This window comes from Nocardia higoensis NBRC 100133 (genome assembly GCF_000308595.1).
Classification (GTDB): Bacteria; Actinomycetota; Actinomycetes; order Mycobacteriales; family Mycobacteriaceae; genus Nocardia; species Nocardia higoensis.
Genome location: NZ_BAGA01000073.1, coordinates 1 through 112,434, shown reverse-complemented (window position 1 = coordinate 112,434; position 112,434 = coordinate 1). Strand labels below are relative to the sequence as shown.

111 protein-coding genes and 2 pseudogenes (1 of these 113 only partly in view) are annotated in these 112,434 nt (G+C 69.2%); 66 read left to right on the top strand and 47 right to left on the bottom strand.

Annotated features, from left to right (window positions below):
- Positions 1-56 carry the 5' end (the start) of a class I SAM-dependent methyltransferase gene (locus ON26_RS11520; protein WP_040796044.1) on the bottom strand. The gene continues 1,045 nt to the left of window position 1, outside the view, so only the first 56 of its 1,101 coding nucleotides appear in the window; the start codon lies at positions 54-56; the stop codon falls past the left edge of the window.
- A 14-nt stretch (positions 57-70) separates the two neighbouring features.
- Between ON26_RS11520 and rfbC the strand changes: the two genes are divergently transcribed.
- Complete coding sequence (gene rfbC / locus ON26_RS11515; protein ID WP_040796043.1) at positions 71-637, top strand: dTDP-4-dehydrorhamnose 3,5-epimerase; 567 nt, start codon at positions 71-73, stop codon at positions 635-637.
- Here the strand turns inward: rfbC and ON26_RS11510 are convergent.
- Genes ON26_RS11510 through ON26_RS11495 form a run of 4 tightly spaced genes read right to left on the bottom strand, consistent with a single transcriptional unit; the run spans position 621 to position 4,320 of the window.
- A complete protein-coding gene (locus tag ON26_RS11510) occupies positions 621-1,649 on the bottom strand; it encodes an NAD-dependent epimerase/dehydratase family protein (RefSeq protein WP_040796042.1) in 1,029 nt (342 codons plus the stop codon). The two genes, rfbC and ON26_RS11510, sit on opposite strands and share 17 nt — an antisense overlap.
- Entirely contained in the window at positions 1,650-2,294 is a 645-nt protein-coding gene (locus ON26_RS11505) for a PIG-L deacetylase family protein (protein WP_040796076.1), read from the bottom strand.
- A gap of 5 nt (positions 2,295-2,299) precedes the next feature.
- The gene (locus tag ON26_RS11500) at positions 2,300-3,082 is read right to left on the bottom strand and encodes a glycosyltransferase family protein (protein ID WP_040796041.1); all 783 of its coding nucleotides are present in this window, start codon (positions 3,080-3,082) and stop codon (positions 2,300-2,302) included.
- Complete coding sequence (locus ON26_RS11495; protein ID WP_040796075.1) at positions 3,079-4,320, bottom strand: class I SAM-dependent methyltransferase; 1,242 nt, start codon at positions 4,318-4,320, stop codon at positions 3,079-3,081. Before ON26_RS11495 ends, ON26_RS11500 begins: the two co-directional genes overlap by 4 nt.
- A 447-nt stretch (positions 4,321-4,767) precedes the next feature.
- On the opposite strand from ON26_RS11495, the gene ON26_RS11490 reads away from it, so the two are divergent.
- On the top strand, positions 4,768-6,264 hold the full coding sequence (locus tag ON26_RS11490; protein WP_040796040.1) for a sugar transferase: 1,497 nt from the start codon (positions 4,768-4,770) through the stop codon (positions 6,262-6,264).
- 12 nt (positions 6,265-6,276) lie between these two features.
- On the opposite strand, the gene ON26_RS11485 is transcribed toward ON26_RS11490, so the two are convergent.
- On the bottom strand, positions 6,277-6,678 hold the full coding sequence (locus ON26_RS11485; RefSeq protein ID WP_157171862.1) for a DUF308 domain-containing protein: 402 nt from the start codon (positions 6,676-6,678) through the stop codon (positions 6,277-6,279).
- A complete protein-coding gene (locus ON26_RS11480) occupies positions 6,636-6,872 on the bottom strand; it encodes a DUF308 domain-containing protein (protein WP_040796038.1) in 237 nt (78 codons plus the stop codon). The genes ON26_RS11485 and ON26_RS11480 overlap by 43 nt, the downstream gene beginning before the upstream one ends.
- 148 nt (positions 6,873-7,020) lie before the next feature.
- On the opposite strand from ON26_RS11480, the gene ON26_RS11475 reads away from it, so the two are divergent.
- Entirely contained in the window at positions 7,021-7,590 is a 570-nt protein-coding gene (locus tag ON26_RS11475; RefSeq protein WP_040796037.1) for a GNAT family N-acetyltransferase, read from the top strand.
- A gap of 106 nt (positions 7,591-7,696) precedes the next feature.
- On the opposite strand, the gene ON26_RS11470 is transcribed toward ON26_RS11475, so the two are convergent.
- Together ON26_RS11470 and ON26_RS11465 are read right to left on the bottom strand one after the other, a co-directional pair.
- On the bottom strand, positions 7,697-8,635 hold the full coding sequence (locus ON26_RS11470; RefSeq protein WP_245545816.1) for a coiled-coil domain-containing protein: 939 nt from the start codon (positions 8,633-8,635) through the stop codon (positions 7,697-7,699).
- A gap of 452 nt (positions 8,636-9,087) precedes the next feature.
- The gene (locus ON26_RS11465; RefSeq protein ID WP_051026947.1) at positions 9,088-9,435 is read right to left on the bottom strand and encodes a recombinase family protein; all 348 of its coding nucleotides are present in this window, start codon (positions 9,433-9,435) and stop codon (positions 9,088-9,090) included.
- A 240-nt stretch (positions 9,436-9,675) separates the two neighbouring features.
- Here ON26_RS11465 and ON26_RS34905 point away from each other — a divergent pair, with 240 nt between their 5' ends.
- Positions 9,676-9,810 (top strand): hypothetical protein, encoded by a 135-nt coding sequence (locus ON26_RS34905; protein ID WP_281032389.1) that lies wholly within the window; start codon positions 9,676-9,678, stop codon positions 9,808-9,810.
- 96 nt (positions 9,811-9,906) lie between these two features.
- Complete coding sequence (locus tag ON26_RS11460; RefSeq protein WP_157171861.1) at positions 9,907-10,386, top strand: hypothetical protein; 480 nt, start codon at positions 9,907-9,909, stop codon at positions 10,384-10,386.
- A 60-nt stretch (positions 10,387-10,446) separates the two neighbouring features.
- Here the strand turns inward: ON26_RS11460 and ON26_RS11455 are convergent, their stop codons facing one another.
- Positions 10,447-11,568: a methyltransferase gene (locus ON26_RS11455; protein ID WP_040796034.1), complete on the bottom strand. Its 1,122-nt coding sequence runs from the start codon at positions 11,566-11,568 to the stop codon at positions 10,447-10,449.
- Between the two features lie 373 nt (positions 11,569-11,941).
- Between ON26_RS11455 and ON26_RS11450 the strand changes: the two genes are divergently transcribed.
- Positions 11,942-12,853 carry an LLM class F420-dependent oxidoreductase gene (locus ON26_RS11450; RefSeq protein WP_040796033.1) on the top strand — a complete coding sequence of 304 codons (912 nt, stop codon included), beginning with the start codon at positions 11,942-11,944 and terminating at the stop codon, positions 12,851-12,853.
- A 136-nt stretch (positions 12,854-12,989) separates the two neighbouring features.
- The gene (locus tag ON26_RS11445) at positions 12,990-14,195 is read left to right on the top strand and encodes a site-specific integrase (RefSeq protein ID WP_040796032.1); all 1,206 of its coding nucleotides are present in this window, start codon (positions 12,990-12,992) and stop codon (positions 14,193-14,195) included.
- A 197-nt stretch (positions 14,196-14,392) separates the two neighbouring features.
- On the opposite strand, the gene ON26_RS11440 is transcribed toward ON26_RS11445, so the two are convergent.
- Together ON26_RS11440 and ON26_RS11435 are read right to left on the bottom strand one after the other, a co-directional pair.
- Positions 14,393-14,680, bottom strand: coding sequence for an SHOCT domain-containing protein (locus ON26_RS11440; RefSeq protein ID WP_373280934.1), 288 nt, complete (start codon positions 14,678-14,680; stop codon positions 14,393-14,395).
- A gap of 151 nt (positions 14,681-14,831) precedes the next feature.
- The gene (locus ON26_RS11435; protein WP_051026946.1) at positions 14,832-15,347 is read right to left on the bottom strand and encodes a nitroreductase family deazaflavin-dependent oxidoreductase; all 516 of its coding nucleotides are present in this window, start codon (positions 15,345-15,347) and stop codon (positions 14,832-14,834) included.
- 79 nt (positions 15,348-15,426) lie between these two features.
- On the opposite strand from ON26_RS11435, the gene ON26_RS11430 reads away from it, so the two are divergent.
- Positions 15,427-16,143, top strand: coding sequence for an endonuclease/exonuclease/phosphatase family protein (locus tag ON26_RS11430; protein WP_040796031.1), 717 nt, complete (start codon positions 15,427-15,429; stop codon positions 16,141-16,143).
- A 34-nt stretch (positions 16,144-16,177) separates the two neighbouring features.
- Here ON26_RS11430 and ON26_RS11425 read toward each other — a convergent pair whose 3' ends face one another.
- Positions 16,178-16,717: a hypothetical protein gene (locus tag ON26_RS11425; RefSeq protein ID WP_245545815.1), complete on the bottom strand. Its 540-nt coding sequence runs from the start codon at positions 16,715-16,717 to the stop codon at positions 16,178-16,180.
- Positions 16,718-17,321: 604 nt separating this feature from the next.
- Between ON26_RS11425 and ON26_RS11420 the strand changes: the two genes are divergently transcribed.
- Positions 17,322-18,644, top strand: coding sequence for a family 1 glycosylhydrolase (locus ON26_RS11420; protein WP_040796029.1), 1,323 nt, complete (start codon positions 17,322-17,324; stop codon positions 18,642-18,644).
- A gap of 10 nt (positions 18,645-18,654) precedes the next feature.
- Here the strand turns inward: ON26_RS11420 and ON26_RS11415 are convergent, their stop codons facing one another.
- Entirely contained in the window at positions 18,655-19,932 is a 1,278-nt protein-coding gene (locus tag ON26_RS11415) for a PucR family transcriptional regulator (RefSeq protein WP_040796028.1), read from the bottom strand.
- Positions 19,933-20,090: 158 nt separating this feature from the next.
- Here ON26_RS11415 and ON26_RS11410 point away from each other — a divergent pair, with 158 nt between their 5' ends.
- A complete protein-coding gene (locus ON26_RS11410) occupies positions 20,091-20,822 on the top strand; it encodes a TetR/AcrR family transcriptional regulator (protein WP_040796027.1) in 732 nt (243 codons plus the stop codon).
- 12 nt (positions 20,823-20,834) lie between these two features.
- Here ON26_RS11410 and ON26_RS11405 read toward each other — a convergent pair whose 3' ends face one another.
- Together ON26_RS11405 and ON26_RS11400 are read right to left on the bottom strand one after the other, a co-directional pair.
- Positions 20,835-21,824: an AurF N-oxygenase family protein gene (locus ON26_RS11405; RefSeq protein WP_040796071.1), complete on the bottom strand. Its 990-nt coding sequence runs from the start codon at positions 21,822-21,824 to the stop codon at positions 20,835-20,837.
- A gap of 358 nt (positions 21,825-22,182) precedes the next feature.
- Entirely contained in the window at positions 22,183-22,728 is a 546-nt protein-coding gene (locus ON26_RS11400) for a TetR/AcrR family transcriptional regulator (RefSeq protein ID WP_218000566.1), read from the bottom strand.
- Positions 22,729-22,860: 132 nt separating this feature from the next.
- On the opposite strand from ON26_RS11400, the gene ON26_RS11395 reads away from it, so the two are divergent.
- Both ON26_RS11395 and ON26_RS11390 read left to right on the top strand, forming a co-directional pair.
- A complete protein-coding gene (locus ON26_RS11395) occupies positions 22,861-23,376 on the top strand; it encodes an anthrone oxygenase family protein (protein ID WP_051026956.1) in 516 nt (171 codons plus the stop codon).
- Positions 23,373-23,783: a hypothetical protein gene (locus ON26_RS11390; protein ID WP_040796026.1), complete on the top strand. Its 411-nt coding sequence runs from the start codon at positions 23,373-23,375 to the stop codon at positions 23,781-23,783. The genes ON26_RS11395 and ON26_RS11390 overlap by 4 nt, the downstream gene beginning before the upstream one ends.
- Before the next feature lie 213 nt (positions 23,784-23,996).
- On the opposite strand, the gene ON26_RS11385 is transcribed toward ON26_RS11390, so the two are convergent.
- A complete protein-coding gene (locus tag ON26_RS11385) occupies positions 23,997-25,292 on the bottom strand; it encodes a cytochrome P450 (RefSeq protein ID WP_040796025.1) in 1,296 nt (431 codons plus the stop codon).
- Between the two features lie 132 nt (positions 25,293-25,424).
- On the opposite strand from ON26_RS11385, the gene ON26_RS11380 reads away from it, so the two are divergent.
- Both ON26_RS11380 and ON26_RS11375 read left to right on the top strand, forming a co-directional pair.
- Positions 25,425-26,096 carry a TetR/AcrR family transcriptional regulator gene (locus ON26_RS11380; RefSeq protein ID WP_083884011.1) on the top strand — a complete coding sequence of 224 codons (672 nt, stop codon included), beginning with the start codon at positions 25,425-25,427 and terminating at the stop codon, positions 26,094-26,096.
- Between the two features lie 64 nt (positions 26,097-26,160).
- Positions 26,161-27,000 (top strand): mycofactocin-coupled SDR family oxidoreductase, encoded by an 840-nt coding sequence (locus ON26_RS11375; RefSeq protein ID WP_040796024.1) that lies wholly within the window; start codon positions 26,161-26,163, stop codon positions 26,998-27,000.
- A gap of 20 nt (positions 27,001-27,020) precedes the next feature.
- Here ON26_RS11375 and ON26_RS11370 read toward each other — a convergent pair whose 3' ends face one another.
- Both ON26_RS11370 and ON26_RS11365 read right to left on the bottom strand, forming a co-directional pair.
- On the bottom strand, positions 27,021-27,824 hold the full coding sequence (locus tag ON26_RS11370) for a sigma-70 family RNA polymerase sigma factor (RefSeq protein ID WP_157171860.1): 804 nt from the start codon (positions 27,822-27,824) through the stop codon (positions 27,021-27,023).
- Between the two features lie 198 nt (positions 27,825-28,022).
- Positions 28,023-28,970, bottom strand: a complete 948-nt coding sequence (locus ON26_RS11365) for a helix-turn-helix transcriptional regulator (RefSeq protein WP_040796022.1) — start codon at positions 28,968-28,970, stop codon at positions 28,023-28,025.
- 249 nt (positions 28,971-29,219) lie between these two features.
- Between ON26_RS11365 and ON26_RS34040 the strand changes: the two genes are divergently transcribed.
- Together ON26_RS34040 and ON26_RS11360 are read left to right on the top strand one after the other, a co-directional pair.
- The gene (locus tag ON26_RS34040) at positions 29,220-29,360 is read left to right on the top strand and encodes a hypothetical protein (RefSeq protein WP_174375394.1); all 141 of its coding nucleotides are present in this window, start codon (positions 29,220-29,222) and stop codon (positions 29,358-29,360) included.
- Positions 29,361-29,404: 44 nt separating this feature from the next.
- Complete coding sequence (locus ON26_RS11360) at positions 29,405-30,187, top strand: Mut7-C RNAse domain-containing protein (protein WP_051026955.1); 783 nt, start codon at positions 29,405-29,407, stop codon at positions 30,185-30,187.
- A 44-nt stretch (positions 30,188-30,231) separates the two neighbouring features.
- Here the strand turns inward: ON26_RS11360 and ON26_RS11355 are convergent, their stop codons facing one another.
- The 5 genes from ON26_RS11355 to ON26_RS11335 form a co-directional block, all read right to left on the bottom strand.
- Entirely contained in the window at positions 30,232-31,038 is an 807-nt protein-coding gene (locus tag ON26_RS11355; protein WP_040796021.1) for a methyltransferase domain-containing protein, read from the bottom strand.
- A gap of 99 nt (positions 31,039-31,137) precedes the next feature.
- Positions 31,138-32,469 (bottom strand): alpha/beta hydrolase, encoded by a 1,332-nt coding sequence (locus ON26_RS11350; RefSeq protein WP_040796020.1) that lies wholly within the window; start codon positions 32,467-32,469, stop codon positions 31,138-31,140.
- 24 nt (positions 32,470-32,493) lie between these two features.
- On the bottom strand, positions 32,494-33,888 hold the full coding sequence (locus ON26_RS11345) for a hypothetical protein (protein ID WP_040796019.1): 1,395 nt from the start codon (positions 33,886-33,888) through the stop codon (positions 32,494-32,496).
- Positions 33,889-34,299: 411 nt separating this feature from the next.
- The gene (locus ON26_RS11340; protein ID WP_040796018.1) at positions 34,300-35,616 is read right to left on the bottom strand and encodes a diacylglycerol/lipid kinase family protein; all 1,317 of its coding nucleotides are present in this window, start codon (positions 35,614-35,616) and stop codon (positions 34,300-34,302) included.
- A gap of 35 nt (positions 35,617-35,651) precedes the next feature.
- Positions 35,652-37,346, bottom strand: coding sequence for a SulP family inorganic anion transporter (locus ON26_RS11335; protein WP_281032388.1), 1,695 nt, complete (start codon positions 37,344-37,346; stop codon positions 35,652-35,654).
- A 528-nt stretch (positions 37,347-37,874) separates the two neighbouring features.
- On the opposite strand from ON26_RS11335, the gene ON26_RS33300 reads away from it, so the two are divergent.
- The 3 genes from ON26_RS33300 to ON26_RS11320 are packed head-to-tail and all read left to right on the top strand — an operon-like array spanning position 37,875 to position 38,928.
- Positions 37,875-38,021 (top strand): DUF7144 family membrane protein, encoded by a 147-nt coding sequence (locus tag ON26_RS33300; protein ID WP_157171859.1) that lies wholly within the window; start codon positions 37,875-37,877, stop codon positions 38,019-38,021.
- A gap of 36 nt (positions 38,022-38,057) precedes the next feature.
- On the top strand, positions 38,058-38,483 hold the full coding sequence (locus ON26_RS11325; protein WP_040796017.1) for a DUF7144 family membrane protein: 426 nt from the start codon (positions 38,058-38,060) through the stop codon (positions 38,481-38,483).
- 40 nt (positions 38,484-38,523) lie between these two features.
- The gene (locus ON26_RS11320; protein WP_040796016.1) at positions 38,524-38,928 is read left to right on the top strand and encodes a DUF7144 family membrane protein; all 405 of its coding nucleotides are present in this window, start codon (positions 38,524-38,526) and stop codon (positions 38,926-38,928) included.
- Positions 38,929-38,934: 6 nt separating this feature from the next.
- On the opposite strand, the gene ON26_RS11315 is transcribed toward ON26_RS11320, so the two are convergent.
- The 4 genes from ON26_RS11315 to ON26_RS35190 all read right to left on the bottom strand — a co-directional run bounded on the left by ON26_RS11315 (position 38,935) and on the right by ON26_RS35190 (position 44,579).
- Positions 38,935-40,323, bottom strand: coding sequence for an MFS transporter (locus ON26_RS11315; protein WP_040796015.1), 1,389 nt, complete (start codon positions 40,321-40,323; stop codon positions 38,935-38,937).
- A gap of 9 nt (positions 40,324-40,332) precedes the next feature.
- Positions 40,333-42,174: a glycoside hydrolase family 15 protein gene (locus ON26_RS11310; protein ID WP_040796014.1), complete on the bottom strand. Its 1,842-nt coding sequence runs from the start codon at positions 42,172-42,174 to the stop codon at positions 40,333-40,335.
- A gap of 163 nt (positions 42,175-42,337) precedes the next feature.
- Positions 42,338-44,047: an alpha/beta hydrolase gene (locus ON26_RS11305; RefSeq protein ID WP_373280935.1), complete on the bottom strand. Its 1,710-nt coding sequence runs from the start codon at positions 44,045-44,047 to the stop codon at positions 42,338-42,340.
- Between the two features lie 151 nt (positions 44,048-44,198).
- A complete protein-coding gene (locus tag ON26_RS35190) occupies positions 44,199-44,579 on the bottom strand; it encodes a cold shock domain-containing protein (RefSeq protein WP_083884012.1) in 381 nt (126 codons plus the stop codon).
- A gap of 712 nt (positions 44,580-45,291) precedes the next feature.
- Between ON26_RS35190 and ON26_RS11295 the strand changes: the two genes are divergently transcribed.
- On the top strand, positions 45,292-45,675 hold the full coding sequence (locus ON26_RS11295; RefSeq protein WP_051026944.1) for a MerR family transcriptional regulator: 384 nt from the start codon (positions 45,292-45,294) through the stop codon (positions 45,673-45,675).
- Between the two features lie 51 nt (positions 45,676-45,726).
- On the opposite strand, the gene ON26_RS11290 is transcribed toward ON26_RS11295, so the two are convergent.
- A complete protein-coding gene (locus ON26_RS11290; RefSeq protein ID WP_040796063.1) occupies positions 45,727-46,329 on the bottom strand; it encodes a lipocalin family protein in 603 nt (200 codons plus the stop codon).
- Between the two features lie 277 nt (positions 46,330-46,606).
- Here ON26_RS11290 and ON26_RS11285 point away from each other — a divergent pair, with 277 nt between their 5' ends.
- From ON26_RS11285 to dmpG, 8 genes are all read left to right on the top strand, one after another.
- Positions 46,607-48,124, top strand: a complete 1,518-nt coding sequence (locus ON26_RS11285) for an SDR family oxidoreductase (RefSeq protein WP_083884008.1) — start codon at positions 46,607-46,609, stop codon at positions 48,122-48,124.
- A 96-nt stretch (positions 48,125-48,220) separates the two neighbouring features.
- Complete coding sequence (locus ON26_RS11280) at positions 48,221-49,582, top strand: cryptochrome/photolyase family protein (RefSeq protein ID WP_040796011.1); 1,362 nt, start codon at positions 48,221-48,223, stop codon at positions 49,580-49,582.
- A gap of 141 nt (positions 49,583-49,723) precedes the next feature.
- Positions 49,724-51,469, top strand: coding sequence for a bifunctional 3-(3-hydroxy-phenyl)propionate/3-hydroxycinnamic acid hydroxylase MhpA (mhpA, locus tag ON26_RS11275; protein WP_245545813.1), 1,746 nt, complete (start codon positions 49,724-49,726; stop codon positions 51,467-51,469).
- Between the two features lie 20 nt (positions 51,470-51,489).
- On the top strand, positions 51,490-52,350 hold the full coding sequence (locus ON26_RS11270; RefSeq protein ID WP_040796010.1) for an alpha/beta fold hydrolase: 861 nt from the start codon (positions 51,490-51,492) through the stop codon (positions 52,348-52,350).
- Positions 52,351-52,378: 28 nt separating this feature from the next.
- Positions 52,379-53,326, top strand: a complete 948-nt coding sequence (locus ON26_RS11265; RefSeq protein WP_040796009.1) for a 3-carboxyethylcatechol 2,3-dioxygenase — start codon at positions 52,379-52,381, stop codon at positions 53,324-53,326.
- Positions 53,323-54,132, top strand: coding sequence for a 2-keto-4-pentenoate hydratase (locus ON26_RS11260; RefSeq protein ID WP_051026943.1), 810 nt, complete (start codon positions 53,323-53,325; stop codon positions 54,130-54,132). The genes ON26_RS11265 and ON26_RS11260 overlap by 4 nt, the downstream gene beginning before the upstream one ends.
- Positions 54,133-55,092 (top strand): acetaldehyde dehydrogenase (acetylating), encoded by a 960-nt coding sequence (locus ON26_RS11255; protein WP_040796008.1) that lies wholly within the window; start codon positions 54,133-54,135, stop codon positions 55,090-55,092.
- Positions 55,089-56,096 (top strand): 4-hydroxy-2-oxovalerate aldolase, encoded by a 1,008-nt coding sequence (gene dmpG, locus ON26_RS11250; RefSeq protein WP_040796007.1) that lies wholly within the window; start codon positions 55,089-55,091, stop codon positions 56,094-56,096. Before ON26_RS11255 ends, dmpG begins: the two co-directional genes overlap by 4 nt.
- A 314-nt stretch (positions 56,097-56,410) precedes the next feature.
- On the opposite strand, the gene ON26_RS11245 is transcribed toward dmpG, so the two are convergent.
- The 3 genes from ON26_RS11245 to ON26_RS31595 form a co-directional block, all read right to left on the bottom strand.
- The gene (locus ON26_RS11245) at positions 56,411-57,892 is read right to left on the bottom strand and encodes an aldehyde dehydrogenase family protein (protein ID WP_040796006.1); all 1,482 of its coding nucleotides are present in this window, start codon (positions 57,890-57,892) and stop codon (positions 56,411-56,413) included.
- A gap of 84 nt (positions 57,893-57,976) precedes the next feature.
- Positions 57,977-58,951: a flavin reductase family protein gene (locus tag ON26_RS11240; RefSeq protein ID WP_040796005.1), complete on the bottom strand. Its 975-nt coding sequence runs from the start codon at positions 58,949-58,951 to the stop codon at positions 57,977-57,979.
- A gap of 31 nt (positions 58,952-58,982) precedes the next feature.
- Complete coding sequence (locus ON26_RS31595; RefSeq protein WP_051026942.1) at positions 58,983-60,248, bottom strand: acyl-CoA dehydrogenase family protein; 1,266 nt, start codon at positions 60,246-60,248, stop codon at positions 58,983-58,985.
- Positions 60,249-60,551: 303 nt separating this feature from the next.
- Between ON26_RS31595 and ON26_RS11230 the strand changes: the two genes are divergently transcribed.
- From ON26_RS11230 to ON26_RS11205, 6 genes are all read left to right on the top strand, one after another.
- Complete coding sequence (locus ON26_RS11230; RefSeq protein WP_040796004.1) at positions 60,552-61,955, top strand: MmgE/PrpD family protein; 1,404 nt, start codon at positions 60,552-60,554, stop codon at positions 61,953-61,955.
- A gap of 54 nt (positions 61,956-62,009) precedes the next feature.
- Positions 62,010-62,588 (top strand): VOC family protein, encoded by a 579-nt coding sequence (locus tag ON26_RS11225; protein WP_040796003.1) that lies wholly within the window; start codon positions 62,010-62,012, stop codon positions 62,586-62,588.
- Positions 62,589-62,595: 7 nt separating this feature from the next.
- Positions 62,596-63,477, top strand: coding sequence for an alpha/beta fold hydrolase (locus tag ON26_RS11220; protein ID WP_040796002.1), 882 nt, complete (start codon positions 62,596-62,598; stop codon positions 63,475-63,477).
- A complete protein-coding gene (gene hpaH, locus ON26_RS11215) occupies positions 63,474-64,286 on the top strand; it encodes a 2-oxo-hept-4-ene-1,7-dioate hydratase (protein ID WP_051026941.1) in 813 nt (270 codons plus the stop codon). Before ON26_RS11220 ends, hpaH begins: the two co-directional genes overlap by 4 nt.
- Positions 64,287-64,318: 32 nt before the next feature.
- Entirely contained in the window at positions 64,319-65,158 is an 840-nt protein-coding gene (locus ON26_RS11210; RefSeq protein ID WP_040796001.1) for an aldolase/citrate lyase family protein, read from the top strand.
- Between the two features lie 103 nt (positions 65,159-65,261).
- A complete protein-coding gene (locus ON26_RS11205) occupies positions 65,262-65,810 on the top strand; it encodes a carboxymuconolactone decarboxylase family protein (RefSeq protein ID WP_051026940.1) in 549 nt (182 codons plus the stop codon).
- Here ON26_RS11205 and ON26_RS31590 read toward each other — a convergent pair.
- Positions 65,789-67,126, bottom strand: coding sequence for a TetR/AcrR family transcriptional regulator (locus ON26_RS31590; RefSeq protein ID WP_051026939.1), 1,338 nt, complete (start codon positions 67,124-67,126; stop codon positions 65,789-65,791). The two genes, ON26_RS11205 and ON26_RS31590, sit on opposite strands and share 22 nt — an antisense overlap.
- A 213-nt stretch (positions 67,127-67,339) precedes the next feature.
- Here ON26_RS31590 and ON26_RS11195 point away from each other — a divergent pair, with 213 nt between their 5' ends.
- From ON26_RS11195 to ON26_RS11155, 9 genes are all read left to right on the top strand, one after another.
- Positions 67,340-68,143: an IclR family transcriptional regulator gene (locus ON26_RS11195; protein WP_157171858.1), complete on the top strand. Its 804-nt coding sequence runs from the start codon at positions 67,340-67,342 to the stop codon at positions 68,141-68,143.
- A 194-nt stretch (positions 68,144-68,337) separates the two neighbouring features.
- Positions 68,338-69,336 (top strand): ABC transporter substrate-binding protein, encoded by a 999-nt coding sequence (locus ON26_RS11190; protein WP_040796000.1) that lies wholly within the window; start codon positions 68,338-68,340, stop codon positions 69,334-69,336.
- 8 nt (positions 69,337-69,344) lie between these two features.
- Positions 69,345-70,223, top strand: a complete 879-nt coding sequence (locus ON26_RS11185) for an ABC transporter permease (RefSeq protein ID WP_051026937.1) — start codon at positions 69,345-69,347, stop codon at positions 70,221-70,223.
- Positions 70,220-70,993 (top strand): ABC transporter permease, encoded by a 774-nt coding sequence (locus ON26_RS11180; RefSeq protein WP_040795999.1) that lies wholly within the window; start codon positions 70,220-70,222, stop codon positions 70,991-70,993. Before ON26_RS11185 ends, ON26_RS11180 begins: the two co-directional genes overlap by 4 nt.
- 9 nt (positions 70,994-71,002) lie before the next feature.
- Positions 71,003-71,848, top strand: coding sequence for an ABC transporter ATP-binding protein (locus ON26_RS11175; protein ID WP_040795998.1), 846 nt, complete (start codon positions 71,003-71,005; stop codon positions 71,846-71,848).
- A gap of 44 nt (positions 71,849-71,892) precedes the next feature.
- A complete protein-coding gene (locus ON26_RS11170; protein WP_245545812.1) occupies positions 71,893-73,344 on the top strand; it encodes an aldehyde dehydrogenase family protein in 1,452 nt (483 codons plus the stop codon).
- Positions 73,345-73,524: 180 nt separating this feature from the next.
- Positions 73,525-74,712, top strand: coding sequence for a CaiB/BaiF CoA transferase family protein (locus tag ON26_RS11165; RefSeq protein WP_040796052.1), 1,188 nt, complete (start codon positions 73,525-73,527; stop codon positions 74,710-74,712).
- Positions 74,709-75,515: a cyclase family protein gene (locus ON26_RS11160; protein ID WP_040795997.1), complete on the top strand. Its 807-nt coding sequence runs from the start codon at positions 74,709-74,711 to the stop codon at positions 75,513-75,515. The genes ON26_RS11165 and ON26_RS11160 overlap by 4 nt, the downstream gene beginning before the upstream one ends.
- Complete coding sequence (locus ON26_RS11155; RefSeq protein WP_218000564.1) at positions 75,512-76,948, top strand: MmgE/PrpD family protein; 1,437 nt, start codon at positions 75,512-75,514, stop codon at positions 76,946-76,948. Before ON26_RS11160 ends, ON26_RS11155 begins: the two co-directional genes overlap by 4 nt.
- 147 nt (positions 76,949-77,095) lie before the next feature.
- Here ON26_RS11155 and ON26_RS11150 read toward each other — a convergent pair.
- A pseudogene (locus ON26_RS11150) lies at positions 77,096-77,981 on the bottom strand (hydroxymethylglutaryl-CoA lyase).
- 93 nt (positions 77,982-78,074) lie between these two features.
- Between ON26_RS11150 and ON26_RS11145 the strand changes: the two are divergent.
- Entirely contained in the window at positions 78,075-79,289 is a 1,215-nt protein-coding gene (locus ON26_RS11145) for a CaiB/BaiF CoA transferase family protein (protein WP_040795996.1), read from the top strand.
- Positions 79,290-79,356: 67 nt separating this feature from the next.
- On the opposite strand, the gene ON26_RS11140 is transcribed toward ON26_RS11145, so the two are convergent.
- The gene (locus tag ON26_RS11140) at positions 79,357-80,172 is read right to left on the bottom strand and encodes an HpcH/HpaI aldolase/citrate lyase family protein (RefSeq protein WP_040795995.1); all 816 of its coding nucleotides are present in this window, start codon (positions 80,170-80,172) and stop codon (positions 79,357-79,359) included.
- Positions 80,173-80,555: 383 nt separating this feature from the next.
- Positions 80,556-81,122 carry an NADPH-dependent FMN reductase gene (locus tag ON26_RS11135; protein WP_040795994.1) on the bottom strand — a complete coding sequence of 189 codons (567 nt, stop codon included), beginning with the start codon at positions 81,120-81,122 and terminating at the stop codon, positions 80,556-80,558.
- A gap of 651 nt (positions 81,123-81,773) precedes the next feature.
- On the opposite strand from ON26_RS11135, the gene ON26_RS33860 reads away from it, so the two are divergent.
- Genes ON26_RS33860 through ON26_RS11125 form a run of 3 tightly spaced genes read left to right on the top strand, consistent with a single transcriptional unit; the run spans position 81,774 to position 83,766 of the window.
- Complete coding sequence (locus tag ON26_RS33860) at positions 81,774-81,959, top strand: hypothetical protein (RefSeq protein ID WP_169333705.1); 186 nt, start codon at positions 81,774-81,776, stop codon at positions 81,957-81,959.
- The gene (locus ON26_RS11130) at positions 81,929-82,963 is read left to right on the top strand and encodes an ABC transporter substrate-binding protein (RefSeq protein WP_040795993.1); all 1,035 of its coding nucleotides are present in this window, start codon (positions 81,929-81,931) and stop codon (positions 82,961-82,963) included. The genes ON26_RS33860 and ON26_RS11130 overlap by 31 nt, the downstream gene beginning before the upstream one ends.
- Positions 82,964-82,971: 8 nt before the next feature.
- Positions 82,972-83,766 (top strand): SDR family NAD(P)-dependent oxidoreductase, encoded by a 795-nt coding sequence (locus ON26_RS11125; RefSeq protein ID WP_040796050.1) that lies wholly within the window; start codon positions 82,972-82,974, stop codon positions 83,764-83,766.
- A gap of 327 nt (positions 83,767-84,093) precedes the next feature.
- Here the strand turns inward: ON26_RS11125 and ON26_RS11120 are convergent.
- From ON26_RS11120 to ON26_RS11110, 4 genes and pseudogenes are all read right to left on the bottom strand, one after another.
- Positions 84,094-84,468 (bottom strand): annotated as a pseudogene (locus ON26_RS11120) (phosphotransferase family protein); the annotation flags it as partial.
- Positions 84,423-84,566 (bottom strand): hypothetical protein, encoded by a 144-nt coding sequence (locus ON26_RS33295; RefSeq protein WP_157171857.1) that lies wholly within the window; start codon positions 84,564-84,566, stop codon positions 84,423-84,425. The gene ON26_RS33295 and the pseudogene ON26_RS11120, both read right to left, overlap by 46 nt.
- A complete protein-coding gene (locus ON26_RS11115) occupies positions 84,563-84,937 on the bottom strand; it encodes a hypothetical protein (protein ID WP_040795991.1) in 375 nt (124 codons plus the stop codon). Before ON26_RS11115 ends, ON26_RS33295 begins: the two co-directional genes overlap by 4 nt.
- A gap of 20 nt (positions 84,938-84,957) precedes the next feature.
- Positions 84,958-85,335, bottom strand: coding sequence for a nuclear transport factor 2 family protein (locus tag ON26_RS11110; protein WP_040795990.1), 378 nt, complete (start codon positions 85,333-85,335; stop codon positions 84,958-84,960).
- Between the two features lie 96 nt (positions 85,336-85,431).
- Here ON26_RS11110 and ON26_RS11105 point away from each other — a divergent pair, with 96 nt between their 5' ends.
- From ON26_RS11105 to ON26_RS11040, 14 genes are all read left to right on the top strand, one after another.
- Positions 85,432-86,568 (top strand): acyl-CoA dehydrogenase family protein, encoded by a 1,137-nt coding sequence (locus ON26_RS11105; protein WP_040795989.1) that lies wholly within the window; start codon positions 85,432-85,434, stop codon positions 86,566-86,568.
- Positions 86,569-86,683: 115 nt separating this feature from the next.
- Positions 86,684-87,472: an enoyl-CoA hydratase/isomerase family protein gene (locus ON26_RS11100; protein ID WP_040795988.1), complete on the top strand. Its 789-nt coding sequence runs from the start codon at positions 86,684-86,686 to the stop codon at positions 87,470-87,472.
- Between the two features lie 60 nt (positions 87,473-87,532).
- The gene (locus ON26_RS11095; protein ID WP_051026950.1) at positions 87,533-87,934 is read left to right on the top strand and encodes a Zn-ribbon domain-containing OB-fold protein; all 402 of its coding nucleotides are present in this window, start codon (positions 87,533-87,535) and stop codon (positions 87,932-87,934) included.
- Positions 87,931-89,082 (top strand): thiolase family protein, encoded by a 1,152-nt coding sequence (locus ON26_RS11090; RefSeq protein WP_040795987.1) that lies wholly within the window; start codon positions 87,931-87,933, stop codon positions 89,080-89,082. The genes ON26_RS11095 and ON26_RS11090 overlap by 4 nt, the downstream gene beginning before the upstream one ends.
- A 14-nt stretch (positions 89,083-89,096) precedes the next feature.
- Positions 89,097-90,305 (top strand): acyl-CoA dehydrogenase family protein, encoded by a 1,209-nt coding sequence (locus ON26_RS11085; RefSeq protein ID WP_040795986.1) that lies wholly within the window; start codon positions 89,097-89,099, stop codon positions 90,303-90,305.
- Positions 90,302-91,276, top strand: coding sequence for a phosphotransferase family protein (locus tag ON26_RS11080; protein ID WP_040795985.1), 975 nt, complete (start codon positions 90,302-90,304; stop codon positions 91,274-91,276). Before ON26_RS11085 ends, ON26_RS11080 begins: the two co-directional genes overlap by 4 nt.
- 24 nt (positions 91,277-91,300) lie before the next feature.
- A complete protein-coding gene (locus tag ON26_RS11075; protein WP_040795984.1) occupies positions 91,301-92,503 on the top strand; it encodes an acyl-CoA dehydrogenase family protein in 1,203 nt (400 codons plus the stop codon).
- Positions 92,500-93,261: an SDR family NAD(P)-dependent oxidoreductase gene (locus tag ON26_RS11070; RefSeq protein ID WP_040795983.1), complete on the top strand. Its 762-nt coding sequence runs from the start codon at positions 92,500-92,502 to the stop codon at positions 93,259-93,261. The genes ON26_RS11075 and ON26_RS11070 overlap by 4 nt, the downstream gene beginning before the upstream one ends.
- A 12-nt stretch (positions 93,262-93,273) precedes the next feature.
- Positions 93,274-94,047: an SDR family NAD(P)-dependent oxidoreductase gene (locus tag ON26_RS11065; protein WP_040795982.1), complete on the top strand. Its 774-nt coding sequence runs from the start codon at positions 93,274-93,276 to the stop codon at positions 94,045-94,047.
- Positions 94,047-95,135 (top strand): NAD(P)-dependent alcohol dehydrogenase, encoded by a 1,089-nt coding sequence (locus ON26_RS11060; RefSeq protein WP_040795981.1) that lies wholly within the window; start codon positions 94,047-94,049, stop codon positions 95,133-95,135. The genes ON26_RS11065 and ON26_RS11060 overlap by 1 nt, the downstream gene beginning before the upstream one ends.
- The gene (locus ON26_RS11055) at positions 95,132-96,646 is read left to right on the top strand and encodes a class I adenylate-forming enzyme family protein (RefSeq protein ID WP_040795980.1); all 1,515 of its coding nucleotides are present in this window, start codon (positions 95,132-95,134) and stop codon (positions 96,644-96,646) included. Before ON26_RS11060 ends, ON26_RS11055 begins: the two co-directional genes overlap by 4 nt.
- 41 nt (positions 96,647-96,687) lie before the next feature.
- The gene (locus ON26_RS11050; protein WP_040795979.1) at positions 96,688-97,311 is read left to right on the top strand and encodes a TetR/AcrR family transcriptional regulator; all 624 of its coding nucleotides are present in this window, start codon (positions 96,688-96,690) and stop codon (positions 97,309-97,311) included.
- Between the two features lie 73 nt (positions 97,312-97,384).
- A complete protein-coding gene (locus tag ON26_RS11045; RefSeq protein WP_040795978.1) occupies positions 97,385-97,720 on the top strand; it encodes an EthD family reductase in 336 nt (111 codons plus the stop codon).
- Complete coding sequence (locus ON26_RS11040) at positions 97,717-98,778, top strand: MBL fold metallo-hydrolase (RefSeq protein WP_040795977.1); 1,062 nt, start codon at positions 97,717-97,719, stop codon at positions 98,776-98,778. Before ON26_RS11045 ends, ON26_RS11040 begins: the two co-directional genes overlap by 4 nt.
- On the opposite strand, the gene ON26_RS11035 is transcribed toward ON26_RS11040, so the two are convergent.
- The 5 genes from ON26_RS11035 to ON26_RS11015 form a co-directional block, all read right to left on the bottom strand.
- Positions 98,727-99,500 (bottom strand): SDR family NAD(P)-dependent oxidoreductase, encoded by a 774-nt coding sequence (locus tag ON26_RS11035; protein ID WP_040795976.1) that lies wholly within the window; start codon positions 99,498-99,500, stop codon positions 98,727-98,729. The genes ON26_RS11040 and ON26_RS11035 overlap by 52 nt on opposite strands.
- Before the next feature lie 127 nt (positions 99,501-99,627).
- Positions 99,628-101,361 (bottom strand): ABC transporter permease, encoded by a 1,734-nt coding sequence (locus ON26_RS11030; RefSeq protein ID WP_051026936.1) that lies wholly within the window; start codon positions 101,359-101,361, stop codon positions 99,628-99,630.
- Positions 101,358-102,518 carry an ABC transporter ATP-binding protein gene (locus ON26_RS11025; protein ID WP_040795975.1) on the bottom strand — a complete coding sequence of 387 codons (1,161 nt, stop codon included), beginning with the start codon at positions 102,516-102,518 and terminating at the stop codon, positions 101,358-101,360. The genes ON26_RS11030 and ON26_RS11025 overlap by 4 nt, the downstream gene beginning before the upstream one ends.
- 1 nt (position 102,519) lies before the next feature.
- The gene (locus tag ON26_RS11020; RefSeq protein ID WP_051026935.1) at positions 102,520-103,317 is read right to left on the bottom strand and encodes an SDR family NAD(P)-dependent oxidoreductase; all 798 of its coding nucleotides are present in this window, start codon (positions 103,315-103,317) and stop codon (positions 102,520-102,522) included.
- Between the two features lie 28 nt (positions 103,318-103,345).
- On the bottom strand, positions 103,346-104,383 hold the full coding sequence (locus ON26_RS11015; protein ID WP_040795973.1) for an ABC transporter substrate-binding protein: 1,038 nt from the start codon (positions 104,381-104,383) through the stop codon (positions 103,346-103,348).
- 149 nt (positions 104,384-104,532) lie between these two features.
- On the opposite strand from ON26_RS11015, the gene ON26_RS11010 reads away from it, so the two are divergent.
- Positions 104,533-106,476, top strand: a complete 1,944-nt coding sequence (locus ON26_RS11010) for an oxidoreductase (RefSeq protein WP_040795972.1) — start codon at positions 104,533-104,535, stop codon at positions 106,474-106,476.
- 56 nt (positions 106,477-106,532) lie between these two features.
- The gene (locus tag ON26_RS11005; protein ID WP_040795971.1) at positions 106,533-107,858 is read left to right on the top strand and encodes an FAD-dependent oxidoreductase; all 1,326 of its coding nucleotides are present in this window, start codon (positions 106,533-106,535) and stop codon (positions 107,856-107,858) included.
- A gap of 55 nt (positions 107,859-107,913) precedes the next feature.
- Here ON26_RS11005 and ON26_RS11000 read toward each other — a convergent pair whose 3' ends face one another.
- Positions 107,914-109,479 (bottom strand): MFS transporter, encoded by a 1,566-nt coding sequence (locus tag ON26_RS11000; RefSeq protein WP_083884006.1) that lies wholly within the window; start codon positions 109,477-109,479, stop codon positions 107,914-107,916.
- Between the two features lie 90 nt (positions 109,480-109,569).
- Here ON26_RS11000 and ON26_RS10995 point away from each other — a divergent pair, with 90 nt between their 5' ends.
- The 3 genes from ON26_RS10995 (at position 109,570) to ON26_RS10985 (ending at position 112,224) form a co-directional block, all read left to right on the top strand.
- Positions 109,570-110,598, top strand: a complete 1,029-nt coding sequence (locus tag ON26_RS10995; RefSeq protein WP_040795969.1) for an NADP-dependent oxidoreductase — start codon at positions 109,570-109,572, stop codon at positions 110,596-110,598.
- An 80-nt stretch (positions 110,599-110,678) separates the two neighbouring features.
- On the top strand, positions 110,679-111,950 hold the full coding sequence (locus ON26_RS10990; protein ID WP_083884005.1) for an AMP-binding protein: 1,272 nt from the start codon (positions 110,679-110,681) through the stop codon (positions 111,948-111,950).
- A 25-nt stretch (positions 111,951-111,975) separates the two neighbouring features.
- Positions 111,976-112,224, top strand: coding sequence for a hypothetical protein (locus ON26_RS10985; protein ID WP_040795967.1), 249 nt, complete (start codon positions 111,976-111,978; stop codon positions 112,222-112,224).
- Positions 112,225-112,228: 4 nt separating this feature from the next.
- Here ON26_RS10985 and ON26_RS10980 read toward each other — a convergent pair.
- Positions 112,229-112,434, bottom strand: a 206-nt coding sequence (locus tag ON26_RS10980; protein WP_040795966.1) for a hypothetical protein, incomplete at its 5' end; no start/stop codon positions are given.

The following is a 112,434-nucleotide window of genomic DNA, read 5'->3' as shown; positions in this document are numbered from 1 at the left end:
AGGTCCAGCACCGTCTCCACCGCCGTGCCACTGCACCCCAGGCACATCCCGCTCATGGCACCATCACCGGGTGCGCATCCAGACCACCGAACTCGCCGATGTCGAACTGCTGATTCCCGAACCGTTCCACGACGAACGCGGACTGTTCACCCGCACCTTCGACGCCGAGATCTTCGACGCCACCCACGGCGCAGGCGCCGCCGCACGGTTCGTCCAGGACTCCCAGTCCCGCTCGCGGCGCGGCGTGGTACGCGGACTGCACGGGCGACGCGGACGCGGCGAAGCCAAACTGGTGCGCTGCGCGCACGGCGCCGTCCACGACGTCCTGGTCGACATCCGCCCCGGATCGCCCACCTTCGGCCGACATCAGGCATTCCGCCTCGACGACGAGAACTTCCATCACCTCTACGTCCCGCCCGGCTTCCTGCACGGCTTCCAGGCGCTCACCGACACCGCCGACGTCTGCTACCGCATCGACCGCCCGCACGACCCGGCCAAGGACCTGGCCGTCGCCCACGACGACCCCGACCTCGCCGTCGAATGGCCGCTGCCGGTCACCGCGATCTCCGCCCGCGACCGCGCCGCGGGCAGCTGGCAGCAACTGCGCGATTCCGGACACCTCACGCACCGGCCCTGACCCGCCGCAGATCGGCGTCGACCGCACCGGCATCACCCAGAGCCTTCAACCGCGCCAACCGCACGAACCGCCCCGAGAAATCCTGCGCGGTCAACCCGCGCGCGGTGTACTCCCGGTACAACTCGGCCGCGCCGTCGGCGATGCTCCAGCGCGCCTCGAACCCGAGCTCACGCCGCGCCGCCCCGAAATCGACCCGGTACGAACGCGGATCGGCCCCCGATTCGCCGGTGATGACGACCCGCGAACCCGGCACCACCGCGGCCACCGCCTCGGCGATCTCGGCGACGGTCCGGTTGTTGACCTCGGTGCCGATGTTGTAGGCACGCCCGGAAACGCTCGCCACCGGCGCCTCCAAGCACACCGCGAACGCCTCGGCGATATCGGCGGCATGCACCAGCGGACGCCACGGCGTGCCGTCGGAGAGCACCTTGACCACCCCGTCGAGCACCGCGTGCCCGACCAGGTTGTTGAGCACGATGTCGGCACGCAACCGCGGCGAGAACCCGAACGCGGTCGCATTGCGCAGGAACACCGGCGCGAAATCGGCGTCGGCCATCGCCAGCAGATCGCCCTCGACACGCACCTTGCTCTGCGCGTACGGGGTCAGCGGCCGCAGCGGCGCGGACTCGTCGACCAGACCGTCACCGGCGGCCCCGTACACCGAGCATGTCGAGGCGTACAGGAACCGGCGCACCCCGGCGTCCTTGGCCAGCCGCGCCAGCCGCACCGAGGCGTGATGGTTGATGTCGTGGGTGATCTGCGGGACCAGCGCCCCCAGCGGATCGTTGGACAGCGCCGCCAGATGCACCACCGCGTCGAACCCGGCCAGATGCTCGGCCCGCACATCGCGCAGATCCAGCGCCGGGCCGGGCGGGTCGGCGGGTTCGGCGCCGAGCACACAGTCGGCGAAGTAGCCGGTGTCCAAGCCGACGACCTCGTGCCCGCGCGCGGCCAGCACCGGGGTCATGACCGTTCCCAGGTACCCCTGGTGACCGGTGACCAGAACACGCATCTACTTCGTACCTCCGAAATCGACGATCAGTTTGTCCACCACGAACCCCTCCGCGTACGCGGCATGGCATTGCAGGCCCCGCAGGCGCGCCAACCCGAGGAAGGACTCGTCGTCGAACCAGTCCCGATGGGCTTGCGAGGGATAGCAGCGCGCCAGCAACTCGGCTTTGCGCCGGGCGATCCGCGGGGTCACCGGATGCAGCACGTTCGGGCGCGGGGTGTCGGTCTCCCACTTGAGGATCTCGTAGCCGAACACCGCGTGGTCACGGAATTCGGTGGGCGCCAGCTCGGCCAGCAGCCGGTGGTCCTGGTGGGCGTCCCCGCGCTGCGGCGCGAACACCAGCTGCGGTTCGGTACCCGCCCGGAACGCCGCGAGCGCGTCCTTGATCCGGTCCCAGTGCGCTGGCGCGCGCCCGTCGGGCACGTCGAGCACGGTCAGTTCCAGATCGGCCCCGGGACAGAAGGATTCGAGTGCGTGACGTTCTTCGGCGGCGCGGTCGGTACCCGCGCCGGAGAGCACGAGCGCGCGCACCCGCAGGCCCGGGTTGGCGGCGGCGACGCTCAGCAGGGTCGCGCCCATGCCGATCGGGATGTCGTCACAATGCGCACCGAGCACCGCGATCTCGGTGAGTCGCGACGGGGTCATTGTGATCACCGCGCCGGACGCTCCCACACCATCCACGGCCGCTCGCCCCGCACGTAGCCCGCGTCGAGCTCGGCGCGTTCCTTGAACGTGTCGGCCGGTTTCCAGAACCCGAAGTGCTGGTAGCCGAACAACCTGCCCTGGGCGGCCAGCGCCCCGCAGGCGTCCTCGACCAGGTCCCCGTTCTCGGGAAGATGGTCGAAGATCTCCTGGGTGAGGACGAAGAACCCGCCGTTCTCCCAGATCGGCAGCTGCGCGACCGGGGTGATGTTTTTGATCTCCCCGCTCGGCAGCACATCCACACAGTGGAACGACGACTGCGGTGGCACGATCATCATCGACGCCGCCGCCCCGGAGGCCCGGAACTTCTCGATCATGACGTCCAGCGGCGCGTCGGTGAGCACGTCGGAGTAGTTCGCCAGGAACATCTCGTCACCGTCGAGGTGCGGGCGCACCCGGCGCAACCGCTCCCCGATCGCCGATTCCACGCCGGTGTCGACGAAGGTGATGGTCCAGTCCGCGATATCGGAACCGAGCAATTCCACCTTGCCGCCGCGGATGACGAAGTCGTTGGACATCGTCTCCTGGTAGTCGAGGAAGAAATCCTTGATGTGGTGGGCGCCGTAGCCCAGGCACAGGATGAACTCGGTATGCCCGAAGTGCGCGTAGTAGCGCATCACATGCCAGATCAGCGGGCGCGGGCCGACCAGTTGCATCGGCTTGGGTACGCCGTCGCCGTCGCCGGATCGCATGCGCATGCCGTACCCGCCGCAGAAGAGTACGACCTTCACCGCGCACCGACCTCCACCGGTTCGACGACCCGCACCGTGGGCATCGGGAACACCAGCCGCCCGCCCCATGCACCGATGTGGGCCAGTTGGGCGGTCAGTTCCGCCTCCAGGTTCCACGGCAACACCACCACCACATCCGGGCGGTCGGCGTCGATACGTTCGGGAGCGTGGATCGGTATCCGGGTGCCCGGGGTGAACCGGCCGTGCTTGTAGGGGTTGCGATCCACGGTGTACTCGAGCAGATCCGGCCGGATCCCGCAGTAGTTGAGCAGCGTATTGCCCTTGCCCGGCGCGCCGTAGCCGACGACCCGCTTGCCCGCCGCCCGCTGCTCGAGCAGGAACCGCAGCAGATCCTGGCGCACCGCCTGCGCGCGGGTGCGCAGCGCGTCCCAGCCCGCGACGGTGTGCAGGCCGGCGGCGGCTTCGGCGGCGAGCACCTGCCCCACCCGCGCGGTCGGCTCGGCGACCGCGCGCGGGCGGGCCCAGATCCGCAACGACCCACCGTGGGTGCTCAGTTCCTCGACGTCGGCGACGGCCAGCCCGGCGGTGGCCAGCGCGCGCTGCGCCGAATCGAGCGTGTAATACTGAAAATGCTCATGATAAATGGTGTCGAATTGTCCGTACCGCACCAGATTCAGCGCGTGATGCACCTCGATCGAGATCCATCCGTCGGCCGCCACCAGCGTGGCCAGCGCGCGGGTGAACCCGAGCAGGTCCGGGATGTGGGCGTACACATTGTTGGCCACCACCAGGTCCGCGGGCCCGCGCTCGGCCCGCACCTGCGCGGCCAGTTCCGGATCCAGGAACCGTGTCAGGGTCGGCACGCCTGCCGCGCGCGCGGCCGCGCCCACGTTCACCGACGGCTCGATGCCGAGGCAGGGCACGCCCGCATCGACCACATGACGCAGCAGATACCCGTCGTTGCTGGCCACCTCGACCACGAACGAGTCGCCACCGAGCCCGAGCCGCGCGATCGCGCCCGCGACGAACTCGCCGGCATGGCGCACCCAGGAATCGGAATAGGAGGAGAAATAGGCGTATTCGGTGAAGGTCTCTTCCGGGGTGATCAATGCCGGGATCTGCGCCAGCAGGCAGTCCTCACACACCCGCAGATGCAGCGGATAGGTGGGTTCGGGCCGGTCCAGCTCCTCGGCGGACAGGAATTTCTCACACGGGGGTGTGGCTCCCAGGTCGAGCACACTGCTCAACCGAGAAGAGTCACACAGACGACAACGCAACACCGGGCTCCACTCGAACAAAACCTTAATCGCCGGCGGCGCCCCGCAGCCCGAGAAGCGACTTCTCTGCCGACCCCGGAAAGCTAGCACCCGAACGCCGAATTCGCGAGTCCTTCGTTCGGACGACGCTCGTCCCGATCCGAACTCAGCACACCGATAGCTATCGATTCGTCCCCATGGGCGGACTCTGAATCACACCGTCGAGTCCGCTCTGAGCCGTAACTCACGTACGCGCGTACCCTGCGGCGATCCCGCCACACTGTGATCTGCATCCCAGCACTTGTGCCCAACGTGCTTATGTGGCAATACTTTCGCAACAGATCGGCCCGGCTTCGAATCGTCTACGCATGGCGTCGCCGGACGTGCTGTCACAGGCAGGCATTCCGTCCCCCTATTCACCAGGGGCGGAATACGACGGTTCAAGGTTCAAGCTAGGTATTTCTCTCGATGGTCCTCGATCTCACCGGCACCAGCGGTGCCGTAGATCTGCATTTCTCCCGTCCCGGCGAGCGTGACCGCTGGCGCGCCATCTATCTACGCCGCCTCGTCGCCACCGACACCCTCGTCGTCACCGCCGCGGTGTTGCTCGCTCAACTGGTCACCGTCGGCACCGATGCCGGAAATTTGCTCAGCTGGGCTCCCGAACGCACCGTCGCCGCCACCGCGCTCTCCGTCGCAATCATCCTGGCATGGTCGATCGGGTTGGGGTGGAACGACTCTCGCTCCCACCACACCGGCCTCGTCGAGGAATACCGCAGGCTCGCCGGCGCGACACTGCGCGCTTTCGGCGTCACCGCCATCACCGCCGTCGTCACCGACTTCGACCAGGTCCGCGACTACGTGATCGTGTCCATGCCGCTCGGCCTCATCGGCCTGGCGGTGACCCGTGCCCTGTGGCGCGGGCACACCACCCGCCACCGCGCCCTCGGCCGCTACCGCCGATCGGTCCTGGTCGTCGGCGGCGTCGACGCCGCCACCGCGATCGCCACCACCCTGGCCCGCCACCCCCACTACGGCTACGACGTGGTCGGCGTGTGCACCTCCACCGGCGCCGACCCCGCCGAATCGGTCACCCTCTCCGTCGCCGGCCGCGAGATCCCCGTCGCAGGCGACGACCGCTCGGTGCTGCGCGCGGCCCGCCGCACCGAAGCCGACACCGTCGTGGTCATGGCCACCGACCGGCTCGGCCCACGCGACATCCGCCGCCTGGCCTGGGATCTCGATTCCTTCGGTGTCGAGCTCATCGTCGCCCCCGGCGTCATGGACATCTCCGGCACCCGCATGTCCGCCCAACTGCTCGGCGGCATGCCCGTGCTGCACATCGAACGCCCCCAATACGACCGCGCGCTGTCACTGAGCAAAGCCGTCTTCGACATCTGCTTCTCCGCGCTGGTCGTGCTGCTGGTCTCCCCGCTGCTGCTGACCATCGCCATCGCCGTCAAATGCACCAGCCACGGCCCGGTGTTCTATCTCTCCGAGCGGATCGGCATGGACGGCAAGCCCTTCCGGATGATCAAGTTCCGCAGCATGTACGCCCACGCCGACCGCAAGGCCGATCAGCTGATCAGCGCCAACGGCGGCAATCCGCTGTTCTTCAAACTGAAGAACGACCCGCGCGTCACCCCCATCGGCCGGTTCCTGCGCAAGTACAGCCTCGACGAGCTGCCCCAGTTCTTCAACGTGCTGCGCCGCGAGATGAGTGTCGTCGGCCCACGCCCGCAGGTGCGCCGCGAGGTGCACTCCTACGACGGCGTGATGCGCCGCCGCCTACTGGTACGCCCCGGCATCACCGGCCTGTGGCAGGTCAGCGGCCGCTCCAACCTCTCCCCCGAGGAGTCGGTGGAACTCGACATCTCCTACGTCGAGAACTGGTCGATGGCACTGGATCTGTCGATCATCACCCGCACCCTGCACACGGTCGCCAAGGGCGAAGGAGCCTACTGACCGCGACCGGGACTACGCGATCGGATTCATCGACCCGCGCCGAGACCACGCCGTCCGCGTCTCGCCACGCCCGACCCCGGCGAGCGCGAATTCCACCGCGCCGAGCACGACCCACCCCGCCCCGGTCGCCCAGCCGAACGCCGCCGTCGACTCCAGCGGCACGAGCAGCAGCACGATACCCACCACCAGCGTCAACAGCCCCGACAGTTCGTGACGCACCGGATCGGCCAGCTGGTCGTCCCACACCGACACCGTCGCCTGGGTCACTCCCCGCAGTGCGAGGCCGGTGCCCAGCCACATCGACAGCATCGGCACCGAATTACCGCCCTGTACACACAACACCGCGAGCACGACCGTCAACGCGGCACTGATCAGCAGCAACCCCCGCAGCGCCCACCCGAACCGCGCGCCCACGCCAGCACCGCCTGCACACCCGCGCTCAACGCCAGATAACCACCGACAACGAGCTCGAGCATCGGCATCGACTTGTCCGGCCACAGCGCCACGACCACGCCCAGCACCACCGACGCGGCACCGAGCACCAGCATCGCTTCCCGCCCACCGCGGACCTGCGACGCGACCTGCCTTCCACCATAGTTGTCGGGCATAACACCATGATATAAGCGTGCGTGCGGCGAACGTGGCACCTTCGCGATGCCCGGCACGTCGCCTGTCCCGTCTCGCCACAACACCTTCCGGCCACAGGACTTCCCCGACTCCGCTGTGCCGGCATCCCGACCGGCGGACAATGAACCGATGCCCGAGTTGATGCCGCCGGTGATCGACCCTGCCGCCTTCACTGCCCCGCAACCGATACTGACCGACACCGACGGCTTCCAACTGCGACCGTGGGCCGACACCGACGCGTCCGCGGTCTTCGAGGCGTTCCAGGACAGCGCGATCCGCCGCTGGCATGTGCGCACCGCGGAATCGATCGACCACGTACGGCAGTGGCTGCCCCGCTGGCGTTCGGCGTGGTCCACCGGCCACGGTCAGTGGGCCATCACCTGCGGCGGCGAGCTGGCGGGCCGGATCGGACTGCGCCGCACCGACCTCGCCGAAGGCGTCACCGAACTGGCCTACTGGACGATGCCCGCCTGGCGCGGCCGAGCCGTCGCACCCCGCGCCGCGCACCTGCTCATCCGGTGGGCCTTCCACGACATCGGTTTCGAACGCATCGAACTCACCCACTCGGTGCTCAACCAACCGTCCTGCCGCGTCGCCGCCAAATGCGGTTTCCCACTCGAAGGCACCCTGCGCGGCGCGGGGCGTCACCACGACGGCCGCCACGACATGCATCTGCACGCACGACTGCGCACCGACTGATCCCCATCGGCCGACCGCCACCCATCCGGGTCACGGGCCGGTTCTGCGGACCCCTCGCCACTGCGCGCCGGTTCGCGCCGACCGGCCGACGCCGGTGCGAACTCATCTACGTCGGTTCGGTCGCACTCACCGGCCGTCGCTGTGTCAGAAGATCGTCCAGCTGACGCTCGGCACGCTCGGCGCGAGCGAGCGTCTGCGCGCGGGCATCGTCGAGCGCGGTGATCCGCTGTGCCGCATCGGCGCGCGCCCGCTCCAGCGTTTCCGCGGCCTCGCTGCGCTGGGCTGCCAGAGCCGCCTCGGCCGCACGGCGAGCGTGGTCGGCTTCGGCACGGACTCGATCCAGCTCGCCGCGTGCCCGATCGAGTTCGCCTCGGAGGCGGGAGAGTTCGGTGCGGGTCTCCTCGAGCAGTTGCTGACGTTCGGCGGCGATCTGCTCGGTGCGGGTGACACTACGATCGGCGTCGGCAGCGCGTTGCACCGCCAGGTCCCGTTCGGACGCCGCGGCGGTGATCTGCTGGGCGGCTTCGCGACGCGCCTGTTCGATCTCGGTGGTCGCTTTCGCCCGCGCGCCCCGGATGTCCTCCTCGGCCTGTTGCCTGATCCGCTCGATCTCCCGCTCCGCCTCCTGCCGCGCCGCCCTGATCTGCTCCTCGGTCTCGCTGCGGACGGCGAAGATCTCATCGGAGGTCCGCGCCACGACCTGTTCGACTTCCCGCAGTGCCTCCTCCCGCGCCGAATTCGCCTCCGCGATGAGCCCTTCGGCGCGCTCGGCCGCCGCCGCGGCATCGTCGGCGGCCTCCATGGCCCCGCGCCTTTCCTCATCGGCTTCTCTGCGCGCCTGCTCGGCCGCCGCCGCCGCCATCTCCGCCTCGGCGATCCGTCGGGCCGCATCGGCCTGCACGGCCTGGACCTGCGCCTCAGCCACCGAGGGATCGGCGAGCGTGGACAGTTCGGCCACCGCCGAGCCGAGGGTGGTGTTCAGCTGCTCGGCCAGATTCCGGAATTGGGTGAGCAGTTCATCGGCACGCAACCGCGCGGCCGTCACCGGGCCTTGTTGCGTCACAGTGACGTTTGCGCCGGGGGGCTGATCAGCTCCCTGCTGCAGCCTCTGCCGCTCACGCCAGGCCCGCCAGCGGGTGTGGTCGGGGTGATCGCAGTATTCCGAGGGCCGGCCCGGGCCCCCGCCGCGGGTGATGGGTCGATGACAGCCGGGGTAGTTGCACACGCTGGACACCGGAGAATCGTAGCGTTGTTTTCGTTGAATCCAACGTATTACGACGGAACATATCGCTCGATGTCGTCCGACGACTCCGTCAAGTCTGACCTCCGATAAGTGAACCTTATCGGAGGTCAGACTCCGAGCGCTCCGGCGAGCCCCTGCGTTCCGGTGGTGCACCCGCCAATATCGTCACGCTTCCGTTTGCGTGTGCACACGCAACGTAAAGTGACGGAACGGGTGTCGAAAACTGTGCTCGGTGGTACCGACGTCCAACTACGTCACGTGTGTCCGGTCGCACCAGAACTGCTCTGGTCGCACGTGAGTTGAGCCGATCCAGTTGGTGGTCGCACCCGACCTGCCCCGCTGGAGAAGGAGATTTCAGTTGAACTGCCCTGATCGAGCACCACCGGATCCACCTGTCGTTCGGCGAGATCGGCGGCGAGGTCGATCAGATGCCCGAGAGTGCGACCCGGACGGTCGAGTTCGGTGACCACCAGTTGGTCGCCGGGCCGGGTCGCGACCAGTAGTGCCTGTCCAACTCCGGTCGCGCGGCGAGCTTGTCGAGGAACGCCGGCCGCGGTGAGCGCGTCGCGTTGCCCGTCGGGGTTCTGGTCGGTGGTCGACACACGCCCATTGCCGATTCTCCCGACCGGGGATGTATCGGAAACCTCCGACAGGTTGACGTTGGCGCGTACACGGCATGTGTTGCAGACCCGACCTGCAAACACTGTGCCGCGGTGGGTGGAGAGTGACCAGCCGTCCTCACCTACGCGGCGTGTTCTCTACTCCCCCGTGGCATACGGTGGTGATGATCGAAGACGCCCGCGCACAATGCCGCAAGCGTCGCGAATCCCTTGTTCACGTTCATGGCGCTGACGCTCCTCCGGGAGCGCACCCGCATCGCTCGCGCCATCACCGACCTCGAGGAATCCATGGCCGCGCTCGACGCCGTCATCGCCGCCGCCCCGGCCGACATCGCACGCCGCGCCGCCGGTTCGTGATCTTCCCGTGGGCGCGCCGGAACCCTCGACACGACACCACGCGGCACACTGATCACTCGGCGAACCCGAACACGGGCCTCATCAACCCATCGCGCGATGAAGCGATCGGAGGGCAGCGCGAAAATGGCCGGAACAACGCCCGATACGCCACGCGCGACCCCCTGGCACCTCTGGGTCGTCGGCGGCGCCTCCGTCTTCTTCTACGGCGTCGGCGCCTACGACCACGCCATGGCGCTCAGCGAGAACGCCACCTACTTCCGTGCGCAGAACTACGACAGCGCGCAGATCCGGTACTTCACCGACTACCCACTCGCACCGGCCGTCTTCTGGACCATCGGCATCTGGAGCACCCTCCTCGCCGCGATCCTGCTGCTCGCCCGCAGCCGACGATCCGTTCCGGCCGCCGCCACCGGACTGCTCGGGCTGCTGATCCTCGCCGTCCTCACCTTCGGATTCGGCGACCGCTGGCATACCCTCGGCCCGCAACCGGCCGTGTTCGACATCGGCGTGCTACTGCTGACGACAGGACTCGTCGTCTACTGCCGCGGGATGAAGTCGCGGGGAGTCCTGCGCTGAACTCACCGGACCGCCCGGCAGCGGTCCACCGCCACCGAAACCGTTGCGGCCCGCGCGGACTCAGCGGACGGCCAGACGCCACAGCGACGTGACTTCCGCAGCCCGCGCCGAATGCAGCGGGTCGGCGGTGTCCCGCGCTCGCGGATGCGCCGGACCGGTGTCGATCCGGTCCACCACCCGCAACCCCGCCGCCGCGATCGCGTTCAGCAGATCACCACGTGACCGCAGACCCAGGTGTTCGGCCAGGTCCGACAAGACGAGCCAGCCTTCGCCACCCGGTTCGAGATGATCGGCGAGTCCGTCCAGAAAGCCACGCAGCATGTCGCTGTCCGGGTCGTAGACGCCCTGCTCCACGGTGGAGGTGGGCCGCGCGGGGATCCACGGCGGATTACAGACGACGAGGTCGGCCCGACCGTCGGGGTAAAGGGCCGGACCGTGGACATCGATGCGGTCGGTCAGGCGCAGCCTGCCGACGTTCTCCCGGGCACAAGCCAGAGCGCGCGGGCTGATGTCCGTGCAGACGATACGGCCGAAACCGCGGTGCGCCAGCACGGCCGCGAGCACACCCGTCCCCGTGCCGAGGTCGAAGGCGACCCGAGCGGTGCCCGACGCGGGCAGCGGCGCACCGGCGACGAGATCGACGTACTCACCCCTGACCGGGGAGAACACACCGTAGTGCGGGTGGATTCGCGCATCCAGAGCAGGCACCCGCACCCCCTTGCTCCGCCACTGATGCGCCCCGATCACCCCCAGCAACTCGGTCAACGAGACCGCCAGCGGCTCGCCGGACGGCCCGTAGGCCTCGGCGCAGGCCACCCGCACGTCGGGAGCTCTACGCAGATCCAGGCGGTAATCGTCGTCCAGCAGAACCAGCAACCTGCCCAGCACGCGCGCCCGGTGGTTACGCGACCGACGATGCAGGTGGAAGGACTCGGCCGGGCTGTCGCCTCGCCCGGCAGGTTTGCGGTCGACGCGGCGACCCAGCGCCCGCAACAACTGACGGCCGTTGTGGAAGTCGCCCCGCCACAACAGGTCGGTGCCTTCGCAGGCCAACCGGTAGGCGATGCCGGCCTTCATGCTGTCGTCCACGCCGACGACCTGCCTGGGCGGCGGTGCGGCGCTCTCGGAATGCCATCGGGCGGAACGGGCCGTGCTCGTCTCGGTCCATCGGATCGTCGACACCAGGTACTCCTCGTGATCGCGTGCGGGAACGTGCAGATCACTTCGACGAGGAGCAGGAGCAACGACCCGCGCGCCAGCGCGAGGCACGTGCGTTCAGGGCAGGCGAGGCTACCGCTCCCGCGTCGAAGCGCGAGAAGAGGGATCACCGAGCACCATGCCGAGCGTCACGACCAGCCCTTTCACAGAGATGACGCACCACAATCCCACAGGCTCCGCGCCGTGGGCAAACCACCCCGTCGGCATCCCCGACCGCCACACCACGCATCGCGCAGTACTGGTAGCCGATGCCCCACGACGGGGACGAGCCGACGCGTAGGCTTCGGGCAAGTACCAAGATCGGACTCCCCCACCGGGACCACGAGAAGGAGACGCCGTGCGGATCGGAATCCTGCTGAACGAACACCCCGGCCCCGACAGCCTGCGCCTGTTCACCGACGAACTGCGCCGGGCCGCCGACGACGGGTTCGACTCGGCATGGCTGCCGCACGTCTTCGGCGTCGACGCGCTCACCGCCCTCGCCATCGCAGGCAGCCGGGTCCCGGAAATCCCCATCGGCACCGCCGTCGTCCCCACCTACCCGCGCCACCCCGGTGCCCTCGCCCAGCAGGCGCGCAGCACCGCCCTCGCCGTCGGACCCGACCGGCTCACCCTCGGCATCGGCCTGTCCCACAAGATCGTCATCGAGAACATGTACGGCTACGACTTCGGTCGCCCCGTCCGGCACATGCGCGAATACCTCGACGTGCTGAACCCGCTGCTCGACGGCAACCCGGTGTCGGTCACCGGCGAGACCGTCACCGCCAACCTGGCTCTCACCGTGCCCGACGCGGGCCGCATCCCGGTCCTCGTCGCCGCACTCGGCGAACAGATGCTGAAACTGGCCGGGCGAGCCACCGACGGCACCATCCTCTGGATGACCGGCCCCACCACCATCCGCGAGCACATCGCCCCCACCATCACCGCGGCCGCCGACGCCGCGGGCCGCACCGCGCCGCGCATCGTCTGCGCCCTCCCGGTCCTGGTCACCGACGAACCCGAAGCCGCACGCGAACGCGCGGGCAAGGTCTTCAGGATGTACGGCAGCCTCCCGTCCTATCGCGCCATGATGGACCGCGAAGGCGTCACCGGCCCCGCCGACATGGCCATCGTCGGCACCGAGGAACAGGTCGCCGAACGCGTCCGCGGCGTATTCGACGCGGGCGCCACCGAATTCGTCGGCATCGTCTTCGACAGCGGCGAAGCCGCCGGACGCACCCGCAAACTGCTCACCAGCCTGAAGGGCTGAGACGGAGGCCCGTCGGCGCACCCGGCCGCCGAACACCACCCACCCACATGACGTTGCCCCGACCACGGCAGGTCGGGGCAACTCGCGTCACAGCACCGGCGAAACCCTTGCCCACGACGATCATGAAGGAGAGCGCGTGACGACAGAATCGGCGACAGTCGTCGCGCTACCGGATTCCGTGCGCGGTGAACTCCGCCGCGGTGTGGGCAGCGTGCTCGTCGACACGGCCGCCCTGCGCCTGGTGCGCGAACGGTTCGACGACGGGCAGGCAGGCGCGCTCGGCCGCTACCTCGAAGCCTCACAATCGCCGAACACCCTGCGCGCCTACCGAACCGACTGGATCGCATGGGCCGCATGGTGCGCGGGCGAAGGGCGCCAAGCGCTGCCCGCCGAACCCCTCGACGTCGCCGTCTACCTCGCCGCCGCCGCCGACGCCACCCGCGAAGACGGCGGCTGGGCCTTCAGCCCCGCCACCCTCGAACGCAAATCGGCCGCCATCGCCGCGGTGCACGCCGCCAACGGCCTCGCCTCCCCCACCCGCTCCGATGTCGTGCGCCTGACCCTGCGCGGCATCCGCCGCACCCGGCGCACCGCGCCCACCAGAAAACGCCCCGTCCTGCTGCACACCCTCGAACAACTCCTCGACGGCCTGCCCGAACCCGGCTGGCCCACCGAACCCGCCCGCCGCCGCGACGCCCTGGCCTTGCTCGTCGGCTTCGCGGGCGCCCTCCGGCGCAGCGAACTCGCCGGACTCCGCATCGGCGACATCGAAGTGCGCACCGACCACAGCACCGGCGAACCGCTGTTGCTCATTCACCTCCCCACCACCAAAACCGACCCCACCGGCACCGCCGAACACCGCGTCGCCCTGCCCCGCGGCCGCCATCCGCACACCTGCCCGGTCTGCGCCTACGCCGACTGGCTGCGAATCCTGCAAACCCACCACCGCGGCGGAACAGCCGCGGTCCAGGAGCACTGCCGCGGCCCGCGCCCCGACGCCGCCATCCACCGCTGCCACAGCTTCACCGGCCTACCCGCCGAATACGACCAAAAGCCCCTGCTGCCCACCATCACCCGCCACGGCCATATCGGTGAGCGCCCCATGTCCGGTCGCGCCATCGCCGAGCTCGTCAAACGCTACGCCGCCCGCGCCGGACTCGACCCGGCTCTGTTCTCCGGCCACTCCCTGCGCGCGGGCTTCGCCACCCAAGCCGCGCTCGGCGGCGCAGGCGACCGTGAGATCATGCGCCAAGGACGCTGGTCCAACCCGCGCACCGTGCACGGCTACATCCGCACCGCCGACCCACTCCAGGACAACGCCGTCACCAAACTCGGACTCTGAACTACCACCTGGTGTGCGCTGGCACGCGACGCTCGGCCCGCCTGACCGACCACCCCGAATCCCCGCTGTCCGTCGCCGATCCACATACGCCGGGGGCTGCCGCGAGGCGACCAGAGCCGACGAATACCGCATGCCTCCGATACCGCCCGCCGTCACGATCGACTCAGGCAACGGCATCCCGGACATCGGGCTACCGCCTACCGGGGTGGAGGCGCACCGGGCCCGCGCAGAGTGTTCAACCGGTCCAGATACTCGTCTCGGTCGATCTCACCGCGAGCGAACCGATCGGCCAGAACCTGCTCCGGACCGAAGGGCGGCGGCCCGGGCGGCGCGGGCGGCTGACGGCTGTCGGACGCCATGGCGTATCTGACCAACAGCACGATGCCCGCGATCAGCAGCGCCCAGAACAGCACCGTCCCGATGCTCATCCAGGCGTATCCCCATCCGCTCATGTCGTGGCCGTACCAGAACATCATCGTCGTCATCTCCTAGAGAGCAGCCCGATCCAGTTCCCTCTCCAGCCTGCCCCCTGCGTGTCGCCGCCGCCACAGCCGCGCCCCGACCTACCGGTGCCGGGCACTTCCTGGCCTCCGACGGATATACCTCGCTACCGGAAGTCCTCGACGTGATCCGCGCTCACTCGGTCGAACTTGCCGCACCGGACTCTCCAGCGCCGTAGATCCGCCGCAATTCGAACATCCGGAACTCGCGCCCACCCGAAAGCTCGCACTCCATCGCGTAACCCGGCCAATAGCGCACCGCCCGGTCCCACAGTTCCCTCCGGCGCGGACCGGTCACCTCCACGACCCGGACCCGGAACCGCTCACCACCGGCGTGCACGACAGCGGTCTCGGCAGCGCGCAGATTCGCCGACCACACCGGGTGGGCAGGCTTGCCCCAGTTCGATCCCAGAACGAGATAGTCCCCGTCCAGCGGCACATACAGCAGCGCGGTGGTCCGCGCTATGCCCGTCTTGCGGCCTGGCACCGTCAGTTCCAGAGCAGGCAGGCCGGCAAGATCGAGCACCCCCATACGGCCGCCGCTCAATCGCCGGGACAGCCGTTCCAACCGCATCACCACCGGGCCGGTGCGCATCACCCACCGCCACTGCGCGAGCCGACGGGCAATCCTGGGCAACGGGTTCGCGGCCATTTCGCCATCTTGGCACGATTCGCCCGCCACACACCGGGAACCGCGACGAGCGCGCACGAATCGGTAGCATCGGTTCACGATGATCACGGTCGCCACCTGGAACGTCCTGCACCGCATCCACGCCGACAATTGGGGTGAGGAGGCGCCGCAGCGGTGGCCGGACGAAGCCGCGCGCATCACCGCGGTCACCGAATGGATCGCGGGCAGACCCGAGCAGATCATCGCCCTCCAGGAGGTCAGCGGCGATCTGCTCAACAGCCTGCGCATAGCCCTTCCCGACCGCACCGTGCTGCACTTCCGCTATCCCCGCATGCCCACGCCGCGGCGGGTCGCCGCCGAACTCACCGAGCCCGCGGAGTACCTGGTGCTGATCCTCGACCAGCCCGCCCGGAAGATCGCCGCCGAAGCATTCCCCGACGATCCCGGCAAAGGCGTCCTCGCCGTCCAGGTCGGCGAACCGATAGTGGTGGCAACGCATCTCAGCGGGGCCCGGCGCAATCGCGGCCAGCTCGACCGCCTGGCCCGCTTCGCCCGCGCCCACCCCGGAACTCCCATGGTCATCCTCGGCGACTTCAACACCTCCCGCGAAGCCGTGGCCGCGCACCTGCCCGAATTCACCGTCGCCACACTCCCCGCTTCCGCCCGGCCGACCCGCCCCCGGTCGGAACCGGGCCGCTCCCGCGACATCGACCACATCGTCGTCCGAGGGCTGCGGATCGCCGACGCCGATGTCGACAACAGCGGCGACCGCTCCGACCACAACTACGTCCACGCCACCTTGACCGAGGCCCGGTAGCGCGCCGGTCGGCACTCCGGCAACGCACCGGTGGCTAGGTCACGTAGAACGTATAGGTCGCGAACCGATCGCGTGTGCTGCCCGCGTCCTCCCAGGTGTAACCGTGGCGGCCGATGTGCTCCAGCCGGATTCGGGTGTCGGCGAAGACGCCGAACCCACTGCGGCGAGCGCGCTCGCAGAACGCGTAATCCTCGCCCAGATACCAGTGGTCACGCTTTCCCTGCGGCAGTAGCAGCGGCAGGAAATACGGGACGGTGCCGCGTCCGAACCGTCGATTGCAGACCGGCAGGCCTTCGTGCACGGCCATCTTCTCGTAGAGCTCTCGCCGGGTGTACAAGAATCCGGCGGCCGCATAGCGGATCTCGAGCAGACCACCGGCTTCCCCGAAGTCGATCCGCTCGGTGTCCGGCATGAGACTGCACGCCAGTTCACGCAGCCCCTTCTTCGGATAGATACCCGACACCAGCGCCAGGTCGTGGGAACGCAGCAGATCCACGGCATCCGGATCGAAGCCGATGTCCGAGTCGATCCACATGAGCTCGTCGAACCCGTCCGCCAGAGCGTCGGTGGCCATCTGGCTGCGTCCCTGGTCGATAGCGGAGAAACCCGGCACCCGACGAACCGGAAAGCCACGCCGCTCCAATTCCTGCAGCCCGCGCGCGCACTCGGGCTCGATATAGCCACCCACCGGCACGAGCACTACACAGCGCGATGGATCCATCGCCGGCACACCACCTGTCGAATCTTCACTCGGTCGGAATCGACCGTACCGGTCACCACGCGCGCCGGCAGTCCAGCCGCAACAGAACGGTCTGCCACTCTCGTGGCGGTACTGCGAGTTCGGCTGGACTGCAGACCCCGCCCCCGCTTGTCTTTGTTTGTTTTGGGCGTGAGGTCGGAGGTTCGGGTTGTGGGTGAAGGGTGGATTTATATAGTTAGATGCGCATATCTACGTACCGACATTGGCTTTTGTCGATCTCGGATGAACCGGTCCCGGCACCCGCAACATCGCGAGCAGCTCCGGCTCGCATCGAGAACAGCTGCCCCACAACGTAATTGCCGATGACGGGCTCACCGCACTCCCCCGCGCGGAATACTGCCTTGCAAGTGACCCCCTACCCCGCCGGGATGGGATTCGTCGGCCCAGGACCGGACTCCCCCGCCTCGGAACCAGGAGCATGATGTCTTCTCGTCGCCGACTGACTCTCGCCGGCCTGGCGACCACCTTCACTCTGCTCGTCAGCGGCAATCCGGGGCCTGCGAGCAGCGTGCCCGCACCCGATGCGATCGCCCCGGTCGGGCAGGATTTCCTCTGGGGCGTGGCCTCTTCCGGCTTCCAATCCGAAGGGGACGCCCCGGACAGCAACTGGTCGCGCTATGTCGCCCGGGGAAGAACCGAGGATCCTTACCAGAACTCGGTGGATTTCCACGGCCGGTACCGTTCCGATATCGCGCTCGCCGCGGAACTGGGTGTGCGGGTGTATCGCATCGGCATCGAATGGGCACGGGTGCAGCCCGCGCCGGACACCTGGGACGAAGCAGGTTTCCGGTTCTACGACGACGTGGTCGCCTCGATCCGGGCGGCGGGGATGCGGCCGATGATCACGCTGGACCACTGGGTGTATCCGGGTTGGCAGGTGGACCGCGGCGGCTGGGGCGATTCGGGGATGGTGGCATCCTGGCTCGCCAACGCGCGCCGGGTTGTCGACCGCTACGCGTACGCCGATCCGCTGTGGGTGACCTTCAACGAGCCGATGGTCTACCAGGTCAGGGAGGTGACCCTCGGTGGTCTCGCGGCCGGCGACGCGCCGGCCATGCACGACCGGATCGCCCAGGCGCACAATGCGATCTACGACCATATCCACGCCGTGCAGCCCGGCGCGATGGTCACGAGCAACGTGCCCTACATCCCGGCCGTCGAAGACCTCGTCAACAAGCCGCTGCTGGACAAGATCGCCGCCCGGCTGGACTACATCGGGATCGACTACTACTACGGCCTCTCCCCCGACGCGCTGACCGGCGAGTGGAGCATCGCGGAACTCTGGAAGAACCCGTTGCACGCCGAGGGCATCTACTACGCCCTGCGCCATTACGCCCGAGCATTTCCCGGCAAACCGCTCTACATCGTGGAGAACGGCATGCCCACCGATGACGGGCAGCCGCGCGCCGACGGCTACGGTCGCGCCGATCACCTGCGCGACACCGCCTACTGGCTGCAACGTGCCGTAGCCGACGGCATGACTGTGATGGGTTACAACTACTGGACTCTGACCGACAACTTCGAGTGGGGTTCCTACCGTACGCGTTTCGGCCTCTACACGGTCGACGTGCGCACCGACCCGACGCTTACCCGCAGACCCACCGATGCCGTGGCGGCCTACCGCGAGATCACCCGGGCGGGCGGCGTCCCCGCCGACTACCGGCCCACCCGCGACCCGCGCCTGTGCTCGCTGGTCGACGGGATCGCCGGCTGCCTGGCGCCGGTCACCGTGCCACGGTGACCGGCGGGAGTCAGGCGCGCCTGCCGATGCGCACGGGGGAATCCGCGAAATCGTGCGCCGCCGGGCGTTCGTTGACGTGATGCGTGCGGGCGACCAGGGCCGATCGCAGATACCACAGGCCGGCCGGCTTGGTCGGATCGAAGGCGATCAGCTGGCCGATCCGCTTGAGCCGGTAGTCGACGGTGTTGGTGTGCACGTGCAGCAGTCTGGCCGTGCGCTGCCGGTTGAGGTTGGTGGCGATGTGCACGCGCAGTGTTTCCAGCAACTCCGGGTACTCCTCGAGCGGATCGAGCAGCGCGCCCAGGAACTCCAGTGCCGGGCCGGGCCGCGTGAGCTGGTACTCCAGCGCCAGGTCGGTGAATCGATACAGTCCCGACTCGCAGTGCATCCGATGCACCATGTCCAGCAGCTCGTGCGCCTGGTCGGCGGCCTGCGGGATCTCCGCGGGCGCGGCTGCCACGACGGTCGCGCGGACCGGCACCTGTGCGGCCGTCGACAACCCGGCGACCAGCTCGTCGAGGTCCCGGTCGGCACAGGTGGGGACCGGGATGAGGACGGTGCCGCCGTCCACGCTCAGCAGTGACAGGGCGGTCTCGCCGCATCTGGTCGCGAGTTCCGCTTGCAGTCTGCGCAGTTTGCGCCTGGCCACGACACCGGCGTCCAGCGCCGGATTGCGCTCGTCGCGGTGCGGCGGAATGGCCAGCGCCACAACGTGGTACTCCTCGGCCAGCGGTATGCCGCATTCACGCACCATGGTCGAGGTGCTGTTGCCCGCCAGCAACGCCGAGGTCAGCGTGTGCGCCGCGGTGTGATGCTCGCTCACCACCGCGCGCAGCTCGCGCACGTAGGCCGAGGAGACGGCCGCAGTCACGGTGTCGAGGATTTCCATGAACCGGCGCGCGACTTTCACCAGGCTCTCGTAATCCTGTGCGCTGGCCTGGGATTGGATCACCTCGAAGCTGAGTTTGAAGCCTTCGTGGATGGCGTGCTGGATGGTGTCGATCGGGATGCCCTCGCGCGCCCAGCCCGCGGCGGCGGTGGCGACGCTGTCGATGTCCTCGCCGATCTCGTCGCCGTCGAGCATCCGCATCGCCAGTTGGAGACACACCCGGGTGACGGCGGTCACATCACCGCTGAGCGCCTCGCCGGGCAGCGTCCCGCAGGGCGCGACGTTCTGGACGAAGTGCCCGACCATCCGGCGCGAAATCGTGCGAACATCCCTCAGGTGTGTGGAAGCGGGCCGGCCGGAGACGATCAGGTCCGGATCGGTCGTGGGGGGTGGGGTCATGGAGATTCCTTCCGCCCGAGTAGCGCAGCGCTTCAACCTAACGGCCCTCACGCGAGTATCGACCGGGTACCGGCAGTGTTTGTGATACCCGACGAACTCACCCGATACCCCTTGTGATCGGGTCCAGAGTGTGTCAGCCCTGCTCTAGACTCGGGTGCGTGCCGACCCTCGACCCACCGGATCCGCCGGCCGGCGGCAGGCGGGCGCGCTGGCAGCCGCACAACGAGGGGCGGCGGGAGCGGATCGTCGCGGCGCTCGTCGAATTGCTCGAGGAGAGCCCACCCGGCGCCGAGGTGCCGATGCAGCGGATCACCGAGCGGGCGGGGCTCGCGAAATCGGTGGTCTACCGGCAGTTCTCCGGACGTGACGAATTGGATCGGCGGACCAGGACGGCCATTGCCGACCGGTTCGCCGAGACGTTGGCCGCGGCGCTGGACGTCTCGGTCGGCTCCATCGACGAGATCCTGCACCGCACCGTCGCCGTGGTCGTGGACTGGATCGACCAGCACGCCGGGCTCTACGAGTTCCTCCGCCGCGGACCCGCCTACGGCGACCCGGACGACGTGGACGGCATCAGCAGCCTGAAGGACCGGATCGCGGCCGACACCCGTGAGCTGGTGTCGGGGCTGGCCGGAGTGGTCGGTGTGGTGGACGAGCCGGTGGTCGACACGATGACCTTCGCGATCGTGTCGATGACCGAGGCCACCGTGACCCGCTGGGTGCGCAGCCCGGAGCGCACACTGAGCCGGGAGCGGCTGATCGGCGAACTCGCGGGCTATGCCTGGAGCGTGCTCGACGGCGCCGCCCGCGCGCAGAACCTGGATCTCGACCCGGATGAGCCGTTGCTGTCCGCACTCACCCGGCTGTCCGCGGTCCGGACGCCGCGCTGAGTCCGGCTCCGGTCAGGCGATCCTTCGGACGGGCTCCCCTCGATGCCGCGAGGGCTCGCCGTCGATGTGGAGCAGCGACCACAGCTTCTTTCCGACGGGCGTCATCAAGCCCAGATCCTCGGCCAGCTTGCGTACGTCACCGAAGTAGCCGGACAGGATCCGCCGCGAATGCGGCGCGTGCCAGAACGCTTCGTCGAATACCTCACGCGGGATGCCGAACTTCCGCGCGAACGACCGCGGCGGCACCATGATCTCGCCGGCCAGCCAGCGCATCACCAGCGGAAAGGCGATAGCGGCCGCTGCCCGGCCCGCCGGGGACATGTGGGCCACGTGCGCCTCGAGGAACTTGTCGGCGAAGCTGATGTGGCGCGCTTCCTCGGCGATGTGGATCTGCATCGTGCGCCGGACCGCGGGCGGTAGGTTCGCGCCTTCGCGCAGCAAGGCCTTCTGGTAATGGTCGATCGGCTCCTCGCCACCGAGGATCCCGATGAACAGGATGACCGGGGCGAAGCCGCCCGCGACGCCGATGAAGGGGGAAAGCGCGCGGAAGACGGGCCGCATGCCGGGCACATCGTCGCCGATGCGGTTGACCAGCTCCTGGAACATCTGGATGTGGTTGCACTCTTCGGTCATCTCGTGCAGGCAGTACCGGAACTCCGGGGACCCGTTGGGCAGCTTCATGATGTACTGCATCACCCCGCGGATGAGCACACTCTCGAAGGCCGCACCGACCTTGATCGCGTTGGCGGTGCGCCACCGCCCGATCTCGATCTGCCGGTGGATCGCCAGATCGCGGTACCACCTGGTCGCGCCGAGCGGGTCGTGGTCGGCCGAGAGAACCCATCTCGGGTCGTTCGGGTCTATGGCGAATTCCGGTGCATCCCAATCGATATCGAGATAGGGGTCGAACTTTCGGTGCACCGACCCGTCGGAGAGCGTCGCCAGCGCTTCCCGGTAGGCCTGATCGAACAATCCTGTGCTCGCCGATTCGGACAGCGTCATCGATGCCTCCTCGTTTTCGCCGGCGATGCGACGCCGGCCGTGCGCACGCGAGCTGCGTGGCGTGATCCAGAATATATGGGACCGGCGGTCCCACACAACACCCGACCGCGAGCTCGGCGTGCTCATCTGGAGTTCGGTCAGGGCGTGAGGCCGGCCACCGGTCCGGCCGCGACAGCCGGGTGATGACGAACTCGTCACCGCGACGCAGGCGCTCGAAGCATTCGTCCCATTCCGGACGCCGAGCTGGTTCGCCGGAAGCCTTCTCGCCCCAGATCCGTTCGTACCCGCAGCATTGAGCGCGCCGGGCTGCGAATCGTCTTTCCGACCACGATCGATTTCTCAGCGGCTACGAGTGTGTTCATCGATCGACGAACTGGCGAGTACGTGCGGCTGTCAGAGCCAATGTAGCGGCGGCGTCGGCGGTCTTGTCATCGACCGGTTCACCGGTGATCAGGACGCGGAAATAGATCGGCGCCACAAGGGTTTTGATCATCTCAGCAGGGTTCGTACCGTCGGGAAGCTCACCGCGCGCGATTGCCCGCGTCACCACCGGCAGGGTCTGCCGAATCCTGTCGCGGAAGACATGTCGAGCAGAATTGGGCGGTGCGGGCAGGCCCGCGGCGGTGGAGACCAGCACGGCCAGCACCGCTCGGCCGGAGGCGCTGTTGACCCACGTGACGAGGCTGCGTGCGAGCGCGCACAGATCATCGTCGATCGAACCGGTGTCGGGAACGGGGATCTCGATGGCGACGCTGTCGGTCAACGCCTCGGCGATCAGGGTCTCACGGTCGGGCCATCGCCGGTAGACGGTGGTCTTGTGCACCCCGGTGCGGTGGGCGACGTTTTCGATCGTGAAAGCGGCATAACCTCGTTCGCTCAGCTCGTCGATGGTCGCCGCGAGCACGGCGGAGCGCACCTTGGCGCCACGTCCCAGGGACGCGGAAGAACCCATTGCAACTCCTAGTTGCGATATCGGAGACAGGCGGGCATGCTGACGATATCGCAACTCGATGTTGCGATAGGAGTGGAGTGGTTGATGCTGTCGAAATCCGTCAGGGGAGCCGCGTTGTTGTTCCCCGGCCTGTTGGCCGGAGCGTTCGGATACGGCGCGGTGAACGTGCTGTATGCGTTCCGTGAAGTGCCCCTCGATGTACGGTTCACGTTCCACACCGCGCTCATGCGGGTCAACGGCCCGGTCATGCAATCGCTGATGGCTCTGGCGGCCGCGAGCACCCTGCTGCTCGCGATCCGATCGACCCATCGGCAGCGTTGGATCGCTGCGAGTGCCTCGTCGTTGGTGTTCGCCTCGTTCGTGGTGACCCGATGGGGGAACGTGCCGATCAATCAGCGGATCAAGCACTGGCGGGTGGATGCCTTGCCCGCCGACTACACCGAGATCCTGCGACGCTGGGAACTGTTCCACTTCACCCGAACCGGCTGCGCCCTGGTCGCGTTCGCGCTGGCAATCATCACGATCATCGGATCCGCGACTGCCGAGAGTCCCCGGACCACCGGGCGGATCCAGCCATCCCCGGAGCAGGTGCGCCGATGACTCGCGAACACCTCGTGCCGGTCACAGGACAGACTCTGGGAATCATCGCCGACGGTGCGGTCAAGATACTGCTCGCCGGCGTCTACACCCTCGACGCCGAAGCCCTGGGTCATCGGCTCGGGGTGCAGCCCTGGCTGATGATCACCTGCGGGCTCGCGCTTTTCATCGGAGGCGGCGTCGAGCTCGGATACCTGCGTCGCCGTCCGGTCAGGACCTACCTGCGCCTGATGGTGGCCTATGACACCGGCTGGCTCGTAGTGACGGCGGCGGCCCTATCGCTTGCGCGACAATCCGGCCACTCGGCCGGCGAGCTGTGGATCGGCTATCAGACCATCATGCCCCTCGCCTTCGCCGCGCTGCTGACTGCTACCGGAGCCCGGCCCGCGATACAGCCAGGACGCGGATAGCCGATCGCAACTCGCTGACCGTGCACGCATCCGGTGTGGGCTCAGGAGCTACACCGAGATCAACGCCGGTACGGGACGGTTGCGGTACATGACACGATTCCGGCACCCCTCAGCGCGGCCGGCGTATACCCGTTCGGTTACGAACAGGACGTGGGTTGTATCCGCTACATCGAGAGCGTAGGCCCGGACGGGCGGAAGTGGTCGCTGTCGGATTCAGCGGCTCGCTGCTCGATCCGCCGGTTCGAGGGTGATGTGCAGCTCGCGCAGACCGCGCAGCAGGAACGTCGGCTCGTACTCGTACCTGCGTGCCGCGCGCGGCCCGTGCGCCGTCTCGTCCACAGCGATGGCGGTGCAGCGGTCGAGGATGCGCTCGAGGGTGATCCGGCCCTCCACCCGCGCGAGCGGCGCGCCCGCGCAGGTGTGCACGCCGCGGCCGAAGGCCAGGTGCTCGCGGGCATTGCGCCGATCGAGCCGGAACTCGTGCGGCGCTTCGAATGTGCGCGGGTCGCGGTTGGCGGCGCCGATGCAGATCATGACGACCGTGCCCGCGGGGATGTGCACGCCGCCGACCGTGGTGGTGCGGCGGGCGAGCCGGAAGTCGACCTTGGTCGGGCTTTCGTAGCGCAGCGATTCCTCGATGAACGCACCGATCAGGCTGCGATCCGCGCGCAGCCGTCGTTGCAGTTCCGGATGATCGGCGAGCACCTGGACCGCCGAGCTCAGCAGTTTGGTGACTGTCTCCTGGCCTGCCGCGAACAGGAAGGTGGCGGGCCGGACGACCTCGATGAGCTCGGGAATCGTGCCGTCGGGATACGGCGTGGTGGCCAGTGCCCCGAGGACGTCCGGGCGCGGCTCGCGTCTGCGCTCGGAGAGATATCCGGCGAACTTGTCGTCGAGCCATTGCAGCGGATTACTGCCGACCGGTTCGTGATCGAGCGCGCCGACCCGGCTGCCCGGCCGGGTGCTGCCGGTCAGCGTGAACAGGAATTCGTCGTGATCGCGCTCGGGGACGCCGAGCAGGTCGGCGATGGCGAGGGTCGCGAACGGCTTGGCGTAGTCGGCCAGGAATTCGCACTTGCCCTGCGCGCACGCGATGTCGAACTGCTCGTCGGCCAGCCGCCAGATGCATTCCTCGTTGTCCTTCAGGCGCTTCGGGGTCAGCAGGCGGCTCAGCAGCGCGCGGGCGCGCGTGTGTTCGGGCGGGTCCATGGTGACCATGTGCTCGAAGATCGGGAACCGGTCGCGATGGGCCTCGATCTGCGCGCTGATGTCCTCACCCTCCGGCACGAACGGCAGCGGCGGGAACGGCCCGCCGATCGAGACGCAGGCCGAGAAGGACTCGCTGTCGCGGAATACCTCGACGGCTTCCTGGTGGCCGGTGACCGCGACGACGCCCTGGTGCGGTTCCCGGAACACCGGGTTCCAGCTGCGCAGCTCGTCGAGGTAGTCGTAGGGGTACTGCGCGATGTCCGGGTCGGAGAAATAGTCGACTGTCGCGGGATCCGTCACCGGGGCCCACCCGCCTTCCTCCGGGGACCGATCGCAAATTTTATCGACCGATCAAATGTTAGAGTGCCCCATGGGTAGCACGAGGCAAGTCGGGCGGTCAAGGGTTCACAGCGCCGAACGCGGGCCGCGCTGATGGCCGGGCGCGGCCCGCGCAAGACCGCCGAGGGCGACACCCGCGGCAGGCTGATGGCGGCGACCGCGGCGATCATCCGCGAGGAGGGTTATGCCGCCGCGACCTCGCGGCGGGTCGCCGAGCGCGCCGGGGTCAGATCGGCGCTGGTCTACTACTACTTCCCGACGATGGACGACCTGTACCTGGCCGTGATGCGCACCGGGGCGGAACTCGCCCTCGGGCGCATGCGCCGGGCTCTCGCCGAGCAGGACCCGCTGCGCGCACTCTGGGTGATCAACAGCGAGAACCGATTCACCCAGCTCAACACCGAATTCATGGCGCTGGCGAATCACCGGAAGGCCATCGGTTCGGAACTGCGGGCCTATGCCGAGCGGGTGCGCGACATCGAGACCGCGGCCGTCACGCTCGTATTGCGCGCGCACGGCGTCGATACCGACGCCTTCCCGCCGGTGGTGATGTCGATCCTGCTCACCGGCGCGGCACGGATCATCTGCAACGAGGGCGCCGTCGGCATGACCCAGGGGCACGAGGAACTGCGCGCCTTCGTGGAGCGTTTCCTCGAGCAGTATCGGATGCCGACCGCACCGCCCACCGACAACGCCGCACCGAGCGCCGGGCGCGGGGACCAGGGTGCGGCCCCCCACGCGACCGTTGACACCCCCGACCGCTGATGCCACAGTGATTTGATCGTCCGATCAGCATTGGGCTGTCGGCACAGCGGGACGGGGTGGTCTCATGACAGGGCGGGTCGAGGGCAAGGTCGCCTTCATCACGGGCGCGGCGCGCGGGCAGGGCCGCAGTCACGCGGTGCGCTTGGCGCAGGAGGGGGCCGACATCATCGCCATCGACATCTGCGGGCCCGCGGGCGGCAGCCCGGACATCCCGCACGCCACACCCGATGATCTGGCCGAGACCGCGGACCTGGTGAAAGGTCTCGGTCGCCGGATCGTGGCCACTCAGGCCGATGTCCGCGACTACGACGCCGTGCGCGCCGCTGTCGACAGCGGCGTCGAGCAGCTGGGCAGGCTCGACATCATCGTGGCGAACGCCGGCATCGGCAACGGTGGCGCGACGCTGGCCGAGACCAGCGAGGACGACTGGCAGACGATGATCGACACCAATCTCGGTGGTGTCTGGAAGTCGGTGAAAGCCGGAGTGCCGCACCTGATCTCAGGTGGACGCGGCGGCTCGATCGTGCTCACCTCTTCCGTCGGCGGCCTCAAGGCCTACCCGCACACCGGCCACTACGTCGCCGCGAAGCACGGCGTCGTCGGCCTCATGCGCGCCTTCGCCGTCGAACTCGGCGCGCACTCCATCCGGGTCAACTCGGTGCACCCCACCAATGTGAATACTCCGCTGTTCATGAACGAGGGCACCATGAAACTCTTCCGGCCCGACCTCGAGAACCCGGGCCCGGCGGACTTCGCCCCGGTCGCCCAGTTGATGCACACACTGCCGGTCGGGTGGGTCGAGCCTTCCGACATCAGCAACGCCGTGCTCTTCCTGGCCTCGGACGAAGCCCGCTACGTCACCGGCGTCCCCCTGCCCGTCGACGCGGGCAGCATGCTGAAGTAACGCACCGGCCGGACCGGCGCCTACGGTCGCGGCGTGGACTCGCGGATGGTGGCGAGCGCGCGCGAGAGTATCCACGACACCTGTATCGGTGAGACGCCCAACTGTGCGGCGATCCGGGCCGGCGGCCGGCGGCGGAAGAATCGCAGATACACCACCCAGCGTTCGGTCTCCGAGAGCGTGGCCAGTACCCGGGAGGCGACCACTTCCTGCATGACGAGTTCGTATCCCGGGTCCTCGGCCTCATCGAGGGTGCCGCTCGTCGTCCTGTCCGCGATGGTGACGATCTCCGGACGCGTGGTGGCCGCACGGGAGCGGTAGCCGCTGTTCGCCAGCAGGGCGTGCGTCACCTCCTGCACGTCGGCGTCCAGTTCCCCGGCCACCTCCGCCGCGGTGGGGACGCGGGCCAGCCGGTGGGTCATCGCGTCCACCGTCGGCGTGATCTTCGCTCGAATCTCCTGGAGGCGGCGCACGACCTTCATCGCATACGTCTGGTCACGAGAGCGCCGACGCACGGCACCGAGGATCTCGGGGACCAGGAAGGCGACGAACGGCTTGTCCCGCAGGGGGTCGAAGCTGTCCACCGCCAGCGCTATCGCGAGGCTCGCCGCCTGGAACAGATCGTCGTAGGTGTCGCCGTGACCGCTGTAGCGGCGGGCGATGTGTTCGCCCAGCGGCAGGCATCGGCGAATGAGTTGCTCGCGTAGTGCCCGCGCCTCGGCGCTGTCCGGTGGCTTCTGCGCCAGTGCCGTCGATATCGCCTCGATCCCGCGGTGGGAATCGATGGGTCGTCGAGAGTTGTTCGCCGATCTTTCTCCGATTGCCATCTCTCCTGTCATCACGCCTCCAGCGCCTGTATCACCGGGCCGGCCCGGCATGCGGTCCGCGACCACCGGGTCCAGCCTTGCAGCAACAACGGTCGCGGGTCAGTCCGCTCAGGGACCTGATCGGGCGCGCGCAGGACAGAAAACGAAGACTTCGGCAGGAAATCGGGTGACCGCGGGCTTGCGGCGGGATCAGCCGGGTCAGCTGCGCAGCGTCGCTAGCGGCGCCTGTCCGTAGAGGTCGCGATAGGCGATGGCGAACCGGCCGGGATGGGTGAAGCCCCACTCCGAGGCGACCGCGGTGACGGTGGTGCCGTCTCCCCGATCGGCGGCGGCCAGTTTCTCGTGGGCAGCCGCCAGGCGCAACCTGCGCAGGTATCCCAGCGGGGTGGTGTCGAGATGACGCCGGAAGGCGAGTTGCAGCGCCCTGGGTGTGACGTACGCGGCGGCCGCGATGTCGGCCACGGAGATGTCGTCGCGCAGATGCGTCTCGATATAGGCGACGGCCCGGCGCACCGTGTCCGAGTGCGCGTCGTTGCGGTCGGTGGCAGTCGGCTCCAGCAGCGCTGTCGTCGGCATCGTTTCCAGCACCGTGACAGCGAGATAGTCCGCCGCGGCCGCGGCCGCCAGTTCACTGCTCGCGGTGAGCGGGTCGGCGGCAAGACCTCGCAGGTGGTCGATCACGTGCGCCAAGCGGCGGCCCGCGGCGAGGCTGATCGGACGATGCCCCTCGAATCGCAGCGGTGCCGGGCGGCCCGCGGCCGAGGCGACACGTTCGAGCAGGGCCGTGTCGAACATGGTGAGGGTGTAGCTCGCAGCGCGGACGACACCGGAGAAGTTCACGTCGGGCGGCGTCAGCAGGCCCACGTCCCCGGGGACGAACACCTCGTCGCCGGATCGACGATCGGACTCTTCGATGACGCCGGATCGCACCGTGCACAGACACACTTTGTGCAGTGGCTCGGTGCTGTACCGCATGTCGAAGCCCAGATCGAGCACGTCCACGCTCACCGAGCCGAGCGTATCGCGGCGGATACGAGCGCTCGACTCCCGTGAGCTGTCGTTGCCGATACGCATCGGGCTGTAGGCACTGATGAGGAACTGCTCGGTCGCCTCCAGATCGTTGCTGTCGAAGTTCAGATTCTGCATCCTTAGCCGCCTGTTCCGACCGCCGTCTTTGTATCGCAATACCACCTGATGCGTATGTCATGCCATCGCATGGCGCTCGTCACGGGAGCGGGCGAAATCGCTGGTAGACGGCATTTCCGTGACCTGCCGCACGAGATGTGCCGGGCAGTCCACCGACCTCGCCGAGCTGTTCGCGCGGCCGCGCCGGGAGTAGGCTCCGATCACCGCCCGGTTTCGAGCCGGGGGTCGGCACACCCACGGAATCCGGACATGCAGACGAACACAGGCGAGATCGCCGACGGCATCCATCGCATCTCCGCCTTCGGGCCCGGCGTCGGCCCCACCGGGTCGACGGCGCGCCGGCGCTGCACGACCCATGCCACCGTCCAGAAGGAGCGACTGACCGCGTGAGCCCCGACGATGGGTCCGTCCCGCACGATGTGGGCACCGTCGAGATGCGCGTCTACGCCGAGCTCAACGATTTCCTGCCCGCGCGAGGCCGCTATGGGGTGCTGACGAGGCCGGTCCGGCCGCACCAGACGGTCAAGGACGTCGTCGAAGCGGTCGGCATCCCGCACACCGAGATCGACCTGCTGCTCGTGAACGGCGAATCCGTCGGCTTCGGGCACCGCCCGCGCGCGGGTGACCGGCTGGCCGTCTACCCGATGTTCGAACGTCTGGATATCTCCGCGACGACGAGAGTGCGACCGCGGCCGCTGCGGGAACCACGCCTGCTGGTCGATGTGAATCTCGGCGGCGCGGCGCGATTGCTGCGGCTGATGGGCCTCGACGTCCGCTGCGAATTCGCCGCCGACGACTCCGAGCTGGCCGAGATCGCCACTCGCGACCATCGCATCCTGCTCACCCGCGACCGTGGGCTGCTCGCGCGCCGGATCGTCACCCACGGCGTCTTCGTGCGGGCCGATCAGCCGGTCGAACAGGTGGTGGAAGTGATCGACCGGCTCGATCTCGCCGACCGCATCGCCCCGTTCACCCGATGCCTGCGGTGCGGTCACCCTCTGCTGGACGTGGCCAAGGCGGACGTCCTCGACCGGCTTCCGCCCTTGACTCGTCGCTATCACGACACCTTCCGGCGTTGTACGGGCTGTGCGCGGATCTACTGGGCGGGCGCCCATCAACAGCGACTCGACGACACCGTACGGCGCATCAAGGCCGCGATCGGACCGTCGGCCCGACGGGAGAGCGACCGGATCGAGGGAGCCGACAGCGGCGGATGAACCGCACGAGGCGTTGTCCGGCTCGTCCGTACCGACACCACGGGTCAGGGTTTGTGAGCGAGCACGGCGAACATCGTCACCGAGAAGTGGTAGTCGCCCGCCGCGATCCCGGCTTCGATATCGGCGATCAGTCGATCACGCTGATCGGCGGTGACACCCCCTTGCGAGACGCCGCCTGCCACGATGCCCCGGCACATCGGCAGCACGGTCGCCGGATCCCAGACGACGGCCTCGGAGCCGATCTCGTCGATCGCGAAGCCCGCCTCGACCAGCAGGCCGCGAAGCCGCCGGCCGGAACGAGGATTCGGGATCTCCGCGTCCATCCGATCGCGCAGCGCACCGATGACCTGCGGATCCCCCGGATGGAGGATCGCCGTCGGCCAGTCGCTGTCGATCAACGCCACCCGGCCGCCCGGCCGCAGCACCCGGGCGATCTCGGCGGTGGCCCGCGCCGGCTCGTCGAGATGCTGATACACCCGTTCGCACCGCAGGACGTCGACAGTCGCGGCGGGCAACGGCAGCGCGTAGGCCGATCCCCCGACGAATGCGGCGCGCGTCCCGGCCGCGCGATCCCTGGCCAGCGCCAGGATGGACGGGTTCGGATCGATGCCGATCGCCCGCCCGGAGTCGCCGACCAGCCCGGCCAACTCCACGACCTCGGTGCCGGTGCCGGAGCCGAGATCCACGGCCGTCTCCCCCGGTTGCACGGCCAGTGCGTCACGGACCCATCGACGTAGGCGCACCACGCCGGGCAGCGCGGCCTGATCGTCGAGGAGCCGCACGATCTGCTCCTGTTCGGCCTGGTGAACCCGGTCGATGTGAAAAGACGGAACGCCATGGCGATCGCTCACCCGGCCAGTATGCGCGCGGCTCTTGTGTGCGCGACGTCACCGCCACCGCGTGGAGTCCGCCTTGTGATACGGCGGTTGCGCTCGACGCTCCCGGCATCGTCACGAGGCGTCGATACCGAGGCGACGACCCAGCCACGGGATTTCCTTCTCCAAGCCGGCGGACCACACCTCGAAGGTGTGCCCGCCGGGCAGTTCGGTGAGATGCACGTCCACCCCGGCAGCGCGCGCGGCGGTCACGAGTTGCCGGGTCGCACGGTGCGATTCGGCGTCGTCGGTCCCGACCACGAAGGCGCCTGCCGAGCCGGGATAGCGATGGCGGGCCAGCAGATCGGCGGGGTTGTTGCGGGCGAACGCCTCGGCGTCGCCGCCGAAGACCCCCCGGATGGTCGACGGCCGGTCCTCGTGGACCGGTTCGGCCTGCCCGGACATGTCGATGAAGGTGGGATACACCTCCGGGCGGGTGGTCGCCAGTTGCAGAGCGCACGTGCCGCCGTAGGACAGACCGCCCACCGCCCATGCCCGCGGATCCGGGTCGACCTGCAGGTTGGCGCGTATCCAGTTCGGCACGTCGACGCCGAGATAGGTGGCGGCGTTTCCGAGGGGGGAGTCGACGCACAGCGGGTCGTCCATCCATCCGCCGGTGCCGTCGGCGAGTACGACGATCGGCGTCAGCCCTCGATGGTCGGCCGCGTACGCGTCCATGGTCTGGGTGAGCCTGCCGCCGACGAGCCAGTCCTCGGTGCTGCCGGGCTGACCGGCCAGGAGCACGAGCACCGGGAGGTCGGGACGCGGGTCCGCGAAATACGCCGGTGGCAGGTATATCCGGGCCGCGCGGGCGGAGAAGCCCGAGACGGTGGCCGGGATCGAGGTCTGCGTCACGGCGCCGGTTCGCGGCAGATCCTTCGGCGGCGCCCACTCCGAGAGTGGGACCCGCTCCTCCGGTGCCGCCTTGGGCGCCAGTGCGGCATCGAAGGGCACGATGCGGTAATCGTCGTGTCCGAGTGCGGCGCCCATCGTCGGGTACTCGTCGTACACCGCGTTGATTCCTCCGGCGGCGCAGATCACCACCGCCAGCGCGACTCCCGCGAGCCCGACGGCCACGAACGGCCGCAGCCGATCACGGCCGCGGACCGACCACCGTCCGGCAAGCAGCGTCAGGGCGAGAACACCCGCACCCGACCAGACATAGACCACCGCAGGCAGGCTGTCGGGAAAGGGCTGCCAGACCTTCTCGATGATCACGGCGGCGAGCGCGACCGTCGCAACGGCACCCGCTACCGCCGTCGCCAGCCCGACGCGCAGCCAACGCCGGTGACGGCGCGCAGCCAGGACGAGAAGACCCGTCGATGTGACGACGACGAAGACGGCGATCGCCCATCCCGTCGTCACCCTGAGGTCGAGCACCGCTTCGCCGAGGCCGGTCGAGGACATGTCGTCCAGTATGCGTGTGCTCCGCTACGGCGCGCCCACACCGGCCGGCGCGGGGTCCTGTTCGGTGCGGGCGGGACGAATGAGCACTTCCAGCGCGAGCAGCGCCAGCAGCGCGCCGAGCACGGTCCAGACGACCACCATGCCGGTCGGATAGGACCAGAACACGAGCAGCGCGGCGGCCACGGCGACGATCGACCAGCGCAGCACGTTCCGGAACCGGTGGAGCCGGACCTGCCACGCGCCCGGCGGCCGGGAGCGCCGGAGGCCCGAGACGGCATCCATCCCGCGCCCGAATTCGCGACGCAGCATCGCGGCCGAGGCGGAGGCGCCGGTGAGATAGGCGGCGAGGGCGATCACGCCGCCGAGCACCGCCACCGCGCGCAGCGAGGTCCGCAGCGGCGTCGACATGGTGGTGATGATCGCATCCGCCGCTCCCGGCGACAGGACGTCGGGTGGAATCCGGTCCAGATACACCGCCCGCGTGATGAGCAGCGCCGATGCCAGGACGAGCATGCCCACGGCGATGGCGAGTCCGGCGAAGGCGAGGGCGCGACGGCGACGGCCGCCGGGCGCCACGACGATCGCCGCCACCGCGGCGGCGATCGTCAGCCAGGGCAGCACGCCGGCGGCTTTGTCGAGGTTGTCGACCGCGCGTTGGGCGCGAACCAGTTCCGGCGACCGGAACAAGACGAATTGCCTGTCGACCGCGGGGATCTTCTCGGCGAAGGTGAAACCGCGATCGACCAGTCGCGCTCCGACCTCCTCGATCATCGGGCCGAGCGACAGGGTCACCGTCCCGCTCTCGTCGATATCGACGGACTCGGGTCCGGCCTGTCCGGTCGCCACCCGCACCAGTGCGGCGTGGGCGGTGCGATTGGCCTGCACCCACAGATCCTGGAACTGATCGCTGTGCACGAAGGAGCGCACGGTGTCGTCGACGAAGTCGCGCGCCTGCCGGTCGATCACCGGGGCCAGACCTTCTATCGCGCGATCGATCCGCGGCCGGTTCTGCGCCGCGGGCACCGACTCGGCCACCGCGGCCAAGGCGTCCGCCGTCAGCCCCTCCACATCGACACGCTCGAAGATCGCGTCGGTGATCCGGGTCGAGATTTCGCTCTGCAGCGCCGGATTCGTGGCCAGCGGCGCGACGGTGGCGACATAGCGATCGGTGTCGAGGATCTCGGAGCGGATATACCGCGACAGCACCGAGGTGATCGCCAGCACCGCGACCAGCACCGACAACAGCGCCACCGCCGCCCACCGCCACCGCTGCCGCGACAGCCGGGGCGGCGGTGGCGGTGGCGCACCGCCAGCTGCGGCCCGTAGCGCCGCCACTTCGGCGCGCAGGCGGTCCAGCTCGGCACGCTCCGCGGTATTCAGCCCGCCATCTGTTCCGTTTCCGGGGCTGTCGGAATCCATTCGGTCCTATCCCTCATCGCGCTATTCGTTCCAGTCGCACACCGCGAATGTGTATTTTTCGTGATGTGCCGGAAGCGAAGTGAATTGTCGGGTTTGCGAACAGATGTCGAGCGTCCTGCGCCGAGCTTCTGGCGCACTTCGATCAGATTAACACCGCCGGCGCCGCTCGCTTCCGCGAATATCCGTCCGAACCACGCGCCGATTTATCCGGCCCAGCGGTGACCTGCCAGGGACGATCGTTTTCCATGTCGGGGAAATTGTGGTGCACGGATTCGATATCGACCCGTCAGGCCCTGTCGACCAGCCGTTGAACGAATTCCCGACCGGTCGTCGGCCCAGCTGAAAGACCAGGGTGTGCCGACCGGATCCGGATTCGAGTCGGAGAGCGCGCGGATCCATTTGTCGCGTGAATCAGCCGAATGCCAAGCGCCGCAGCCGGACCCAGTCGACGGCCGGGGCGGAGGCGCGTCGGGCAGGTCTGTTCCTGGGCAGCCGCACGCGCAGTGCGCCGGGTTCGATGACGCACCGTACCGGGGTGTCGAGCAGCAGCGATTCACCGTCGACCCCGACCGGGATGCGACTGTGGTCGGCGTCGATGGTCACCGCGGTCGCGGTGCGCTGGGTGAGGCCGCGGGTCCGGGTGCGGTGCAGCAGGCCGACGGCGGCCGCGGTGCCGGTCACCGACACGGTCACGATGCCGAGCACGCCGCGGTCCAGCCGGTCCCGGCGGCTCAGGCCCGCGAGATCGCTGGTGCCATAGGGGTTGTTGCTCACCAGGATCGCCTGCGGCGCGACGATGCGCGACCCGTCGATGTCCGCGCTCAGCCGTGCCCCGCGGTGCCCGGTCAGCAGATCCGGCAGCTGCTCGAGCACCGTGGCGGTCTTGTCGTCGCGGTAGGCGGGGTCTTTCACGATCTCGGCGTAGATGCCGAAAGACGCGTTGTTGACGAAGGGCCTGCCGTTGATGCGGGCCAGGTCGATCCGCAGTTCGACGCCGTCGGTGAGCGCGGCCAGCGACGCGGCGGGGTCCGCGCGGTCCAGACCGAGGTCCATCGCGAAGTGGTTGCGAGTACCCGCGCTGATCACCAGGAACGGCAGGCCGTGCTCGGCCGCCACCCCGGCCACCAGCGCCTGGGTCCCGTCACCGCCCGCGACGCCCAGCAGATCGGCCCCGCGCGCGGCGGCCGCACGCGCGACCGCCTCCACATCGACCGTGCCCGGCCCTTCGAGCAGAACGACTTCGGCGCCCAGCGCTTCGGCCCGTCGCCGCAGATCGAACTTGCCGACCTTCCCGCCGCCGGAGTGCGGATTCATGATCAGGAAGGGCCGACGCGGCGGTGGGGCCGGGTACTCGGGCATCCCGGCTTCCTTCGGATCGGGACGCAGCGCCACCCGGGCGCAGGCCACGGCCGCCGGCACGAGGACCGATGTCAACAGCACCACCCACAGCAGCTGCGCGCGAACGAACAGCGCGACAGCTAGCACCGGCGCGACGATCGCCACGCACAGCGACAGCCACCGCAGCGCGCCCCGCGTGATCAGCGCCCGGTACAGCGCCGCGACCACCAGCACCACCGCGCAGGCGCCCACGCCGACCAGCCCCAGCGCGCCCCGCAGGCCCGCCCCCAGTATCGGAGTCAGGGCGGCCGCGGCAGTGAGCGCGAAGGCCAGACGCGCCGACCACATCCGAGTCGCGGACGCTGCTCGGTCGTAGTCATCGGTGGTCATGGCTGCTCATCTCCGATCGTCGGTTCGGTGCTCGCTCACTCGCTCGTGGGGTGGTCACGGCGTTCGAAGGCCTCGACCGCGGCTTCGACGGTGGGGAAGAAGTGGGACGCGTCGAACCGGTCACCGACCCCGAATCGGATGAGTCGGTCCTTGATCGGGCCCTTCATCTCCGCGAACACCAACTGGATGCCCGCACCTTCGAGGTAGCGGTCCAGGTCGACGAGTTCGTCCACGGCGGTGGTGTCCAGGCCGGTGATCGGCTCGGCCGCGACGATCACCCATTCGGTCCGGGTGGGCGCCTTCTCGACCACCGAACGGACAAAAGAGCCGAAGATCTCGCCGTTGGCGAAGAACAGCGGTGCGTCGAAGCGCACCAGCACCACACCGGGGATGCGCTGACCGTCGGGATGGCGTTCGATGTCGTGGAAGCCGGGCCGGTCGGCCGTCCGGACGAGTTCGGCGCGGTGAGGTTGCCAGGCGCGGGCGACCACAGCGACGAAGGACAGCCCGACCGCGACCAGGATGCCCTGCAGCACACCGACGAGCGCGACGCCGAGGAACGCCGCCACCGCGAGCCCGAACTCCACCGTGCTCATCCGCCACAGCCGGATGGTGCCGCGCACATCGACCAGCGCGGTGGCGGCCACGATGACGACGGCGGCCAGCGTCGCGTCGGGCAAATAGGCTGTCACTCCCGGCGCGAGCAGCACGAACAGCAGGACGGCCACCGCTCCCACGACACCGGCCAATTGCGTGTGCGCCCCGCTCTGCTCGGCCACCGGGGTGCGGGACCCGCTCGCCGAGACGGGGAAACCGCCGAACAGCCCGCCTGCCACATTGGCGACGCCGATCGCCTTCATCTCGGTACTGCCGTTCACGTTCTCGCCGTGCCGGGCGGCGAAAGTCCGGGAGAGCACACCGGAGTCGGCGAACGCGATCAGGGCGATACCGGCCGCCGGTCCCACCAGACGCCCGACATCCGACCACTCGACCCCGCCCAGCGACGGCAGCGGCAGCCCGCTGGGCAGCGCGCCGACCATGCCGATGTCGTCGGGCAGCCCGGCAGCCGCCGACACCGCGATCGCCCCGGCGACGGCCAGCAGCACGCCGGGCACCGTGGGCAGCCATACCCGAAACGCCACGATGACAGCCAGTGATCCGATGCCGACCGCCGCCGCGACCGGGTCGATGCCATCGGAGACCACCGAGCGCCCGATCTCGGCGATCTCCCGCAACACGCCGGGCGCGTCGACGGAGAAGCCGAGGAGTTTGGGCACTTGCCCGACGATCACGATCAGCGCGATGGCGTTCAGATATCCCAGGCGGATCGGCTTGGACAGCAATTCGGTGACGAACCCGAGATTCAGGAACCCGCCGACGAGCAGGATCATGCCGACCAGGACTGCGAGCACACCCGCCAGCGCCAGCGCGCTCTCCGGATCCCCTGCCACCGCCAGCGGCAGCACCGCGGCGGCGATGAGCGGGGCGAGCGACGAATCCGGTCCGAGGACAAGGATTTTCGACGGTCCGCAGAGCGCGTAGGCGAGCAGCGGCACGATGGTGGCGTAGAGACCGGCGTAGGCGGGCAGCCCGGCCGCCTCGGCGTAGCCCATACCCGCCGGAATCAGCAGGGCTGTCAGCACCAGACCGGCCGTGATGTCGTCGCGCAGCCACTCCCCGCGATAGCCGGCGGCGGTGGCCACGCCGGGCAGTTTCCGCAGAACAGGCAACCGGAACATGGTCGCGGCGTTCAGTGCGCGATGGGGATGGTCACCCACCGGCCGAGGCAGGCCGGACACTGTCCCGGGGCCGACGGGGCGGTCATGAGCAGTTCCTGCAGAAACCCGATCTCCACCGGACACACCGTAACGACAACGGGGATCGACAGCATCTTCAGCGCGCCGAGTACCGGCGGGTCCATCCGCACTGGGGGTCACGGCGCATGCTCGTCCTCTCCCGACGCGGTATTCGCTCGCGCATTCGAAACGCGGCGCGATCGATCACGCGAATATCCAGTGTCGGCACTACTGCGCCGAGGCGTCCTCACCCGTTCCGGGTGATACCGGAACGACGGTATTTTGTGTACACAGAATGGACGCCTCGAGCGTAGATTCGACGAAAATGCCGCCGACGAGAGGCTCGTCATGGCTCCTGCATCGTCGTCCGGGCCCGCGCCTGTGCGAGAACTGATACGACGTGAGAATGTCGCGGCCGGAATCTCGCCGGCGGCGGCGACGATGCTCTTCACACTGGCCGCGGTGACGGTTCTGCAGGGAATCGCGGCGGTGGTCATCGTGGCGAATTTCCTGGCGCTGCCGCACTGTCCGGCGTGGTCGATCGCGGTCGTCGTGTTGAGCGTGGTGGTGAGCTGGGCTGTCGCGACCTGGGATCCGCAGCAACTCTGAAGCTTCTCCCCCGGCGTCGAACAAGGAGGCACTCCCATGACCTACCGACCGGAAACCCGAGAGGCCCCGCCCGCCGAGCCTATGCAGAAGCAGGGCATAGCCACCGGAATCTCGCTCGTCGCGGCGATCATGCTGATGGTTCTGGGCGCGTTGTCGATCCTGGAGGGCACGGTGGCCATCTCCGGTGACGAGATCTATGTCGCCGGCGTCGACTACATCTATGCCTTCGACACGACCACCTGGGGCTGGATCCACGTGATCCTCGGCGTCATCGGCCTGGTCTGCGGCGCGGGCCTGCTGTTCGGCACCAGATGGGGCCGCTACGCCGCCATCGTCATCGCCGCGCTGGTCATGATCGCGAACTTCCTCTCCCTGCCCTACTACCCGGCATGGTCACTGCTGGTCATCGCACTCAGCATCGTGGTGGTCTGGGCCGTGGCCACCTGGCAGCCGCAGGGCTGATCGCGCCTCAACCGAACCTTCGAGAGAAAGGCGTCACACCATGTCGACAACAGATGACCGCCGAGTCCAGCAGGCCGTCGCGGCCGGGACATCCATCGGCGCCGCGGTGCTGTTGATGGCCGCCGGCTTTCTGTCGATCTTCCAGGGGATCTCCGCCATCGCGAAGGACGAGATCCTCATAGCCGGTCCGAATTACATCTACCAGTTCAATACGACGACATGGGGCTGGATCCACCTCGTGCTCGGCGTCCTGATCGTCGTCACGGCGCTCGCCCTGATGGGCGGAGCCTTGTGGGCGCGGGTGGTGGCGGTCGTCCTCGCAGCGCTGTCGGTGCTGGGGAACTTCCTGTGGCTGCCCTACTACCCGTGGTGGTCGATCGCGGTCATCGCCTTGGACGTGGTGGTGATCTGGGCGGTGACGACCTGGCAGCCGGACCGGGCCTGAGCCGATTCAGGGATTCGTCCTCGCGGCCGCGGGGCTCGTCCGGGGCAGCATAGCCGCCGCGACGAGCCCGCCGAGCCCGAGCGCGGCGAGCGTGATCATGGCCGCCGCGTAGGCGTGACCGGTCAGGTTGGCGACGAGGATGGTGCCCGCGAGCGCGGTGCCCAGCGAGGACCCGAGATTCGACACGCTGCGGGACAGACCGGAGATCTCACCCTGTAGTTCCTCACCGAAGCTGGACTGCACCATCGTCACCGACGGGGTCAGCATCACGCCGAGGCCGGTGCCGATCAGGAACAACCCCGGTGCGGACGCCCACGGATCGGCGGACCTGCCCGCGATGGCCAGCAACAGACCGACTCCTGCGATGGCCACCACGAAGCCCGCCATGATGAGCGTGCGCGGGGCGCGACGCCGGGCGAACCGCTCGGCCGACAAGGAGGTGATGAGCAGGCCCGCCGTGGCCGCGGTGAAGATGATCCCGGTCTCGATCGCGTTGTAGCCGCGCACGACCTGCAGATAGGCCGCGACCACGAAGGAGGTGCCCATCAGCAGCAGCCACTGGACGTTCTGGGTGATCAGGCCGAGGTTGGAGGTGCGGTTACGGAAGAGACGCGTCGGCAGCAGCGGTTCTCCCCCGGAACGTTCGGTCGCGCGGATGGAGAGGAAGAACAGCGTCAACACCACCGCCCCGAGCGTCAGCAACACCACCATCAGAACGAAGTTGTCGTCGGCGGCGAGGATGCCGGTGACCAGCATGACGAGACCGAGCGCGGACAGCACTGCGCCGCGGAGGTCGAAGGACCGTTCCGGATGCGGCGGCAGCGGGTCGAGGACGCGGCGGCTCAGCAGGATGATCGCGACGATGACCAGAGCCTGGAACCCGAAGGCCGCCCGCCAGCTCAGCGCCGAGGTGATCAGGCCACCGATCAGCGGACCGGCGGCCGCGCCGATGCCGCCCATGGCCATGATGGCGCCGAAAGCCTTGGCGCGAGAAGTCATTTCGGTGAACAGCAGAGTGGTGAGGATATAGACCGGCGGGATGAGCAGGGCGGTGCCCACACCTTCGAGAATCGAATTGCCCAGGATCAACCAGCCCAGGTTCGGCGCGAGTCCGCTCATCAAGGCGCCGACGCCGTAGAGAGCTAGACCGAGGATGAAGCACCGCTTGCGGCCGTATCGATCGGTGAGCTTGCCGCACGGAATCATCAGCGCGGCCATCACCAACAGGAACAGAGTGATCGCGACCTGCACGCCCTTCACGGTGGTGTCCAGATCGGCACTGATGTCGGAGATCATCACATTCATGCTCGAGCCGGCGAAGGAACAGATGAACTGCGCCGAGGCCAGCGGGAGCAGCACCCCGCGGGGACGGGTGATCTCGGTCGTCTCCGCCATCCGCGCCGCCTAGTGGGGATGCTCCGAGCGGGCTTCGGCGCGGTCGAGTTGTTCGTCCAGCGCCATCGCCGCGGCCACCAGGGCCAGGTGCGTGAAGGCCTGCGGGAAGTTGCCCAATTGTTCCCCCGAGGGCCCGATCTCCTCGGCGAACAGACCGACATGGTTGGCGTAGGTGAGCATCTTGTCGAAGGCGTAGCGGGCGTGGGTCACCCGTCCCGCCCGGGCCAGCGCCTCCACATACAGGAAGCTGCAGAGATTGAAGGTGCCCTCCGAGCCGCGCAGCCCGTCCGGCGAGGCCTCCGGGTCGTATCGGTAGACCAGGCTGTCGCTGACCAGTTCCTCGTCCATCGCGTCGAGGGTGCTCAGCCACAACGGATCATTCGGCGTCAGGAAGCCCATCCGCGGCATCAGCAGCAGCGACGCGTCGAGCACCTCGGTGGCGAAGTGCTGGACGAAGGCCTGGCGTTTCGCACTCCAGCCACGTTCGACGATCTGAGCGAACACCTGGTCGCGCGCCCGCGTCCATCGGGTGATGTCGGCGGGCCTGGAATGCCGGGTCGCGAGCTTGACGCCGCGATCGAACGCGACCCAGGTCATCAACCGGCTGTAGGTGAAGTCCTGCCGCCCGCCGCGAGTTTCCCAGATGCCCTCGTCGGGGCGATCCCAGTTCTCGACGAGCCAGTCGAGCAGCTGCGCGAAGGACATCCACCCGGAGATTCCGCCGATGTCGGCGGTCTGGGCCAGCGCATCGGCCAGCTCGCCGTAGATGTCGAGCTGGATCTGGTCGGCGGCCGCGTTGCCCACGCGGACCGGGCTCGAGCGCCGATAACCTTCCAGGTGGGTCAGCACCTCCTCGTCGAGGCGCGGCTCGCCGTCGATGCGGTACATGATCTGCAGCGGCTCGCCGGAGGCGGTGTCACCGGCGTCGAGACGGTCGCGCAGCCAGTGCCGGAACGCGTACGCCTCCTCGCTGAAGCCGAGGTCGATCAGTGCCCGCACGGACAGCGAGCCGTCGCGAACCCAGGTGTAGCGGTAGTCCCAGTTGCGTTCGCCGCCCACCTGTTCGGGCAGACCCATGGTGGCCGCGGCGATCGGCGCGCCGGTCGGGGCGTAGGTGAGCAGTTTCAAGGTGATCGCCGACCGGTTGACCATTTCCCGCCACCGGCCCTGGTAGGTGGACGAGCGCAACCACGACAGCCAGAACTCTCGGCAGGCCTCGAACTCCGCGAGCACGGCCGCGGGTTCCGGTGCCGCGGGCGGGGTCCCGTCGTGGTCCATGGTGGTCAGCACGATCACCGCCACCTGCCCTTCGGACAGTGTGAACCGTGCCGAGATGTCGCTGCCCTCGGAGCGCAGCTGCAGCGGACCGGACACCTGCAGATGCAGGTCGATACCCGGCCCTTCGAAGCTCGCCCAGGCCGGATCACGCACGGTGAGGGCGTGCGTGGCACGCGCGTAGTCGAATCGCGGCCGGCAGCTCAGCGTGAACGGCAGGCTGCCGCGCACCACGCGGACGATCCGTACCAGCCGATGCCGATCCGTGGGCGACGGCGTCCGGATCGGATCCATGAAATCGACGACTTCACCCACGCCTTCCGCTGCCATGAACCGGGTGACCAGCACCGCGGTATCGGACAGGTACAGCTGACGGATCGTTACCCGCTCCCCCGGCGGATCGGCGCTCACCCGGCAGTTGCCACCGCGTTCGCTGTCGAGCAGCGAGGCGAAGATGCTCGGCGAGTCGAATCTGGGTGCGCACCACCAGTCGATGGTGCCCGCGGAGGACACCAGGGCCGCGGTCTGCAGGTCGCCGACGATGCCGTGCTCGGCGATCGGCGGATATGCGTTCACGGGAACTCCTTCGGGCATCGACGACCTGACCGGCTACCGCGTCACGATCCGAAAGGCTGCCCTCCCAGTGTGCGCCGCCCCAGCGGGAAAAGTGAACAGCTCCGATACGGCAACATGATCACGCCTCGCCTGCTCGACGTACCTCGGCGGCGGCCCGCGCTCGTCAGCCGTCTCCGCCGATTCCGGCGAGTACGACGCGCAGCCGGTCCTTGTCGGCAGGGGTCCAGCCTTCGGGCGGAAGAATGGCGCTCCACGCGTCCGCGATGTCGGTGACATAGGTGTGCCCGTGCCCGTCGGGCACGCCGGTCGACACCGCCATATCGGCGGCGACCTGCAAGAACGTCACGAACGGGTACCAGCGGGTGCTGTCGAGAACGTCGTATCCCCGGTCTTCGCGCAGCCAGTCCGGCTCGTTCAGGATCAGTTCGGGCGACCACCAGACGATGGGGTCGGAGGCATGTTGGAGATAGACCATCCGTGGCTGACCCCACGGCGCGTCGGGACGCGGCAGGTCGTGCGGGGCCCGCGCTCCGAAACGCACCAGCTCGCCGCGCTCGTAGATCGGCAGCCATTCCGGCGAGCCCGGATCCCGATTGGTGGTGACCTCGGTCCAGATCTCGTTCGCGTTCGGCGGTCCGGTGAAAAGTACACCGTCGCTTCGGGTTTCGACGTTCTCGATGTCACCGAAGGCGCTCTCGCCGCCGAACGAGCCGAGACTCTCCCCCATCACGACAAGCTTCGGGCGAGTCTGCGGCGGCAGCCCCTTCCAGATGTCGTACACGGCGTCGAACTGCGCTTCACCCGCCTGCCGCGCGCGTTCCCGGTCCACCAGGAAGGACAGCCAGCTCGGCAGATAGGAGTACTGGAGTCCGACGATGGCGGTGTCACCGTTGTACATGTACTCCAGTGCCGAGGCGAGACTTTCGTTGATCCAGCCGGTACCGGTGGTGGTGGCGACCGCGATGACGGCTCGGTCGAAGCCGCCCGCGCGCTGCAGATCCTGAGCGGCCAGCCGGGCGTTCTCCCGGATCGTGTCTCCCCCACTGGCCAGCCCGGCATACGCTCGGATCGGTTCCACGGCGGGTCGTTCCCCGTTGAAGGCGGACAGTTCCGCCACCGAGGGGCCGCGCGAGACGAACGCACGGCCCTGCCTGCCCAGCGAATCCCAGCTCACCAGTGAGCCCGGCCCGCCGGAGCGCAGCGCACTGACCGGGGGCTCGTCTCCCGCCTTGGTCTCCTGATTGACCGCCGCGAAGCTGTCGTTGAGCCCGGACATGATCACCCGCACCGCCGCGCCGTTGACGAACAGCACCACCAGCGTGATCGCGACGACGCTGATGACCGACGCCGAGATGCGCCGCGGCACCACCCGGCTCACCTTGCCCTCCAGCCACCTGGTTGCGCGGATGAGCATCCGGACCAGTGCCACCAGCCCGACGAAGAACACCGCCGCGACCAGGACGGTGAGCAGATAGCCCCACCAGGGGAACGGCGCGGCGTCCATCAGCGAGCGCAATTGCGCCTGCCAGTTGCGGAACCACACGAGCACGGCAACTGTCCCGAGGAAGCCGATCACCCAGAACACCCGGCGGATGATCGTCTCCGTCCGGTGCGGGATCTCCCGCCGTACGAGCGCGCGAACCCACATGGACAGCAGGACGCCGACGCCGTAGCCGATCGCGGCCGAGACTCCCGTCAGCACTCCCTGGAAGAACGGACCGCGCGGCAGCAGCGTCGGCGTCAGCGACAGCCACACGAACAACAGCGCGACCACCTGGCCACCGAAGACGTAGTGGCGGGGCGGCCGACGGTGCCGCGACTCGCCCCGGGCGATTCGACCAGTTCCACGACCGTCCGCATCCGCGCTCGGCACTGTCGGCACAGCGCAATCGTAGCCGTCGCCGAACGCGGATAGAACGGATCCGCTATCGGACAGCAATTACGAGCGGACAGTGCGTGCGCCGGCGGCCCGAGACGGCAGCGATGTCGGGGCGCCGGCGCTGTCTACCGCCGAAGCCAGGTCGTCATGCGGCGCCCGCTCGCTCACGATGGCAGCGCCGCAGCCAGGCCTGCAGGCGCGGCGGCCTGCGCTCCGGCTGGGGCGCGGGCGGCGGCACCGGTGTGGCGCTGGGGAATGTGAGCACCTGGAGAGCCTCGGGTTTGTCACCGGTGTGGTCGGCCACGGCGAAGACGACCGGCTGTCCGGCGACGAGGGTTTTGTACCCGGGCGCGGCGATGGCGGTGTAGCGCACGAATACCGACTCTCCGCCGTCGTCGGGATCCACGAAGCCGAAGCCCTTCTCGGCGTTGAACCAGGCGACGTGGCCGTGCTGCCAGGTCAGCCGCTGCGTGCTGTGCGGGTCGAGGGTGGCGGGTTCGGTCGGTGAGGCAGTTGTCGTCGTCATCATCGGTACTCGGTGATCCAGTCTCGTCGATACGGGTCGGTGATGTCGGCAATGGCGCTGTGGGCCCGGGGTTTCCGGCCCCGGACCCACAGCGGAGAGGAAGGAGAGAGTTGACTACGGAGGATCTGCCCGGGTAGGGCCGGTCGGTCCCGGCCCACCCGTGTTGCTGTGGTTCATCTGTTCGATACGGCCGTCACCTCGCTTTCGTCTTTCGCTCCGCTTCCCGTGGCCCCCGGGGAGGCGGAGGGCTGCGTTGTTTCGGCGGCGCCGGCTCCGACGCGCGGCCGAACAGTCTTTTCGGCGGCGGGAACCGCGCGGTGCCGGTGGACGGTGGTGAGGTCGGGGCCGGGCACCGGCACCGCGGCGGCGTCCGAACCGGTCGCAGAGCTTCCTCGACCTCGGCGACCAACTGCTCGTAGTCGGGATCGAGCAGCAGCAGCCGGGCTGCGAGCCGAACGGTCGAGGGATCCTCGGCTACCCCGCGGCGTCGGATACCTGCGGAGCGGAACGGCCGGAGTCACGGAACGGATCGGTACGCATCGGCATGGTCGGCACCCCTCCTGCTCGATCTCTTCGTACTTCGGATCAGTTAATCTATGCCAAGCGGCATAGATTTTTTCTACCACCGGAACATGCGATCCCGCAAGGACTCTTCGACACGAGACCATCACAATGGATCCGCATCGACACAGGGACTTCCGAGGAGTGCCTCATGCCCGACCCCCATCACAACGCCGACAACGCCGCTGTGACGACACCCGCGGCGGGGAAGCCGGTCTATGCGATATCGGTGGCCGCCGAACTCTGCGGACTCGGGGTGCAGACCCTGCGCCTGTACGAGGCGCGCGGGCTCATCACGCCGGCCCGCAGCGCGGGCGGGACCCGCTGCTACAGCGCCGCGGACCTGGCCCGACTCACCCGCATCACCACCCTGAACCAGCAGGGCATGAACCTGACCGCGATCGCGCGCATCCTCGAACTCGAGGACGCCAACGCCGACCTGACCGCCCGGTGCGACCGGCTGCAAGCGCGCCTCGACGGCGTCGGTTCGCCGGAAGAAGACATGGCGGCGGAACCTGCCGAACCGCACCCCTGATCCAGCGGCACCCCCGGCAGCGATCGCCGTTCGCGCGCCCCCCGGCGCGGACTACATCAGGCAGAGCGGACGGATGTCCGTCGCGCCGCCCGGGGTGGGCGAGGTCAGCAGCAAACAGGGGTTGTATCCGCGCTCGGCAACCACCGAGCGGATCTCCTGCCAGCGCGCCGCGTCGACGACCGGCGAGCGGGACAGCACGAATCCGCTGAATCGCACCGGATCGCCGACGAGCGCCCACGAGTAATCCTCGGCCAGGAACGTGACGATGTAATTCGGCGGGCCGTCCGGGGAATCCTGGAACGGCACTCCCGGAAAACTGACGTGCAACTGCGCATTGGTGGCCGGATCGACGACCCGGGCATTGCCGACGATGCCGTTCCTGCCACCGGACCAGGTGGTGCAGCCGTTCTCGACACGAATGTTGTTCGCGTCCACCAATTGGTAATTGGCGGTGGTATCGCGGGCGCAGTCGATGTTGAACGGCTGCGGAACAGCCGCTACCTGGTTCCAATCCCCCAGGTAGCGCTGCACGTCCAGGCTGGGGACCGGCGCCAGGGGCTGCCATTGCGCACCGGCGGGCGCCGCGGAGCCCAGTGCCGTGGCCGAGGCCAGCGCGGCCGCGAGCGCGGCGATCGCCCGGCCGGTTCTGCGGATCTTTCGTGCGTCTCTACCGAACAATGAGCTCACTCGTGGCTCCTCGCGAATCGAATCGGTTCTCTGCCGCGAAAAAATGCTCTCCGGCCGGTCGGCTCCAGCGCAAAGACAATCTGACGGATAATACGCGTGATCGACGCGAAATGGCGCCGCACGCGCCGTGCCGAATCCTCGATGTTCGCGCACGACCGCATGGGTACCCGTGGTGCGGAGCCGTCGCAGGCGGTACCCACCAGCTCTCGGCAAGTGCCCAGCAGACAGAAGGACGGGGACGAATATGCGGTGTGTAGTTTTCGGAGCCACCGGTTACATCGGCGGACGCCTGGTGCCGGAGTTGGTCGAGGCCGGTCACCAGGTCCGCGTGGTGGCACGGACGCCGGACAAGCTGGCCGAGGTCCCGTGGCTGGCCCGAGTCGAGGTGGTGCGTGGCGATGTCACCTCCGAGGACGATGTGCGGGCCGCCGTGGCCGATCAGGAGGTCGTCTACTATCTCGTCCACTCGCTGACGCAACGCGACTTCACCCATATCGATCAGCGCGCCGCGCGGATCGTCGCGGCGGCGGCCCGGGCGGCCGGGGTGCGGCGCATCGTCTATCTGGGCGGCATCGTCCCTCAACAGACCCCGTTGTCGCGGCATCTGGCCTCGCGCGCCGAGGTCGGGGAGATCTTCCGGGAATCGGGAGTGCCCACGGCGGAACTGCGCGCGGCGGTCATCATCGGCTCCGGTTCGGCCAGCTTCGAAATGCTGCGCTACCTGTCCGAGCGGCTACCCGCGATGATCACCCCGCGCTGGGTGCACAACCGGATCCAGCCCATCGCCGTGCGCGACGTCCTGTACTACCTGGTGCACGCGGCCGACCTGCCCGCCGAGGTCAATCGCGCGTTCGACATCGGCGGACCCGATGTGCTGACCTATCTGTCGATGATGCGGAAGTTCGCGACGGTGGCGGGCCTGCCGAGACGGATGGTGCTACCCGTTCCGATGCTCACGCCGTGGCTGTCCGCCCAGTGGGTCAATGTGGTCACCCCGGTGCCGCGCGCGCTGGCGATCCCGCTCATCGAATCGCTGGTGCACGAGGTGGTCTGCGGCGACCGCGACATCAACATCTACATACCCGAGCCGGAAGGCGGCGCGACCCGCTTCGAGGAAGCCGTCGAACTCGCGCTCACCCGGATCCGCAACGCCCAGGTGCCGACCCGATGGTCGGATGCGAGCATCGGCGGTGCGCCCTCGGACCCGCTGCCCAGCGATCCGGACTGGTCCGGCGGATCGCTCTACGAGGACGTCCGGGAGCGGCGCACCTCCGCGAGCCCCGAAACCCTGTGGGCGGTCATCGAATCGATCGGCGGGGAGAACGGCTGGTATTCGTTCCCGCTGGCCTGGTCGTTCCGCGGCTGGATCGATCGGCTGACCGGCGGCGTGGGGCTGCGCCGCGGGCGCAAGCATCCGCGCCGCCTGCACGCGGGCGAAGCGCTCGACTGGTGGCGGGTCGAGCGCATCGACCGCCCGCGGCTGCTGCGTCTGCGCGCCGAGATGAAGGTGCCCGGACTCGCGTGGCTGGAACTGGGCGTCGAGCCGGAACCCGGCGGGGGGTCGCGCTACTGGCAGCGAGCCATCTTCCAGCCGCGCGGTCTGGCCGGGCACCTCTACTGGAAGGTGATCACACCCTTCCATGGCATCGTGTTCGGCGGCATGGTCAGGAACATCATCGGAACCGCCGAGAGCGGGACACCGATCGACTTGGCCGAGGACGACGATCTCGTCGGAACTCGCAAGGGGTCCGGCGACCGCTGAGCACCGACGACCGGGGCGGGCCGGGGCATCCGCGCCCCCCGCGGGTGGCCGAGGGTCACGCGCACACGACGAACGAGGACGGGAGGCCGGTGGCCCATGACGGTCGCGATGGCACTGTTCACGCGTGACCTGCGAGTCCGCGACAATCCGGCGCTGGTGGCTGCTGCGAAAGCGGCCGAGGTGTTGCCGGTCTTCGTCGTGGACGAGGCCATCTGCGCCACCGGCTACCTGACGCCGAACAAGGCGACATTTCTGACCGAGGCGCTGGCCGACCTGGACGAGGGTTTGCGGCGAGCGGGCGGCCGGCTCGTGTTGCGGCGCGGCGACACCGTGCGCGAGGTGTGCCGGCTGGTCGAGCGGTATTCGGTCGACGAGGTCCACATCGCCGAGGACGTCAGCGGCTACAGCCGTCGCCGTGAAGACCGGCTGCGCGAAGAACTGGCCCGGTTGGATTGTCACCTCGAGGTGCACTCGGGCAGCATCACCGTCCTCGCGCCCGGCCGCGTCGTTCCCAGCGGCGGCAAGGACCACTTCGCCGTCTTCACCCCCTACCACCGCCGCTGGTCGCAGATCCGGGTGCGCGCTCCTCTCGGCGCGCCGAGACACCTGCGGCTCCCGCCCGGGGTCGGTGTGGAACCGCTTCCGGCGGCGTCGGATCTCACGACGGGCACCGCCGGACCGGACCTGGCGCCGGGCGGCGAATCCGCCGGGCGCAAGACGGCGAAGAACTGGTTCGCCGACGGAATCGACGCCTACGCCGATCGCAACGACGACCTCGCGGCCGACGCGACATCCCGGCTCTCGCCGTACCTGCACTTCGGCTGCGTCTCCGCCGCCGAGCTGGTATACCGGTCCGATACCTCGACACCCGGTGGCGCCGCCTTCGTCCGCCAGCTGGCCTGGCGTGACTTCCACCATCAGATGCTGGCAGCGCGTCCGCAGATCGCCCATCGCGACTACCGACCCCGCCACGATCGCTGGAGCGCCGACACCGCACTGCTGAGCGCCTGGCGCGAGGGCCGTACCGGCTACCCGATCGTCGACGCGGGCATGCGCCAACTCGCCGCGCAGGGCTGGATGCACAACCGCGCCAGGCTGATCACCGCGAGCTTCCTGACCAAGACTCTCTACCTGGACTGGCGTCAGGGCGCACAGCACTTCCTGAACCATCTGATCGACGGCGACATCGCCAACAACCAGCTGAACTGGCAGTGGGTGGCGGGCACCGGAGCCGACACCAGGCCGAACCGGGTCCTCAACCCGCTCCGGCAGGCCGAGCGCTACGACCCGGACGGTGCGTACGTCCGCCGCTGGATCCCCGAACTCGCTCATCTCCGGGGCAGCGCCATCCACACTCCCTGGCGGCCGGACTCCGACGTCGCGACCGGCTACCCGGCCCGGATCGTCGACCACGAACAGGCCGCGCGGGAATTCCACGCGGCCCGGCAACGGGTGTGACGCGCGAGCATGCCGTCCACTCCACTCGGGCCACCGGAACGAAGACGACATTGCCGGAGGCCGGGAACCTTCCCAGGCGTTTTCCGACCCGCGAGAAGGGGCGATTGACCTGGGGGTACGCGACCGGGTCGGATAGCCGCCATGGAGACACAGTCCATGAACAGCACCTTCGCGAGCGAAGTCGTCATCGTCGGCGCGGGGCCCACCGGTCTGATGCTGGCGAACATCCTGGGCGGCTACGGCCGGTCGGTCACCGTACTGGAGGCCATGGACCGGCTCATCGACTATCCGCGCGGCGTCGGGCTCGACGACGAGTCGTTCCGCACCATCCAGACCGTCGGGCTGGTGGACGCGGTGCGCCCGCACACCAGCCCACAGCACATCATGCGGCTGGTCAACGGCGCGGGCAAGGTCGTGCTGGTCAACGATCCGCAGACCGACGAGTTCGGCTGGGCGCGCAAGCACGCGTTCATCCAGCCGGAGGTCGACCGGGCGCTGTACGAGGGCCTGGCCCGATTCCCCAATGTGCAGGTGTTGTTCGGGCACCGGGTCGAGGATGTCGTCGAGGATTCCGGTTCCGTCACCGCGATCGCGCTGGTCACCGGTGACGACGGGCAGGTCGAGGAGCGTCGCTTCCAGGCGCGCTACCTCGTGGGCTGTGAGGGCGGCAAGTCGCCGACGCGCAAGCGGCTCGGCGTGAACTTCGACGGCGAGTCGCCGCCGACCCGTTGGCTGGTCGTGGACGTGGCCAACGATCCGCTCGGCACCCCCAATGTGTTCCTCGGCGCGGACCCGAAGCGGCCCTATGTCTCGATCGGCCTGCCGCACGCGGTGCGCCGCTGGGAGTTCATGCTGCGTGAGGGCGAGAGCGAGGAGCAGGTCACCGAGCAGGCCTTCGTGGACCGACTGCTCGCCGACCACGTGCCGAACCCGTCCGATCTGCAGGTGATCCGCCGACGGGTGTTCACCCACCACGGCCGGGTCGCGTCGAACTTCCGCAGGGGACGTCAACTGGTCGCCGGCGATGCCGCACACCTCATGCCGGTCTGGATGGGCCAGGGCTGGAACTCCGGCATGCGCGACGCGACGAACCTCGGCTGGAAACTGGCGGCCGTGCTGTCGGGCCAAGCCGACGACGCGCTGCTGGACACCTACACCACCGAGCGCAGGGATCACGCCAAGGCGATGGTCGACCTCTCGCTGACCTTCGGCAAGTTCATCAAGATCACCAATCCGGTGGCCGCGATCGCCCGCGACGCCGCCACCTCGGTGCTCAACCTGTTCCCACAGGTGAAGAGCTACTTCGCGGAGATGCGGTTCAAGCCGATGCCGCGCTACACCGAAGGCGTACTCGCCGATCCGACGACGCGCGAATCCGGCCGCGCCCGTGCCGAACTCACCGGCACGCTGGTGCCGGTGCGGACCGCCAACACCAGGGTCTCCCCCGTGGGCGTGCAGTTCCCGCAGCCGCGCGTGAACACCGCCGCGGTGGCGAATGTGCTGCTCGACGACGCCATCGGCAACTGGTGGTCGGTCATCGTGTGGGGCAACAGCCCCAAGGACGTGCTGCCCGCGGAGTCGCTGGACAAGCTCAGGGCCCTGGGCGCCCGGCTGGTGGCGGTGGTGCCCGAGACCCAGCGCGCCTGGGCGGAGAAGTACATGGACCCGGACGTGCTGGTGCTCGGCGACCACACCGGCCGGGTGAAGAAATGGTTCGACGACCGGCCGACCCCGCTGGTCTTCGTGCGGCCCGACCGATTCGTGGCGGGCGCATGCCTGACCCAGCACGCGCCGGAGACCCTCGACGCCATCCTCCGGTCGATGGCCTTCACCGGGAAACCCGCCGACGCGATCACCGCGTCCGAACCGCTCGCCGCCCGTCACTGACCACCAGGAGCCCGCACATCATGACCACCGCCATTCCCGCGTACACGACCGACGACTTCTTCGGCCTCGAGGACAAGTGGGTCGAGACCGCACCCGGCGAACTCACCCATTACCACGAGCTCGGTACGGGCACCCCCGTGCTGTTCCTGCACGGCTCGGGAACCGGCGTCACCGCGGCCGCCAACTGGTGGCTGAACCTGCCCGCCCTCGGCGAGAACGCCCGCTGTATCGCCATCGACTCCATCGGCTACGGCCAGACCGTCGTCGCCGAGGGCACCGCGTACGGCATCAAGGAGTGGGTCGGGCACGCGGTGCGGGTGCTCGATGCCCTCGGTATCGAGAAGACCTGGATCGTGGGCAACTCGCTCGGCGGCTGGCTGGCTTTCCAGTTCGCCATCGACTTCCCGGAGCGGCTGCTCGGCATCGTCTCGATGGGCACCGGCGGCGCGAAGCTGACCGGCGCGTTGGCCGGGCACTCGAACCCGACGCTGACGCCGGAAGGCATCCGCAAGACCCTCGAGCTGTTCGTGGTCGACAAGTCGCTGGTCACCGACGAGCTGGTGGAGCTGCGCTATCAGGCGGCGCTCAACGACACCGCGAGCGACCGGCTCGCCGAGGTGGTCGCCGCGCGCGATCGCGACCGCACCGAGTTGCCGCTGGACTTCGACGTGCTCGCCCGACTCGAGCTGCCGGTGCTGCTGATCCACGGCGTCCAGGACGCGGTCATCCCGGTGTCGCGCACCTGGGAGCTGCTCAATGTGATCCCCGGCGCCGACGCGCACATCTTCAGCCGGTGCGGGCACTGGTCGCAGGTGGAGCGGGCCGACGACTTCAACGACATCGTGACGCGCTTCCTCGTCTCGCACGGCGTCTCCCGCTGAGCGCGGCGCCGAAGAAAGGACTCCGGCCATGACACAGGCGCTGGTGTGCATGTCGCACAGCCCGCTGCTCGGGCGCACCCACCCGCCGGCGGAGGTGGTCGCCGCCGTCGACGCGGCCTTCGAGCAGGTGCGGGCGTTCGTCCGCGACTTCGATCCGGACATCGTCGTCAACTTCGGGCCCGATCACTACAACGGGTTCTTCTACGACCTGATGCCGCCGTACTGCATCGGCCTGGCCGCCCACGGCATCGGCGACTACGGCTCGTTCGCCGGTGAGCTGAACGTGCCCTACGCCGTCTCGGAAGCGTTGGCGCAGTATGTGATCGACCGTGGCGTCGATGTCGCCATCTCGCGGCGGATGCAGGTCGATCACGGCGCGGTGCAGCCGATGGAGATCATCTACGGCGATGTGGCGGCCAAACCGGTGGTCCCGGTCTTCGTCAACTCCGTGGCCAGGCCGTTCGTCGCGATGTCGCGGATCCGCGCCTTCGGTGCGGCCGTCGGCAGCTTCTTCCGCGACACCGATCAGCGCGTGCTGTTCCTCGGCTCCGGCGGCCTGTCACACGATCCACCGGTCCCCCGGCTGGACACCGCCACCGACGCCCAGCGCGAATTCCTCACCGCCGGACGCAATCCCAGCCCGGAGGCGCGCGCCGCGCGGGAGGAGAACACCACCAGGACCGCGATCGCCTTCGCCGCGGGCGAGGCCGACATCATGGACCTGAATCCGGAATGGGACCGGGCGTTCCTGGACGTGTGCCGGTCGGGCCGGGTCGAGGACTTCGACGCCTACACCGCCGACGGCATGGACGCCGACGCCGGGCATTCCTCCCACGAGGTCAGGACCTGGGTCGCGGCCTACTCCGCGCTGCGCGCCTGCGGCGAGTACCGCGTCGACTACGAGTTCTACCGCCCCATCAAGGAATACATCGCCGGATTCGGTGTCACCACCGCGACATTGCGACGGGAACAATGACCACACACATCTCCGTGCCCCCGGCCACCGTCACGACCGCGGCGCAGCGGCTCGAGCGCGCCTTCGCCGAGCACACACCGTGCGCGCCGGTGCGCGACCTGCTCGGCACGACCGACATCGCCGCGGCCTACGCGGTCCAGCAGCGGCTGATCGAGGCGCGCATTGCCGACGGCGCCACCGTTACCGGCCGCAAGATCGGCCTCACCTCCCCCGCCGTGCAGCAACAGCTCGGCGTGGACCAGCCCGATTTCGGCGTGCTGTTCGCCGACATGGACGTCTCGGCGCTCTACGAGGTGCCCAGCTCGCGGCTGCTGCAGCCGAAGGCCGAGGCGGAGATCGCCTTCGAGCTCGGCGCCGATCTCGCCGACGGCGATCTGGATCCGGCACAGGTGCGTGCGGCCGTCTCCGGCGTCGTCGCCGCCCTCGAGATCGTCGACTCCCGCATCGCCGGGTGGGACATCACCATCACCGACACCGTGGCCGACAACGCCTCCTCCGGTCTGTACGTGCTCGGCGAGAAGTGGCTGACGTTGAACGAGGTGGAGCCACGCGAGGTGCGGATGCGCATGTTCGCCGACGACGAGCTGGTCTCCAGCGGCGACGGCGCGGCCTGCCTCGGTGATCCGCTCACCGCGCTGGCCTGGCTCGCGCGCACCGCCCGCGAGTACGGGCAGCCGCTGCGCGCCGGGCAGGTGGTGCTCTCCGGCGCGCTCGGCCCGATGGCTCCCACCCCGCCCGGCACCGTCGTCCGGGCCGAGCTCAGCACGCTCGGCACCGTTACCGCGCGATTCTCGAAGGACAACTAGATGACCCGCAAGACCAAGGTCGCGATCATCGGCTCGGGCAATATCGGCACCGACCTGATGATCAAGGTGATCCGCAATTCCGACGTCCTGGAAATGGGCGCGATGGTCGGCATCGATCCGGCCTCCGACGGCCTGGCCCGCGCGGCCCGGCTGAAGGTGCCGACCACCGCCGAGGGCGTGCAGGGGCTGATCGCCCTCGACGGATTCGACGACATCGACATCGTCTTCGACGCCACCTCCGCCAAGGCCCACGAGGCCAATGCCGCCGCGCTCGCCCCCTACGGCAAGATGCTGGTCGACCTCACCCCCGCCGCGATCGGCCCGTTCGTGGTGCCGCCGGTCAATCTCGAGCAGCAGCTCGCCGCGGGCGCGAGCAACGTCAACATGGTCACCTGCGGCGGTCAGGCCACCATTCCGATGGTCGCCGCCATCTCCGCGGTCACCCCGGTCGCCTACGCCGAGATCGTGGCCTCGATCGCCTCGAAGTCGGCCGGCCCCGGCACCCGCGCCAATATCGACGAGTTCACCGAGACCACCTCGCACGCCATCGAGCAGGTCGGCGGGGCGGCGCGCGGCAAGGCCGTCATCATCCTGAACCCCGCCGAGCCGCCGATGCTCATGCGCGACACCGTGTTCGCGCTCATCGGCGAGGCGGACCACGACGCGGTGCGGGCCTCGGTGCTCGAGATGGTCGCTCGCGTCGCGGAGTACGTGCCGGGCTACCGCCTCAAGCAAGAGGTCCAGTTCACCCCCGTCGACGACTCCGATCCGCTGCACACCCTGCTGCCCGCGGGCGCGCCGCCGGTCACCACCAGGGTGACGGTGTTCCTCGAAGTCGAAGGCGCCGCACACTATCTGCCCGCCTACGCGGGCAATCTCGACATCATGACCTCTGCGGCGCTGCGCACGGCAGAGTCCATCGTGCGCCACCGCACCGGCGCCGGAAAGGTCGCCTCATGACCCGCCTCTACATCCAGGACGTGACGCTGCGCGACGGCATGCACGCCGTGCGCCATCGCATCAGCACCGAGAACGTCGGCAGGATCGTCTCCGCCCTCGAGGCGGCGGGCGTCGACGCCATCGAGGTGGCGCACGGCGACGGTCTCGCGGGCGGTTCGCTGAACTACGGTCCCGGTTCGCACACCGACTGGGAGTGGATCGAAGCCGCCGCCGAGCACGTGCGGAAGGCCGTTCTGACGACCCTGCTGCTGCCCGGCATCGGCACGGTCGCCGAGCTCGAGCAGGCCTACCGGCTGGGCGTGCGCTCGATTCGCATCGCCACCCACTGCACCGAGGCCGACGTCTCCGCCCAGCACATCGGCAAGGCGCGCGAACTCGGCATGGACGTCTCGGGCTTCCTGATGATGAGCCACCTCGCTCCCGCCGAAGAATTGGCGAAGCAGGCCAAACTGATGGAATCCTATGGCGCGCACTGTGTCTACGTCACCGACTCCGGCGGCAGGCTGACCATGGACGGTATGCGCGGGCGGGTGCGGGCCTACCGCGACATCCTCGATCCCGCCACCCAGATCGGCGTGCACGCCCACGAGAACCTCTCGCTCTCGGTGGCCAACAGCGTGGTCGCCGTCGAGGAGGGCGTCACCCGGGTCGACGCGTCGCTGGCCGGGCACGGCGCCGGCGCGGGCAACTGCCCGCTCGAGGCCTTCATCGCCGTGGCCGACCTGCAGGGCTGGGAGCACGGCTGCGACCTGTTCGCCTTGCAGGACGCCGCCGACGACCTGGTCCGCCCGCTGCAGGATCGGCCGGTGCGCGTGGACCGCGAGACGCTGACCCTCGGCTACGCGGGCGTCTACTCGAGCTTCCTGCGGCACGCGGAAACGGCCTCGGCCCGCTACGGCATCGACGTCCGGTCGATCCTCGTCGAGGTCGGCAAGCGCAGGCTCGTCGGCGGGCAGGAAGACATGATCGTCGACATCGCCCTGGACCTGGCCGCCCAGCGCTGAAACTTCCCGGCCCCGGCGGCCGGACCGCTGGGCTCACGAATCACCGGCTCGGAACCGGACACACTTTCAGGGGCGCGACCTCGCCTCGGAGACAGCAAGGCCCCGGATCTCGCGAACATCGAGATCCGGGGCCTTGGTCGTGGTCCGGCCGGCTCGGCGCGGTGGGCCCCGGTCGGCCGCGCCGCGACCGGGGGGCGCCCCCAGGATGTTGCCTGCTCTGGCGCGTGCAGGCGGTGACCGAGGCCGGACACACGACCGAGGCCCCGGATCTTCCGCATACGGAAGATCCGGGGCCTCGGGTCACCGGCGCCGGGCTAGGCCGGCGTGCCGCCGCGCAGATAGACGGTGGTGGTGTGGGTGAAGAACTCCTTCGCAGCCCCGCCCTGTTCCTTGGGGCCGTAGCCGGACTTCTTCGCGCCGCCGAACGGGACGTGCGGGTCGGCGCCCGCGGACTCGGAGTTGATGTGCAGGATGCCGACATCGATGTCCTCGACGGCGTCCAGCGCCCTGGTCACGTCCTGGGTGAACACCGAAGCGCTCAAACCGAATTCGCTCTCGTCGACGAGCGCGAAAGCCGACGCGGCATCGGCGGCGCGGCGCACGCTCAGCACCGGTCCGAAGAACTCCTCGCTCCAGGCGGTGTTGGCCGCGGCGCGCACCGGGTCGGACGGCAGCTCCAGCACGGTGGCGGGCACGAAGTAACCGGACTCGGGCACGTCCTGGTCGCCGATCAGCAGGGTGGCGCCTTCGGCGAGGGAGCGGGACACGCCGGCGCGGATGTCACGCCGGGCGGTCTCGCTCACGACCGGGCCCATGTGCACCGACGGGTCGGTGGGGTCGCCGACGATCCAGTCGTCGAGGCGCGCGCGCAGCCGGTCCAGGAACTCGTCGGCCACAGCGTCCTGGAGGATCAGACGTGAAGTGGCCGTGCACTTCTGGCCCGTCGAGCGGAAAGCGCCGAACAGCACCTGCTCGGCGGCCAGGTCGAGATCGGCGTCGGCCAGCACCACCGCGGCGTTCTTGCCGCCCATCTCCGCCTGTACCGGGACGCCGCACCCGGCCCCGGCCGCCGCGATCCGGCGGCCGATGGTGGTGGAGCCGGTGAAGGTGATCCCGTCGATGCCGGGATGGTTGACGATAGCGGTGCCCAGCTCGCCCGCGCCGATCACCAGATTCAGCACGCCTTCGGGCAGGCCGGCATCGGCCAGTGCCTCGGTCAGCCGGACGGCGAGCAGCGGCACGACCCCCGAGGGCTTCCACACCACCGTGTTGCCGTAGACCAGGGCGGGGGCGATCTTCCAGGCGGGGATGGCGATCGGGAAGTTGAACGGGGTGATCACCCCCACCACGCCGAGCGGCTTGCGGGTCACCAGAATGCGCTCGCCCCGGCGCGGTGAGGCGAACACCTCCCCCGCGACCCGATCGCCCTCGTTGCCGTAATAACGCAGGATCTGCGCCGCCCGCAACACCTCACCGGTGCCTTCGGCGAGCGTCTTGCCCTCCTCGCGCGCCAGCTCGCGCCCCAGCGGCGCTGCCTCGGCCTCGAGTCCGGCCGCGGCCCGGATCAGGATCGCGCCGCGTTCGTGCACGGGCGTGCGGGCCCAGGCCCGAGCGGCGGCACGGGCCGCGGACACCGACCTGTCGACGTCGGCCGCGGTGGCCTCTCGGCCTGCCGCGACGATCTCGTCCGGGCGGGCCGGGTTGGTGGAGACCAGCGGACCGGCGCCGCCTTCCTCCCAGCGTCCGCCGACGTAGTGCCGGAGGTCGACGGCGCCGACCGATGTTGTGGTGGTCATGGAATCTCTCCAGGATCGTCTGGTCCGCAACGGATTACGGGGATGAGAGGTGCGGCGCACCGGGCCCGCCTCGGGCGGGAACGGTCACCACCCTTCGCGGCGGCCGCGTCCCAGCAGGGTGGCGAGGACGCGCTCGGCGGTCTCCAGGTCGTCTTTGGAGATGCCGCGCAATTGTTGTTCGGTGAACTGTTCGGCGCTGCGCCGCAAGGCGCGCCGCACCTGGCGACCCTCCTCGGTCAGTGCCCAGTTCCCGTCGGGGTCCTGGTACACCCGCCCGGTCCCCACGAGTTCGGACAGAGCGTCGTCGACGGTGTTCTCGCCGAGGAAGGTGTCGTGGCCGAGGACTTCGGTGGTACAGGCCGATCGCGAAAGCCGGTTCAGGATCCGGCCGGTGGCCAGGGTGACGCCGACCTGCCTGCGGTGGTGCTGGAACAGGGCCGACATGTGGTGGTCGGTGGCCTGCAGCAGCGACATGAACAGCGATTCCTCGGGCTGGGTATCGGTCGCCGCGCACGAGGCATCGGCGGTCAGCGCCAGGTCGGGGTGGCTCTGGGACACGCTGTACTGGCCCTGGGTGAACAGCAGCGGGGAACCCTGGTAGCGGGCGAACCGTTCCACCCGGCCGAGCATGATGTGGTGGTCACCGCCGTCGAGGACCGATTCGGTGACGCATTCGAAATGCGCGATCGCACCGTCGAGCAGCGGGTCGCCGTGCCTGCCGGGAGTCCAGTCGACCTGGTCGAATTGGCCCGGCTGCGACTTTCCGAACAGCGCCGACAATTCCATCTGATGATCGGCCAGAATATTGACGCTGAAATGGCCGTTGCCGAGAAATGCCGGGGCGCTACGGGATTCCTTCCGGATGGACCACAGCACCAGCGGCGGATCCAGCGACACTGCAGAGAACGAATTCGCCGCCATGCCGACCATTCCGTCCTCGGAACTGGTGGCGATCACGGAGATGCCGGTGCCGAACTGGCCGAGCGCGCGGCGGAAGGCGCGCGCATCCTGCGCCGGATCGCCCTCTTCGAGAACGGCGGTGATGAATTGGTCGGTCATCTGAGTCAACGGAACGGTCCTCTCCGGCCGACTACTTGTAGTAGTTCAGGGTGCCGAGATCTTTGAAGGGGGCGGGCGGCAGGCCGAAGATCGTCTTCACATACTGACCGGCGGCCAGCTCCTTGCCGGCCGAGCCGTGGTTGCGCGCGGCCATGAGATCGCGCATGGTCTGCTGCAACGGATTCGAACTCGACGTCGCGGCGGCCCCGGCGATCGGCCAGATGTCGGCGAAGGACTCGAAGCAGGTGGCGATGGTGTCGGCCGCCTCGAAACGCACCCGCATCCGCTCCAGCGGCGAGGCTTCCTCACCGCGGCAGGCGATGTCGAAGAACTCGCGCCAGTTCTGCAGATGCCGGTTCTTCACCGTGCGGATGCGCGTCTCGGCGTTCGCGACCTTCAGGTGCAGGAAGGGATTCTGTGCGGCGGGCGCGCCGGTGCCCTGGCGGGTGAGCCGGACCCTGGACTGCTCGATGAAGGTCTGCACACCGGCCGTGGCGGTGCCGACCGCGGTGTTGGCCGGCGTCGCGTTGAAGATCGAGGTGAACGAGACCCAGTACAGCGGCCGGTTGTTCACCGCCCAGCCGGGGTTGGCGTCGTTGTAGGTGTCGACCAGCAGGTGGGTGCGGTAGTCGGGGACGAAGACGTCGACCAGCGTCACTGCCTTGCTGCCGGTGCCCTTCAGGCCCTCGACGTCCCAGCTGTCGTGATCGATGGTCAGGTCGGCGATCGGCACGACGAAGTTGCGGTCGCCGCCGCCGAGGATGACCCACTGGGCATGGTCGACGCCGCTGGAGAAGGTCCAGGTGCCGTTCAGCGTGTAGCCGCCGTCGACCTGCTCGTACTTGCCGATGGGCGCGTAGGAGCTGGAGGCGCGGGCGTCGGGATTCCCGCCCCAGAATTCGTCCTGCATGCGTTCGTCCATGAGCGCGATCTCGAAGGAATGGACATTCAGCTGTCCGGCGATCCAAGCCGCGGCGCTGTCGGCTTCCGCGATACGCATGATTCCTTCGAAGAACGCAGCCGGGGCCATTTCCAGTCCGCCATAGCGCATGGGGGTGAAAGCGCGGAAAAGACCGGTGTCGATCATGGCCTCGACGGAGGAATCCGGGACCCGACCTTCGGCCTCGGAAATGGCGCGGCCGGCACGAATGGTGTCGAGGATGTTCTCGACATTCGCGAGGAAGCGCTCGCCTTCCTCGATGGCACGATCGCGGTATCCGGCCCAGTCCTGGGAGCGGGGACCGGAGAAGTCGACCGGCGCGGACGAGGCTGCCGATGTTTCCGAGGTGGTGAGCATTCGTAATTCTCCTTCGACGAGGACGCGCGCCGTGACGACGCTGCTGCGCACCCGAGACTAAGCCGACCCGGCCGCCGCCCCTGAGCCGCTTCTTCCGGGGAGTGGAATGGCCGCCGAAAAAGCTGCGACCTGGGTCACCGCTACACCCTCGATTCCTGTGGTGAGTCGCCCGCGCCGGTCCACCGCCCTTTCCGCGCCGTGGAATGCGGAGATTCCCGGCGTGATCACCGCAGCCCTAATCTCGACACGGCCGATGGCCCCGGCCGGCGTGATCCGGCGCGCCCCGCTCCTGGAGGTTTCCGTATGACCGATTCGTTGATCGACCGCATCGTCGCCCACGTCCTCGACACGCCGTTCGAGGCGCTGAGCGAGACCGTCGTGCTCGCGGCCAAGAAGCGGCTCATCGACACGATGGGCTGCGCGCTGTCCGGCGTCGCGGTGGAAGGCAACGATGCCGTGCTCGAGCTGTACCGCAGCTGGGGCGGCAATCCCGAGGTCGCGATTCCCGGCCGCAGCGAGCGGATGCCGCTGGCCCAGGCGGCCATGATCGCCTCCCTGCAGGTGCGTTCGTTCGACTTCGAGGTCTGCGGACCCGAGCCCGAAGGCGTGAACGAGGGCAAGATGGTCGGCCACGTCGGCAGCACCACCGAGCCGGTGGCGGTCGCGGTCGGCGAGTACACCGGCGCGAGCGGCCGCGAGCTGCTGACCGCGGTCGTGCTCGGCGGCGACGTCGCCGCGCGTGTCTCGGTGTCCAACCGGTTCGACTTCGACAACAACTTCGAGGTCTGCGGCACCTCCAACGCCTTCGGCGCGACCGCGATCGCGGGCAGGCTGCTCGGCCTGAACCACGACCAGCTGCGCAACGCCTTCGGCATCCTGCTCAATATGATGGCCGGCTCGTTCCAGGGCATCTGGGACGGTGTGCACGCGTTCAAGCTGCCGGGCGCGCTGGCCGCCTACAACGGCATCGTCGCCTGCCAGCTCTCGCGCAACGGATTCGGCGGCGTCCGCGACGCGCTGGAGAGCAGGCAGGGCTACTTCGAGCTGTACACCCGCGAGCCCGCGCCGCAGAACATGGTCGCCGACCTGGGCGAGATCTTCTACGTGCACGGCCAGCACAAGCTGCACCCCTCCTGCTACGGCAACCACAACCCCATCGAGTGCGTGCTGCAGATCCGCGCCGAGCACGAGTTCGACGCCGCGGACGTCACGGCCGTCGAACTCGATGTGCCGCCGAACCGCATCGACCACTTCCTCAACCAGGTGCCGACCGCCGCCGACCAGCAGCCCAAGGCGCTGTTCACGATTCCTTACGGCGTCGCCAACGCCATCCTGCGCGGCCGTCCCGAGTTGGAGCACTACGTCGCCCCGGCCATCCACGATCCGGCGGTGCTCGATCTCGCCGCGCGCGTCCGCCTGCTGCCGAACCTGCCGCTGGGCAACAATCAGCACAGCCGTATGCGCATCACCCTCGCCGACGGCCGGGTGCTCGAGGCCGAGCGCAGTGCCCCCAAGGGCTGGCTGCGCAATCCCGTGCCGCTGGAGGCCATCGAGGACAAGTTCTGGCGCAATGTCCGGTTCTCCGGCGCGATCCCGGAGGACCAGGCGAGCCGGGCTCTCGACCTCATCAAGGACCTGGAGAACGTCGGCGACGTCGCCGAGTTGGCTGCCGCCCTCAGCGCGGCCCCCGTCGGCGCGGCCGTCTGACCGCTCCACCCGACCATCTCGACAGCTGATAGACCATCACCGAAAGGACCGCATATGACGACCTTCAACCCGCGTCTGGCGCATCTGGGCATCTTCTGCAAAGACCTGGACGCCATGATCGAGTTCTACACCAAGGAATTCGGCATGGTCGTGACCGATTCCGGGCTGGGCAAGTCCGGCAAGGCCGGTACCCAGCGCCCCGGCGCCTTTCTCTCCGCCGACCCCACCGAGCACCACCAGCTCGCGCTGATCGCCGGTCGCGACCCCGAGACCCCGCCGACCACCGCCCAGATCTCCTTCCTGGTCCCGACCCTGGCCGAGTTGCGCGCCTTCTGGAAGCACGTCGAGCAGACCGGCATCCCGGTCGAGGTCGTCAAGAACCACGGCAACGCCTGGAGCGTCTACATCGACGATCCGGACGGCAACATGATCGAGGTCTACACCCACTCGCCGTTCTACGTGCAGCAGCCGCTGGGCGAGCCGCTCGACCTGAACGATTCCGAAGAAGAGATCATGCGCCAGACCGAGGAGCTGGTGGCCCGCGATCCCGCCGCCTGCCCGCGCGAGGAGTGGATGGCGAAGATGCGCGAGCGTCTCGCCGCCGCCCAGGTCTCCTTCCAGCTCCAGGGGTAATCCGGCCATGCAGAACTATCGGAGCGTGTGGACCTACCTGGACACGGTCCCCCACACGCTCGACTGGATCGATGCGGGCGGCGTCCGCACGCGGTACCTGACCGCGGGCGATCCCGACGGCCCCGTCGTGCTGTTGTTGCACGGCACCGCGGGCAGCCTGGAGAACTTCTGCGCCAATTACGGCGCGCTGGCTCGCACCCACCGGGTGATCGGGATCGACATGCTCGGCTGCGGCTACACCGACAAGCCGGACCATCCCTACCTGATCCCCGACTATGCCGAACACGCCCTCGCCGTGCTCGACGCGCTGGGTGTCGCCGAGGCCGCGGTGATCGGCGTTTCGCTGGGTTCGTGGGTGGGCGCCCGCATGGCGCTGGACCATCCGAACCGGGTGAATCGGCTCGTGATGATCGCTCCGGCGGGCATCATCGTCGATCCGGAGGAGGAGAAGAAGTTCGGCGCCGACGTCCGCCGTCGCAGGAGCAACGCCGCCGAGGCCCCGTCCTGGGAGTCGGTGACGGCCGCGATGGGACGTCTCATGCTGAATCAGGAAGACCTCCTCGATGATCTGGTCGCCGTGCGGTTGCGCATCTACCAGCAGCCGGAAATGGCCGAGGCGATGAAGCACCTGCTCGCCTTCACCACCGGCGGGCAGGACCTGTCCCGCGAGGACTGGGCGCGGCTGCGGCAGCCCGTGCTGGTGATCGCCGCGGTCGACGCGCCGAACATGTTCCTCGACAACGCCCGCCTGCTGGCACAGCTCGTGCCGAACGTCGAGGTCGTCGACATGACCGGATGCGATCACTGGGCGCAGTTCGAGCGCGCCGAGGAGTTCAACGAACTCGCGCAGCGGTTCCTCACCGCCGACGAGCGGGTGAGCGTCGCATGAGCGCCACCTTCGACCAGCAGACCTGCACCGCACTGGCGCGGGAACTGCACGAGGCCGAGCAGCGCCGCGAGCAGGTGCGTCACCTCTCCGGCCGCTACCCGCAGATGTCCATCGAGGACGGCTACGCGGTTTCGCGTGAGTGGGTGCGCATCAAGCAGGCCGAGGGGCAGCGGATCGTCGGTCACAAGATCGGCCTGACCTCGCGCGCCATGCAGATCAGCAGCCAGATCGACGAGCCGGACTACGGCACCCTCCTCGACGAGATGGTCTACGAGAGCAACTCGTCGATCCCCGCCGAGCGGTTCATCAAGCCGCGCGTGGAAGTGGAGTTGGCGTTCCTGCTCCGGGACCCGCTCGAGGGGCCCGATGTGTCGGTCAACGATGTGCTCAACGCGACCGATCGCATCACGCCCGCCCTGGAGATCATCGACGCGCGCATCGAGCAGTTCGACCGGGAGACCGGCGCGCCACGCAAGGTCTTCGACACCATCTCCGACAACGCGGCGAACGCGGGCATCGTGCTCGGCGGTTCGCCGGTGCGCCCGGACGATGTCGACCTGCCCCGGGTGGGTGCGCTCATCTACCTCAACGGCATCGTCGAGGAATCCGGTCTCGCCGGGGCGGTGCTCGGCCATCCCGCCAACGGTGTCGCCTGGCTGGCCCGGCGCCTGTACAACTACGGCGAGCGCCTGGAGCCGGGCCAGATCGTGCTGGCCGGCTCGTTCACCCGGCCGATCCCCATGGCCGCCGGAGACGTGATCCATGCCGACTACGGTCGGCTCGGCGCCATCTCCTTCCGCCTGGTCTGACCCCGCCTGCTCGGAGAAGAGGAGCCTCATTCATGTCCATCACCGGGAAGACCCCGCCCAACCGGTTCAAGCAGCGCCTGGCCGACGGCGAACAGCAGATCGGCCTGTGGACGGTACTGGCCGACGGCTACACCGCCGAACTGCTCGCCGGGTGCGGCTACGACTGGCTGCTCATCGACGCCGAGCACGGGCCGAACGACCTGCGCACGGTGCTCGCGCAGTTGCAGGGCATCGCCGCGGCGGCCGCCCTGCTGGGTGATCGCGCCGCCGAACTGTCCCAGCCCGTGGTGCGCCTGCCGCACGGTGATCCCGTGCTGATCAAGCAGTACCTGGAGATCGGGGTGCAGAACCTGCTGATCCCGATGGTGGACACCGCCGAACAGGCGGCCGAACTGGTCCGCGCCGTCCGCTACCCACCCCGCGGGATCCGCGGAATGGGGAGCGGCCTGGCCCGCTCCTCCCGGTGGGGGCGGCTCACCGACTACGTCCGCACCTCCGACGACAATGTGTGCCTCATCGTCCAGGTGGAGACGCCGACGGCGCTGGCGAATATCGCCGAGATCGCCGCGGTCGACGGCGTGGACGGCGTGCTGATGGGGCCGGCCGACCTGGCGGCCAATCTGGGTTACCCGGAGCAGCGGACACATCCGGAGGTGGTGCGCGCCATCCGCACCTGCGTGGAGACCCTGCGCCGGGTCGGCAAGCCCGCGGGCATCATGATCGTCGATGTCGCCGCCGCCCGGGAATGGCTGAACGAAGGCATCACCTTCGCCGGTGTCGGCGTCGACTCCGCACTGCTGGTCCGCGCCGCGGGCGACCTGCTCGCCCGCTTCCGGCAGGACTCCCCGGCCGGGACGGTCAGCGCCTATTAGCCCACGGGCCGGATCCGACACCTGTCGGATCCGGCCCGATCACGTTGTCGCACCGCAGTATTCGATGCCGCATCGCAGTAATCGAGACAGGAAGAGGTTTCCCGTGCCCCGCATTCCCTATTTCGACCCCGACACCGCGCCGGACCACATCGTGCGCGCGCTCGCGGGCAAGCGGAAGATCAACGTCTTCCGGATGATCGCCAATGCCGAGAACTGCGCCCCCGAGGTCTTCGCGCTCGGCGCGAAGCTGAGCAAGGGCAGTTCGCTCGATCCCGTCCATCGCGAGGTGGTCATCCTGCGGGTGGCCCACCTGACCGGGGCGGCCTACCAGTGGCACGAGCACAACGCCGTGGCGAAGCGGGTGGGCTTCACGCAGGAGAAGATCGACGCCGTCGCCGCGTACCCGGCCGAAGCCGGACACGAGTTCGATGCCTTCGAGAGGACCCTGCTGGATTTCACCGACGCCGTCGTGCGCACCTCGACCGCCCCCGACGAGCTGTTCGCCGCGGTGGCGGCGGAGTACGACCACTCCGAGCTGGTGGAGCTGGTGCTGCTCATCGGCTTCTACATGATGGTCGGCCGTGTCATGAACACCTTCGAACTCGAACTGCAGACCGACGCCGTCGACTCCTACAAGCTCCGGCTCGAGTGAGCGCCGGTGGCTCGCCGGTCGACGGCAGGCCACCGGCTCACCACCCCGGCAAGCACGACCGCGAACAGCTGCCGCACGGTGCCCACGGGGGCGGGCCTGCCCAGCGCCGAGCCGAACATCAGCCCCTCGACCAGCCGCAGCACGATCCATGCCAGGTGCTCGCCCGGCACCTGCCCTTCCCCGCCCGACGGCGCGTTGCGCATCAGCCAGGCGGTCAATTCCGCTTCCAGCGCGGCCATTCCGGCCAGGACGGTCACACCGCCCGCCGTCGGTGGGTCCCACTGCTGGACTTTGAGCAGCAGGCCCGCTTTGACCGCATCCGGGTGCACCCGCGCCGCCCGCAATGTCGCGCCGATGGCGGCGGCCAGATCCTCCGCCCAGTCCGCTACCGATTCGGGCAGTGCGCGCATGGGCGCGAACAGCCCGAGAAACGGTTCGGCCACCGCGGCCTCGATCAGGCTGTCCTTGTCTTTGTACCGCCAGTAGACGGAACTGCGCTGCATGTCCGCCGCCGCGCAGATCCGGCCGATGGTCGCGCCTTCGTAGCCGTGCTCGGCGACGAGCCCGCGGGTCACCCGCAACAGCGTGCCCGGACCCGATTCGGGTTCGGGGTGCGCGTCGGGGCGGTCCGAGGCGTTCGCAGAAGCCTCGGGGACCTCGGTGACCGGGAAGCGGGCGGGATCGCCGCCCCGCATCGACTCGTAGGCGGAAGTCAGTGCGAGCGCGGTGATTCGGCTGCGCCCGGCGATCGTGTCCTCGTCGCCCGCCTCGACATCGGAGATGTAGTGCCCGTCGAAGAGCGCGAGAGTGAGCGTCGACATCCACCAGGCAGGCGCGGCCCGGACCTCCTCGGCCGCACCCGTCGCGGCGTAGGCGCCGTCCCACCACGCCTCGATGGCCCGCAGCACGCCCGCACGACGCCGATGGAACGGCTCCTGCACCTTCGAGCTCGCGGCGCTGCCCTCGAGTGCGAGCGCGATACCCAGTCGCAGCGGGGTTTCGGTTTCCGAGGCACGCAGCTCGGGCTCGAGTTCGTCGATCAGCTGCGCGGTCATCGGCAGCGACTCGTCGTAGCGCTGCCACGGCCGGTGGTCGCCGCGCGCGACGCGCGTGTAGGAGTGCTCCAGCGCGGCCGCGATGAGTTCGTCCTTGTCCCGGAAGAACCAGTAGATCGAGCTGGCGGGGCGCTGGGTGGCTTTGGTGATGCGTGCGATCGTCGTGTTGTCGTAGCCGTATCGGCCGACCAACTGCACGGTGGCGTCGAGTATCCGCTGCAGGCTGGCTTCGCCGCGGGCGTTACGTCGAGCGGTATTCATCCATGTTCTCTTTTCGGGCGGGCTGCCGAACGGAAAGTACCAGAGAGCGCGGTCACCAATGGCTAGCCGGTGTGTTGCCGATCACTGGAACGGTCGTTACAATCACTGTACCATCCACTACAGAAGTTGGTGACCTGGAACACCTTCGCCCCACCGGGCGATGGTGGCCGGCCTGCGGCGGGGGGCCGCAGACGAGTTGGAAAGTGAACCCGCGTGACCGCATTGATGGAAGAACAGGGCCCCCCGGAGCCGGCCGAGATCGATGGCGCCGGCAACGACCGGCGAGGAACGGCCTCGGTGGTCAAGGCGCTGCAACTGCTCGACGAATTCCTCGGCGGCGACGCCTCGATGGGCGTCAGCGATATCGCGCGCCGGGCCGGAATCCCGACCTCGACCGCCTTCCGGCTGCTCGCCTACCTCGTCGAAAGCGGGTTCGTCTCGAAGGAGGGCACGCGCTACCGCCCCGGCGACAAGCTCTTCGAACTCGGCAACCGGGTCGCCCACAGCCGTCCGCGCGGATTGCGCGAGCAGGTCGCGCCGTATCTCGGAGACCTCTACGCGGGTTCGGGATTGACCACACGCCTGGCGATCCTCGACGGCGCCGACATCGTCATCCTGGACAAGGTCGTCGGCCTGCACACCCTCCCCGCGCCCACGCCCATCGGCGGGCGCGCGCCCGCCACCTGCACGGCATTGGGCAAGGCGCTGCTGGCTTTCCAGCCGGGCGCCGAGATCGCCAAAGTGTTGCAGGGCCCGCTCGTCCGCCGCAGCAGGCACTCGGTGACCAACCCGGCGGTGCTGCACCGCCAGCTGGTGGACATCCGGGCCACCCGGCTGGCCTACGACCGCCAGGAGTCGGTGCTCGGCCAGGTCTGCGTGGCCACGCCGATCATGCGCGGCGGCGTCGCGGTCGGCGCGATCAGCCTGTCGGCCCCCGCCGTCCGGGTGAATCTGCAGCGCTCCGAGGCCGCTCTGCGCCGAACCGCCGGGCAGATCGAACGAGTTCTCGGCGGCTGAGCGCCTCGCTGCGGGAGTTTTGCGCCCAGTGGAAAGACGCGTTTTTCTTCCCGCTCACCGAACCTTACGATTCCTGAACCGATCACTACAGAAGTGATCCACCGCACAGTCGGTCCGCATCCTGGCAATCCGGGTGCAACACCGGCCGACTTCCTGACATCCATCCCCACCCCCTGAAGACCGGAGTCTCCGACATGTCCCTCGCGGCCCCCGCAGTTCCTCTCCTCCGCCGCACCGCCGCTGTCACCGCCGCGGCCGCCCTCACCCTGTTCGCCGCGGCCTGCGGCTCCTCGGACGGCGGCGCCGAGAACGCCACCGACATCACCGTGGGCAGCTCGCCCGGCCTGTCGGGCGTCGGCCTGCGCGTGGCGATCAGCGAAGGCGACTTCACCGAGCGCGGCCTGAACGTGACCCCCTCGGCCAACAAGTCCGCCAACGACACCGTGCCGCAGCTGCTCAGCGGCGGCCTGCAGGTGGCCCAGATGGACGTCGTCACGTTCATGCAGGCCCGCGCCCAGGGCCTGCCCATCAAGATCGTCGCCGGCGCCGGCGAGCAGTCGACCAACGGCCAGCCCGGTCAGATCTCGGCGGCGAGCGTGGTCACCGCGAACAACGGCATCAACGGGCCGGTGGACCTGGTGGGCAAGAAGGTCGGCGTGCCCGCGATCAAGACCCAGACCTGGATGAACATCCGCGCCATCGTCGACGGCGCGGGCGGCGATTCGACCAAGATCGAATTCGTCGAGGTGCCGCCCGCCCAGAGCATCGACCTCGTCCAGCAGGGCTTCGTGGACGCCTCCACGCCCAACGAGCCGCTGGCCACCAGCGCCATCTCCTCGGGCAAGGTGCGACTGGTCACCAATACCGACGCGCCCGGCAACCAGGGCGTGCCCTCCTCGGTGTTCGTGGCCACCGAGGAGTTCATCGCGCGGAACCCGGAGACCGTGCGCAAGTTCGCCGAAGGCATCCAGGAAGGCGCCGCCAGCGTCAACGCCGACCCCGCGCTCGGCAAGAAGGTCGCGGGCGAGCAACTCGGCTTCACCCCCGAACAGCTGGCGAACGCCTTCATCCAGCCCTTCTCGGCCACCCCGGTGACCACCGACAAGATCGACAAGGTCGCCGACCTCGCCGTCAAGTACGAGATCCTGTCCGAGAAGCCGGATTCGAGCACCTTCCTGGCAGAGATCGGGTGACGACGAGCATGACAGCCACCACGACCGCCGGGACCGCGCCGGCAGCGACCCGGAGCAAGCCTCCGGTGCCCGCCAAGACCGGTCCCCGCGCCTCCGCGGCCGAATCCGGCAAGCGCAAGGGGGTCGGCATCGTCCCCAAGATCGTCGCCATCGCCGCCGCGCTGCTGCTGTGGCAGCTCGTGGCCATGAGCCCGCTCACCGACAGCGACAGCCTGCCCACTCCGGTCACGGTCCTCGATGCCCTGTTCGGACTGTGGGGTAGCAACGCCTACTGGACCGCCCTCGGCACCACACTTCGCGTGTGGGCCACGGGCCTGGCGCTGTCCGCCGTCATCGGCATTCCGCTGGGGCTGCTGCTCGGCTCGTCGCTGCGGGCCACCCAGAGCACGCGGTGGATCATCGACTTCTTCCGCAGCATCCCGACCATCGCCCTGCTGCCACTGGTGCTGCTGCTCTTCGGCGCCACCAGCCGCATGGAGATCACCATGATCGTGCTGTCGGCGATCTGGCCGCTGCTCATCCAGTCGATGTATGCCGCCAAACAGGTCGAGCCGCTGCACAAGTGGGTGGTCCGGGTCTTCCGGATCTCCACCGTCGACCGGCTGCGCTACCTGTGGGCGCCCAGTGTGTCGCTGTTCGTCTTCACCGGTCTGCGCCTGTCGGCCACCATGGCTCTGCTGATGACCATCAGCGCCGAGTACATCGGCGGCGCACCCGGACTCGGCCTCGAACTGTCGCACATGGAGCAGGCCTTCAAGCGTCCGGAGGTCTTCGCCTACGCCATCACCGCGGGCATCCTCGGCCTGGTCATCAACGCCCTGGTCGTGGCCGCGCAACGCCGGCTGCTGTGGTGGCACCCGATCGTCCGAGAGGAGCGTGCGGCATGAAACTCGGTGTCCGAGCGCGACTGAGCGCGCTGGCCTGGGAGATGTGGCTGCCCATCGTCATCGTGATCGCGTGCCTGCTGTTCACCGCCGACAGCAAGTCCTTCTATTTCCCCTCGTTCGCCAAGATCTTCGAGCGCACGGGCGAGGTGTGGTTCTTCGACGGGATCGTCGAGAACGTCGTCCCGAGCCTGGCGCGCATCCTGGCGGGCTTCGCCATCGCGCTGGTCGTCGGCATCGCGGGCGGCATCGTGCTCGGCCTGCTGCCCCGCTTCGAGCAGGCGGTCCGGCCGATCCTGGAATTCCTGCGCGCCACACCGGGTGTCGCCCTGCTGCCGATCGCCATCATCTTCCTCGGCATCGGCGACACGATGAAGATCTTCCTCATCGCGCTGGCGGGCATGTGGCCCATCCTGCTGAACACCATCGACGGCGTCCGTTCGGTGGAACCGGTGCTGCTGCGTATGGCAAGCAGTTACCGGCTGCCGATGAAGACCAGGATCCGCTTCATCTACGTGCCGCACGCGGCACCGCAGATCTTCGCGGGCGCCCGCCTGGCCCTGACCATCGCGACCGTCGTGATGGTCGTGACGGAGATGATCGGCTCGCCCGGCGGCATCGGCTACTTCATCCTCGATTCGCAGCGCAGCTTCAACATCCTCAACATGTGGTCCGGCATCGTGATGTTGGGCGTACTCGGCTACCTGCTCAACTTCGGCGCTCGCCTGGTCGAAGGACGAGTCCTCGACTGGCACAACAAGAAGAACGCATAGGAATCGACTATGACCACCACTCCCAGCTCCGCAGTCCTGCCCACGCCGACTGCTCACGAGGACCTGCTCGTCGTCGAGAATCTCGGCAAGCGATTCGGCGATCACCACGTCCTCGGCGGCATCGACGTCACCGTCCGCAGCGGTGAATTCATGTGCATCGTCGGGCCGTCCGGCGCGGGCAAGACGACGCTGCTGCAATGCCTGTCGGGCCTGCTGGCCCCGACGACGGGCACGGTGACCCTGCGCGGCCGTCAGGTGACCGAACCGCCCGCCGAGATGGCGATCGTCTTCCAGGACTACTCCCGTTCCCTCATGCCCTGGATGTCCGTGCTGGACAACGTGACCCTGCCACTGCGTGCCACCATCAAGGACAAGAAGGAACGCGCGGCGAAGGCCATGGCGGCGCTCGAAGAGGTCGGCCTGAAGGACCACGTCGGCAAGTACCCCTGGCAGCTGTCCGGCGGTATGCAGCAGCGGGTCGCCATCGCACGCGCGCTGGCCTACGCGCCCGCCATCGTGCTGATGGACGAGCCGTTCGCCTCCGTCGACGCGCAGACCCGCGCCGATCTCGAGGATCTCACGCTGCGCGTCAAGAACCACCTGGGCATCACCATCCTGCTGGTCACCCACGACATCGACGAGGCCGTCTACCTCTCGGACCGCGTGCTCGTGCTCGGCAAGAAGCCCACCCAGGTGGTGGATCTGATCGAGACGGGCCTGGGCGCCGAGCGCGACCAGATCACCACCAAGGCGACCCGCGAGTTCGCCGAGCTGCGCAGCCGGGTCTACCGCGAGATCCGGCACGGCGAGATCCCCGGGTCGGCGGGCTCGGTGGCCGCTCCCCCGGCCGGCTGACTCCGGCGCGCGCACCGATCACGACACGAGCAGAAAGCGACGAGATGACCACTGTCGAGGTACCGGCGCGGCCGGAGATGCGCGAGCGCGGCGTGCGCGTGGGGCATCGGGAGATCCTCACCGACACCACCTCGGATGTGCTCAGCCCCTATGACGGAACGCTCGTCGGCCGGGTGGGCAACGCATCCGCCGAGCTGGCGGAATCGGCAGTGGCTCTCGCGCACCGCACGCTCGCCCGGCCGGTGCCCGCCCACGAGCGCGCCGCGGTGCTCGACCGGATCGCCGATCTGCTCCTCGACCGGAAGGATCACCTCGCGGCTCTGATCTGCGCCGAGGTCGGCAAGCCCATCCTGATGGCCGCGGCCGAGGTCGACCGCGCGGTCGACACGGTCCGCCATGCCGCGGCCGTGGCCAGGACACAGGTCGGCACCGGTATCGCCATGGACGCCACCGCATCGGGCACCGGCAAGATCGGTTTCACCCGGCCGACGCCGATCGGCGTGGTGACCGCCATCGCCCCGTTCAACTTCCCCTTGAACCTGGTGGTGCACAAGGTCGCTCCCGCCTTCGCGGTCGGCTGCCCCGTGCTGCTCAAACCCGCTCCACAGGCGCCGTTGACCTCGTTCGTCCTCGCCGACATCTGCGAGGAAGCCGGAATGCCGGAGGGCTATCTCTGCGTCGTCCCCGGCGACCCCGCCGACATCAGCGCGGTGATCGTCGAGGACCCGCGCGTCGCGGCGATCAGCTTCACCGGATCCGCCGCCGTCGGCTGGCACATCGCGAAGGTCGCCGCGCGCAAGAAGGTGCTGCTGGAACTCGGTAACTCGAGTCCGGCGATCATCGAGCCGGACGCCGACCTCGAGCTCGCGGCGGACAAGCTGGTGCCGAGCGCTTTCGGCTTCGCCGGCCAGACGTGCGTCTCGGTGCAGCGCATCTACGCGAACGAGGCGATCCGCGCCGAGTTCACCGCGCTGTTGCGCGACCGGATCGGCGCCGTGCGCGTCGGCGATCCCCGCGACGCGGGGGTCTCCTGCGGTCCGCTGATCGACGACAAGGCCACCGAACGCATCCTGGCCGGCATCGAGCAGGCGCGACGCAGCGGCGCCTCCATCGAGACCGGCGCGCGCACCCGCCCGGACGGCGTCCTCGAACCGACCCTGCTGGCCGATGTCCCGCAGTCCTGCGACCTCATCCGGGAGGAAGCTTTCGGCCCGGTGCTCAGCGTGGTCGGCGTGCGGTCGTTCGACGAAGCGATCGAGCTGTCCAACGATTCGAAGTACGGTCTGCAGGCCGGCGTCTTCACCGCCGACCTGCGCAAGGCGCTGCTCGCGACCGAGCGGTTGAACTTCGGCACCGTCCTGGTCAACGAGTCACCGGCGTTCCGCGCCGACAACATGCCCTACGGCGGCATTCGCGATTCCGGCAACACCAAGGAAGGCCCGGCCTCGACCGCACGAGAGCTGACGGTCGAGCGCGTCTGCGTCCTGTCGATGTAGCCCGAACCGGGCAAGAACCCCCGGGTCGAGCACCCCGGCCCACTCCTCACGTTTCTCTATACGAAACAAAGTCGGCACAGACGCGTCGATCCCAGTACTCTTTGCTGGTAGTCGATGCCGCGTTCGATCCTGCATGTTTCGGTGAAGGAAACGAACCGCGCGGCGGTGAGGAGTCGTGTCATGGACGGACCACTGGCCGGAATCCGGGTGCTCGACGTGGCCACCTTGTTCGCCGGCCCGTTGGCGGCGACCCTGCTCGGCGATTTCGGCGCCGAGGTCGTCAAGATCGAACATCCCCGCGGCGACCCGGTACGCCACCACGGCGCGCAGCGCGATGGCGTCGGGCTGTGGTGGAAGATGCTGGGGCGCAACAAGAAATCGGTCACCCTGTATCTGGGCTCCGAGCCGGGCCAGCGGATCTTCCGCCGGATGGCCGCCGAGGCCGATGTGGTGATCGAGAACTTCCGGCCGGGCACGCTGGAGCGCTGGGGCCTGGGCTACGGCCAGCTGAGCGCGATCAACCCGCGCCTGGTGCTCGCCCGGGTCACCGGTTTCGGCCAGATCGGGCCCTATGCGCACCGTCCGGGTTTCGGCACGCTCGCCGAGGCGATGAGCGGTTTCGCCGCCGTCACCGGAGAGCCCGACGGACCGCCCACCCTGCCGCCGTTCGGCTTGGCCGACGGAATCGCCGCCCTGGCAACATCCTTCGCCGTCATGACCGCACTGCGCGCCAGAGATGCCTCCGGGCGCGGCCAGCAGATCGACATGGCGATCATCGAGCCCATCCTCACCCTGCTCGGCCCGCAGATCATCGCCTACGACCAGCTCGGCGAGCTGCAGACCAGGATGGGCAACCGTTCGGTCAACAACGCCCCGCGCAACACCTACCGCACCGCCGACGGCGGCTGGGTCGCCGTGTCGACCAGTGCGCAGTCGGTGGCCGAACGGGTCATGCGACTGGTCGGACGCCCCGATCTGATCGACGAACCGTGGTTCGCCTCCGGCGCCGAACGTGCCGTCCACGCCGACGAACTCGACGCGGTGGTCGGCGCGTGGATCGCCCAACGCGAGACCGCCGAAGTGGTGCGGGAATTCGAGAAGGCCGAAGCCGCCATCGCGCCCGTCTACACCGCGGCCGACATCATGACCGACCCGCAGTTCCGGGCACTCGGCACCATCGCCGAGGTGCCCGACGACGAACTGGGGCTCATCCGCATGCAGAATCTCCTCTTCCGCCTGTCGGAAACACCGGGTGCGATCCGCTGGGCCGGTCCCCCGCTGGGTGCCCACACCGCCGAGGTGCTCGGCGGCTACGGCGTCGACGCCGAACACCTGACCCGGCTGCGTTCCGAGGGAGTCGTGCGATGAGTGATCCCCTGGTGGAGCTGGTGCGCGGCGGCGTCCGCCTGATCGAACTCGGCCAGCCGCTGTTCACCGGCATGCCGTGCTCGCCCAACCATCCCGGTTTCCGCATGACGCTGGCCCGCAGGCACGGCGATATGATCCGGCCCGACGGCGGATCGGCGGCGGCCGAGATCATCGTGACCGGCGGGCATGTCGGCACCCACATCGACGCGCTGTCCCATGTCAGCCAGGACGGACTGCTGCACGGCGGGGTGGATGCCGCCGAAGCCCAGCTCGGTGGGCGGTTCAGCGCCCACGGGGCCGAACATCTGCCCGGTTTCCTGTGCCGGGGCGTGCTGCTCGATGTCGCGGCCGTACACGAAACCGATACGCTGCCGGGCGGTTACGAAGTCACCGTCGCCGATCTCGAGGCGGCGGCGGGTGAGCGGGAGATCAGCTCCGGTGACGTGGTGCTCGTCCGCACCGGCTGGGCCCGCAATTTCGACGATGCCGACGCCTACCTCGGCAGGGATTCGGGCGTGCCGGGCCTCGGTGTGGCAGCGGCCCGCTGGCTGGCCGCCCGCGGCATCGCCGCCACCGGCTCGGACACCACCGCCTACGAATGCCTCGCCCCCGGCGCGGGACACAGCGTGCTCCCGGTGCATCGGGTGCTGCTGGTCGAATCGGGGATCTTCATTCTGGAACATCTCGCGCTCGAGGAACTGGCCGCGCAGCAGGTACTGGAGTTCGCCTTCGTGCTCGCGCCCCTGCGCATCGTCGGCGGCACCGGATCCCCGGTGCGCCCGCTCGCGGCGGTGACCCGGTGACCGCCCCGACGGTGGTGCGGCAGCTCGCCGAGTTCGCCGCGACCACCCGTGAGAAGGGAGCCGGTGACCTTCGCGACGACACCGCCCGCCGGGTGCTCGACGTGCTCGGCAACAGCCTCGCCGCCCTGCGCACGCCAGCCGCCGCGTCGGTCCGCGCGGTGATCGACGAATGGTCCGGCAAGCCGGAGGCCACCGCTTTCGGCTCGAGCGAGCGCCACCCGGCGGCCAGTGCCGCCCTGCTGAATGGAACCCTGGCGCACGCCATGGATTTCGACGACACCCAGCTGCCGTCGGTACTGCATCCTTCCGCCTCGGTCGTGCCCGCCGCGCTCGCGGTCGCGGAGGCGACCGGTGTGTCCGGGGCAGCCCTGTTGGATGCCGTGGCGGTCGGCATCGAGATCACCGTACGCCTCGGAATGGCCGGTTACAGTGCGGAACTGGGCAATTCGGTGTTCTTCGAACGCGGGCAGCACGCCACCGCCATCTGCGGGGCGGTCGGAGCGGCCGCCGCGGCGGCCATGTTGCGCGGGTTGCCGGCCGAGGGCATCGCCCATGCGATCGGCATCGCATCCAGCATGGGATCGGGCCTGCTCGAGGCCAATCGGACCGGCGGCACCGTGAAGCGGGTGCACTGCGGCTGGGCGGCACATTCCGCGGTCACCGCCGCGGCGCTGGCCGCGCACGGCCTGACCGGACCACCGACGGTCATCGAAGGACGCTTCGGCCTGCTCCAGGCCTTCTGCGGGGAATACGGCGATCCCTCCGTGGTCACCGCGGGCCTGGGTGTGCACTGGGAATTGCCCGGGGTGTTCTTCAAGCCCTACCCCTGCAACCACTTCACCCACGCGGGCATCGACGCCGCTCTGCGGATGCGCGCCCGCGGTGTCACCGCCGACGTGGTCGACAAGCTGGTGCTCGGCGCGCCCACCCCCGTCCTGCGCACCATCGGTGAGCCCCGGGAATCCAAGCGGCGTCCGGAATCCGGCTATCACGCCGCGTTCTCCGGCCCGTACACGGTCGCGGCGGCACTGCTCGGCGGCGGCGGGCTCGGCCTGTTCCACGAGGACTTCACCGACGCGGCCGCCGCCGACCCGGAACGCCTCGCGCTCGCCGCGAAGGTCGAATGTGTGCCGGACGCGCACTGCGACAGCATTTTCCCGTATCAGTTCCCCGCGGTACTGACCGCCCACCTGAGTGACGGGCGCACCCTCGTCGAGCGAGTCGACGTGAACCGCGGCGGCCCGGGCAATCCGCTCTCGTCGCAGGAGCTGACGACCAAGTTCCGGCTCAACACCGCCGGGATCCTCGACCCCGAACGCGCCACGAAGGTCGCCGAGCTGGTCCTCGGCCTCGCCGGTGACGCGGATCTGCGCGGGTTGCTCGAACTCCTGTCCGGTGCGGGCGAGGGTCGGACCGAGAACCGGGAAAGCTGAAGCCCGATACGCGCGAGCCCGGCCCCGCACGAGCCGGGCTCGCGCGGGGCGGTGGCGTGCCTACCATGAGCCGCATACACACCTCCACACCGCGACCACCGAGCGCATGACGATCGCCGTCACGCGATCGAGGGGATGCGTGGTCGATCAGGGGAACCCACCGGCACGTCCCAGCAGGGCGGGGACGGGTGAGCCGAGCACCTCCCCCAACCATCGACCGGTTCGGCTGACCGTCTCCAGATCCACGCCGGTGCGCACGTTCATCCGGTGCAGGAGGTAGAGCAGATCCTCGGTCGCGATATTTCCGGTGGCCGCGGGTGCGAAGGGGCAGCCGCCGATCCCGCCGGTGCTCGCGTCCAGCACGCGCGCACCGGATTCCATGGCAGCGACCGCATTGGCGTAGCCGGTGTTGCGGGTGTTGTGGAAGTGGCAGCGCACCGCGGCGTCGGGGGCGATGGCGGCCGTTTCCGTGACCAGCGTGCGTACCCGATCGGGCGTGCCGACGCCGATGGTGTCGGCCAGCGCGATCTCCTGCGGTCCGGCCTCGGCGACGCGGCGGACGAGGTCGAGCACCCGCGCTTCCGGCACCTCGCCCTCGAACGGGCAACCGAAAGCGGCCGCGATGGTGACGGTGCGGAACAGTCCGGCCTCGGAAGCCCGCCGCGCCAGCACCACCCACCTCCGCACGCCTTCGTCGGTGGCAGCCCTGGTTGCGGTGACTGAACGTATCCGTCGCTACGACAACTACATTCATCTCGTCGATGCCTGCCGCCAGCGCCCGGTCCAGGCCGCGTTCGTTCAACACCAGCCCGGCGTAGGACACCGCCGGATCGCGCGGCACACCGGCCATCACCTCGTCGGCGTCGGCCATCTGCGGGACCAGTTTCGGATTGACGAACGCGACCGCCTCGATGCGACGCAGGCCCGCGGCGATCGAACGCTCGATCAGACCGATCTTGTCCTCGGTCGAGACGAGTTCGGGTTGGTTCTGCAAGCCGTCCCGTGGGGCGACTTCCAGCACGGTGATCTCCACGGGGCCTCCCGGTAGGTGATTTCGCCTTGCCGCATTGTTTCTCTGAGGGATACAGTGTATCCGTTCTGTGACCCCTCGACTGATGGAGTGGCCATGCCAGCCGACCAGACCGCTTCGAACGGCCCACTCGACGGCCTGCGGGTCATCGAAATGGGCCAGCTGCTCGCGGGACCGTTCTGCGGACAACTGCTCGGCGACTTCGGCGCCGAAGTGATCAAGCTCGAGTCGCCCGGCGCGGGAGATCCCATGCGGCAGTGGGGTCGTGAGCAGTCCGACGGCAAGTCGCTGTGGTGGCCGGTGGTCGCCCGCAACAAGAAGTCGGTGACCTGCAACCTGCGCGACGAGCGGGGTCAGCGGCTGGCCCGCGAACTCATCGCGACCGCCGACATCGTCATCGAGAACTTCCGTCCCGGCACCATGGAGCGGTGGGGACTGGACTACGACACACTGCGCGCCGATCACCCCGAGCTGATCATGGTCCGTGTCAGCGGTTACGGCCAGACCGGTCCCTACTCCGCCCGTGCCGGCTACGGCTCGATCGGCGAGGCGATGGGTGGAATCCGTTACACCACAGGCGATCCCGACCGGCCGCCGGCTCGCACCGGAATCTCGCTCGGCGACTCGCTGGCCGCGGTGTTCGCCACCATCGGCACCCTCGCCGCCCTGCACCACCGGGACCGGACCGGACAGGGCCAGCTGGTGGACTCGGCCATCTACGAAGCGGTGCTGGCCATGATGGAATCACTGCTGCCGGAATACGCCCTCACCGGCTACCAGCGTGAACGCACCGGCTCCGTCCTGCCGAACGTGGCTCCCAGCAACATCTATCCGGCCGCGGGCGGCGACCTGGTGCTCATCGCCGCCAACCAGGACACGGTCTTCACCCGCCTGGCCGGACTCATGGGCAGGCCCGAACTCGCGAGCGACCCCCGCTACTCCAGCCACACCGCGCGCGGTGCGCGGATGACCGAACTCGACGATCTCATCGGCGAGTGGACGAGCGGATTCGCCGCCGAGGACTTGCTGAAACTTCTGCACAAAGGCGGCGTGCCCGCCGGGCGCATCTACACCCCGCGCGACATGTTCGCCGACCCGCATTTCGCGGCGCGCGATGCCATCGCGCGCATCGCGCACCCGGAGTTCGGTGAGCTGCCCATGCAGAACGTCGTGCCGAAGCTGAGCGCCACGCCGGGCACCATCCGGCACGCCGGGCCCGCGCTCGGCCAGCACAACGACGAGATCTACCGCGAGGTGCTCGGCCTCGACGACGACCGGATCGCCGCGCTCAGCGAAGCGGGCGTGCTCTAGACGTCGGCGCGATCAGCCGCTGCAACCCAGTTGCGCGGAAACCGCGGCGGATGCTTCGGCGCGCAGGTCATTGCGCGAGCAGCCTGCGCGCTTGGCGGATCACCGCGTGATCGACCATCCGGCCCGCCTCGTCGAGGATGACGCCGCCCTCGGCCGCCTCGAATCGCGTGACCAGTGTGCGCGCCCGCGCGATCTCCTCCGGCGCCGGGGTGAAGATCTCGTTGACCACCGGCACCTGGGCGGGATGGATACAGGCACGGCCCCGGAAGCCCAGGCGCCACAACGCCAGGGTGGACACGCGCAGGCCGTCGAGGTCACGGAAATCCGTACGCACCGGCCCGAGCGGCGCGGCGATGCCCGCGGCCGCACTGGCCAGCACCACCTGGCCGCGGATGGCCGCCAACTCACGCTCGTCCGGACCGGGAGTGATACCCACCTCCGCGCACAGATCCGCCTCGCCGATCTGCAACCGCAACACCCTCGGAGCCCTGGCGATCTCGTGGGCGGCGAAGACAGCGCTCGCGGTCTCCACCAGGGGGCAGACGCGGATGGCCCCCGTGCTGTGCTCATGCCTCGCGAGGATCTCGTCCACCGCCCGAACCTGCTGCGCCGACTCGGTTTTCGCCAAGCAGAAGGCTGCGACCGCCGGAGCGGCGACCGCCGCCAGGTCGGCGTGCCCCATCTCGCCCGGGTTCACCCGCACCCAGAGCCGCCCCGGCGTGGTGACGGTGCGCGACCACTGCGCGACCTCGCGCCGCGCGGATTCCTTGTCGGCCAGCGGCACCGCGTCCTCGAGGTCGATGAGCACGATGTCGGCGGGACCCGAGAGGGCTTTGTCGAACAGTTCCGGCCGGTTGCCCGGAACGTACAGCGCCGATCGCATGGGGCCGACTCCTTACCGGCCGGCGACCTACCCGCGCCGTCCGAAACGCCGTTTCTTCGAGCGAAACATTACGGCGCGAGCCGAACCCTGTCCACCTGCGCCCCCGACCGGGCCTGGCGAGTGATGGGAGCTCTCACCCCGCCGCCGCCACCCGCACCGAACCTTGCCACAGTCGCGGAGTGGTCGGTAGCTCCCACTCGGCCCGAGACTATTCGACTCGAGACCGTCGGCTACGGCATTCATATCGATTCCCAGAATTCGGCAAAATCAGGACAGGCAATGTCGGGTGTCGAGTCGTTCAGCGGCGTTTCGGGACTACGCCGCCAAGGGGGACCGGCTGCGGCTCGGGGCACACGGCACTCGAAAAGCGCCTCTCACCGGTGTCAACGCGGGAGAACGGTGAGGACCCGATGGATGTGATTGCCGAACTCGGTCATGTAGTTGCGCAGGAATTCCTCGGTGGAGGCGTTGTGCACGGTGCCGTCCTCGCCGAACACCTCGGATGTGTAGTGGATGTAGGCCTCCGGAGCGGTCATCTGCCGGGCGTTGCAGAAGCTCAGTACCGCCCGCAGGCTCTGCTGGCCCACAGCCGTACCGATCGCCCCGATGGAGGCGCCGATCACGGCGGCGGGAATGTGATCGAACGAGTTCTGGCCCCACGGACGGGACGCCCAGTCGATCGCGTTCTTCAGCGCCCCGGGAATCGAGCGGTTGTACTCGGGCGAGACGAACAGCACCGCATCCACCCCGGCGATTGCGTCCTTGAGCGCAGTGCCCTCGGGTGGATAATCGGCGTCGTAGTCCTGGCTGTAGAGCGGCAGGTCCCGGATCGCGATCTCGACGAACTCGAGATTCTCGGGAGCGAGCCGGATCAGCGCCTTCGCCAGGATCCGGTTGATCGAGGTGGACGAGAGGCTACCGACGAAGTAGCCGACCTTGTAGGTGCTCATGGTGGCTCCGCCTTCCGCTATTGCAGTTTTCCGGCGATCGCAGTTCGGCGCGTGTCACGTCGATCAGCACCGGGTCGACCGCGGCGGCGGCGCTGGTCCGTCTTCATATCGTGTGTTTCTCGGGCGCCGATCACGGCAAGCAGTGCGGTTGCGGCGTCCACTTCGGAAATCCGAAAGCTCACCTGCTCAGTGTTTGCGCCGAACCATCCGATCGTAGCGCGCCGCTGCGCGCGCGGCGGTGATTCGAGGCAATGCCGCCACGTCGCCGCGAGCGCGTCGGCCCGGAGCCTGGCGAGCGGTGCCTTTCGTGCGCCCCCTGTTCGCCGCGCATCCGAAGAATTCCCCGATCCGCCGCCCGAGCGCATTGCCGGTCCGGCTGCGGAGGCACGGCGCCAACCTCCTCATCGGCGATCTGTCGATCATCGACGCCTTCGGCGCCACCCGTCGAATTTCACGGCGAATCCCCTTCCCGCACAATGGATCTGGAGCAGCGAGACGCGCTCACCTATGGCGTCGCGCTGACCGCCGCCGCCCGCGCCGTGCGCCATCGGACACTGCGCCACGCGGCCGAGCGACACCCAGTTCGGCAGGCGCCGGCGAAGTTTCAGGCCATCCGCCGAGCGCCGCTGGGCCGACGCGATCGCATCGGAGATGCTCGACGACGGTGCCGATGTGTGGGACTTCGTCTCCGGCGGCGAACAGGCGTCGTCGCGCTCGCTCGATCTCGATCAACGGAAGGACGATGTTGTGGTCCGGGTCACCATGTGGCATAAATATGAAGTGAATCCAGTTCAAGGAGGAACTTCATGGCGAGATCGTTTCGGACCGCGGCGGTGATCGGCGCCGCCGTCCTGGCATTGGCCGGGTGCGGTGGGTCCACCGAGGTGTCGCGACCGGTGTCGGGTTCGTGGGAGGACGTCGTAGCCGCGGCGAACGACGAGAGTGCGGTCACCCTCTACTCGACCCAGGCGCAGCCGATCCTGGCCGATCTGGAGAAGGCGTTCGAAGCCGCCTATCCGTCCATCGACCTGACTGTCGTGCGCGGCGTCGATTCCGACCTGCTCTCGCGCATCGACGCCGAATCGCGCACCGGGCGCGGCTCGGGTGATGTCGCGGTGATCACCGATGTGCCGTGGATGCGGGCCGCGTCCGACACCGACCTCGCGGTGGAGATCATCGGGCCGAACTTCCAGGCGGCGGAGTACCGCCCGGACGAGAGCATCGACAACGGCAAGTTCTTCCTGGAGGGCGCGGTCGTACTCGGCTTCGGCTGGAACACCGCCCTCTACCCGAAGGGCATCACCACTGCTCAGGATCTGCTCGACCCCGCACTGCGGGGCAAGGTCGGCATCGTCACGCCGGCCACCTCGCCGACCTACATCGACTACTACGACCACATCGAGCAGAACTACGGCGGACGCGAGTTCCTGCAGCGTCTGGCCGACAACAATCCCCGCATCTACCCCAGCACCCAGCCATTGGGGCAGGCGCTGGCCTCCGGTGAGATCACCGCGGCCCTGATGTCGAACCCGATGCTGCCCGAACGGGCGGCGGGCGCTCCCCTCGACTGGACGGCGGGCCCGAAGGTCTGGGGCGCCAAGTGGTACGGGCTCGCGCTGGGCTCGGCGCCGCATCCGAACGCCGCGCAGGTGCTGGCGAACTTCATGGTCAGCCGGGAGGGCCAGCAGGTCACCTCGGTCGGCTTCGGCGCCGCGCTGCCCGATATCGAGGGCTCGATCGCGGTGGCCCAGGACGTCGGCGAGCAGAACCTCGAGGTGACCACCGGCGCCGGCGCCGAGAAGTACCGCAGCGACTGGGACCAGATCTTCTACAAGAAGTGAGACAGGACATGACCGAACAGCAGTTCGCCGGGAAGATCGCGCTGGTCACCGGTGCGGGCTCGGGCATAGGCGCGGCCACCGCGCGCGCCCTCGCCGAGCGTGGCGCGGCCGCCGTCTACGCCTGCGACATCGACGCGGCGGCGGCCGCGCGCACCACCGACGGCATCGGCGGGATCGCCCGGCCGCTGCGGGTGGATGTGTCCGACCCCGCCGAGGTGGACCGGGCGTTCGAGACCGTCGTCGCCGAGCAGGGCCGCGTCGACGTGGTGGTGCACGCCGCCGGCGTCGACGACCCGCGCAGCAAACAACGGATCTACGACGCGGCCGAGCAGAACCGGCCCCCCGAGGTGCTGGTGCATCTCGAGGATTCGGACTGGCGGCGCATCATGTCGGTCAATCTGGACGGGACCTTCTACATCCTGCGGGCTGCCGTCCGGGCGATGCGCGAGACCGGCGGCGGCGCGATCGTCACGGTCGGCTCGTCCTCGGCGTTCGACACGCTCACGGGATATCCGCACTACGCGGCCTCCAAGGCAGGCGTGCACGCGCTCAGCCAGGCCGTCGCCAAAGAGGTGGCGCCCTTCGGTATTCGCGTGAACACCGTCGCACCCGGACCGGTGGACACCGGGATGGCCCAGCGGACCCCGGCACACCTGCGGGCCGCGATGGCCGGCAGCGGAGCGCGCGGCTACGCGACCGCCGAGGAACTGGCCGACAACATCCTCTACCTGGCCTCGCCGGGGGCGGCCAATGTGATCGGCGCGGTCCTGCTGAGCAACGGCGGGCGGTTCACGGTGTCCTGACCGTTCGACCGCCCCGTCCACGTACGGGCCGGTCGGCTCGCGACGCTTCGCGAGCCGACCGGCCCTCGTCGTTTTCCCGCCGCGGCCATCGGTATCGCGGGCACCGAGCCGAGCGCGTCGGCCGATCGTCCCCGCAGCAGTGCGCCGTCCGACGCGCAGCATCCCGGCGCACGGCGGCGATGGGTGCGCGGCCGGAAGCACCTCTCATACGCGGCCGGCGAGAGCCGACATGGAAAGACCTCCGAGCGGCGCGGCATTCACCACTCGGAGGTCGTCGTGTTGGGAGGCGAACGACCTTGTCGCCCCGCTATTCGCGGAGAGCCGTTCTCAGCATCCGGCCGACACCCGCCCCACTCGCAACGCACGGATCCCGGCGGCGACGAGTTCCGCGGTCGCCTCGGCGGCGGCCGCCGCGCCCGAACCAGGGTCGGCGCCGTGCAGCGCGCGATAGGCGATGCCTTCGCCGATCACGGCGAGCTTCAGGTGGGCGAGGCCCGAGTAGAAGCCCCAGTCGCCGAGATCGCGACCGGAGGCCACGGCAGAGCGCTGGGCCAGATCGTCCGCCGAGGGCAGCCGGTCACTGATCCAGGCGGCCTGCGCGCCGAGGACGAGGTCGAAGGCGGGCGCCCGAGTGGCACACATGAGGGCAATGTCCGTCAGCGGGTCGCCGAGGGTGGATATCTCCCAGTCGACCACCGCGCGGCGATCCGCTCGACCACCAGGTCACCACGGACCGCGACACCGGCCGACTCCAGGTACCGGCGCAGCGCGGCGAGATCGATTACTTCCTCGCGCGTCACGCGAAGTCCAGCTCCGGGGTGCGCGCGATCAGCAGCCTGCGCACCTGCCCGTCGGCATCGAGCTGGGCACTGGCGTTGAACGACGCCTCGAACTCCCCGTCGCGGGTGGTGCGGCCGAGTACGAGCTCGTGCGCGCCGACCGTGGCGCCGACGTCGATGTGGTGGATCAAGGTGCTCTTCTCGCGCTGAGCGAGGTAGCCCACCAGGGCCTCCCGGTCGCCGACGAACTCCGAGGAGGCGCCGCCGCCGCGGGAGAACTGCACCGACATCACGAAGTCGTCGGTGATCATGGTCAGCACGCGGTCGGGATCGTCGGAATCCATGTACTCGAACCACCGGGCCAGGGTAGGCGTCACGGTCGCGGTCGTCATCTGTGCTATCTCCTCGTCTGTCAGCGCTCGGCCGGGGAATCGGCGGGCAGCAGGGCGAATTCGGGGCTGAAGCTCACCTGGTAGCGGTCGATCAAGCCGTCCGGGCCGACGTGCATCGCGCCGACGAAATGCCCGGTGGTCACCGATCCGCCCTGCTCGGTGACGTCGCCGTAGGCGAACAGCGCATCTCCGTCGGCCGCCACACGGCGCAGGACGTGCTTGCGGTCGACCTTCGGCCTGCCGGTCAGGTAGTCGAGCATGGCCGAGCGGCCGTGCCCGAGATTGACGCCTGTCGGCAGCACCATGGCGAACTCGACGTCGACGGCCAGCATGGCCGTCGCCTCCTCGAGGCGGCCGCTGTCGACCTTCGCGTAGTAGTCCTCGATCGCGTAAGTCATAAAATGAACTTAGTTCAGTTTCCTCTTCCTTGTCGAGCCCTCGGCCCACTACGCTCTCGTCAGACATTGAACTGAACTCAACTCTACGGAGCGAAGATGTCCCCCACCCTGGAACTTCCCTGGCCGCGCACCGAACCCCCCGGCCTGAACCCGGATACCGACCGCGTCGAACTAGGTGACACGCTGCGCGCGCTGCTCGCCCGCCACGGCGATATCGACCAGGTGCGCGCCGCGAGCGAGACCGAGCCCGGATACTCGCCGGAGTTGTGGCGCCTGCTGGTCGAAGACATGTCGGTGGCCGCGATCGCGGTACCGGAGGAGCGCGGCGGGCTCGGCTACGGCACCGCCGAACTGGCCACGATTCTCGAGGAATGCGGCCGCGCGCTGGTGTGCGAGCCGGTGCTCACCTCCGCTGTGCTGGGCGCCCAGGCGCTGCTCATCGCCGAGGAGCCCGGCCTGGTCGCCGAATGGCTCGAGGCCGTCCTCGCCGGGCGATCGCTCGCGACGGTGAGCACCCTCGAGCCGGCCACCGATCAGCTGCGCGCCGTGCACGGACCGGACGGCTGGACGGTGACCGGCACCGTCACCCATGTGCTCGGCGGCGCCTCGGCCGACCTCGTGGTGAGCACCGCCGACACCGGCGATGGGCGAATTCTGTTCGCCTTCCGGCCGCGCGGCGCCGGGAACCGCATCCCGCGCACGGTGCTGGATCCGACGCGCGGACAGGCCGACATCGCTGTCGAGCGGTGCCACGCGGTCGCGTTGACAGTTCCCGAGGCGACCCCGGCCGCGGTGACCCGCTTGCGCGATCTCGCCACGCTCGCGATCGCCTGCGAGCACACCGGCATCGTGGACCGATTGCTGGCGATGACGGTCGAATACACCCGCACCAGACAGCAATTCGGCCGGCCGATCGCCTCGTTCCAGGCGATCAAGCACCGCTTGGCCGACATGCTCGTCCTGCTCGAACGCTCGCGATCCGCCGCGCGCTACGCGGCCGCCGTGCACGCCGAGGACCCGGAGGCGGCGCATCTGGCCATCGCCGTGGCAGGCGCGGTGTGCACGGACGCGGCGGTGGCGGCCGCCGCCGAAGCGGTGCAATTGCACGGCGGCGTCGGCTTCACCTGGGAGCACCCCGCGCACTCGTTCTACCGGCGCGTTCTCGGAAACGAAGCGGCACACGGGGATGCGCGCACACACCGCGCGAGGGTCGCCGAACTCATCGGCGTGTAACCCGTCCGAAAAATCGCGCGGCCGAACGTATTGACGGCAGGCCACCTCACCCACTAAAACTGAATTGAATCCAGTTCAACTCCGAACTCCGGAACCCAACCAGAAAGAGGCCACCATGGTCGACACCGATCACATCCTGCTCGAGAAGGACGGCGAGATCGCCCGCGTCTGGCTGAACCGCCCGCACAAGAAGAACGCGGTGACCGTCGAACTGCTGCACCGCCTGGACGAGATCATCGTCGAGGTCGACAACGACCCGAACCTGAAGGTCCTGGTGCTGCGCGGCGTGAACAACACCTTCTGCTCCGGCTTCGACCTCGACGAGCTGCGCGCCAACTACGTCGGCAAGACCAACGCGATGGATGTCGCGGTGCTCTCGGCCAAGGTCTGCGACCGGCTGTACTCGATGAACACCCCGTCGGTGGCCGTGCTCGAGGGCTACGTCACCGCCGGCGGCTTCGAGCTGATGATCTCCTGCGACTTCGCCGTCGCCGCCGACGACGCCAAGATCGGCGACTTCCACATCCGCCGCGCCCTGTTCGGCGGCGCGGGCCCGATCTACCGCCTGCCGCGCATGATCGGCATCCGCAAGACCAAGGAGCTCATGCTCACCGGCAAGCTGCTCTCGGGCAAGGAAGCCTCCGACTTCGACCTGATCAATGCCTCCGCCCCGGCCGAGGAGCTCGATCAGCTGGTCGCCGACTTCATCGCGCCGATCATCGACAAGAGCCCCTTCATCATGAAGCTCACCAAGATGACCATCGACCGCGGCCTCGACGCCGACATCCAGTCGCTGATGGTCATGGAGCACCTGGCGGTGGGCAACGCGCTGCAGTCCGAGGACGCGGCCGAGGGCGTCAACGCCTTCCTGGAGAAGCGCGCCCCCAAGTGGGTCGGTCGCTGATTCACGGCGACAGCCACGACACAGCGAACCCCGAGGCAGAACGAGATGGCGGGAGACGACATGGACGAACCGGTTCTGGAAGGCAGTGAGTGCACCGTGTGCGGCACGGTCGGCTTTCCGGTGAGCACGATGTGCACCCGCTGCGCGACACCGACCGCACGGCCGCGGCAGCTCAGCCGCGAAGGCGTCGTGTGGGCGTACACGGTGCAGCGCTTCGCACCCAAGTCGCCCCCCTATGTCGTTCCTGCCGAGGGGTTCTCGCCCTACGCCGTCGGTTGGGTGGAACTGCCCGAGGGCGTCCGGGTGGAGGCGGTGCTCGACGGCGCCGGCTCCACCGAACTGGACCAGGCACCGGTGCGCCTCGTCGCAGCCGCACCGGTGCCCCGGTTCGAAGTCGTACCCGCGACCGCGAGCACCGCCACCACGAACTCCGTGACCACAGAAGGGGGCGAGACCCGATGAACCAGCCCGTCTCCATCATCGGGGTCGGCCTGTCGAAGTTCGGCAGGCAGCCCGGGGTCAGCGGCAGGCAGATGGCGGTCACCGCGATCGGCGCAGCGCTGGCCGACGCGGGACTGGCCTGGCCGGACGTGCAGATCGCCTATGGCGGCAGCGACGGCTCCGGCCTGGCCGACACCCTGGTCGCCGACCTGGGCTTGACCGGCATACCGTTCAGCAACGTCAAGAACGGCTGCGCCACCGGCGGTTCGGCGCTCTTCGCCGCCGTCAACGCCATCCGGGCGGGCGTGGCCGAGGTCGCCCTCGCGGTCGGCTTCGACAAGCACCCGCGCGGCGCCTTCGACCCGACGCCGGGCGAATGGGGGCTGTCGGAGGGTTACGGCAGCGAGGGACTGATGGTCACCACCCAGTTCTTCGGCGCCAAGATCAATCGCTACATGCGCCGCCACGGCATCACCCCCGCCACGCTGGCTGCCGTGGCCGAGAAGGCTTATCGCAACGGCGCTCGCAATCCCAACGCCTGGCGGCGCGATCCGCTCTCGGCGGCCGAGATCGCCGCCGCGGACATGGTCAACGACCCGCTCACCAAATTCATGTTCTGCTCCCCGGGCGAGGGCGGCGCCGCGGTGATCGTCGCGTCCGAGGAGATGGCGAAACGCCTCGGCGCCCGGGCGGTCGGCCTGCGCGCCATCAGTCACCGGACCCGCCGCTTCGGCTCCTTCGAGGTGTTCAGCCCGGCGGTGCAGGGCAGCGACGAACCGACCAGCGTGAGCACCGACGCCGCCCGTGCGGCCTTCGAGCAGGCGGGCATCTCTCCGCAGGACGTGGACGTCGCCCAGCTCCAGGACACCGAGAGCGGCGCGGAGATCATGCACATGGCCGAGTGCGGCTTCTGCGAGCACGGCGAGCAGGAGAAGTGGATCGCCACGGGCGAGACCGAGATCGGCGGCCGCCTGCCGGTCAACACCGACGGCGGCTGCATCGCCAACGGCGAGCCGATCGGCGCCTCCGGACTGCGCCAGGTGCACGAGATCGTCACCCAGCTGCGCGGCGAGGCGGGCGCGCGGCAGGTGCCCGGCGCGCCGAAGGTCGGATTCACCCACGTCTACGGCGCGCCCGGTATCAGCGCCTGCACCGTGCTGGCCGTGTGAGAGGAGAAGCAACCGTGCCGACACAGACCCTCCCCGATCTCGCGACCTTCACCGCACAGGCGCGCGCCTGGCTGGCCGAGCAGGCCGAGCCGCGCACCGCCGCCGCGTGGGGCGAGGGCTCCGATTCCGTCGCCGTGTTCGAGAACTGGACCGCCGAGCAGGAACGCGCTCACACCGACGCCATCAGGGCCTACGAGCAGAACAAATTCGACTCCGGCTGGGGCGCGCTGGACTGGCCCGAGGAGTACGGCGGACGCGACCTGCCGATGTCCTACGTGCTCGCCTTCCGCCGCGCCGAGGAGGAGTTCGCGGTGCCGCGGCGCACCGAGATGTTCTCGGTGACACAGCAATTGGTGGCACCGACCATCGCCCAGTGGGGCACCGAGGGGCAGTGCGAGCGGTGGGTGCGGGCCATGCTGCGCACCGATCTCATCGCCTGCCAGCTGTTCTCGGAGACCGAGGCGGGCTCGGATCTGGCGGCGGTGCGTACCCGCGCCGTGCGGGGCGAGGACGGGACGTGGACGCTCAACGGCCACAAGGTGTGGACCTCCGGCGCCCGCGTCGCCGATCTCGGCGTGGCTGTGTGCCGCACCGATCCCGATGCGGCCAAGCACGCCGGGCTCACCGTCTTCCTGGTCCCGATGGACTCCCCCGGCGTCACCGTGCGCCCGATCCGGCAGATGACCGGCGGCAGCTCGTTCAACGAGGTCTACCTCGACGAGGTCCGGCTGTCCGACGAGTACCGGCTCGGTCCGGTCGGCAAGGGCTGGCCGGTCGCGCTGACCGTGCTCGCCGCCGAGCGGCTCGACGGCGCGCACCTGGGTCTGGCCAATGCCGATCAGGCGGTGGAATTGGCCCGGCACCTGGGCCGCGAGCTCACCGAACTCGAACGCGACCGCGTCGCGGATCTGGTGACCCGCAGCTATGTCCAGCGCGTCGCCGCCATGCGGGTGGCCGCCGCGGTCGTCGCGGGCAACGATCCCGGTCCGGAGGCCTCCCTCGGCAAGCTGCTCGCCGTGGACACCATGGCGCGCACCTCCGAGGTGGCCCGCATGCTGCTCGGCCGCGATCTCGGCGCCGACTCCGGCGAGTGGGGCCGCTTCGCCTGGACCGAGCACGTCCTCGGCGCGCCCGGCTACCGCATCGCCGGCGGCACCGACGAGATCCAGCACAACATCATCGCCGAGCGCGTGCTCGGCCTGCCCAAGGAGCCACGCGTATGACCACCGCGCAGCGCGAAGCGAGCACCGTGCGGCCCCGGGTCGCCGAACGGTTCGGCGCCGAATTCGGCGAGACCGTCACCGGTTTCGAGCCCATGCTGGGCGGCCATTCCGGGCTCACCTACCGGGTCACCACCGATCGCGCCGCCTACGTCGTCAAGGCCGTGCCCGAGGGCCGCAAGCCGATCGGCAGGCACGACATGCTGCGTCAGGCCGCCATCATGCGGGCACTCGCGGACACCCCGGTCCCGGTGCCGCGCATCGTCACCGAGGACAGCGCCGAGCCCGCCTGGTTCGCGATGGAACTGGTGGCGGGCGACTCGCTCGAGCCGGTCCTCGACGATCCCGCGGTGGAGCCCGCACTGGCCGCGGCCCGGATGCGCCGCGCCGCCGAGGTGCTGCCGCTGCTGCACGCCGTCGACCCGGCGACCCTGCCCGGCGAGGAACAGCCGCTCTCCCCCGCCGACGAGCTGGCCCGCTGGGCCAAGACCCTCGGCGCGGTTCCCCCCGAACTGGTGGCAGGCGGCGCGCATCTGCTCGACCTGCTCGGCCGTGACATCCCCGAACCCGCCGAACCGACCCTGGTGCACGGCGACTACCGCCTGGGCAACATCCTGTGCGCGGGCACCGAGCCGGCCGCGCTGATCGACTGGGAGATCTGGAGCGTCGGCGACCCGCGCGTCGAGCTCGGCTGGTTCCTGGTGTTCACCGACGGCGCCACCTTCCCCGGCGTCGGCCGTGCGGTCCCCGGCCTGCCGACCGCCGCCGAGCTGGTCGAGCTGTACCGCGAAAGCCGTTCGCTGCCGGGCGATCTCACCTGGTTCGACGCTCTGGGCCGGCTGAAGATGGCCGCGATCATGGGCCACAACCTGCGCAGGCACCGCGAGGGCAGGCACCACGATCCCGACCAGGAGAAGCTGCCCGCCACCATCGACCGTCTCATCGAGACCGGCACCGCGCTGCTCGCCGGTTGACCGTCACTTTTCAGGAGCCGCACCGTGGACTTCTCGTATTCCGCTCGCACCGACGAGCTGCTCGACAAGCTCGAACTCTTCATGGACACCTACGTCTATCCGGCCGAAAAGGTCTACGACGAGCAGATCGCCGCCGCGAGCAACCGGCACGACCTGCCGCCGATCATGCGCGAATTGCAGGCCGAGGCCCGCGCGCAGGGCCTGTGGAACCTCTTCATGACCCACGGCGGCTACGGCGCGGGACTGACCAACCTCGAATACGCCCCGCTGGCCGAGGTGATGGGCCGCTCGCTCATCGGCAACGAGGTCTTCAACTGCTCGGCCCCCGACACCGGCAATATGGAGATCCTCGCGCTCTACGGCACCGAGGCCCAGCGCGCGCAGTGGCTGAAGCCGTTGCTGGACTGCAGCATCCGGTCGGCCTTCGCCATGACCGAGCCCGCGGTGGCCAGCTCCGACGCCACCAATATCGGCTCCACCATCCGCCGCGACGGCGACCACTACGTGCTCAACGGCCGCAAGTGGTACATCTCCGGCGTCCTGGACCCGGCCTGCAAGCTGCTGATCTTCATGGGCAAGTCCGATCCGGACGGCCCGACCTACCGGCAGCAGAGCATGATCCTGGTGCCCGCCGACGCCCCTGGCATCGAGGTCGTACGCGACCTGCCGATGTTCGGCTACTACGACCGCCTCGGGCACGGCGAGGTGCAGTTCACCGACGTGCGCGTGCCGGTGGAGAACATGCTCGGCAACGAGGGCGACGGCTTCGCCATCGCCCAGGGCAGGCTCGGGCCGGGCCGCATGCACTACGCGATGCGCGCCATCGGTATGGCCGAGCGGGCGCTGGAACTGATGTGCCGTCGCTCGGTGGACCGGGTCGCCTTCGGGCAGCCGCTGGCCGAGCGCGGCGTCGTGCGCGAGTGGATCGCGCGCAGTCGCATGGAGATCGACCAGATCCGCCTGCTGGTTCTGCAGTCGTCCTGGATCATGGACACCAAGGGCAATGCCGCGGCCCGGTCCGAGGTCGCCGCCATCAAGGTGGCCGCGATGGAGGTCGCGCACAAGGTGGTCGACCGCGCCGTGCAGGCCTTCGGAGCCGCAGGCGTCAGCGACGACACCGTGCTGGCCCGCATGCACGCCGTCACCCGGGCCCTGCAGATCGCCGACGGCCCCAACGAAGTCCATCTGCGCACCATGGCGCGTCTCGAGGTGAAGAAGTACCGATGAGCATCAACACGGACCTGAACGGCAAGGTCGCCCTCGTCACCGGCGCCAGCCGCGGACTCGGCCTGGCCATCGCGCGCGGGCTGAAGCAGGCCGGCGCGACGGTGATCGTCTCCAGTCGCAAGCTGGAAGCCTGCGAGAAGGCGGTCGCCTCCCTCGACGACGTCACCGTCGGCGCGGCCTATCCGCTGGCGCTGCACGTCGGGCACTGGGACAGCATCGAGCCCGCCGTCGACGGCATCATCGCCGAGTTCGGCAGCCTCGACATCGTGGTGAACAACGCGGGCATCGCCCCGCCGGCGGAGAACCTGGCCTCGGTCACCGAGGCGCTGTGGGACAAGACGCTCGAGGTGAACCTGAAGGGCCCGTTCCGCCTGATGGCGGTCGCGGGCGCCCGGATGGCCGCGGCCGGGGGCGGCTCGATCGTCAACATCTCCAGCATCGGCGCCGAACGGCCCAGTCCGCCGGAGGCCATGTACGCGGCGGCCAAGAACGGGCTGAACGCGCTGACCAGGGCCTTCGCCCAGGAGTACGCGCCGACGGTGCGGGTGAACTGCGTGATGCCCGGCGGCTTCGCCACCGACATGGCCGAGAACTGGGACGAGGAATTCGTCGGCAAGATCATCGACCGGCTGCCCGCGGGCAGGCTGGGCAGGCCGGAGGAGATCGCCGGGCTCGTGGCGCACCTGGCCGGCGATGCCGCCGGCTACACCACCGGCGCGCTCATCCCGGTCGACGGCGGCCGCACCGCGGTCTACTGAGGTGAAGACACGATGACCGAATCCAGTACTCTGCACACGCTTTTCGGGCTACACGGACGGGTCGCCGTGGTCACCGGTGCCTCCTCCGGCCTCGGGCTCGGCTTCGCCCGCACGCTCGCCGGCGCGGGCGCGACCGTCTACGCCGCGGCACGCCGCCTGGACCGGCTCACCGCGCTGGCCGAGCAGGACCCGCGCATCGTGCCGGTGCGCTGCGATGTCACCGACGACGCGGACCGCCACGCCCTGGTCGACCTCTGCTACGAGCGCTCCGGCCGCCTGGACGTGCTGGTCAACAACGCGGGCAAGCCGGGACCGCCCTACGCCGAGCAGGAGACCGCTGCGGGCTTCGCCTCGATCCTCGAGGTGAACCTGCTGGCCGGGTTCCACCTGTCCACCTACGCCGCCTCCCGGCTGCCCGAGGGCGCCACCGCCTCCCACATCAACATCTCCTCGGTGGTCGGCCTCGTGTCCACCGCGCCCATCGGCGGGGCGAGCTACGCCGCCTCGAAGGCGGGCACCCTCGGCATGACCCGCGAACTGGCCGGTCAGTGGGGTCGCCGGGGGATCAGGGTCAACGCCGTGGTGCCGGGCTGGTTCGATACGGAGATGACCGACGGACTGTTCGAGAACGAGAAGTCCGCGGGCTGGGTACGGCGCAACACCATGCTCGGCCGCGGCGGCGTCGCGGGCGAGGTCGACGGCGCGGTGCTGTTCCTGGCCTCCGACGCCTCCTCCTACGTGACCGGCCACACCCTGGTCGTCGACGGCGGCTGGACGGCGCGCTGATGCTCGCCGTCCAGCTCACCGCGTGGGGCGCCGAGCCCGAGGTCAGGGACGTGCCCGTGCCGCGCCCCACCGGCGAGCAGGTGCTGCTTCGGGTGACCGCGGCCGGGCTGTGCCGCTCGGATCTGCACGTCATGGACTCCCCCGCGGGCCGCTTCGACTACCCGCTGCCGCTCACGCTGGGCCACGAGGTGGCCGGTGTCGTCGCCGAGGTCGGCCCGGACGCCGACCCCTCCTGGCTGGATCAGCCGGTAGTGGTGCACGGGGTGTGGAGCTGCGGCGAGTGCCGTAACTGCCTGCGCGAACGGGAGAACTACTGCCTGCGACTGCGTCCCGGCGCCGACGGCAGGCCGGCCCGCATAGGCAACGGCCTCGGCCACCACGGCGGTCTCGCCGAGGCGATGCTCGTGCCCTCCACCAGGTTCCTGGTACCCGCGCCCGATGTCGATCCGGTGGACTGTGCTCCCCTGGCCGACGCGGGCGCCACTGCTTTTCACGCGGTGCGCGAGCACCGGGATCTGCTCGACGCGCACACCGTCGTGCTGACCATCGGGATCGGCGGTCTCGGCCATCTGGCCGTGCAGATCCTGCGCGACTTCGGCGTCACCGAGATCGTCGCCGTCGACGAGCGCGCCGAGGCGCGGGAACTGGCCGTGCGGCTCGGCGCCAGGGCGGCCTATCCCGATGTCGCCTCCGCCGCCGCCGACCCGGCCGCCGCGGACGGGATCGATCTGGTCCTCGACTTCGCGGGCGCGCCCGGCACTCTCGGCCCGGCCGCCGCCACCCTCGCGCCCGGCGGCAGGCTCGTGCAGGTCGGCAGCGCGGGCGGCCGCGTCGAGGTCGGCAAGGATGTCGGCCTGCCCAACGGCTGGCAGGTGAGCGCCCCGTTCTGGGCGACCCGCGCCGACCTGCGCGCGGTGGTGGACGCCGCCCGTCGCGGAGTGTTGCGCAGCACGACAGCCACCTTCCCGCTCACCGACGCGCCCGCGGTCTATCGCGCCCTGCGCGCGGGCGAGATCACCGGCAGGGCGGTGCTGATTCCCCCCACTCAGACAACGAGTACGACTATCGGTACGAGGAACGGACGATGAAGGCACTGGCGAAGGACATGATCGAGCGGGCCGGGCGCGAACCCGGCCGGCTCGCGGTCGTCGACGAGCTCGGCGAGCACACCCTCGGCGAGATCGTCACGGCCGCACAGCAGTTGGCCGGACGGCTGGCCGCGGTGGACGCCGCCGCGCCGACCGTGCTCGTGCAGGCCGACAACACCTGGCGCACGGTCGCCGCGGCGCTCGCGGTGGGCCTGCGCGGCGGGGTCGTCGCGGTGTTCAGCCCGCACGCCAACGAGACCGAGTTCCGGCTGGCCGTCGAGGACATCGATCCCGACGTGGTCGTCGGCGACCCGCAATCACTGGCGCACTGGGCTGTCCCCGATGACGAGTTCCCCGTGCGCGAGGCCGCTTTCGACGCGCTGACGCTGTGCGCCAAGCGGGGCGGCTTCCGGGATGTGGCACGCTGGCGCGGCGGCGCCGCGATCGCGATGACCTCCGGTTCCACCGGCAGGCCCAAGTGCGTGGTGCAGTCCGAGGAGGCCATCCGCTACGCCTGCGACAGCACCATCGAGGCGGTCGGCCTGTGCGAGGGCGAGGCGGTCGGCGCGTTCGTGCCGCTGTCCAGCGTGGCCGCGTTCTGCTTCGGCCTGTATCTGCCCGCCCATCTCGGCGGGCACATGGTCTCGATCGGGCGCTGGTCGCCTGCCGACGCGCTGGACGCCATGGCCGAGCACCGGGTCGCGTGGACCATGCTGGTGCCGACCATGGCGCTGCAACTGTCGGTGGTGGACGGCGCGGCGGGCAGACTGTCGGCGCTGCGCGCGATGACCGTCGGCGGCGGTCCGATGAACGAGCGGGCGCTGGCCGAGGCCGAGACCACCCTGGGCACCCGGTTCCTGCGCGTGTTCGGCATGTCGGAATGCCTGGGGCACACCACCCCGCGCCCCGACGACCCGCAGGCGATCCGGCTGGGCCGCGACGGCAGGCCCTTCCCCGGCACCGTGGTGCGCGCCGTGGACGAGACCGGAAAAGTGCTGCCGCCCGGCGAGATCGGCGATGCGCAGGTGCGCGGGCCGTCGTTGTTCGTCGGGTATGCTCGCGACGGCGTTCCGGTGCCACCGGAACTGACGCCGGACGGTTTCCTGCCGACCGGCGATCTGGTCGAGGTGGCGGCGGACGGTTCGATCCGGGTGATGGGTCGCCAGAAGCAGATCATCATCCGGGGCGGACGCAATATCGACATCAACGAGGTGGAAGCGGCGATCGCCGCTCTTCCGGGCGTGGTGCAGGTGTGCGTCGTGCCGGTGCCCGACGATCTTCTGGGCGAGCGCGCGGCCGCACTGGTGGTGACCGGTGGCGCACCGTTGACCTTGGACGAGGTCACCGAACAGCTGGCCGCGGCGGACTTCCCCAAGTTCAAGTGGCCGGAGTATCTGTTCACCGTCGCCGACCTGCCGCAGAACCGGGTGGGCAAGCTGTCCCGTCCCGATGCGGTCCGGCTCGCCACCCAGCTCACCGAAAATGACCTGAGTTCATCTCAGGTCGGGTAAAGTTCCTCTATTCAGACACCGACCGCCTGGGGGCATGGCTGATGACCGTCGACACCGCAAAGCGCCGCGAGAGTTCACGCTCCAAACGGAGCAACATTCTCGCGGTCGCGATCGAGCAGTTCGGACGCACCGGCTACGAACACACCAAATGGGCGTCGATCGCCGACGAGGTCGGCATCGGCCAGACGGCCCTCTACCACTACTTCGAGTCCAAGGCGCACTGCCTGCTGACCATCATGCGGCTGGAGCTGGCCGACTCGGTCGAGCGCTTCGACGCCGCCACCGAGGGGATCGACGATCCGGTCGAGGCGCTGCGGGCGGCGGTCAGCGGCGCCCTGGCCGCCACGCCGAGCGATGCGCTGCAGCGGCGCATCCTGCAGAACCACATGGATCTACTGGCCGGCGAGCGCCAATCGGAGAAGGAAGAGGCCGAGCGGCTGCGCTCGCGTGAGCTCGTGCAGGAGATCGAGGCCCGCTGGACGGCTCTGGTCACCCGCGGCGTCGAGGCGGGCGTATTCGTCGACGACGATCCGCGCACGCTGGGCAGGCTGGTGCTCGGCATGATCATCAGCGTCTGGCGCTGGTACCGGCCGGACGGGTCGCGCACGCTGGAGGAGATCATCGAGACCGTGCGCGAGGCAGCGGTCCGAGCGGTCAGCAAGTAGGACCGGGCCGCCCCCAGGGCGGCCATTCTTTTACGCTTCGAAACAGAACAGAATTCAGTTAGGAGAACCGCCGATGTTCAATCTGATCCTGCTGGCCGCCCGCCCGAGCGACTGGACCCATGAACAGTTCATCGAGTGGTGGCGCGGCCCGCACGCCGAGGTCACCTTCCCGCTGCCCGGGCTGCTGCGCTGGCAGCACAACGAGATCGTCGACAGCGGCGACGAGCGCTCGGCGGGCTGGGACGGCCTGTCCATCCTCAGCTTCGAGTCCAGGGAAGCCCTCGAGGCGGCGTTGGCCAGCCCGGAATGGAAGGCCGCGGTCGAGCATGTCGGGAGCATGCGCGGCAGGCGGATGATGTGGTACGGCGACGAGCGGACGATGGTTCCGCCGGCCGCCGCCTCGTCATGAGCGCCGAGTGGGCCGAGCCCGGTTGCCACCGGGTGACCGACGGGGTGCACCGCATCCCGCTGGCCCTCCCGCAGGACGGCCTGCGCGCGGTGAACGTCTACGTCCTGGAGACCGATGCGGGGCTGGCGCTGATCGACGGCGGCTGGCACCGCCCGGACACCTACCGGGAGCTGGCCGCCGGACTGGCGAAGATCGGCCGCACCCCCGACGAGATCCACGACATCTACGTCACCCACATCCACCGCGACCACTACACCTTCGCGGTGGAGTTGCGCCGCCGCCACGGCTGCCGGGTGCACCTGGGCGCGGCCGAGGCACCCGGCCTCGACGAGATACGGCTCCTCGGCAACAACGTCCCCGAGAGCTCGCTGCGCGAACTGCGCCGCGCGGGCGCGCCGGACCTGGCCGCCGCCATCCACGCCGAGGTGATCGACGAACCGTTCGACGTCGCCGACTGGGAGGCGCCGGACCGGTGGCTGCGCCCCGGCCCGCTCGGCCTGCCCGGCCACGACCTGCAGGTGATGGCCACCCCCGGACACACCAAGGGGCACATGGTCTTCCACGACCACCGCAACGGCCTGCTCTACACCGGCGACCACCTGCTGCCCACCATCACCCCGTCCATCGGCTTCGAGCTCGGCGAATGGGACCTGCCGCTCGGCCGGTTCCTCGACTCGCTGCGGCTGCTCACCGACTGCGAACGCACCATGCTCCCCGCGCACGGCCCCGCCGGCGGCAGCGCGGGCGCGCGGGCCGCGGCGCTGCTCGAGCACCACGACCGGCGTTTCACCGAAATCCTGGCCCTCCTGGACGATTCGGGGCCGCGCACCGGTTTCGAGGTCGCCGCCGCGCTCACCTGGACCCGGCGCGGCCGCCGCTTCACCGAACTCGACACGTTCAACCGCATGATCGCCGTCTGCGAGACCATGGCCCACCTGGACGTGCTCGTGGCCCGCGACCTGATCGGTCACGGGCCACGGGACGGTGTCGCGATCTTCGCGCCGCGTCAGGCGGCGGTCCAGCCGCCGTCGACGTACAGCTCGGTTCCCGTCACATAGGTGGAGTCGTCGCCGGCCAGGAACGCGACCGCGGCGGCGACCTCCTCCGGCTTGCCCAGTCTGCCCATCGGCGTTCCGGCCAGCATGCCCCGGTGCCGCTCGGTGCCCTCGTAGCGTTCCTTCAGCTGCGCTGTCCCGATGAATCCCGGATGGATCGAATTGACCCGCACGCCGCGCTGCGCCCAATGCAGCGCGGCGTTCTTCGTCATGGTCCGCACCGCGCCCTTGGCGGCCGCGTAGGCCATGCTGTTGCCCAGCCCGCCGACCGTGCCGAGGATCGAGCACAGGTTCACGATGGAACCGCCGCCGCCGCGCTCGATCAGCGCGCCCGCGTGCTTCATGCCCAGCCAGGTACCGGTCTGGCTCACCTCGATCACCCGGTTGTAGCGGTCCAGCTCTTCGTCCACCACGGTGGCCAGGCTGCCGATGGCGCCGTTGTTCACCAGCGCGTCCAGCCTGCCGAAGCGGGCTTCGACGGTCTCGGTGATCGCACGCCAGGCGTCCTCGTCGGCGATGTCGAGGCGCAGCGCCAGGTGCCGATCGGGGTCGTCGAAGCCGGCGAGCAGTTCGGCGCAGACCGCGGTGGTCTCCTCGGTGGCGTCGGTGGCCACGAGCACTGCCCCCTCGGCGGCGAGCCTGCGCACGATCTCCACACCGATCCCGCCACTGGCGCCGGTCACCAGCACGATCTTGTCGCGTAGCCGGTCGAGTCCAGCCGTCATCGTCTTCGCCTTTCGTCGTCTGTTTTCACGTCGTCGGTAATGAACGTCGTTCGCGCACAATCGGTTCGCGCAACGGACGAGGCCGGGATCCCGTTGGCGCGAAAGGGATCCCGGCCTCGGTCCCGGCTCAGAGCTTGCTGAGCACGTTGCGTCCGCCGACCGCCATCGCGGCCGCGACGCCAAGGGTGGTCACCGCGGTCATCAGCAGCGCCATCGCCGCCACCAGCGGGTAGGAGCCGTTCTGCCACAGGTCGAACAGCAGCGTGCCCATCACCTGGGTGGTGGAGGCGCGCACGAGCAGCGAGGCCGCGAACTCGTGGGTGAGCAGGATGAACATCAACGCCACCGCGCTGAGGATCGTCGGCCGCATCAGCGGCAGCATCACCCGCAGCGTGGTCACCCACGGCGAGGCGCCGCTGGTGGCGGAGGCCTCGGTGTAGGTGTCGCCCAGGGCGAGCATCGCGGTCATCTGCATGCGGGTCGCGAAGGGCAGCATCAGCACCACGTAGACGAGCACGATGACGGTCTTGGTGCCGTAGAGGATGAACGGTGGCTCGGTGTAGGTGAGCAGGAAGCCGACACCGAAGATGACCGCGGGGATGCCCAGCGGCAGTGCGGTGATCATGTCGCCGATCGTGGCCAGCACCCGGTAGCGCTTGCCGCGCACCAGCAGCGTGGCCATGACGTAGCCGATGGGCACGCAGATCAGCACCGCGCCCAGCGAGGTCGACACACTGGTCACGACCGACTCCACGATGCCCGCGTCGGCGGCGAGCTCACGGAAGTTGTCCAGCGTCAGCAGATCCCAGGACAGGGTGCTCGACCAGTACGGGGTAAGCGAGACGATCACCAGGCCGACCAGCGGGACCACCAGCGCCAGCAGCGCGTAGGCCACCAGCGCGAACACCGCCAGCGGCGAGCTGCCGTTGCTGGGGTTGAACGCCTTGCCGCCGTGGGTGACGAAGCGGGTCTGGTTGCCCAGCAACACCTTCTGCACCAGCACCAGCGCCAGGCCGAAGATCACCAGCGGCGAGCCGGCCGCGGCGGCGGCGGCGAAGTCCGAGGGCGATTCCGATACCCGGCGATACATCTCGGTGGTGAGCACCTGCACGCCGTAGTTCTGTCCGAGCAGCAGCGGACCGGTGAACTGACCGAGGCCGAGCAGGAACGCGATGCCGCCGCCGTAGATCAGCGAGGGACGCAGCAGCGGAAGCACCACCTTGAAAAACACTCCCGTAGTGGACGATCCGCTGATCTGGGCGGCCTCGAGGTGCTCGGAGCTGATGTTCTGCATGCCCGCGCTGACGAACAGGTACACGAACGAAGTGAGGCTGAAGCCGGTCAGGATGATGATCCACGGGACGGTGTAGACATCCACCGGGCCGGTGTCGCTGCCGCTCCACCAGGGCAGCTTGCGCAGCAGCACATTCAGATAGCCGGGCCCGGGCGAGAGCAGGAAGGCCCAGCCCACGATATTGGCGACCGAGGGCAGCACGATCGGCAGGATGGGCACGATCTTGAGGAAGCCGAGCCGATCCGGCAGCCGGCTCGCGGCATAGGCGAGCAGGGTGCCCAGCACCATGGCGATCACCAGCGAGCCCAGCGCCAGCGCGATGGTGGTGCGGATCGTTTCGCCGATGTCGTAGCGCCCGTACTGGCTGCGATATCCTTCGCCGCCGTTCTCGAACGCCAGCGCCTGCAGCCGGATCATCGGCAGCACGACCAGATAGCCGAGCACGGCCAGCAGGGCGATGTAGCCGATCCGGGGGCGCCACCGGACGGGCACGGCGAAGGACCGGCGACCGGGCGCGGGCGCCTGCGGCTCGGTCTCGGGACGGTCCAGGGTGGCCGAGGTGGTCATCGGGTCTCTCCCGCGGCGACGGTCTCACGCGCGGCGGGCGCGGCGACGGGCCCCTCGGCGGGGAATACGCGCAGGCTGGCCGGCGAGAAGCTGACCACCACCGGCGCACCGGGCTCACTGTTGCGCAGCGCCGGGCCGTGCTGGGCGGCGGGCGCGCGCAGCATCAGTTCCGAGCCCGCGGACTCCACCGTCACATCGAAGTGCGTGCCGCCGTACTCGTATCCGGTCAGCCTCGCGTGCAGCGGCACATTGCCCAGCGGCACATCCTCTTGCGAGGAGTGCAACGCCAGATCCTCGGGGCGCAACCTGGCCACCGCGGCATCGCCGCGGTCGGCCCCGGAGGCGACCACCGCGTGGGTCAGGTCGACGCCGTCGCCCGCCTCGGTCTCCCAGCCGTCGTGCCCGCGACGCAGCGCCAACCGGTTACCCATGCCGATGAACGCCGCGACATATTCCGACACCGGGTTCTCGAAGACCCGTTCGGGGGTGTCGTACTGTTCGATCTTGCCGGACTTCATGATCGCCAGCCGGTCGCCGAGCGCGAAGGCCTCCGCCTGATCATGGGTGACGAACACGGCGGTGAAGCCGAGTTCGCGGTGCAGCCGGTGGATCTGGGTGCGCACCTGGTCGCGCAGCCGGGCGTCGAGGTTGCTCAACGGCTCGTCGAAGAGGACCAGATCGGGCCGGGCCACCAGACCGCGGGCCACCGCGACGCGCTGCTGCTGGCCACCGGAGAGCTGGGACGGATAGCGGTCGAGCAGCTTGCCGCAGTCGACCATCTCCGCGGCGGCTTCCACCGCCCCGCTGTTCAGCGCGGATTTCAGCTTGCGCACCTTCAGCGGGTAGGCGATGTTCTGACGGACGGTCATGTGCGGCCACAGCGCGTACGACTGGAAGACCATGCCGATATTGCGCTTGTGGGCGGGCACATTGGTGCGGCTCGGGCCGTCGAAGACGGTGTGGTCCTTGAACCTGATGGCGCCGTCCTGCGGGGTCTCCAACCCGGCCAGGCAGCGCAGGGTCGTCGTCTTGCCGCAGCCGCTGGGGCCGAGCAGGACCAGGAACTCGCCCTCGGCGATCTCCAGGTCGAGGTTGTCGACCACGACATTGGACCCGTAGGTCTTCGTGAGGCCGGAAACTGTGAACTGCGATGTCATCTCATGCCTTCTGGGTCTGGAGACGGGGAGTGCGGACGCCGGCGGCGAGACCGCCGTCGACGAGGATGTCGGTGCCGGTGACGTAGCCGCTCGCCTCGCCGGCGAGGAAGGCGATCACCTCGGCGACCTCCGCGGGCGCGCCGCGCCGCAGCAGCGGGATGGTGCGCACGTAGGCGGCCACGTCGTCGGAGGCGAAGCCGGGACCGTCGGTGATGTCGGTTTCGATGCTGCCGGGGCACACCGAGTTGACCCGGATGCCGCGCTCGGCCAGTTCCAGCGCGGCCACGCGGGTCAGCGCCCGGACACCGAACTTGGCCGCACCGTAGGCGCCCAGCTCGGCGGTGGCCAGCACGCCGCGCACCGAGGACACGGTGATCACCGAACCGCCGTCGCTCATCCCGCCCGACGCGGCGCGCACAGCGAGGAACGTGCCGATCAGGTGCTGGTCGACCATGCGCCGGAACTGGTCGAGCGAGGTCTGCGCCAGCGGCGCCTTCATCGCCGTGCCGGCACAGTTGACCAGGACATTCATCCGATGCCCTGCCCACGACATCTCCGAAACGACCGCTTCCCAGTCCGATTCGGACGTCACATCGAGGTGCCGGTAGAGCGCCGAGCCACCGAGGCGATCGGCTCGATCGCGACCCGCGGCATCATCGACATCGGTGAGGTACACCATGGCCCCTCGGGCGACGAGCAGGTCGGCGGTGGCCCCGCCGATCCCCCCGGCTGCGCCGGTGACGAGTGCGTTGACGCCGCGCAACGGTTCCCCCGCGGCTACTGGCTGGACAGAGTCCATGACGGTCCTTTCTGGTCGGCGCGTGGGGTCAGCTCTGGAACAGCCGCGACCACTGCTGGGAGTACTCGTCGACCTTCTGCGGCGTCAGGTCGGTGGTATCGGGCAGCGTGATGTCGGCGGCCCGGGCGACCGCACCCGGCACATCGGGCAGCACCGAGGCGTAGCCGGAGTTCAAGGCGATCTGCCCGGCCGGGGTGGCGATGAAATCGACCAGCAACTGGGCCGCGTTCGGGTGCGGCGCAACCTTCAGCGCGTGCGTGTACCACGGTGTGCCCCAGGGCTTCTCCGGGAGCTTCCAGCCCACGGGCGCACCCGCGGCGACCTCGGTGACCAGCGGCTGGACCGACGGTGTGGCGATGATCTCGCCGGAGGACAGCGCCTGGGCGATGCCGAGCGCGCTCGGATACACGCGCGGCTTCAGCGCGGCCAGCTTCTGCCAGTAGTCCTCGCCGTAGGTCTTGGCGTAGTGCCGGTACAGATCGACGTAGGAGGCGATCCCGGTCGGATTGACGATGCCCACCTTGCCCTGGAATCGGGGATCGAGCAGGTCCAGCGGGGAGGACAGACCCCCGGGCACGGCGTCGGTGTTCCAGCCCATCGCGAACACGGCCGCACTGCTGAGCACGAAGCGGCCGTTCAGCACACCGTTCTCGGCGCGGAATTCCGGCGCGTCCAGCGACGGGCTCAGCAGATCGGTGGAATAGGCGCCGGACTCGGCGGCGGCCGCGATCCAGCCCGCGTCGGTGGTCATGTGCACGTCGGCGGAGCCGCGCCCGGTGCGGTTCTCCGTCTCGACCCTGGGGGTGATGTCGGGATCGGTGCCGCGCACGAACTCGAGATCGATACGCGGGTAGGCCGCCTCGAACTCCTTCTCCAGCACCTGGAGGTTGGCCGGCTTCTGACTCGTGTAGAGCAGCACCTTCCCCTCATCGTTCGCCGCGGCAACCACGTCGTCCCAGGTGCCGTCGACGGGACCGGTCGAGGAAGGCGAGCCGCCACAGGCCGCGGCGAGCGCGACGGTGGCCAGGGCGGCGACGGCGGTAGCCGCCTTACGAAGCTTTTTCATGCGCGATGCGTCTTTCCCGCGGGCCCGGTGAACGTCGGTCGACGTCCACCAAACTGAACTGATGTCAGTTTGAAAGTAAGGCCCTCCGGCTGTGGTGTCAATCACCTCCTCCTGGTAATTGTGAACTGAACCCAGTTCGAGGAGGCGGTATGTCATCCCATCTTTCCACCGGTCAGAAAATCGGCCGGCTACAGCTCCGCAATCGACTCGTCGCGACCGCGCACGGCTCCGGCGCGGTGACCGACGGCCTGGCCCAGCCGGGCGACGACGACTACTGGCGGCGGTGCGCCGCGGGCGGCGCGGCCATGGTCATCGCGGGCGGCACGGTGGTGAGCCCCGAGTCGGCCAACCGCGTCGGCAATATCACCGAGGCGTGGCGCCCCGAGGGGATCGATGGCCTGCGCCGCCGGGCCGCGGCCATCACCGGCGAGGGCGCGATCGCATGCTGCCAACTGGTCCATCTGGGTCGCGAGACGCTCGGCGCCGAACTCTGGGAGCATCCGGTCGCCCCGTCCGCGGTGCGCTCGCCCCGCGAACCGGTGACCGCCCGCGAACTGACCGACGCCGAGGTCCAGCGCATCATCGACGACTTCACACTGAGCGCCCGGCACGCCACCGACGCCGGCTTCGCCGCCGTCGAACTGCATGCGGCGCACGGCTACCTGATCGCCCAGTTCCTCTCTCCCGCGACCAACCACCGCCCCGGCGCGGAGACGGTCGAGGGCCGGGCGAGCCTGCTGCACCGACTGCACACCGCGATCACCGCCGCCTGCCCGGGACTGGCGCTGGGCGTCCGGGTCTCCCTGGAAGGGGCGGTCGAAGCCGGGCTGGATCTCGACGGGCTCGCCGAATTGCTACCGCTGCTGGACCGGTTCGACTACATCAACGTGACAGCCGGCGTGCGCACCACCTACGTGCGCGACATGGCCACCGCCACACCTCCGCTGCTCTCCGCGCTGCCGGTGCTGCGCGCGGCGACCACCCGGCCACTGCTGGTCTCGCAGGCCTTTCGCACCCGCGCCGAGATCGACGCGGCACTGGCGGCGGGCGCCGATCTGGTCGGCATGGCCAGGCCGTTCATCGCCGACCCGGATATCGCGGACAAGCTACTGCGCGGCGACGACCATCGCATCCGCCCGTGCGTGTCCTGCAACGAGGACTGCCGCTCCTTCACCCCGGTCCTGCTCTGCTCGGTGAATCCGGATCTGGCGCCACCCGGCGAAACCGCCCGGCCGGCGCGACCGTTGCGGCTGGGCCCGCCACCGGCGTCCACACGCCGCATCGCGGTGGTCGGCGCGGGCCCGGCCGGATTGGAGGCCGCCCACCGGCTCGGGGCCGCGCGCAGCGAGGTCACCCTGTTCGAGGCCGCGCCGGAGATCGGCGGACAGTTGCGCGTGGCCGCCGCCGCACCGAATCGCACGGGCTGGGCGCGTCTGCTCGAGTTCTACCGGCACAATCTGGACGGCGTGACGCTCGAGCTCGGCCACCGCGTCACCGCCGCCGATCTGCGCGATTTCAGCGATGTGGTGCTGGCCGTCGGCGCGGCCGAGTCGACCTCTCCCGGGGCGGACAGCGCGACCGAGACGATCGCCCGCCCGCAGCGCGTCCGGCCCGGTGAGCACGTCGTGGTCGTGGACGACGGCTTCGGCTGGTGGCTCGGCGTCAGCGCGGTCGAAGCGGCGCTGGCGGCGCGCGCGGGCCGGGTGACGATACTGGTGCCCGGTCCCGCCGTGGCGGCGGGCATTCCCCCCGAGAGCAGGGTGCAATTGCGCGGGCGCTGGGCGGGCGAGCCGGTACATCCGCTGGTCGAGTCCGCGTGCGCGGCGATCGACACGACCGAGGCGGGAACAGCTGTCACGGTCCGAAATGTGCTGTCCCACGAGGAAACCCGGCTGTCCTGTGATCGGGTGGTGCGGGTCGGGGAACGACGAAGCGCGGACTGGCGGGAGTTCACCGCCGCGCTGCCCTCGACGCGGTTCCACGTGGCAGGCGATGCCCTCGTCCCCAGGCGCGTGGCACACGCGGTGTCGGAGGGTCGAGCCGCCGCGGCCGAGATCCTCGGGATGATTTCAGTGCCGAATGTATTGAACTGACTTCACTTCTTGTCTAATGTGACCGGCAGCACAAACCCTGAAGCTAGGAGGCACGCATGTCGCGGATCCATACGGACGTTCTCGTGATCGGCGCGGGAATGGCCGGACTCACCACGGCCGCGAGGGCCCTGTCCCGAGGGGCATCGGTCGTCGTGGTGGAGAAGGCACCGGCCGTGGGTGGTTCCGCGCTCTTCGCCGGCTATGCCTGGACGGCGCCCGACCACGAGGTGATGGAGCAGGTGAACCCCGACGGCGATCCCGCGCTGCGGCGCGCGCTCGTCGACGGCTTCGCCGACGGCGTGGACTGGATCCGCTCGACCGGCGTCGAGGTCGCCGACGCCGTGCCGATCCTCGGCTACGGGCGCGGGCACGCCTTCGACACCAACCAGTACATCGACGAGTGCCGCCGCCGCGTGGTCGCCGACGGCACCCTCTTCCTCGGCGCCGAGACCACCGAACTGCGCACCAGCGAGGGCGCCGTCGTCGGGGCGAACGTCCGACTGGCCGACGGAACGCTGTGCGAGATCGAGGCGGGCGCGACGGTACTGGCCACCGGCGGCTTCCAGGGCGACGCCGAACTCGTGCGCGAGTACGTCCACCCCGCCGCGGACACGATCCCCTTGCGCTCCAACCCCGTCAGCGCAGGCGCCGGCCTGCGCCTGGCCGAATCCGTCGGCGCCGCTACCGGAACGCCGCGCTCCGGCTTCTACGGCCACCTGGTCCCCACCGAGGTCGAGTTCCGCGACTCCGGCGACTTCGTCGCGCTGTCGCTGTACTACAGCGAGCATGCCCTGCTGTTCGACCTCACCAATCGCCGCTTCACCGACGAGACCCTCGGCGACCACCTCACCACGGTGGCACTGATGGATCGCCCCGAGGCCCGTGGCCTGCTCATCGCCGACGAGCGCGTGTACCAGCAGTGGGTGCTCACCAGTTACGTCGAGGGCGCCGTGGCCATCGACAAGGTCGACCTGACCAGCAAGCGCGGCGGACGCTGCGGTGTCGCCGCCGACCTCGACGAACTGGCCTACCTGCCCGAGGAATGGGGCTACGACGGCGCCGCGATCGCCGAGCAGATCCGCGCGATCAATGCGGCGGGCGCCGACGTGCAGCCGAGTCGGCGGAAGGACTCGGCGCCGCTGGATCAGGGCCCCTACTACGTGATCGAAGCGCGCCCCGCGATCACCTTCCCCTTCCACGGCGTCCGCATCGACGCCTCCGGCCGCGTCCTGGCCGCGGCGGGCGGCGTCGTGCCCGGCCTGTTCGCCGCCGGCTCCGACACCGGCGGCCTCTACGACCACGCCTACGCCGGCGGCATCGCCCCCGCCCTGGTGTTCGGCCTGGCCGCCGCCGACGCGGCGGCGCCCGTCACCGTCGGCTGATCTCCGGAAAAAGCGCCGTGCCTCGCGAAACCCGTGCGGAACGGCGCTTTTCACGCTAACGGTGGCTCGGCTCCATGAGCACGCGGATCTCGGGCGGCCCGTCCAGATGTCGAGCCACCCGCTCGCGTAACCGGTACTCCGGCACCGTCATCCGTTCGGTCTCCTGTGCCAGATAGTCGGTGTGGTTGCGGAACACGCAGTACTCCACGAATGTCGCGTCCGCGTCGGCCGGGCGCAGCAGGACGCAGCGCAGCGCGCCCAGCCGCAGCCGCGAAGTCCGCTGTGCGGCGATATCGGCGAGGAACTCGGTGAGCCCGTCCTCGGTGACGCGATAGGTCGTCTCCACGGTGACCCGGCCGGATCTGCCCGCAATCTCGATCGGAGCGGACACGATACCGGCGGAGTCGGGAGCGATGCCGTCGCCGGGGCGAATACCGTTGCGCAGGATGCCGATCGCCGACACCGCCATCGCCGCCGCGGCAACCAGTATCGCGGGCACCAGGCCGAGCGCGTCGGCCAGTCGTCCCCACAGCAGCGCGCCGACAGCCTGGCCGCCCTGGAAGACCACCATCACGAACGCGATCACCCTGGTCTTGATCCACGGCGGCACGACCGAATGGGCGGCGATCATCCAGGTGCTCTGTACCCCGACCCACGCAGTCCCGCCCAGCACCATGAGCGCGGCGGCGACATCGATGCGGGTGTTGAGCGCCAAGCCCAGCAGCACTACCGCATAGGCCGCCGAACCCAGCGCGACGAAGTGGTTCCAGCTCATCCGGGACCGCAGCGGCATGATCGCCACCGTGCCGACCACAGCGCCCACCCCGACCGCGCCCGACACCAGGCCGAATTCCACCGTGGTCGCCCGCATCCGCTCGTCGGCGACCACGGGAAGCAACGCCCACAGGCACCCCGCCGGCACCCCGAAAGCGGTGGCACGCACCAGCAATCGCCTGGTCCAGCCGCTGTGACGGATGAATCTCAGCCCGGTGGCCAGCGATTCGCGCACGCTCTCGCGGCGGGGTTCACGCCCCGAGGAGGCAGGCACGTAGCGCGCGGAGAGCGCGGCGCAGACGCCGAAGATCACCGCGACGGCGATGAACACCGGGTTCGCGCCGAACGCGGCCAGCACCGCGCCACCCATCACCGGCCCGAGCGCACGCGCGCCGTTGACCACCGCGCCGTCGACGGCGGGCACGACGGCCAGCAGATCCGGCGTCACCAGTCGCGGCATCAGCGCCTGCCAGACGACCACCGTCGTCGCCAGTCCCGCGCCCGCGACGAACACCACCGCGGTCAGCACCGGCGGCGAGCCACCCGCCAGGATCGGCACCGGCGCCACGGCGGCCAGCGCCAGCGCGGTGCCGACGAGCATGCGCCGATGACCGGCGGAGTCCACCACCGCCGCCACCGGGAGCGCGAGCAGGAAGAACGGCAGACTCGCCGCCAGCTGCACCGCCGACACCGTGCTCGCGGATTCGCCCGCGGTGGTCAGCAGCCACTGCGCGACGGTCACCAGCATCCACATGCCGACACTCACCCCGAGCTGGACCAGCAGCAACATCCGCAGTCGAGGGACACGCAAGGGAGCTGTGAAACCGGGTGGGGCAGAACGGCTCATCGGGGCGATCCTTTTCGTCTACGCTAGAAAATGAATTGAACTCATCTTAGGTATGCGGGTGTCGTGACGGCGCCGATTCGGAGGTATCCCATGGCCGTAACCAACCGACAGCTGGTGCTCGCCCACCGTCCGGCGGGCCGCGTTCGCGAAACCGATCTCGACCTGCGCGAGTCGCCGATACCGGCGCCCGGCCCCGGTCAAGCCCTGGTCCGCAACACCTGGCTGTCCATCGACCCCTCCGTGCGCATCCGCCTCGGCGCCACCACACCGCCCGGCTACCTGCCGCCGCTCCGTCCCGGTGAGGCGCTGACCGGCTTGGCCCTCGGCGAAGTCGTCGCTTCGCAGCGTGCCGATCTCCGCGTCGGCGACCTCGTCTCGCACCCGCTCGGTTATCGCGACTACGCGCTGATCGGCGCCGGCAGCGACACCATCGGCGGCTATGGCAGCGCCACCGCCATCGACCCCGGCGGGCTTCCGGAGCAGTGGTTCCTGGGTCCACTCGGCAGCGCCGGACTCACCGCCTACGCGGGATTGACCGAAGTACTCGAATTGCGCGAGACCGACACCGTATGGGTGTCCGCGGCCGCGGGCGCGGTCGGCGGCATGGCCGCCCAGCTCGCCCGGCTGCGCGGCGCCACCGTGATCGGCTCCGCGGGCAGCGCGCGCAAGGTCGAGGACCTGCGCGGCGACTTCGGCATCGCGGCCTTCGACTACCGGTCGCAGCCGCCGCGCGAGGCGCTCGCGGAACTGGCGCCGGACGGGATCGACGCGTACTTCGACAATGTCGGCGGCGACCACCTGATCGCCGCCCTCGACGCCATGCGGCCGCACGGCCGGATAGCGCTGTGCGGTGCGGTCTCCGCCTACGACGGCGGCGCGCCGACCGGTCCGGTCGATCTGTTCCCGATGGTGTCGAAGCAGTTGCGGATGCGCGGTTTCCGCGCGGGTGCGTTCACCCATCTGGAGCAGGCGATACGCGCCGAGATCGGCGAGCACCTGCGCGCGGGCAGGCTGGTCCATCGCGAAACGGTGTTCGACGGCCTCGGACAGGCCGGACGAGCGCTGTGCGCGCTGCTCGCCGGCGAGACCTCGGGCAAGACACTGTGCAGGCTCGGCTGAACACACGCGGACGGGTGTCGTTCGAATGCCCGACACCGGGAAACCGTTCGGTTCGTTAGTCTCCCGCGTGAGGAGTGTCGATGCCTACTGATGAACCCGCGGTGCCGGAGCCGCAGACCCTGCCGCACGTGCTGAGCGCGGCGGTCGGGCACGATCCCTCCGCCACCGCAGTGGTGTGCGGGGATCGCCGAATCAGCTACGGCGAACTCGCCGCCCACGCCGCGCGCCTCGCCCGGCGCCTGACCGACCGTGGCATCGGGCCGGGAACGCTGGTCCTGGTCGCGCTCCCCCGCTCGTTCGAAGCCATCCTCGCCTGGTGGGCGATCGCCGAGACCGGCGCCACCTTCGTACCCGCGGGCCCGAGGCAGTATCCCGACCGGGTGGCTTATGTGGCCGAGCATTCGGCGGCACGATTCGGGCTGACCTCGACCCGCGAACGCGCGGGCCTGCCCGAATCCGCCGAATGGATCCTCCTCGACGACCCCGAAGTCCTTTCGGCGCCGACGCCATCGGGGCCGCCTCCGCGCGCCGAACAGATCCGGAAGCTCGATCCGGACGAGATCGCTCACATGCCCTACTCCAGCGGCGGCACCGGCGCGCCGAAGGGCGTCCGGCTCACCCAGCGGTCGCTCACCATCCTGGCCAACGCCTACCGGAACCGATTCGACGCCGACCGCAACTCCCGCGTCATGCACATCGCCGCTCCGCACCACGACGGGTGGCTGTTGGAACTGCTGCTCACCTTCGGATCGGCCGCTACGGCAGTGCTCGCTCCGCCGACCGTCACCGCGGGCGAGGAACTCGCCGACCTCATCCGCCGCGAGCACATCAGCCACGCCTACCTCACCTCCGACGAACTGCTCTCGCTCGCCCCCACCACTCTGCCGTCACTCCAGTGCCTCCTGCTCGACGGCCGAGACCTCCCCGAAGGCCTCACCGCCGCCTGGTCGGCGAGCCGCCACCTCTGCCTCACCTACGGCACAGCGGGCATGGCCGTCGCGATCAGCGGCCCGGCCACCGCCGCCGCCGCCGCCGACCACCGTGAACTCCTCGGCACCCCCGTCGAGACCATAACGGCGCACGTACTCGACGAGAAGCTCGAGCCCGTCCCCTTCGGAGCCGTAGGCGACCTCTACCTCTCGGGCCGACCGCTGGCCACCGGCTTCCACCACCGCCCCGACCTCACCGCCACCTACTTCATCGCAAACCCTTTCGCCCACAACGGATCCCGCATGCTCCGCACACTCGATCGAGTCCGATGGGTCTCCGCCGGTACCGGACCGGTCATCGAATACGTCGAGGGACCGTTCCACGTCGTGATCCGCCCCCGGCGCAGGTCCCGCGCGGGGTGACGACGGTCCTGATCCAGGTCTGTCGGTGGTTGACTTCGGCGGTGGCGAAGCTCGAGGCCGATGGCCTGGTGACGCGGGGCGGACATCGACGGGCCGGTCGATCGCCTCCTCGATCCGCACCTACGCCAACAACAACCGCTACCCGTGGACGTACAACCACGTCGACATCACCTGCCACCCGAAGGGCGGCCACTTCATTCCCTGGGAGATCCCCGGCGAGTGGACCGCCGACTTCCTCGGGACATTCCGACCCTTGCTCAACGAGCGAACGTGAAGGCTCACACCAGGTTTCGCGGGATCCGTCGGTGCCGGTTCCCGGAATGCACGCGGGTCCGCACCGATCGCGGGTCGTCGGCCGGATCACCCAGCTCGTAGACGTCCAGCTGGGCGTCGAGCCGCTGCTGTCCTGTGCCGTTGTCGATCTCCAGGGTCGAGACGCCGGTGGCCAGGTCGCATCGGTCTGCGCGCCACTCGCGATTGCCGC

What these genes read in the sequence shown, in the direction of transcription:
- ON26_RS11510 (WP_040796042.1), bottom strand. Translation starts at nt 1,649, where the DNA reads ATGCGTGTTCTGGTCACCGGTCACCAGGGGTACCTGGGAACGGTCATG.
- ON26_RS11505 (WP_040796076.1), bottom strand. Translation starts at nt 2,294, where the DNA reads ATGACCCCGTCGCGACTCACCGAGATCGCGGTGCTCGGTGCGCATTGT.
- ON26_RS11490 (WP_040796040.1), top strand. Translation starts at nt 4,768, where the DNA reads ATGGTCCTCGATCTCACCGGCACCAGCGGTGCCGTAGATCTGCATTTC.
- ON26_RS11480 (WP_040796038.1), bottom strand. Translation starts at nt 6,872, where the DNA reads ATGCCCGACAACTATGGTGGAAGGCAGGTCGCGTCGCAGGTCCGCGGT.
- ON26_RS11475 (WP_040796037.1), top strand. Translation starts at nt 7,021, where the DNA reads ATGCCCGAGTTGATGCCGCCGGTGATCGACCCTGCCGCCTTCACTGCC.
- ON26_RS34905 (WP_281032389.1), top strand. Translation starts at nt 9,676, where the DNA reads ATGGCGCTGACGCTCCTCCGGGAGCGCACCCGCATCGCTCGCGCCATC.
- ON26_RS11460 (WP_157171861.1), top strand. Translation starts at nt 9,907, where the DNA reads ATGAAGCGATCGGAGGGCAGCGCGAAAATGGCCGGAACAACGCCCGAT.
- ON26_RS11440 (WP_373280934.1), bottom strand. Translation starts at nt 14,680, where the DNA reads ATGACGACGATGATGTTCTGGTACGGCCACGACATGAGCGGATGGGGA.
- ON26_RS11435 (WP_051026946.1), bottom strand. Translation starts at nt 15,347, where the DNA reads ATGGCCGCGAACCCGTTGCCCAGGATTGCCCGTCGGCTCGCGCAGTGG.
- ON26_RS11430 (WP_040796031.1), top strand. Translation starts at nt 15,427, where the DNA reads ATGATCACGGTCGCCACCTGGAACGTCCTGCACCGCATCCACGCCGAC.
- ON26_RS11425 (WP_245545815.1), bottom strand. Translation starts at nt 16,717, where the DNA reads ATGGCCACCGACGCTCTGGCGGACGGGTTCGACGAGCTCATGTGGATC.
- ON26_RS11420 (WP_040796029.1), top strand. Translation starts at nt 17,322, where the DNA reads ATGATGTCTTCTCGTCGCCGACTGACTCTCGCCGGCCTGGCGACCACC.
- ON26_RS11415 (WP_040796028.1), bottom strand. Translation starts at nt 19,932, where the DNA reads ATGACCCCACCCCCCACGACCGATCCGGACCTGATCGTCTCCGGCCGG.
- ON26_RS11405 (WP_040796071.1), bottom strand. Translation starts at nt 21,824, where the DNA reads ATGACGCTGTCCGAATCGGCGAGCACAGGATTGTTCGATCAGGCCTAC.
- ON26_RS11395 (WP_051026956.1), top strand. Translation starts at nt 22,861, where the DNA reads ATGCTGTCGAAATCCGTCAGGGGAGCCGCGTTGTTGTTCCCCGGCCTG.
- ON26_RS11390 (WP_040796026.1), top strand. Translation starts at nt 23,373, where the DNA reads ATGACTCGCGAACACCTCGTGCCGGTCACAGGACAGACTCTGGGAATC.
- ON26_RS11380 (WP_083884011.1), top strand. Translation starts at nt 25,425, where the DNA reads ATGGCCGGGCGCGGCCCGCGCAAGACCGCCGAGGGCGACACCCGCGGC.
- ON26_RS11375 (WP_040796024.1), top strand. Translation starts at nt 26,161, where the DNA reads ATGACAGGGCGGGTCGAGGGCAAGGTCGCCTTCATCACGGGCGCGGCG.
- ON26_RS11370 (WP_157171860.1), bottom strand. Translation starts at nt 27,824, where the DNA reads ATGGCAATCGGAGAAAGATCGGCGAACAACTCTCGACGACCCATCGAT.
- ON26_RS11365 (WP_040796022.1), bottom strand. Translation starts at nt 28,970, where the DNA reads ATGCAGAATCTGAACTTCGACAGCAACGATCTGGAGGCGACCGAGCAG.
- ON26_RS34040 (WP_174375394.1), top strand. Translation starts at nt 29,220, where the DNA reads ATGCAGACGAACACAGGCGAGATCGCCGACGGCATCCATCGCATCTCC.
- ON26_RS11360 (WP_051026955.1), top strand. Translation starts at nt 29,405, where the DNA reads ATGCGCGTCTACGCCGAGCTCAACGATTTCCTGCCCGCGCGAGGCCGC.
- ON26_RS11350 (WP_040796020.1), bottom strand. Translation starts at nt 32,469, where the DNA reads ATGTCCTCGACCGGCCTCGGCGAAGCGGTGCTCGACCTCAGGGTGACG.
- ON26_RS11345 (WP_040796019.1), bottom strand. Translation starts at nt 33,888, where the DNA reads ATGGATTCCGACAGCCCCGGAAACGGAACAGATGGCGGGCTGAATACC.
- ON26_RS11340 (WP_040796018.1), bottom strand. Translation starts at nt 35,616, where the DNA reads ATGACCACCGATGACTACGACCGAGCAGCGTCCGCGACTCGGATGTGG.
- ON26_RS11325 (WP_040796017.1), top strand. Translation starts at nt 38,058, where the DNA reads ATGACCTACCGACCGGAAACCCGAGAGGCCCCGCCCGCCGAGCCTATG.
- ON26_RS11320 (WP_040796016.1), top strand. Translation starts at nt 38,524, where the DNA reads ATGTCGACAACAGATGACCGCCGAGTCCAGCAGGCCGTCGCGGCCGGG.
- ON26_RS11315 (WP_040796015.1), bottom strand. Translation starts at nt 40,323, where the DNA reads ATGGCGGAGACGACCGAGATCACCCGTCCCCGCGGGGTGCTGCTCCCG.
- ON26_RS35190 (WP_083884012.1), bottom strand. Translation starts at nt 44,579, where the DNA reads ATGACGACGACAACTGCCTCACCGACCGAACCCGCCACCCTCGACCCG.
- ON26_RS11295 (WP_051026944.1), top strand. Translation starts at nt 45,292, where the DNA reads ATGCCCGACCCCCATCACAACGCCGACAACGCCGCTGTGACGACACCC.
- ON26_RS11285 (WP_083884008.1), top strand. Translation starts at nt 46,607, where the DNA reads ATGCGGTGTGTAGTTTTCGGAGCCACCGGTTACATCGGCGGACGCCTG.
- ON26_RS11280 (WP_040796011.1), top strand. Translation starts at nt 48,221, where the DNA reads ATGACGGTCGCGATGGCACTGTTCACGCGTGACCTGCGAGTCCGCGAC.
- mhpA (WP_245545813.1), top strand. Translation starts at nt 49,724, where the DNA reads ATGGAGACACAGTCCATGAACAGCACCTTCGCGAGCGAAGTCGTCATC.
- ON26_RS11270 (WP_040796010.1), top strand. Translation starts at nt 51,490, where the DNA reads ATGACCACCGCCATTCCCGCGTACACGACCGACGACTTCTTCGGCCTC.
- ON26_RS11265 (WP_040796009.1), top strand. Translation starts at nt 52,379, where the DNA reads ATGACACAGGCGCTGGTGTGCATGTCGCACAGCCCGCTGCTCGGGCGC.
- ON26_RS11260 (WP_051026943.1), top strand. Translation starts at nt 53,323, where the DNA reads ATGACCACACACATCTCCGTGCCCCCGGCCACCGTCACGACCGCGGCG.
- ON26_RS11255 (WP_040796008.1), top strand. Translation starts at nt 54,133, where the DNA reads ATGACCCGCAAGACCAAGGTCGCGATCATCGGCTCGGGCAATATCGGC.
- dmpG (WP_040796007.1), top strand. Translation starts at nt 55,089, where the DNA reads ATGACCCGCCTCTACATCCAGGACGTGACGCTGCGCGACGGCATGCAC.
- ON26_RS11245 (WP_040796006.1), bottom strand. Translation starts at nt 57,892, where the DNA reads ATGACCACCACAACATCGGTCGGCGCCGTCGACCTCCGGCACTACGTC.
- ON26_RS11240 (WP_040796005.1), bottom strand. Translation starts at nt 58,951, where the DNA reads ATGACCGACCAATTCATCACCGCCGTTCTCGAAGAGGGCGATCCGGCG.
- ON26_RS31595 (WP_051026942.1), bottom strand. Translation starts at nt 60,248, where the DNA reads ATGCTCACCACCTCGGAAACATCGGCAGCCTCGTCCGCGCCGGTCGAC.
- ON26_RS11230 (WP_040796004.1), top strand. Translation starts at nt 60,552, where the DNA reads ATGACCGATTCGTTGATCGACCGCATCGTCGCCCACGTCCTCGACACG.
- ON26_RS11225 (WP_040796003.1), top strand. Translation starts at nt 62,010, where the DNA reads ATGACGACCTTCAACCCGCGTCTGGCGCATCTGGGCATCTTCTGCAAA.
- ON26_RS11220 (WP_040796002.1), top strand. Translation starts at nt 62,596, where the DNA reads ATGCAGAACTATCGGAGCGTGTGGACCTACCTGGACACGGTCCCCCAC.
- hpaH (WP_051026941.1), top strand. Translation starts at nt 63,474, where the DNA reads ATGAGCGCCACCTTCGACCAGCAGACCTGCACCGCACTGGCGCGGGAA.
- ON26_RS11210 (WP_040796001.1), top strand. Translation starts at nt 64,319, where the DNA reads ATGTCCATCACCGGGAAGACCCCGCCCAACCGGTTCAAGCAGCGCCTG.
- ON26_RS31590 (WP_051026939.1), bottom strand. Translation starts at nt 67,126, where the DNA reads ATGAATACCGCTCGACGTAACGCCCGCGGCGAAGCCAGCCTGCAGCGG.
- ON26_RS11190 (WP_040796000.1), top strand. Translation starts at nt 68,338, where the DNA reads ATGTCCCTCGCGGCCCCCGCAGTTCCTCTCCTCCGCCGCACCGCCGCT.
- ON26_RS11185 (WP_051026937.1), top strand. Translation starts at nt 69,345, where the DNA reads ATGACAGCCACCACGACCGCCGGGACCGCGCCGGCAGCGACCCGGAGC.
- ON26_RS11180 (WP_040795999.1), top strand. Translation starts at nt 70,220, where the DNA reads ATGAAACTCGGTGTCCGAGCGCGACTGAGCGCGCTGGCCTGGGAGATG.
- ON26_RS11175 (WP_040795998.1), top strand. Translation starts at nt 71,003, where the DNA reads ATGACCACCACTCCCAGCTCCGCAGTCCTGCCCACGCCGACTGCTCAC.
- ON26_RS11170 (WP_245545812.1), top strand. Translation starts at nt 71,893, where the DNA reads ATGACCACTGTCGAGGTACCGGCGCGGCCGGAGATGCGCGAGCGCGGC.
- ON26_RS11165 (WP_040796052.1), top strand. Translation starts at nt 73,525, where the DNA reads ATGGACGGACCACTGGCCGGAATCCGGGTGCTCGACGTGGCCACCTTG.
- ON26_RS11160 (WP_040795997.1), top strand. Translation starts at nt 74,709, where the DNA reads ATGAGTGATCCCCTGGTGGAGCTGGTGCGCGGCGGCGTCCGCCTGATC.
- ON26_RS11145 (WP_040795996.1), top strand. Translation starts at nt 78,075, where the DNA reads ATGCCAGCCGACCAGACCGCTTCGAACGGCCCACTCGACGGCCTGCGG.
- ON26_RS11140 (WP_040795995.1), bottom strand. Translation starts at nt 80,172, where the DNA reads ATGCGATCGGCGCTGTACGTTCCGGGCAACCGGCCGGAACTGTTCGAC.
- ON26_RS11135 (WP_040795994.1), bottom strand. Translation starts at nt 81,122, where the DNA reads ATGAGCACCTACAAGGTCGGCTACTTCGTCGGTAGCCTCTCGTCCACC.
- ON26_RS33860 (WP_169333705.1), top strand. Translation starts at nt 81,774, where the DNA reads ATGCTCGACGACGGTGCCGATGTGTGGGACTTCGTCTCCGGCGGCGAA.
- ON26_RS11130 (WP_040795993.1), top strand. Translation starts at nt 81,929, where the DNA reads ATGGCGAGATCGTTTCGGACCGCGGCGGTGATCGGCGCCGCCGTCCTG.
- ON26_RS11125 (WP_040796050.1), top strand. Translation starts at nt 82,972, where the DNA reads ATGACCGAACAGCAGTTCGCCGGGAAGATCGCGCTGGTCACCGGTGCG.
- ON26_RS11115 (WP_040795991.1), bottom strand. Translation starts at nt 84,937, where the DNA reads ATGACGACCGCGACCGTGACGCCTACCCTGGCCCGGTGGTTCGAGTAC.
- ON26_RS11110 (WP_040795990.1), bottom strand. Translation starts at nt 85,335, where the DNA reads ATGACTTACGCGATCGAGGACTACTACGCGAAGGTCGACAGCGGCCGC.
- ON26_RS11105 (WP_040795989.1), top strand. Translation starts at nt 85,432, where the DNA reads ATGTCCCCCACCCTGGAACTTCCCTGGCCGCGCACCGAACCCCCCGGC.
- ON26_RS11100 (WP_040795988.1), top strand. Translation starts at nt 86,684, where the DNA reads ATGGTCGACACCGATCACATCCTGCTCGAGAAGGACGGCGAGATCGCC.
- ON26_RS11095 (WP_051026950.1), top strand. Translation starts at nt 87,533, where the DNA reads ATGGACGAACCGGTTCTGGAAGGCAGTGAGTGCACCGTGTGCGGCACG.
- ON26_RS11090 (WP_040795987.1), top strand. Translation starts at nt 87,931, where the DNA reads ATGAACCAGCCCGTCTCCATCATCGGGGTCGGCCTGTCGAAGTTCGGC.
- ON26_RS11080 (WP_040795985.1), top strand. Translation starts at nt 90,302, where the DNA reads ATGACCACCGCGCAGCGCGAAGCGAGCACCGTGCGGCCCCGGGTCGCC.
- ON26_RS11070 (WP_040795983.1), top strand. Translation starts at nt 92,500, where the DNA reads ATGAGCATCAACACGGACCTGAACGGCAAGGTCGCCCTCGTCACCGGC.
- ON26_RS11065 (WP_040795982.1), top strand. Translation starts at nt 93,274, where the DNA reads ATGACCGAATCCAGTACTCTGCACACGCTTTTCGGGCTACACGGACGG.
- ON26_RS11060 (WP_040795981.1), top strand. Translation starts at nt 94,047, where the DNA reads ATGCTCGCCGTCCAGCTCACCGCGTGGGGCGCCGAGCCCGAGGTCAGG.
- ON26_RS11055 (WP_040795980.1), top strand. Translation starts at nt 95,132, where the DNA reads ATGAAGGCACTGGCGAAGGACATGATCGAGCGGGCCGGGCGCGAACCC.
- ON26_RS11050 (WP_040795979.1), top strand. Translation starts at nt 96,688, where the DNA reads ATGACCGTCGACACCGCAAAGCGCCGCGAGAGTTCACGCTCCAAACGG.
- ON26_RS11045 (WP_040795978.1), top strand. Translation starts at nt 97,385, where the DNA reads ATGTTCAATCTGATCCTGCTGGCCGCCCGCCCGAGCGACTGGACCCAT.
- ON26_RS11040 (WP_040795977.1), top strand. Translation starts at nt 97,717, where the DNA reads ATGAGCGCCGAGTGGGCCGAGCCCGGTTGCCACCGGGTGACCGACGGG.
- ON26_RS11035 (WP_040795976.1), bottom strand. Translation starts at nt 99,500, where the DNA reads ATGACGGCTGGACTCGACCGGCTACGCGACAAGATCGTGCTGGTGACC.
- ON26_RS11030 (WP_051026936.1), bottom strand. Translation starts at nt 101,361, where the DNA reads ATGACCACCTCGGCCACCCTGGACCGTCCCGAGACCGAGCCGCAGGCG.
- ON26_RS11025 (WP_040795975.1), bottom strand. Translation starts at nt 102,518, where the DNA reads ATGACATCGCAGTTCACAGTTTCCGGCCTCACGAAGACCTACGGGTCC.
- ON26_RS11020 (WP_051026935.1), bottom strand. Translation starts at nt 103,317, where the DNA reads ATGGACTCTGTCCAGCCAGTAGCCGCGGGGGAACCGTTGCGCGGCGTC.
- ON26_RS11015 (WP_040795973.1), bottom strand. Translation starts at nt 104,383, where the DNA reads ATGAAAAAGCTTCGTAAGGCGGCTACCGCCGTCGCCGCCCTGGCCACC.
- ON26_RS11010 (WP_040795972.1), top strand. Translation starts at nt 104,533, where the DNA reads ATGTCATCCCATCTTTCCACCGGTCAGAAAATCGGCCGGCTACAGCTC.
- ON26_RS11005 (WP_040795971.1), top strand. Translation starts at nt 106,533, where the DNA reads ATGTCGCGGATCCATACGGACGTTCTCGTGATCGGCGCGGGAATGGCC.
- ON26_RS11000 (WP_083884006.1), bottom strand. Translation starts at nt 109,479, where the DNA reads ATGAGCCGTTCTGCCCCACCCGGTTTCACAGCTCCCTTGCGTGTCCCT.
- ON26_RS10995 (WP_040795969.1), top strand. Translation starts at nt 109,570, where the DNA reads ATGGCCGTAACCAACCGACAGCTGGTGCTCGCCCACCGTCCGGCGGGC.
- ON26_RS10990 (WP_083884005.1), top strand. Translation starts at nt 110,679, where the DNA reads ATGCCTACTGATGAACCCGCGGTGCCGGAGCCGCAGACCCTGCCGCAC.